Annotated in this window: 104 protein-coding genes and 1 pseudogene; 62 read left to right on the plus strand and 43 right to left on the minus strand. The window is 68.0% G+C overall.

The window, feature by feature from the left end; translation table 11 throughout:
• Positions 1 to 194 (minus strand): annotated as a pseudogene (locus A5701_RS06875) (hydroxylase); the annotation flags it as partial.
• A gap of 279 nt (positions 195 to 473) precedes the next feature.
• On the opposite strand from A5701_RS06875, the gene A5701_RS06880 reads away from it, so the two are divergent.
• From A5701_RS06880 to A5701_RS06890, 3 genes are read left to right on the plus strand one after another with little or no spacing between them, the layout of a single operon-like run.
• A complete protein-coding gene (locus tag A5701_RS06880; RefSeq protein ID WP_067750107.1) occupies positions 474 to 2,084 on the plus strand; it encodes an NAD(P)/FAD-dependent oxidoreductase in 1,611 nt (536 codons plus the stop codon).
• A gap of 2 nt (positions 2,085 to 2,086) precedes the next feature.
• Positions 2,087 to 2,887 carry a mycofactocin-coupled SDR family oxidoreductase gene (locus A5701_RS06885; protein WP_067750109.1) on the plus strand — a complete coding sequence of 267 codons (801 nt, stop codon included), beginning with the start codon at positions 2,087 to 2,089 and terminating at the stop codon, positions 2,885 to 2,887.
• A 16-nt stretch (positions 2,888 to 2,903) separates the two neighbouring features.
• Positions 2,904 to 3,497 (plus strand): PaaI family thioesterase, encoded by a 594-nt coding sequence (locus A5701_RS06890; protein ID WP_067750295.1) that lies wholly within the window; start codon positions 2,904 to 2,906, stop codon positions 3,495 to 3,497.
• 5 nt (positions 3,498 to 3,502) lie between these two features.
• Here A5701_RS06890 and A5701_RS06895 read toward each other — a convergent pair whose 3' ends face one another.
• The gene (locus A5701_RS06895; protein WP_067750111.1) at positions 3,503 to 7,993 is read right to left on the minus strand and encodes an HAD-IC family P-type ATPase; all 4,491 of its coding nucleotides are present in this window, start codon (positions 7,991 to 7,993) and stop codon (positions 3,503 to 3,505) included.
• 357 nt (positions 7,994 to 8,350) lie between these two features.
• Between A5701_RS06895 and A5701_RS06900 the strand changes: the two genes are divergently transcribed.
• Entirely contained in the window at positions 8,351 to 8,836 is a 486-nt protein-coding gene (locus A5701_RS06900) for a nuclear transport factor 2 family protein (protein WP_067750113.1), read from the plus strand.
• 25 nt (positions 8,837 to 8,861) lie between these two features.
• Here A5701_RS06900 and A5701_RS06905 read toward each other — a convergent pair whose 3' ends face one another.
• The 4 genes from A5701_RS06905 to A5701_RS06920 all read right to left on the minus strand — a co-directional run bounded on the left by A5701_RS06905 (position 8,862) and on the right by A5701_RS06920 (position 12,017).
• A complete protein-coding gene (locus A5701_RS06905) occupies positions 8,862 to 9,734 on the minus strand; it encodes an alpha/beta fold hydrolase (protein WP_197498997.1) in 873 nt (290 codons plus the stop codon).
• An 18-nt stretch (positions 9,735 to 9,752) separates the two neighbouring features.
• Positions 9,753 to 11,147, minus strand: a complete 1,395-nt coding sequence (locus A5701_RS06910) for a wax ester/triacylglycerol synthase family O-acyltransferase (protein ID WP_067750115.1) — start codon at positions 11,145 to 11,147, stop codon at positions 9,753 to 9,755.
• Between the two features lie 198 nt (positions 11,148 to 11,345).
• Positions 11,346 to 11,789, minus strand: coding sequence for a nuclear transport factor 2 family protein (locus A5701_RS06915; RefSeq protein ID WP_067750121.1), 444 nt, complete (start codon positions 11,787 to 11,789; stop codon positions 11,346 to 11,348).
• Positions 11,790 to 11,834: 45 nt separating this feature from the next.
• The gene (locus A5701_RS06920) at positions 11,835 to 12,017 is read right to left on the minus strand and encodes a hypothetical protein (protein ID WP_067750123.1); all 183 of its coding nucleotides are present in this window, start codon (positions 12,015 to 12,017) and stop codon (positions 11,835 to 11,837) included.
• 226 nt (positions 12,018 to 12,243) lie between these two features.
• Between A5701_RS06920 and A5701_RS06925 the strand changes: the two genes are divergently transcribed.
• From A5701_RS06925 to A5701_RS06940, 4 genes are all read left to right on the plus strand, one after another.
• Positions 12,244 to 12,669: a PPOX class F420-dependent oxidoreductase gene (locus tag A5701_RS06925; RefSeq protein ID WP_067750125.1), complete on the plus strand. Its 426-nt coding sequence runs from the start codon at positions 12,244 to 12,246 to the stop codon at positions 12,667 to 12,669.
• Between the two features lie 51 nt (positions 12,670 to 12,720).
• Positions 12,721 to 14,955, plus strand: coding sequence for a molybdopterin-dependent oxidoreductase (locus A5701_RS06930; protein ID WP_067750127.1), 2,235 nt, complete (start codon positions 12,721 to 12,723; stop codon positions 14,953 to 14,955).
• A gap of 118 nt (positions 14,956 to 15,073) precedes the next feature.
• Positions 15,074 to 16,174, plus strand: a complete 1,101-nt coding sequence (locus A5701_RS06935) for a type III polyketide synthase (RefSeq protein WP_082969686.1) — start codon at positions 15,074 to 15,076, stop codon at positions 16,172 to 16,174.
• A gap of 11 nt (positions 16,175 to 16,185) precedes the next feature.
• The gene (locus tag A5701_RS06940; RefSeq protein WP_067750300.1) at positions 16,186 to 16,689 is read left to right on the plus strand and encodes an isoprenylcysteine carboxyl methyltransferase family protein; all 504 of its coding nucleotides are present in this window, start codon (positions 16,186 to 16,188) and stop codon (positions 16,687 to 16,689) included.
• A gap of 15 nt (positions 16,690 to 16,704) precedes the next feature.
• On the opposite strand, the gene A5701_RS06945 is transcribed toward A5701_RS06940, so the two are convergent.
• Entirely contained in the window at positions 16,705 to 17,550 is an 846-nt protein-coding gene (locus A5701_RS06945; protein WP_067750129.1) for an SDR family NAD(P)-dependent oxidoreductase, read from the minus strand.
• Between the two features lie 182 nt (positions 17,551 to 17,732).
• On the opposite strand from A5701_RS06945, the gene A5701_RS06950 reads away from it, so the two are divergent.
• A complete protein-coding gene (locus tag A5701_RS06950; RefSeq protein WP_067750131.1) occupies positions 17,733 to 18,761 on the plus strand; it encodes an alpha/beta hydrolase in 1,029 nt (342 codons plus the stop codon).
• Between the two features lie 353 nt (positions 18,762 to 19,114).
• Positions 19,115 to 21,796, plus strand: coding sequence for an FHA domain-containing protein (locus A5701_RS06955; protein ID WP_197504930.1), 2,682 nt, complete (start codon positions 19,115 to 19,117; stop codon positions 21,794 to 21,796).
• Positions 21,797 to 21,808: 12 nt separating this feature from the next.
• Here the strand turns inward: A5701_RS06955 and A5701_RS28505 are convergent, their stop codons facing one another.
• The 3 genes from A5701_RS28505 to A5701_RS06965 all read right to left on the minus strand — a co-directional run bounded on the left by A5701_RS28505 (position 21,809) and on the right by A5701_RS06965 (position 23,673).
• Entirely contained in the window at positions 21,809 to 21,973 is a 165-nt protein-coding gene (locus A5701_RS28505) for a hypothetical protein (protein WP_197498995.1), read from the minus strand.
• Between the two features lie 153 nt (positions 21,974 to 22,126).
• On the minus strand, positions 22,127 to 23,110 hold the full coding sequence (locus tag A5701_RS06960; RefSeq protein ID WP_067750304.1) for a hypothetical protein: 984 nt from the start codon (positions 23,108 to 23,110) through the stop codon (positions 22,127 to 22,129).
• Between the two features lie 2 nt (positions 23,111 to 23,112).
• Positions 23,113 to 23,673, minus strand: a complete 561-nt coding sequence (locus A5701_RS06965) for a carboxymuconolactone decarboxylase family protein (RefSeq protein WP_231972777.1) — start codon at positions 23,671 to 23,673, stop codon at positions 23,113 to 23,115.
• Between the two features lie 114 nt (positions 23,674 to 23,787).
• Between A5701_RS06965 and A5701_RS06970 the strand changes: the two genes are divergently transcribed.
• From A5701_RS06970 to fadD1, 10 genes are all read left to right on the plus strand, one after another.
• Positions 23,788 to 24,684, plus strand: coding sequence for a LysR family transcriptional regulator (locus A5701_RS06970; RefSeq protein WP_067750306.1), 897 nt, complete (start codon positions 23,788 to 23,790; stop codon positions 24,682 to 24,684).
• Positions 24,685 to 24,747: 63 nt separating this feature from the next.
• On the plus strand, positions 24,748 to 25,926 hold the full coding sequence (locus tag A5701_RS06975) for an acyl-CoA dehydrogenase family protein (RefSeq protein ID WP_067750133.1): 1,179 nt from the start codon (positions 24,748 to 24,750) through the stop codon (positions 25,924 to 25,926).
• Between the two features lie 3 nt (positions 25,927 to 25,929).
• Positions 25,930 to 27,048 carry an acyl-CoA dehydrogenase family protein gene (locus tag A5701_RS06980; protein WP_067750135.1) on the plus strand — a complete coding sequence of 373 codons (1,119 nt, stop codon included), beginning with the start codon at positions 25,930 to 25,932 and terminating at the stop codon, positions 27,046 to 27,048.
• Positions 27,045 to 27,545 carry a MaoC family dehydratase N-terminal domain-containing protein gene (locus tag A5701_RS06985; RefSeq protein WP_067750137.1) on the plus strand — a complete coding sequence of 167 codons (501 nt, stop codon included), beginning with the start codon at positions 27,045 to 27,047 and terminating at the stop codon, positions 27,543 to 27,545. Before A5701_RS06980 ends, A5701_RS06985 begins: the two co-directional genes overlap by 4 nt.
• Before the next feature lie 52 nt (positions 27,546 to 27,597).
• Entirely contained in the window at positions 27,598 to 27,996 is a 399-nt protein-coding gene (locus tag A5701_RS06990; RefSeq protein WP_067750308.1) for a MaoC/PaaZ C-terminal domain-containing protein, read from the plus strand.
• Complete coding sequence (locus A5701_RS06995; RefSeq protein ID WP_067750139.1) at positions 27,993 to 29,195, plus strand: thiolase family protein; 1,203 nt, start codon at positions 27,993 to 27,995, stop codon at positions 29,193 to 29,195. The genes A5701_RS06990 and A5701_RS06995 overlap by 4 nt, the downstream gene beginning before the upstream one ends.
• Positions 29,196 to 29,197: 2 nt before the next feature.
• Positions 29,198 to 29,599: a Zn-ribbon domain-containing OB-fold protein gene (locus A5701_RS07000; protein ID WP_067750141.1), complete on the plus strand. Its 402-nt coding sequence runs from the start codon at positions 29,198 to 29,200 to the stop codon at positions 29,597 to 29,599.
• 30 nt (positions 29,600 to 29,629) lie between these two features.
• Positions 29,630 to 30,586, plus strand: coding sequence for an alpha/beta hydrolase (locus A5701_RS07005; protein ID WP_067750143.1), 957 nt, complete (start codon positions 29,630 to 29,632; stop codon positions 30,584 to 30,586).
• Positions 30,583 to 32,175, plus strand: a complete 1,593-nt coding sequence (locus A5701_RS07010; protein WP_067750145.1) for an NAD(P)/FAD-dependent oxidoreductase — start codon at positions 30,583 to 30,585, stop codon at positions 32,173 to 32,175. Before A5701_RS07005 ends, A5701_RS07010 begins: the two co-directional genes overlap by 4 nt.
• Positions 32,172 to 33,791: a fatty-acid--CoA ligase FadD1 gene (fadD1, locus tag A5701_RS07015; RefSeq protein ID WP_067750147.1), complete on the plus strand. Its 1,620-nt coding sequence runs from the start codon at positions 32,172 to 32,174 to the stop codon at positions 33,789 to 33,791. The genes A5701_RS07010 and fadD1 overlap by 4 nt, the downstream gene beginning before the upstream one ends.
• A 1-nt stretch (position 33,792) precedes the next feature.
• Here fadD1 and A5701_RS07020 read toward each other — a convergent pair whose 3' ends face one another.
• Positions 33,793 to 34,650 (minus strand): DMT family transporter, encoded by an 858-nt coding sequence (locus A5701_RS07020; protein WP_067750150.1) that lies wholly within the window; start codon positions 34,648 to 34,650, stop codon positions 33,793 to 33,795.
• Positions 34,651 to 34,906: 256 nt separating this feature from the next.
• Between A5701_RS07020 and A5701_RS07025 the strand changes: the two genes are divergently transcribed.
• From A5701_RS07025 to A5701_RS07045, 5 genes are all read left to right on the plus strand, one after another.
• Positions 34,907 to 36,004 (plus strand): ferredoxin reductase, encoded by a 1,098-nt coding sequence (locus A5701_RS07025; protein ID WP_067750152.1) that lies wholly within the window; start codon positions 34,907 to 34,909, stop codon positions 36,002 to 36,004.
• A gap of 16 nt (positions 36,005 to 36,020) precedes the next feature.
• On the plus strand, positions 36,021 to 37,427 hold the full coding sequence (locus A5701_RS07030) for an acyl-CoA desaturase (RefSeq protein ID WP_067750154.1): 1,407 nt from the start codon (positions 36,021 to 36,023) through the stop codon (positions 37,425 to 37,427).
• 58 nt (positions 37,428 to 37,485) lie between these two features.
• The gene (locus A5701_RS07035; protein WP_067750156.1) at positions 37,486 to 38,226 is read left to right on the plus strand and encodes an SDR family oxidoreductase; all 741 of its coding nucleotides are present in this window, start codon (positions 37,486 to 37,488) and stop codon (positions 38,224 to 38,226) included.
• A gap of 82 nt (positions 38,227 to 38,308) precedes the next feature.
• Entirely contained in the window at positions 38,309 to 39,670 is a 1,362-nt protein-coding gene (locus tag A5701_RS07040) for a molybdopterin-dependent oxidoreductase (protein ID WP_369807397.1), read from the plus strand.
• Positions 39,663 to 40,187 (plus strand): hypothetical protein, encoded by a 525-nt coding sequence (locus tag A5701_RS07045; RefSeq protein WP_067750158.1) that lies wholly within the window; start codon positions 39,663 to 39,665, stop codon positions 40,185 to 40,187. Before A5701_RS07040 ends, A5701_RS07045 begins: the two co-directional genes overlap by 8 nt.
• Here A5701_RS07045 and A5701_RS07050 read toward each other — a convergent pair.
• Positions 40,164 to 40,526 carry an SHOCT domain-containing protein gene (locus A5701_RS07050; protein WP_067750160.1) on the minus strand — a complete coding sequence of 121 codons (363 nt, stop codon included), beginning with the start codon at positions 40,524 to 40,526 and terminating at the stop codon, positions 40,164 to 40,166. The genes A5701_RS07045 and A5701_RS07050 overlap by 24 nt on opposite strands.
• Before the next feature lie 525 nt (positions 40,527 to 41,051).
• On the opposite strand from A5701_RS07050, the gene A5701_RS07055 reads away from it, so the two are divergent.
• From A5701_RS07055 to A5701_RS07080, 6 genes are all read left to right on the plus strand, one after another.
• Entirely contained in the window at positions 41,052 to 41,363 is a 312-nt protein-coding gene (locus A5701_RS07055) for a hypothetical protein (protein ID WP_156669964.1), read from the plus strand.
• 47 nt (positions 41,364 to 41,410) lie between these two features.
• Positions 41,411 to 43,018 carry a class I adenylate-forming enzyme family protein gene (locus tag A5701_RS07060; protein WP_067750164.1) on the plus strand — a complete coding sequence of 536 codons (1,608 nt, stop codon included), beginning with the start codon at positions 41,411 to 41,413 and terminating at the stop codon, positions 43,016 to 43,018.
• Positions 43,005 to 43,778 carry a class II aldolase/adducin family protein gene (locus tag A5701_RS07065; RefSeq protein ID WP_067750166.1) on the plus strand — a complete coding sequence of 258 codons (774 nt, stop codon included), beginning with the start codon at positions 43,005 to 43,007 and terminating at the stop codon, positions 43,776 to 43,778. The genes A5701_RS07060 and A5701_RS07065 overlap by 14 nt, the downstream gene beginning before the upstream one ends.
• Before the next feature lie 116 nt (positions 43,779 to 43,894).
• Positions 43,895 to 45,163: an amidohydrolase family protein gene (locus A5701_RS07070; protein ID WP_067750168.1), complete on the plus strand. Its 1,269-nt coding sequence runs from the start codon at positions 43,895 to 43,897 to the stop codon at positions 45,161 to 45,163.
• Positions 45,164 to 45,253: 90 nt separating this feature from the next.
• Positions 45,254 to 45,724: a GbsR/MarR family transcriptional regulator gene (locus A5701_RS07075; protein WP_067750170.1), complete on the plus strand. Its 471-nt coding sequence runs from the start codon at positions 45,254 to 45,256 to the stop codon at positions 45,722 to 45,724.
• Positions 45,721 to 46,545 carry a class I SAM-dependent methyltransferase gene (locus tag A5701_RS07080; RefSeq protein ID WP_067750172.1) on the plus strand — a complete coding sequence of 275 codons (825 nt, stop codon included), beginning with the start codon at positions 45,721 to 45,723 and terminating at the stop codon, positions 46,543 to 46,545. The genes A5701_RS07075 and A5701_RS07080 overlap by 4 nt, the downstream gene beginning before the upstream one ends.
• Here the strand turns inward: A5701_RS07080 and A5701_RS07085 are convergent.
• Positions 46,540 to 47,559 carry a nitronate monooxygenase family protein gene (locus tag A5701_RS07085; protein ID WP_067750174.1) on the minus strand — a complete coding sequence of 340 codons (1,020 nt, stop codon included), beginning with the start codon at positions 47,557 to 47,559 and terminating at the stop codon, positions 46,540 to 46,542. The genes A5701_RS07080 and A5701_RS07085 overlap by 6 nt on opposite strands.
• Positions 47,560 to 47,676: 117 nt before the next feature.
• On the opposite strand from A5701_RS07085, the gene A5701_RS07090 reads away from it, so the two are divergent.
• The 4 genes from A5701_RS07090 (at position 47,677) to A5701_RS07100 (ending at position 52,388) form a co-directional block, all read left to right on the plus strand.
• The gene (locus A5701_RS07090; RefSeq protein ID WP_067750176.1) at positions 47,677 to 49,278 is read left to right on the plus strand and encodes an arylsulfatase; all 1,602 of its coding nucleotides are present in this window, start codon (positions 47,677 to 47,679) and stop codon (positions 49,276 to 49,278) included.
• An 8-nt stretch (positions 49,279 to 49,286) separates the two neighbouring features.
• Positions 49,287 to 50,510, plus strand: coding sequence for an FAD-dependent oxidoreductase (locus tag A5701_RS07095; RefSeq protein ID WP_067750178.1), 1,224 nt, complete (start codon positions 49,287 to 49,289; stop codon positions 50,508 to 50,510).
• Between the two features lie 161 nt (positions 50,511 to 50,671).
• Complete coding sequence (locus A5701_RS27300; RefSeq protein ID WP_082950357.1) at positions 50,672 to 50,920, plus strand: hypothetical protein; 249 nt, start codon at positions 50,672 to 50,674, stop codon at positions 50,918 to 50,920.
• Positions 50,921 to 51,179: 259 nt separating this feature from the next.
• Positions 51,180 to 52,388, plus strand: a complete 1,209-nt coding sequence (locus tag A5701_RS07100) for a cytochrome P450 (RefSeq protein ID WP_067750180.1) — start codon at positions 51,180 to 51,182, stop codon at positions 52,386 to 52,388.
• Positions 52,389 to 52,532: 144 nt separating this feature from the next.
• On the opposite strand, the gene A5701_RS07105 is transcribed toward A5701_RS07100, so the two are convergent.
• Positions 52,533 to 53,363 carry a sugar phosphate isomerase/epimerase gene (locus tag A5701_RS07105; protein ID WP_067750182.1) on the minus strand — a complete coding sequence of 277 codons (831 nt, stop codon included), beginning with the start codon at positions 53,361 to 53,363 and terminating at the stop codon, positions 52,533 to 52,535.
• 1 nt (position 53,364) lies between these two features.
• A complete protein-coding gene (locus A5701_RS07110) occupies positions 53,365 to 53,979 on the minus strand; it encodes a preprotein translocase subunit SecD (RefSeq protein ID WP_067750184.1) in 615 nt (204 codons plus the stop codon).
• Positions 53,980 to 54,128: 149 nt separating this feature from the next.
• Between A5701_RS07110 and A5701_RS07115 the strand changes: the two genes are divergently transcribed.
• From A5701_RS07115 to A5701_RS07150, 8 genes are all read left to right on the plus strand, one after another.
• Positions 54,129 to 54,815 (plus strand): TetR/AcrR family transcriptional regulator, encoded by a 687-nt coding sequence (locus A5701_RS07115; protein WP_067750186.1) that lies wholly within the window; start codon positions 54,129 to 54,131, stop codon positions 54,813 to 54,815.
• 261 nt (positions 54,816 to 55,076) lie between these two features.
• On the plus strand, positions 55,077 to 56,279 hold the full coding sequence (locus A5701_RS07120) for a cytochrome P450 (protein ID WP_067750188.1): 1,203 nt from the start codon (positions 55,077 to 55,079) through the stop codon (positions 56,277 to 56,279).
• Entirely contained in the window at positions 56,279 to 57,115 is an 837-nt protein-coding gene (locus A5701_RS07125) for a mycofactocin-coupled SDR family oxidoreductase (protein ID WP_067750190.1), read from the plus strand. Before A5701_RS07120 ends, A5701_RS07125 begins: the two co-directional genes overlap by 1 nt.
• A gap of 29 nt (positions 57,116 to 57,144) precedes the next feature.
• Positions 57,145 to 58,113 carry an enoyl-CoA hydratase/isomerase family protein gene (locus A5701_RS07130; protein ID WP_067750192.1) on the plus strand — a complete coding sequence of 323 codons (969 nt, stop codon included), beginning with the start codon at positions 57,145 to 57,147 and terminating at the stop codon, positions 58,111 to 58,113.
• Between the two features lie 16 nt (positions 58,114 to 58,129).
• Complete coding sequence (locus tag A5701_RS27305) at positions 58,130 to 60,463, plus strand: CoA transferase (protein WP_082969688.1); 2,334 nt, start codon at positions 58,130 to 58,132, stop codon at positions 60,461 to 60,463.
• Complete coding sequence (locus tag A5701_RS07140; protein WP_067750194.1) at positions 60,460 to 61,224, plus strand: SDR family NAD(P)-dependent oxidoreductase; 765 nt, start codon at positions 60,460 to 60,462, stop codon at positions 61,222 to 61,224. The genes A5701_RS27305 and A5701_RS07140 overlap by 4 nt, the downstream gene beginning before the upstream one ends.
• A gap of 4 nt (positions 61,225 to 61,228) precedes the next feature.
• A complete protein-coding gene (locus tag A5701_RS07145) occupies positions 61,229 to 62,506 on the plus strand; it encodes a hypothetical protein (RefSeq protein ID WP_067750196.1) in 1,278 nt (425 codons plus the stop codon).
• 393 nt (positions 62,507 to 62,899) lie between these two features.
• The gene (locus A5701_RS07150; RefSeq protein ID WP_231972779.1) at positions 62,900 to 64,090 is read left to right on the plus strand and encodes an AI-2E family transporter; all 1,191 of its coding nucleotides are present in this window, start codon (positions 62,900 to 62,902) and stop codon (positions 64,088 to 64,090) included.
• A gap of 65 nt (positions 64,091 to 64,155) precedes the next feature.
• Here the strand turns inward: A5701_RS07150 and A5701_RS07155 are convergent, their stop codons facing one another.
• Genes A5701_RS07155 through A5701_RS07170 form a run of 4 tightly spaced genes read right to left on the minus strand, consistent with a single transcriptional unit; the run spans position 64,156 to position 68,510 of the window.
• On the minus strand, positions 64,156 to 65,010 hold the full coding sequence (locus A5701_RS07155) for an antibiotic biosynthesis monooxygenase (protein ID WP_067750198.1): 855 nt from the start codon (positions 65,008 to 65,010) through the stop codon (positions 64,156 to 64,158).
• A gap of 25 nt (positions 65,011 to 65,035) precedes the next feature.
• Positions 65,036 to 66,037, minus strand: coding sequence for a VOC family protein (locus tag A5701_RS07160; RefSeq protein WP_067750200.1), 1,002 nt, complete (start codon positions 66,035 to 66,037; stop codon positions 65,036 to 65,038).
• A gap of 20 nt (positions 66,038 to 66,057) precedes the next feature.
• Positions 66,058 to 66,903, minus strand: a complete 846-nt coding sequence (locus A5701_RS07165) for an alpha/beta fold hydrolase (protein ID WP_067750202.1) — start codon at positions 66,901 to 66,903, stop codon at positions 66,058 to 66,060.
• 11 nt (positions 66,904 to 66,914) lie between these two features.
• Positions 66,915 to 68,510, minus strand: a complete 1,596-nt coding sequence (locus tag A5701_RS07170; RefSeq protein ID WP_067750204.1) for a bifunctional 3-(3-hydroxy-phenyl)propionate/3-hydroxycinnamic acid hydroxylase — start codon at positions 68,508 to 68,510, stop codon at positions 66,915 to 66,917.
• Between the two features lie 91 nt (positions 68,511 to 68,601).
• On the opposite strand from A5701_RS07170, the gene A5701_RS07175 reads away from it, so the two are divergent.
• The 4 genes from A5701_RS07175 to dmpG are packed head-to-tail and all read left to right on the plus strand — an operon-like array spanning position 68,602 to position 72,027.
• Complete coding sequence (locus A5701_RS07175; RefSeq protein ID WP_067750206.1) at positions 68,602 to 69,261, plus strand: TetR/AcrR family transcriptional regulator; 660 nt, start codon at positions 68,602 to 68,604, stop codon at positions 69,259 to 69,261.
• Positions 69,258 to 70,046, plus strand: coding sequence for a 2-keto-4-pentenoate hydratase (locus tag A5701_RS07180; protein WP_067750208.1), 789 nt, complete (start codon positions 69,258 to 69,260; stop codon positions 70,044 to 70,046). The genes A5701_RS07175 and A5701_RS07180 overlap by 4 nt, the downstream gene beginning before the upstream one ends.
• Positions 70,047 to 70,057: 11 nt before the next feature.
• Positions 70,058 to 71,011, plus strand: coding sequence for an acetaldehyde dehydrogenase (acetylating) (locus A5701_RS07185; protein WP_082969689.1), 954 nt, complete (start codon positions 70,058 to 70,060; stop codon positions 71,009 to 71,011).
• On the plus strand, positions 71,008 to 72,027 hold the full coding sequence (gene dmpG / locus A5701_RS07190; RefSeq protein ID WP_067750210.1) for a 4-hydroxy-2-oxovalerate aldolase: 1,020 nt from the start codon (positions 71,008 to 71,010) through the stop codon (positions 72,025 to 72,027). Before A5701_RS07185 ends, dmpG begins: the two co-directional genes overlap by 4 nt.
• Before the next feature lie 156 nt (positions 72,028 to 72,183).
• On the opposite strand, the gene A5701_RS07195 is transcribed toward dmpG, so the two are convergent.
• Genes A5701_RS07195 through A5701_RS07210 form a run of 4 tightly spaced genes read right to left on the minus strand, consistent with a single transcriptional unit; the run spans position 72,184 to position 76,466 of the window.
• The gene (locus A5701_RS07195; RefSeq protein ID WP_067750212.1) at positions 72,184 to 73,308 is read right to left on the minus strand and encodes a Xaa-Pro peptidase family protein; all 1,125 of its coding nucleotides are present in this window, start codon (positions 73,306 to 73,308) and stop codon (positions 72,184 to 72,186) included.
• Positions 73,298 to 74,527: a Xaa-Pro peptidase family protein gene (locus A5701_RS07200; RefSeq protein ID WP_156669969.1), complete on the minus strand. Its 1,230-nt coding sequence runs from the start codon at positions 74,525 to 74,527 to the stop codon at positions 73,298 to 73,300. The genes A5701_RS07195 and A5701_RS07200 overlap by 11 nt, the downstream gene beginning before the upstream one ends.
• The gene (locus A5701_RS07205) at positions 74,527 to 75,750 is read right to left on the minus strand and encodes a cytochrome P450 (RefSeq protein WP_067750216.1); all 1,224 of its coding nucleotides are present in this window, start codon (positions 75,748 to 75,750) and stop codon (positions 74,527 to 74,529) included. Before A5701_RS07205 ends, A5701_RS07200 begins: the two co-directional genes overlap by 1 nt.
• A complete protein-coding gene (locus A5701_RS07210; RefSeq protein ID WP_067750218.1) occupies positions 75,747 to 76,466 on the minus strand; it encodes a TetR family transcriptional regulator in 720 nt (239 codons plus the stop codon). Before A5701_RS07210 ends, A5701_RS07205 begins: the two co-directional genes overlap by 4 nt.
• 144 nt (positions 76,467 to 76,610) lie before the next feature.
• Between A5701_RS07210 and A5701_RS07215 the strand changes: the two genes are divergently transcribed.
• Entirely contained in the window at positions 76,611 to 77,087 is a 477-nt protein-coding gene (locus tag A5701_RS07215; protein ID WP_055402148.1) for a nitroreductase family deazaflavin-dependent oxidoreductase, read from the plus strand.
• A 13-nt stretch (positions 77,088 to 77,100) separates the two neighbouring features.
• On the opposite strand, the gene A5701_RS07220 is transcribed toward A5701_RS07215, so the two are convergent.
• The 3 genes from A5701_RS07220 to A5701_RS07230 form a co-directional block, all read right to left on the minus strand.
• Positions 77,101 to 77,592, minus strand: coding sequence for a DUF2231 domain-containing protein (locus A5701_RS07220; protein ID WP_067750220.1), 492 nt, complete (start codon positions 77,590 to 77,592; stop codon positions 77,101 to 77,103).
• Between the two features lie 34 nt (positions 77,593 to 77,626).
• Positions 77,627 to 78,250, minus strand: a complete 624-nt coding sequence (locus tag A5701_RS07225; protein WP_067750221.1) for a hypothetical protein — start codon at positions 78,248 to 78,250, stop codon at positions 77,627 to 77,629.
• A gap of 121 nt (positions 78,251 to 78,371) precedes the next feature.
• Entirely contained in the window at positions 78,372 to 79,181 is an 810-nt protein-coding gene (locus A5701_RS07230) for a SigB/SigF/SigG family RNA polymerase sigma factor (RefSeq protein WP_067750223.1), read from the minus strand.
• A 611-nt stretch (positions 79,182 to 79,792) separates the two neighbouring features.
• On the opposite strand from A5701_RS07230, the gene A5701_RS07235 reads away from it, so the two are divergent.
• The 3 genes from A5701_RS07235 to A5701_RS07245 all read left to right on the plus strand — a co-directional run bounded on the left by A5701_RS07235 (position 79,793) and on the right by A5701_RS07245 (position 82,036).
• Complete coding sequence (locus A5701_RS07235; RefSeq protein WP_067750225.1) at positions 79,793 to 80,692, plus strand: SDR family NAD(P)-dependent oxidoreductase; 900 nt, start codon at positions 79,793 to 79,795, stop codon at positions 80,690 to 80,692.
• A 178-nt stretch (positions 80,693 to 80,870) separates the two neighbouring features.
• A complete protein-coding gene (locus tag A5701_RS07240) occupies positions 80,871 to 81,656 on the plus strand; it encodes a heavy metal-binding domain-containing protein (protein ID WP_067750227.1) in 786 nt (261 codons plus the stop codon).
• A complete protein-coding gene (locus tag A5701_RS07245) occupies positions 81,656 to 82,036 on the plus strand; it encodes a DUF5073 family protein (RefSeq protein WP_067750228.1) in 381 nt (126 codons plus the stop codon). The genes A5701_RS07240 and A5701_RS07245 overlap by 1 nt, the downstream gene beginning before the upstream one ends.
• 46 nt (positions 82,037 to 82,082) lie before the next feature.
• Here the strand turns inward: A5701_RS07245 and A5701_RS07250 are convergent, their stop codons facing one another.
• From A5701_RS07250 to A5701_RS07265, 4 genes are all read right to left on the minus strand, one after another.
• Complete coding sequence (locus tag A5701_RS07250) at positions 82,083 to 82,550, minus strand: nuclear transport factor 2 family protein (RefSeq protein WP_067750229.1); 468 nt, start codon at positions 82,548 to 82,550, stop codon at positions 82,083 to 82,085.
• Positions 82,551 to 82,573: 23 nt separating this feature from the next.
• On the minus strand, positions 82,574 to 83,236 hold the full coding sequence (locus A5701_RS07255) for a cutinase family protein (protein ID WP_369807396.1): 663 nt from the start codon (positions 83,234 to 83,236) through the stop codon (positions 82,574 to 82,576).
• 61 nt (positions 83,237 to 83,297) lie between these two features.
• Entirely contained in the window at positions 83,298 to 83,765 is a 468-nt protein-coding gene (locus A5701_RS07260; RefSeq protein WP_067750233.1) for a hypothetical protein, read from the minus strand.
• A 44-nt stretch (positions 83,766 to 83,809) separates the two neighbouring features.
• The gene (locus tag A5701_RS07265) at positions 83,810 to 84,478 is read right to left on the minus strand and encodes a TetR/AcrR family transcriptional regulator (protein WP_067750236.1); all 669 of its coding nucleotides are present in this window, start codon (positions 84,476 to 84,478) and stop codon (positions 83,810 to 83,812) included.
• Between the two features lie 154 nt (positions 84,479 to 84,632).
• Here A5701_RS07265 and A5701_RS07270 point away from each other — a divergent pair, with 154 nt between their 5' ends.
• Complete coding sequence (locus A5701_RS07270) at positions 84,633 to 86,399, plus strand: amidohydrolase family protein (RefSeq protein ID WP_067750326.1); 1,767 nt, start codon at positions 84,633 to 84,635, stop codon at positions 86,397 to 86,399.
• Between the two features lie 31 nt (positions 86,400 to 86,430).
• Here A5701_RS07270 and A5701_RS07275 read toward each other — a convergent pair whose 3' ends face one another.
• Positions 86,431 to 86,994, minus strand: coding sequence for a TetR/AcrR family transcriptional regulator (locus A5701_RS07275; protein ID WP_156669965.1), 564 nt, complete (start codon positions 86,992 to 86,994; stop codon positions 86,431 to 86,433).
• Positions 86,995 to 87,096: 102 nt separating this feature from the next.
• Here A5701_RS07275 and A5701_RS07280 point away from each other — a divergent pair, with 102 nt between their 5' ends.
• The 3 genes from A5701_RS07280 (at position 87,097) to A5701_RS07290 (ending at position 90,270) form a co-directional block, all read left to right on the plus strand.
• Positions 87,097 to 87,684 carry a class I SAM-dependent methyltransferase gene (locus A5701_RS07280; protein WP_067750240.1) on the plus strand — a complete coding sequence of 196 codons (588 nt, stop codon included), beginning with the start codon at positions 87,097 to 87,099 and terminating at the stop codon, positions 87,682 to 87,684.
• Positions 87,685 to 87,756: 72 nt separating this feature from the next.
• Positions 87,757 to 88,599, plus strand: coding sequence for an enoyl-CoA hydratase-related protein (locus A5701_RS07285; RefSeq protein WP_067750242.1), 843 nt, complete (start codon positions 87,757 to 87,759; stop codon positions 88,597 to 88,599).
• A gap of 312 nt (positions 88,600 to 88,911) precedes the next feature.
• The gene (locus tag A5701_RS07290) at positions 88,912 to 90,270 is read left to right on the plus strand and encodes a hypothetical protein (protein WP_067750244.1); all 1,359 of its coding nucleotides are present in this window, start codon (positions 88,912 to 88,914) and stop codon (positions 90,268 to 90,270) included.
• Positions 90,271 to 90,278: 8 nt separating this feature from the next.
• Here A5701_RS07290 and A5701_RS07295 read toward each other — a convergent pair whose 3' ends face one another.
• Genes A5701_RS07295 through A5701_RS07330 form a run of 8 tightly spaced genes read right to left on the minus strand, consistent with a single transcriptional unit; the run spans position 90,279 to position 98,892 of the window.
• Entirely contained in the window at positions 90,279 to 91,982 is a 1,704-nt protein-coding gene (locus A5701_RS07295; RefSeq protein WP_067750246.1) for an FAD-binding protein, read from the minus strand.
• Positions 91,979 to 93,364, minus strand: coding sequence for an SRPBCC family protein (locus A5701_RS07300; protein ID WP_067750248.1), 1,386 nt, complete (start codon positions 93,362 to 93,364; stop codon positions 91,979 to 91,981). The genes A5701_RS07295 and A5701_RS07300 overlap by 4 nt, the downstream gene beginning before the upstream one ends.
• Before the next feature lie 9 nt (positions 93,365 to 93,373).
• The gene (locus A5701_RS07305) at positions 93,374 to 94,906 is read right to left on the minus strand and encodes an acyl-CoA synthetase (protein ID WP_067750250.1); all 1,533 of its coding nucleotides are present in this window, start codon (positions 94,904 to 94,906) and stop codon (positions 93,374 to 93,376) included.
• An 8-nt stretch (positions 94,907 to 94,914) separates the two neighbouring features.
• On the minus strand, positions 94,915 to 95,787 hold the full coding sequence (locus A5701_RS07310; RefSeq protein WP_067750253.1) for an enoyl-CoA hydratase-related protein: 873 nt from the start codon (positions 95,785 to 95,787) through the stop codon (positions 94,915 to 94,917).
• A 17-nt stretch (positions 95,788 to 95,804) separates the two neighbouring features.
• Positions 95,805 to 96,041, minus strand: coding sequence for a lipoyl domain-containing protein (locus A5701_RS07315; RefSeq protein ID WP_067750255.1), 237 nt, complete (start codon positions 96,039 to 96,041; stop codon positions 95,805 to 95,807).
• On the minus strand, positions 96,034 to 97,044 hold the full coding sequence (locus A5701_RS07320; RefSeq protein WP_067750257.1) for an alpha-ketoacid dehydrogenase subunit beta: 1,011 nt from the start codon (positions 97,042 to 97,044) through the stop codon (positions 96,034 to 96,036). Before A5701_RS07320 ends, A5701_RS07315 begins: the two co-directional genes overlap by 8 nt.
• A complete protein-coding gene (locus A5701_RS07325) occupies positions 97,041 to 98,024 on the minus strand; it encodes a thiamine pyrophosphate-dependent dehydrogenase E1 component subunit alpha (protein ID WP_067750333.1) in 984 nt (327 codons plus the stop codon). Before A5701_RS07325 ends, A5701_RS07320 begins: the two co-directional genes overlap by 4 nt.
• A 4-nt stretch (positions 98,025 to 98,028) precedes the next feature.
• Positions 98,029 to 98,892: a mycofactocin-coupled SDR family oxidoreductase gene (locus tag A5701_RS07330; protein ID WP_067750259.1), complete on the minus strand. Its 864-nt coding sequence runs from the start codon at positions 98,890 to 98,892 to the stop codon at positions 98,029 to 98,031.
• Between the two features lie 287 nt (positions 98,893 to 99,179).
• Between A5701_RS07330 and A5701_RS07335 the strand changes: the two genes are divergently transcribed.
• The 3 genes from A5701_RS07335 to A5701_RS07345 all read left to right on the plus strand — a co-directional run bounded on the left by A5701_RS07335 (position 99,180) and on the right by A5701_RS07345 (position 102,422).
• The gene (locus A5701_RS07335) at positions 99,180 to 100,412 is read left to right on the plus strand and encodes a CaiB/BaiF CoA-transferase family protein (protein ID WP_067750260.1); all 1,233 of its coding nucleotides are present in this window, start codon (positions 99,180 to 99,182) and stop codon (positions 100,410 to 100,412) included.
• A gap of 115 nt (positions 100,413 to 100,527) precedes the next feature.
• On the plus strand, positions 100,528 to 101,892 hold the full coding sequence (locus tag A5701_RS07340) for a wax ester/triacylglycerol synthase domain-containing protein (protein ID WP_067750261.1): 1,365 nt from the start codon (positions 100,528 to 100,530) through the stop codon (positions 101,890 to 101,892).
• A gap of 242 nt (positions 101,893 to 102,134) precedes the next feature.
• Positions 102,135 to 102,422, plus strand: a complete 288-nt coding sequence (locus tag A5701_RS07345) for an ANTAR domain-containing protein (RefSeq protein WP_067750263.1) — start codon at positions 102,135 to 102,137, stop codon at positions 102,420 to 102,422.
• A gap of 214 nt (positions 102,423 to 102,636) precedes the next feature.
• Here A5701_RS07345 and A5701_RS07350 read toward each other — a convergent pair whose 3' ends face one another.
• Entirely contained in the window at positions 102,637 to 103,383 is a 747-nt protein-coding gene (locus A5701_RS07350; protein ID WP_067750265.1) for an IclR family transcriptional regulator, read from the minus strand.
• Between the two features lie 67 nt (positions 103,384 to 103,450).
• On the opposite strand from A5701_RS07350, the gene A5701_RS07355 reads away from it, so the two are divergent.
• Positions 103,451 to 104,791, plus strand: a complete 1,341-nt coding sequence (locus A5701_RS07355) for an FAD-binding oxidoreductase (RefSeq protein ID WP_067750267.1) — start codon at positions 103,451 to 103,453, stop codon at positions 104,789 to 104,791.
• Positions 104,791 to 105,600: a DAPG hydrolase family protein gene (locus A5701_RS07360; protein ID WP_067750273.1), complete on the plus strand. Its 810-nt coding sequence runs from the start codon at positions 104,791 to 104,793 to the stop codon at positions 105,598 to 105,600. The genes A5701_RS07355 and A5701_RS07360 overlap by 1 nt, the downstream gene beginning before the upstream one ends.
• 16 nt (positions 105,601 to 105,616) lie before the next feature.
• Here the strand turns inward: A5701_RS07360 and A5701_RS07365 are convergent, their stop codons facing one another.
• Positions 105,617 to 107,383: a DUF4407 domain-containing protein gene (locus A5701_RS07365; RefSeq protein WP_067750338.1), complete on the minus strand. Its 1,767-nt coding sequence runs from the start codon at positions 107,381 to 107,383 to the stop codon at positions 105,617 to 105,619.
• A 196-nt stretch (positions 107,384 to 107,579) separates the two neighbouring features.
• Between A5701_RS07365 and A5701_RS07370 the strand changes: the two genes are divergently transcribed.
• Together A5701_RS07370 and A5701_RS07375 are read left to right on the plus strand one after the other, a co-directional pair.
• A complete protein-coding gene (locus tag A5701_RS07370) occupies positions 107,580 to 108,137 on the plus strand; it encodes a hypothetical protein (RefSeq protein WP_067750285.1) in 558 nt (185 codons plus the stop codon).
• A gap of 122 nt (positions 108,138 to 108,259) precedes the next feature.
• Positions 108,260 to 108,688 (plus strand): SRPBCC family protein, encoded by a 429-nt coding sequence (locus A5701_RS07375; protein ID WP_082950363.1) that lies wholly within the window; start codon positions 108,260 to 108,262, stop codon positions 108,686 to 108,688.
• Positions 108,689 to 108,691: 3 nt separating this feature from the next.
• On the opposite strand, the gene A5701_RS07380 is transcribed toward A5701_RS07375, so the two are convergent.
• Both A5701_RS07380 and A5701_RS07385 read right to left on the minus strand, forming a co-directional pair.
• Positions 108,692 to 108,961, minus strand: coding sequence for a hypothetical protein (locus A5701_RS07380; RefSeq protein ID WP_067750289.1), 270 nt, complete (start codon positions 108,959 to 108,961; stop codon positions 108,692 to 108,694).
• Positions 108,962 to 109,052: 91 nt separating this feature from the next.
• Positions 109,053 to 109,609: molybdopterin-binding protein (locus tag A5701_RS07385; protein WP_156669966.1), on the minus strand; the 557-nt coding region annotated here is incomplete at its 5' end.

Below are 109,609 nucleotides of genomic sequence, written 5' to 3' on the forward strand. Positions count from 1 at the left end.
GTCGTCTCGGCGAACTCGCGGGGGTGGACCTCGAAACCCTGATATTGCTTGGTTTGCAGCAGCCGGATCAACCCGGCGCCCTTCATCAGCTTGACCGTGTCGTCGGTGAGCCGGCCGATCCGCTCGGCCTCGGGGGCCTGGTCGCGCAACTGATCCGCCATCGCTACGACCCGGTCGAGTACCCGTTCGCTCATGTTGGTGTCCTTACGTCTGGGGGGCTTAGTAATGGTCTACCGCAGTTCGTGCCTCAGCCGAAGCCGTTCCCGATGAGCGGAAGAAAATGCGGCCGGAATCGACTGCACAACGCGGCGCGCACGCGCCGGGCCTGGCACGCCAGGATGACGCCCTCCAGCCGGTCGCAGGGCCGGTCCGCGTCCGAAGGTGCGCGCGCCCGATAGCCGGGACAATGTCACCGCAGTGTCCGGTGACCGGGAACCGGCCCGGCGGTCGACGGGCGATAGGACATACCGTGCGTGCTTGTGAGTGGCGCGGAGCTGGTCGATGTCGTCGTGGTCGGCGCCGGGTTCGCCGGCCTCTACGCCCTGCACAAGCTCCGCGGTCAGGGACTGTCGGTGCGGGTCCTGGAGGCGGCGCCGGAGCTCGGCGGCACCTGGTATTACAACCGCTATCCGGGGGCGCGCTGTGACGTCGAAAGCGTCGACTACTGCTATTCCTTCTCCGATGAACTTCAGCAAGAGTGGAACTGGACCGAGAAGTACGCCACCCAGGCGGAGATCCTCGCCTATTTGAACTGGGTGGCCGACAAACTCGACCTGCGCCGCGACATCACATTTCGCGCCCGCGTCGTGTCCTCGGCACTGGATGAAACAACGCTGCGCTGGGTGGTCACCACAGACGGCGGTGACGTCCTGTCCGCCCGTTTCTGCTTGATGGCGACGGGCCCGCTCTCGGCGGCTTTGACGCCTGACTTCCACGGACTCGAGTCGTTCGCGGGCGAGATCTACCACACCGCCGCGTGGCCCCAGCATGCCGTCGATTTCACGGGAAAGCGCGTCGCCGTCATCGGCACGGGTTCGTCTGGCATTCAATCGATTCCGATCATCGCCGAACACGCCAGGCATCTGTTCGTCTTCCAGCGCACGCCCAATTACAGTGTCCCCGCCGGCAACAAGCCGTTGAGCGAACGCGAACTCGACGACATCAAGGCGAACTATGCCGAAAGGCGTCGGTTGTCGTGGCGCAGCGGCGGCGGGTCACCGCACATCACGGCGCCCAAGCCGACGATGGAGTTCACGCCGGAGGAACGTCGGGCCGCGTTCGAGAAGCGTTGGCAGCTGGGTGGTGTGCTGTTCTCGAAAACGTTCCCCGACCAGATGACCGACCTGACCGCCAACGAAGAGGCCCGAAAGTTCTACGAGGAGAAGGTGCGCGCGGTCATCGACGACCCTGCCCTGGCCGAGCTGCTCATACCCAATGACCACCCGATAGGCACGAAGCGGATCTGCACCGACAGCAACTACTTCAGCACCTTCAACCGGCCGAACGTGTCGCTGATCAGCGTGCGCGACACACCGATCGAATCCGTGGACGCCACCGGGATCAGCACCGCTGGCGTGCACTATGACGTCGACATGATCGTGCTCGCAACGGGTTTCGACGCGCTCACCGGTGCGCTGGCCAAGTTGGACATCATCGGGCGCGGCGGTCGTCGGTTGCGGGACGACTGGTCGCACGGGCCGCGTACCTACCTGGGGCTGGGTATCGACGGATTCCCCAACCTGTTCCTGATCTCCGGTCCAGGGGCACCGGCCGTGCTGGCGAACATGGTGCTGCACGCCGAGGCGCAGGTGAATTGGATAGCCGCGGCCATTGCCTACCTCGATGACCACGGGCTGGCCGCGATCGAAGCGACCCGCGACGCGGTCGACGGCTGGGGAGCCGAATGCGCCCGCCTCGCCGATGCCACGTTGTTCACCAAGGCGGAGTCCTGGTACATGGGAGCCAACGTGCCCGGAAAGCCAAGGGGATTCATGCTATTCGTCGGCGGCTTCGCCGCCTATAACGACATCTGCGCCGAGGTTGCCGGGGCCGGTTACCCGGGCTTCGATCTGGTCGAGAGGTGACGATGAAGAGACTGGTTGGCAAGGTAGCGCTGGTCACCGGCGCAGGCAAGGGCACGGGACGGGTGCATTGTCAGCGCCTCGCCGACGAGGGTGCAAATGTGATCGCGCTCGATGCCGCCGCGGCGAGCGACGAGTTGCTCGACACTGCAAGGGATGTCGAAAGCCGCGGTCGACGCTGCGTGACGGGCGTTGCCGACGTGAGTGACTTGGAGGCCGTCACCGACGCCGTAGCGGCCGGCGTCACGGCACTGGGGCGCCTCGACATCGTCGTCGCGAATGCCGGAATCCACATTGCGGGCGGACGGACATGGGAACTTGACTCCCGGGATTGGCATCGCACGCTCGACATCAACCTGACCGGCGTGTGGCACACGGTCAAGGCCGGCGTACCGCGCATGGGCGACGGCGGCGCCATTGTCATCATCAGTTCCACCAATGGTCTTCGCGGGACGCCCAATTCCGCGGCGTACACGGCGAGCAAGCACGCGGTGGTCGGGCTGGCGCGCACTCTCGCGAACGAGCTCGGCCCTACCGGCATCCGGGTCAACACGGTTCATCCGGGGCCGGTCGCGACCCCGATGATTCTCAACGAGGGGACGTTTCGACGCTTACGCCCGGACCTCGAGAACCCGACCGCCGCGGATGTCGCGGAAGTGTTGCGGGCGCGCAACCTGCTGCCGGTGCCCTGGGTAGAGCCCGTCGACGTGGCCAATGCGGTGGTGTTCTTGGCCTCCGAGGAGGCCCGCTACATCACGGCCACCCAGCTCGTCGTCGACGCCGGCCTCTCGCAGAAGGCGACATGATCGGGCGGTGGGGATGATGGAAGACGACGGCGGCGGCGCGCCGGCATATGAACCGCTCGCCCAGTCCGTCCGCCGGCTGATCGACGCGACGATCCGCACCGAGGCCGGCGCGGGTACCGTTGCGGCCGCGAAGAGGCACATCGATTGCGCCGTGGAGCAATTGAGCGAGACGCTCATGCCGGGCTCGTTCGGTGTTCGCCATCCCTCCGACGGACAACCGGTCACCTCCGGCAATGTGATGATCGGCGCGCGCAACCCGGTCGCCCCTCCGCTGGTCATTCACCGCGACGCCGGTGGTGTCGTCTGGACGGAGATCACACTGGGCGCTGCTTACGAAGGCCCACCGGGACACGTCCATGGCGGAGTGTGCGCGTTGGTCCTTGACCACGTCCTGGGCGCGACCGCGCACGAACCCGGTCGACCGGCCTACACCGGCACGCTCACGCTGCGCTATGTCCGGGGGACCCCGCTGGGTCCGGTGCGGGTACAAGCGTGGGTCGACCGCGTCGAGGGCGTGAAAACCTTCGCGAAGGGGCAGATCACCGATAGCCAGGGGATCACGGTCGGTGCGGAAGGCGTGTTCATCAAGCCGCGCGGTGACCGTGACTGAGGGACTCACGGCCGATCGGTGACGGCCTCCGCCGGAATCCGATGCTGTTCTCGGTCCACCAATCTCAGCGCACGCGCGGCCTTCGCGGGAGCTTGCAGGAATGCGGTATGCGGCGCCCGCGGGCCGCGGTGCTGCGATAAATGCGGGTCTGAGTTTGCGGGCTCGTCGTGTTCCGTGGCAGCGGTGAGTGGAGGCTCATCGCCTCGGCGGCCCGACCGCAACTGATTCATGACGGCAACGGCGAGGACGGCGGCCGCGGCGGTGCCCAGCCCCTGTGCCCAGCCCACAGGGCCGACCGGTGTGCAGCCCAGGAGTTGGCTGATCCCCGGGGTGCTGATCATCGCGGTGAATGCGGCGAACGAGCCGGCCGCGGTAAGCAGCACCAGCGGCGCGTGCGAGTCGACGACCGTCTGGCCCAACTCGACCGCGACCAACGAGATCAGCGCGACGGTGGCGGCCCGCTGCGGCAGCCCGGTGACCGAGGCCATCGCCCACGCCGACGTGGCGGCGGTGGCGGTGAGCGCTCCGCGCGCGGCCACGGCTCGCAGGAGCGCGCGTTCGTCGATGCCGCTCCCGACGCGCTGTACGGGCCCCGCGGGCGTGCTGACAGCGACAGCGGTCGCGGGTAGCGCGTCGGTGAGCGTATTGATCAGCAGCAACTGGCGGGTGTTCAGCGGCGAGGTTCCGGCGATCGCCGTGCCGATGACGGAGAAGATCACCTCGCCGGCATTGCCGCCGAGCAGGCCGGCCACGGCCGCCTGGACTCCACGCCAGAGTCGGCGGCCTTCGTCGATGGCGGCGACGAGCGTCTCGATGCGGCCGTCGGTGAGCACCAGGTCGGCGGTCGTGTGCGCGGAGTCGCTGCCGCGCGCGACCACACCGACACCGACGCTTGCCGCCCGGATCGCGGCGGCGTCGTTGGCGCCGTCGCCGACCATGGCGCACACCCGCCCGGCGCGCTCGAGCGTCTGAACGACCTGCACCTTGTTCTCCGGCGACATCCGGGCGAAGATCACCCGCTCGGTCACCGCGCGCTGCTGATCCTGCCGGGACAGGGCGTTCCATTCCGACCCAGTGATCACCTCGTCGGCGCTCACCGTGACCCCCAGCTCGCGGGCGATGGCGGTGGCGGTGACGGGATGGTCGCCGGTGATCAGCCGGATCGCGACGCCCCGGTCGGCCAGGTCCGCCAGCAGCTGCGGCGCCTGGGGGCGCGGGGTGTCCGAGAGGCCCAGAAATCCGGTGAGCGCCAAGCCCGTCTCGCACAATCCGGTGATGGCGTCCGGGTCTTTGCGCAACGCTCGCGCCTGTGCCGCGGTCAGGCGCCGCTGGGCCACCGCGATCGTTCGCAGTCCCGCGGTAGTCAGCGCGGCGACGGCGTCGTCCACGACTGCGCCGACCTCACCGCACGCCGCCAAGACCACCTCGGGTGCGCCCTTGACGGTCAACTGGGTGCCGGTCACCGAGGCCGAGAACGCCCGGCCGGACCGGAACGGCAGATGCGCGTCGGGGTCGGGGCGCGAACCGGAGTCCGGCACCGCGTCCGCCGCCTTGATGATGGCCTCGTCGGTGGCGTGCACGTGCGGGTTGCCGTCGTCGGCCGGCGCGGCCTGGGCGGCGCACCGCAAAACGTCCTCGCGGGAATGGCCCGCCATGGGGTGGACCTCGGCGACGCGAAGGCGGTTCTCGCTCAGCGTTCCGGTCTTGTCGAAGCAGACCACCTCGACGCGACCGAGCGCCTCGGTCGCCCGCGGCACCCGGACCAGCGCCCCGCATTCGCCCAGCCGCTGCGCCGACGCCGATTGGGCGAGGGTGGCCATCAGCGGCATGCCCTCGGGGATGGCCGCCACGGCGACCGCGATGGCGCTGCCCAGCGCTTGGCGCAGCCCGCCTGCGCGGAACAGGCCGAGCCCGCCGACCAGAACGCCGCCGCCCGCGCTGAACGGGAACGCGCGGCGCATCAGCTGGCTGAGTTGATGGTGCAGGCCGACGGTCGGCAGGTCACCGGAGGCCAGTTCGGCCGCGCGGCGGGTCTGGGTGTCGGCCCCGACGGCGGTCACCAGCGCCACCGCGGTGCCGGCCACCACGGTGGTTCCGGCGTAGATCATGCAGCGGCGCTCGGCCAGTTCGGCCCCGGGCGTGGCCTCGACCTGCTTCTGCACCGACAGGGATTCACCGGTCAGGGACGACTCGTCGACCTCGAGGTCGTGCGCCTCGATCACCCGAGCGTCGGCGGGCACCACCTCGTCGCTGCGCACCTCGATCACGTCGCCGGGTCGCAGTTGCTCGACGAGGACTTCGCGGTAGCCCCGCGCGGCATCGGTCCCCGGGGTGACGACGCGGGCCGGCGGGGCCTGCTGGGCCAGCAGGCGGTTCAACCGGTTCTCGGCCCGTAGCTGTTGGGCGGTCGACAGCAAGGCATTTCCGGTCAGCACGGCCCCGACCATGATCGCGTCGGCCGGTGAGCCCAGCAGGGCTGTGGCCGCCGAACACAGCCCGAGGATCGGCGTCAACGGATCACCGGTTAGTTCGGCGGCGGCGGCCCTGGCGAACTCCCACGCCGCGGCCGGGAACCGCGTGCCGCCCGGTGTGGGTTCGGTTGCGGCAGCGGGCTCCTCGGGGTCGCGCAATGCCGCCAGCACCTCGCGGGCCTGCTCAGCCGACATCGCGTGCCACTCGTAGGCCGGGGCCGGCCGGGGTGTCGAAGTGTGAATCGCGCCGCGGGCCAACAGGTATCCGGACAGGATCCCCGCGACGGCACCGACAGTCACCGGGCCGGGCCCGCGCAACCGGCGCACCCCGGGCACCATGAACACCGCGCCCAGCGCCGAAGCTCCCACCGATATCGCGATACCCTGCTGACTTGCCGACCGGGCCGCGGGCAACGCATGCAACACCCGCCACGCTCCGGCCAGGTCGTCGAGCATCAGGTCCGCAGTCCAAGGCGGCGAGCCGTCGGCACTGGGCTTGATTCCCAACGCCAGGTCGGCGCCCGAAAGCGCTTGTGCGCCAAGCGAGGACAGCACCGCGACGGTGTGCCCGTCATGCTGCAGGCGCGAAACCGCATCGGCGAGTGCATGATCGATGCCGCCGTCACGGACTGGCAGGACATCGTCGAAAGCGGGACGCAAGTCGCCGAGCAGGTCGGTGTCGACCGACACCAGGCGCGCGCCTGAGTCACGCGCCCGGGTGATCAGAGCCGGCGCGAGCGGGTGAGGGGCCGGTGCGACGAGCGCCTCGACCGTATCGCTGGCCCCCTGCTCGTCGGTTGCGGCCGGGGGAATCGGGTGCCAGCCCGGGGCCGCACCGTCGTCGAGCAGGTCCTGGGCGCGGGTCCAGGCGCCGAGCAACTCGCCGTCGCGGGCGCCGCGCACCCGCACCACCCGCATCCTCTGGTCGCACAACACGCGCGGATCGATGAGCAGCGCGTCGACTCTGTCGAGTCGGCGCAAACCCTCCGGCCGCAGCGGCAGCACCCCGTGCTTATCCGCCAAGCCCCTGCCCAGCGTGGCCGCAAACGCCTCGTGCGAGGTGCGCATGGCCTTGGGCGAGGCCGCCAGCGCCGCGTTCGACGCCATCGTCACGTTGCGGGTGAGGGCTCCCGTCAGCCCGACGCCAATCAGCTGAACCCACGCTGCGCGCTTCCCGTGACGGTCGATCGGACCGGCCGGCGCGGCAACCGGGCGCGCCAACCGCTGCATCTCCGGCTCGTCGGCGTGCCGGGCCAATTCCGGCTCGTAGCGGGCCCATGCCCGCGCGGCGGCCCGGGACTCCGCGGCCTTGAAACCTTGCATCGCCAGGTCGACGGACAGCTTCGCCGGTGACAACGTCACGACATGCGCGGCGGTGCCGAACACCGACAATGCGGTGTCCGTCGCACCGGGGCCGATGCCGCTCTCGAGCGCGCGGCGCAGCCACGGTTGATAATTCGCGATCGCCGACACCGCCTCGACGGCGATCGGGGCAGCCGGCAATCGCAACGCCCGGCCGGCGACCGCGACCGCGAACCCGGCGGCGTTCACGGCCACCATCGCGCCGCGGGTGACCAACAGCAGCCCGTCGCCGGGCAGGCTTTCGGCGCGCGTGGAATCGCCTGCACCGTAGGCTGTTTCAGCGCTGTCAAGCGCGGAGCAAAGCTCGTCGAGCGACGCCCCGCCGTCGTCGATCTCAACAACCACCCGCGACAGCGGACGGTTCAGGCTGACCTTGGTGACACCGGGCTGTGCCCGCAGCGCATCGACGGCGGCGCGGCCACGTGTCGCCCCGCCCGTGCCGTCGAGGCCGCGTACCTCGATCCACAGCCGCCCGTCACCGCGCCCGCACCGTCGGGTCAGCGTGGAGCGAGATACCTCACCCGAGACCACTTTTGCGCCGACCCGGACCGGCAGCGCGACAGCCTCGAGACCGGCGGTCGCCAGCCTGCCGACCGCGTCGCCAAGTCCCGCGGCGGCGCCGAGCCCCGTCGACACCACCCGCAGCGGCGAAAGCTGTCGCACGCGCAACCCCTTTCACGCACATGACGAATGGTTGCTTCGCGGTTCTCCGCGAGGGAAGGCCGCCGACCGACGCTGGCCGACGACTGCAAACCCGACCAACCTAACTCGGGGTCAGGGACCCAGCAACTTGAGACGGGTACTGGTAAAGAACATGTAACAAGTGATCGCGGCTGTTAGGGCCGCTCGATCAAAATGTTCGGGCCACCTGATTCGCAGATTGAGCAAACCCCCCTGGGCCGAGGTGGTAACGCCCGCTCCGGAAGGAAGCCGGCACGCCCTCGATGGTCGTGCCGTGCGTCCTAACGTGTGGGGATCAGCGGTGGTCCGCTGCCGCGATCCCGGCGACGAGGAGCAACCATGAGTGACATCGACGACCTGTCCGCGCGGCTGCGCCGACTCGAGGACGAGCGCGACATCGCCCGTCTGATCGCCTCGTACGGTCCTGCGGTGGATGCCGGGGATGCCGAGGCCACTGCGCGCCTGTGGGCGAGCGACGGCAGCTACGACGTCGATGGCTGGCGCATGGAGGGCCGGACCGCCGTGCACGCCATGGTCGAGTCGTCGGCCCACCAGAACCTGGTGGCCAAGGGGTGCTGTCATTTCTTGGGGCCATGCGTCGTCACCGTCACCGGCGATTCGGCGGTGGCGCTATGTGAGTCCCTGGTGCTGATCCGCGACGGCGACGGATATCGCGTATGGCGTTGTACCGCAAACCATTTCGTGATGGTCCGGGTCGAGGGGCAATGGCGGATCGGTGCGCGCACCAGCCGAATCCTGGACGGCAATCCCGCCGCCCACGAGTTGCTGACCGCGGGCCTGGCGGGGTCGGTCGCGGCGGAGTGAGATTCGCCCGCGCTCGCGATCGCCGCTAGTCCCTGGTAAGAAACGCCAGCACGGTGCTCTCGAACGCCTCCTTGGCCTCGATCATCGCCCAGTGCCCGGAGTTCGGGAAGATGTGCAGCTCCGCATTGGGGATGGTGCGCATCGGGATCAGCGCCATGTCCGGCGGGCTCACGCGATCGTCGCGCCCCCAGGTCAGCAGGGTGGGCGCGGTCAGCTTGTGCATGACGGCCCACGGCATCGGCCGGTCGGACGCGGCCATGGCGGCGTTCATCGCGCCGAAGGCCGCTTTCCCGTACATGCGGCGCGCGGCGGCCAGCGTGTCCGGGTCGGTGGCCAGCTCCCAGCGTTCCTCGACCAGCTCCTCGGTGATCAGCGCCTGGTCGTAGACCATCGATTTCAGCCAGTCGACCAGCCGCTGCCGCGTGGGATCCTCGACGAACTCCTGCAGCAGCCGGATGCCCTCGCTGGGGCTGGGGCTGAAGATGTTCGTCCCGATGCCGCCGATGGTCACCAATCGGTGGACGCGGTCCGGGTTATTGGTGGCGAAGTTGATGCCGACGCCGCCGCCCATCGAGTTCCCGACGATGTGCGCGCGTTGGACGCCGAGCGCGTCCAGGAAGGGCGGCACGGTGCCGAACGCGGTCACCATCGGGTGACCGCCGAAATCGTCGCTGACGCCGAACCCGGGAAACTCCAGGATCAGGCAGCGGAATCGCGCGGCGAACGAGGGGAGTATGCCGCGGAAGTTGCGCCACCCCGTGACGCCCGGTCCGGAGCCGTGCAGGAACAGCAACACCGGGGCGGATTCCGGGCCGCAGTCGTAGTAGCGCAAAGCGCCCTTGGGAGTGCTGATTTCGCGCAGGTCTTGCTGGGTAACGGTGTCGGCCACGGGTGTCACCTTGCCATGCCGTGGCGGTCAGCTCTGCTGGTGGCTCGATTCACTGCAATTCAGGAGCTCTTTGAGCGCTGCGGGAAAGGTGTCGGCGAGGTCCCAGAGGTCGGCAACGAGGTCGGGGCAGGAGATGAGGCCGATGCCCAGGCGGCCGTTGAGCGACATGACCGTGATGTTGAGTGCGGCGCCGGCGATGATCGGACCGAGCGGATACATGGCGTCGACCCGGCAGCCCATGAAGTAAAGCTGTTCCTGTGGTCCGGGCACGTTGGACAGCACCAGGTTGTGCGGCGGCTTATCAGGCAGCGGTATCCGGGGCAGTAGCTTCATCGCCGTGCCGAACATGGTCTGTCCGGCGACCTGCGTCCAGTCCTGCAGCAGGCTGGACCCCATGGCGGCGGCGTGGTCCTTGGCCGCGGCGTTGCCCCGCGCGATGCTACTCAGCCGTTCGGCCGGATCCTCGATATGGGTCTCCAGCCGGCACAGCATCCACGTGGTTTGGTTGCGGCCCGGCCGGTCTGATTTGCCCCGCACCGAGACCGGCACACTGGCCACCATCGGGCTGTCCGACAGTTCGTCGCGGTCCACCAAGAACTGCCGCAACGCGCCGGCGCATAGGGCGGTCACCACGTCGTTGACGGTGACTCCGAACCTGTTCTTCACCTTTTTGACGTCGTCGAGATCAAGGGTGGTCAGGGCGACGTTGCGGCGCCGCGTGAATGGGCCGTTGAACGCCGTCGGCGGCGCCGCGAACGGGGCGGCCATGGTCTGCCCGCCACCGCGGGCCCGCAACAGCGTTTGCGCCAGCGTCAGCGCGGTTGCCGGCAACACCTTGGCCAGGCGCCACGGCCGCAACCCGGCGCCGATGAGTCCGGACGCGGCGATCTGCAGGGGATTCGCCCCGCCGGACCGGGCGGCGGGCTTGGGGGCTGGGGCGTCCGGCGCGGTGCTGCACAACTGGGCCAGGAGATTGGCGCCGCCCACCCCGTCGATCACCGCATGGTGGGCCTTGAGGACGACGGCAAGCGCGTCGCCGCCGTGCAGGCCTTCGATCACCCACATCTCCCACAGCGGACGATCGCGATCCAGTGCCAGCCCGGCGACGTGCCCGCAGATCTCCGCTAACTCCCTCGACCCGCCCGGTGCCGGCAGCGCGACTCGTTGGAGGTGCCGCGCGAGGTCGAAACGATCGTCGTCGACCCAGACCGGATGGTCGAAGTTCAGCTGATTGTCCGCCAGCTTGAGACGGAATTCGGGCACCGCGTCCACTCGCGCCGCCAGCGCCCTCCGGAACTGGCTGAAGGTGTAGCCGCCCGGCATGTCACTCGGGTCGAGCTCCAACACGCAGCAAACATTCAGCGGCTGTGTCGGAGATTCGAGGTAGAGGAAGAACGCGTCTAACCCACTGAGTCGTTGCATATCCGCTCGTATCTTTTGTGCGCTCTGACCGCTGGTCACATGACCTCTGGTCAGCGCCGGGTGCCACCGGCGAACGCAATCAGGGTCGACCGCAATCTCTAGGTGTGATCTCTATCTGTAGCCGTTTCGCCGTCTCGGGCAAACATGTGAGCGAGACATTTAACGAAATCGCCACCGGCGTTCACCGGCGCGCAGGACTCAGCCCCGCGCCGTCCGCCTCGCCATGGCCGAGTCGGGCGCGGCCCAGTCGGTTGACACCTTGCGATGCCTGATCAGCCAGGCGTCGCCGTCGGGCACCAGCGTGTCGCGGTACCGGCCGAAATGGTCAAGGCCGGCGTGGGTGAGCACCGTGAAATACGACGACACCTGTGCGGAATCCCGGGTCAATTCGGTGAACAGCAGGTTGGTGAGGTTGTGGCGCACAATCGGCTGGACGTTTGACGGCCGGTTGACGTTGACGCCGCCGAGGAACGACGCAATCGCCGAACGGCCGCGCAACGGCTCGAGGCCGCGAATCTCCAGGACGCCGTCGGCGCAGAACGTCTCGGCGAGGCCCGCCACGTCGCCGGCGTCACCCGCCCAGTTGTATCGCGCCAGGGTGTCGCGGATCCGCTCGCGCGCCACCAATTCCCAGTTCTCCACCGTCGTGACTCCTCGGGCGCAGCCTAATACGCGAAAGCGCAACCGCTACTTCACGATGTGGGGCCGAAAACCGAGGCGGTTGGAAGGTGTCACGCCGTTCAGGTCGAAGATCGCGATCAGGGCGCGCAGCAGCGCGGGGGACCAGTCCTCGAACGGCTGCGCGTCCAGTCGATCAAGGACTTCGGCGCGGAGATACTCGATGCCCGAGGGGTGTTGAGGATCGCTCATCGCGCATACCGATGGCGCGCGGGACCCGGTTCGGTGCTCAACGAGCCAGCTCCCTTCCCGACGAGTTTCTGGCGTCGACGCTAGGACCGCCGCCTCGCACTTGTACAGCCAACTGGCCAAATTCAAATGTGCATGAAACATCGGCTATGGGATCGGGAACGCGGCGTTCGGCGCCGCTTATTCCGCATGCGGGAATGAATCCCGGCCCGGGGCCGTAGAACAACGCATGGAACTCAATGACGCCGCCCGCGACCTCATTGGCAGGGGCGCCGACGCCACCCTGGTGACCCTGAACCCCGACGGCAGCCCCCAAGTCAGCCTGGTGTGGGTCGCCTTGCAGTCCACCCCCGACGGGGACGAACTCGTCACCGCGCACCTGGCCGCGCACAAGAAGGTTCGCAACGTCCGCAACGACCCCCGGGTGGCCGTCACCATCGTGTCGCTCGACGGGGCGCACACCGGGATGCGGCCCTACCTCTCGATCGCCGGGACTGCACGGATCGTCGAGGGCGGCGCACCCGAGCTTCTCGCCCAACTCAACCCGATTCTGGGCGACCCGGGTACCCAGTTCCCGCCGGACGGCGCGCCGCCCGGGTTCCTGACCCGCATTCGCATCGACAGGGTCGGCGGAATCGGCCCCTGGGCGGCCTGACCCCGAATTTTGGGACTTCCGCGACGGTCGGTAGCGGAATACAGTGGGTGGGTGAAGACGGGCGAAGACGGCAGGCACCTGCGGACCTGCCCCCTCTGTGAAGCCATGTGCGGCTTGGAGATTCACGTCGACGGCGGCAAGGTAACCAGCATCCGGGGCAACCGCGACGACGTGTGGAGCCGCGGGCACATCTGCCCGAAGGGCGTCTCACTTGCCGCGCTGCACGACGACCCCGACCGCATCCGCCGGCCCATGATCAAGGTCGACGGCGAATGGCACGAGGTGAGCTGGGACGCGGCGTTTCGCCGCTGCACCGAGTTGCTGACGCCCGTGATCTCCAAGTACGGGATCGGGGCGGTCACCGCCTACACCGGCAACCCGCTGGCGCACTCGTTTTCCCTCGCCCGCTACGCGGGCGTGCTGATGGGGATGTCGGGGATGCCGGTCACGTATTCGCCGGGCACCGTCGACCAGTGGCCGAAGAATTTGTCGTCGCATCTGATGTACGGCCTCTGGTGGAACTTCCCCGTCCCCGACATCGAACGCACCGACCTGATGGTCATCATGGGCGCCAACCCCGCCGCGTCGCAGGGGTCGCTGCTGGCCGCGCCCGACGTGATGGGCCTGATCGAGGGGATCCGCAAGCGCGGCAAGGTCATTGTGATCGACCCGGTCCGCACGCAGACGGCGGCCCGGGCCGACGAATGGCTTCCGATCGTGCCGGGTACCGACGCCGCGCTGCTGCTGGCGGTGGCGCACACCCTGTTCGACGAAGATCTGATCCATCCCGGGCCGCACGTGGACGGCGTCGACACGATGCGGCGGGTCGCCGCGGATTGGCCACCGGAGCGCGTCAGCGCGGTCACGGGCATCGCCGAGGACCGGATCCGGCGTCTGGCCCGCGAGCTCGCCAGGACCGAAAGGTCGGTGGTGTACGGCCGAATCGGGTTGTGCAATCAGGAGTTCGGCAGCCTGGCCAGCTGGCTGGTCGACGTCGTCAACATCCTGACCGGGCATTTCGACGTACCCGGGGGAGCGATGTTCCCAAAGCCGGCGGCCTGGTCGATCACCACTCAGCCGCTGCCCGGCCTCGAGGGCGGTCTGCCGGAATTCGGCCGCTGGCACACCCGCGTGCGCGGGGCGAAGGAGGTGCTGGGCCAGGCCCCGGTGTCCTGCATGGCCGAGGAGATCGCCACCCCGGGCGACGGGCAACTCAAGGCGCTGATCACGGTCGCGGGCAACCCGGTGTTGTCCACGCCCGGCGGCGACAAGCTCGACGAGGTGCTGCCGATGCTGGAAGCGATGATCTCCGTTGACCTTTGGCTCAACGAGACGACGCGGCACGCCGACGTGATCCTGCCCGGCCTGTCGCCGCTCGAGCAACCGCACCACGACGATCTCATCCTGCTCTTCGCGATCCACAGCATCGCGAATTACTCGCCGCCCGTGTTCGATCCGGGCGACCGCCCGCACGAATGGGAGATCCTGATCCGCCTGACCGGCCTGTGCGCCGGCACGCCGGCCGAAGATGTCGACGTCGCCACGATCGACGACGGGTTCTTCGATTACCTGGCCTTCACCCAAGGCCTCGACGGCGCGGAGATCCGCAAGCTGTACGAGCATGGTGGCCCCGAGCGCATGCTGGACCTGACGCTGCGAACCGGACCGTTCGGGGACCAGTACGGCAAGAATCCCGGCGGGTTGACGCTGGATCTGCTCAAGGCCAACCCCAACGGCATCGACTTCGGACCGATGGTGCCGCAACTCCCGGAGATCCTGGGGACACCCGACAAGAAGATCCGGTTGGCGCCGCAGTACCTTCTCGACGACCTACCGCGGCTGGCCGCCAGAATGGAACGACCGGCCGAGCCGCTGGTTCTGGTGAGCCGCCGGCACCTTCGCTCGAACAACACCTGGCTACACAACGTGCCCGCGCTGATGAAGGGAAAGGACCGGTGCACGTTGCTGATTCATCCCGACGACGCGGCCAGGTGCGGCGTCACGGACAATGACGTCGTCACCGTCAAATCGGCGGCCGGCGAGATCAAGGTGCCCGTCGAGGTCACCGAAGCGATCAAACCGGGCGTGGTGTCGATGCCGCACGGCTGGGGGCATGGCAAGCCGGGCACCCGCATGGCGGTGGCCAACGGATCGCCGGGAGTGAACACGAATGTGCTTTCCCCGCCGACGTTTATCGACGAGCCGTCGGGCAACGGCGCGCTCAACGGCATACCGGTGACGATCATCGACGATCAGGCCCGATTCCGTCCCGCACAGAAACACTGAATTCGTGCTACCCCTCATCCCCCTATCGCTTGGTTAACGGCAGGCGCCGGTCTGTGGTTCATCTCACGCCGACCGCCTTTATCTGAACCGTCCGGTGGGGCCGCCCGTCGGCATAGGCATGACTGCAACAACACATCTCACTTCCCCCAGCGGGGCCGCTCAGCGTGGACGCGGCGCACCGCACATCGCCGGGGCCGCGGTGGCCTTCACCCCACACCGCTACAAGCAGGACGAAGTCGCCAGGGAGTTAACCGAATTCACCGACCCGAGGTTCCTGCGTTTCGCGCAGACAACGGGGGTCGACCAGCGCAGCCTGGCGCTACCGCTCTCGCGCTACCCGCGGCTGAGCGGCTTCACCGAGGCGAACGACGCCTACCTCGAGGTCGCCGTCGACCTCGGCGAGCGCGCGATACGTTCGGCGTTGGAAGAGGCTGGCATCGAACCGCACGAGGTGGACACCATTGTCGTGGTATCGAGCACCGGCATCGCGGTGCCCACCATCGACGCGCGGCTGATGACCCGAATCGGGCTGCGGCCCAACGTCAAACGCGTCCCGCTGTTCGGCCTCGGCTGTGTGGCCGGCGCGGCCGGGATGGCGCGCGTCCACGACTACCTGCATGGCTACCCTCGCGACGTGGCGGTGCTGCTGTCGGTCGAGTTGTGTTCCCTCACGCTGCAGCGGGACGATACCTCGATCCCCGCGCTGATCGGGGTGTCCCTGTTCGGCGACGGCGCCGCCGCGATCGTCGCCGCGGGGTCAGATCGAAACCCGTTGAACGGCAAAGCCGGTCCGCGGGTGCTCGCCACCCGCAGCCGCGTGGTTCCGGAGACGGTCGACGTCATGGGGTGGAACGTCGGCTCCAGCGGATTCCAGCTCGTGATGTCGCGCGACGTCCCGAAGATGGCCGAAACCTATCTGCGGGGCGAGGTCGACGGTTTCCTCGCCGACCACGGGTTGTCGCTCGCGGACATCGCCACCTGGGTGTGTCATCCCGGCGGCCCCAAGGTGCTCGACTCGATCGAGGAGGCCCTGGACCTACCGCCGGAGGCCATGGTTCACAGCCGAGAGTCGATGCGGGACAACGGGAACGTCTCCTCGGTGTCCGTGCTCGACGTGTTGCGCCGGACCCTCGCGGAACCGCCGGCCGCAGGGTCGTACGGCGTCATGCTGGCGATGGGGCCGGGTTTCAGCTTCGAGCTGCTCCTGCTGCAGTGGTGAGGGGCGAGACCATGTACTACTACCTATTCATCCTGGCCGTCGGCGCGGAACGTCTGGTCGAGCTGGCAGTGTCGCAACGAAACACCAAATGGTCACTGGCCCATGGCGGCAAGGAGTTCGGCCGTGACCATTACCCGGCGATGGTCAGTATGCACACCCTGCTGCTGGCCTCGTGCGTCGTGGAGACCTGGGCCCTCGCCCGGCCGTTCATCCCGTGGCTGGGGTGGCCGATGCTCACCGTCGTGGTGCTCAGCACGGTGGTGCGCTGGCGCTGCGTGGCCGTGCTCGGCAGGCATTGGAACCCGAGGCTGATCGTCATCCCGGGCGCACCGTTGGTCCGCGACGGGCTGTATCGCTGGGTACGCCACCCGAATTACGCGGCGGTCGCTGCGGAGGTGGCGGCGCTGCCGCTCGTTCACTCGGCGTGGCTCACGGCGATCGCGTTCAGCATCGCGAACGCGATCGTGCTCAGGGTGCGGATCCGTGCGGAGAACGCCGCATTGGGCTTGGTGTGAGGACTGCTTCGGCGATCACGGCGCGATGGGCCGATTCGTCCATTCCCGGTCGGGCCGGCGCGACGAGCGGAACCACCCGCCCGCCGCGCCGGTACCGCCGTCGGTCGGAATGGTGTGGCCGGTGACGAATGCGGACAAATCCGAGGCCAGGAACAAGATCACGCGGGCCTGGTCCTCGGGCTCGCCCATCCGGCCGACCGGAACCCACTGGGGCCACTGGGCCTGTTCGTCGTGAGACAGCCACTGCGAGTAGGGCACCTGCAGGGATTCGGTGACGTCGGGCGCAATCGCGTTGACCCGCACCCCATGCCCGCCCACCTGAACCGCGAGGCTTCGGGTGAACTGAATGACCGCGGCCTTGAACGCGGCATAGACCGGATCCTCGGGGTAACCGCGCAGCCCCTCGACGGAGGACACGTTGACGATCGCGCCGGCCCGGCGGGCGACCATCGCGGGCAGGAACGCGTGGGTGACGAGGAAGACGTGGTGCAGGTTGATGCGGTACAGCTCGTCCCAGAGCTGGGGATCGGTGTCGGCGAAGTTCCCCGGATGGCGCAGCCAGTGACCGACGTTGTTCACCAGCGCGTCCACCCGGCCGTAGCGATCCAGCACCGATCGCGCCATGTCGTCGACCGCCGCAGCGTCGCGGACGTCCGTGACCACCGCCACCGCCGACCCACCCGCGGCGGCGATCTCGTCGACGGTCCGTGCCGCAAGCCCGCCGTCGATGTCGACGATGACCACGTGTGCGCCCTGGTGGGCGAACAGCCGCGCGGTCGCCGCACCGATGCCGCCGCCACCGCCTGTGACCACCGCGACGCGGTCGCCGAGCAGCGCGTCAGCGCGCGTTTCGTCCTTCATTGCTCATATCTTGGGCCACCGGGCGAAGCTGGTCGATGCCCGGGCCGGGAATCGCAGAATGTCGCTATATACCCACCGGACACGGGTGGTAAACCGTGATGTAGCCAACATTCGTGCCGCCTTCACCTGAAGTTATTCGCGCCCCAGGGCGGGTATTCGGTGCGCACTTAGGAGGGAGCGCAATGGTGAGCACCGATCCGCATCGCTTATTGCCAAGTGGCGCAATGAAGCGGCGAGTCCACCATCGCCATAGCCCGCAGTCGTTCGCGGTCGCGTTGGCCAGCAGGCTGATCGTGAAAACCACGGTGCGCGCGTGGGCTTTTACCCCCAACTTGCACTGGCCGTTCGAATACGTCGATGGCTTGGCGGGATTGCTGCCGCGGTTCGGCATCTCGGCGAAGATCGAACCGGTGCGGCTGGAAAACTGCGCGGCCGAGTGGGTTTGCGCGCCGGGTGCCTCGACTGATCGCGCGATTCTGTATCTGCACGGCGGCGCCTTCCTCACTTGCGGTCTCAACACCCACCGGTCGGTCGTCACGCGCCTTTCCAAGGCCGCGGACGCCGCAGTCCTCACGGTCGGGTATCGAAAGTTGCCCAACCATCAGATCACCGACGCGATCGAGGACGGCATGAGCGGCCTTCGCTGGCTGCAAGATCGCGGCTTCGACGGCGACCGGGTGGTCGTGGCAGGCGACTCCGCCGGGGGGTACCTGGCGTTCATGACCACGCTGCTGGCCATCAGCAGCGAGCTGATGCGGCCCGCCGGCATCGCCACGATCTCGCCGTTCACCGACGCTGATCCGGGCCGAAAGCTGAGGCACCGCAACGCGCGCCGGTGCTCGATGTTCACCCGCGGCGCGCTGTCGATGTTCGCGCAATACCTCAGCCAGGCGCAGCTGGTGGACGGGCGCGAGGAGTCCACCGTGGCCTCACCGGTGGACGCCGACCTGTCCGACTTGCCGCCGGTCACCATCCACGCCAGCTCAGACGAATTGCTGCTGCCCGACGCCGAACTCATGGCAAAGCGCTTGGAAGCCAGTGGGATTCCGTGCGACCTGCATCTGTGGGACGGGCAGATTCACGACTTCCCGCTGGCGGCCGACATCCTGCCCGAGGGCAGGCGGGCCATTGGACACATCGGAAATTTCATCAAGGAAGTCACCGCAGCGCCCCAGTCCTGGCGCCGCGACCTGCACGCGGTCGCTGGCTGACACGCTGCTGAAAGCGGCTGCGCCGCAATTCAAATGATGGACCGCCGGGCCACCTGTTCACCGTCGCCGGGATCGATCACAGTCGGTTCACGCTGTCACGGCCCGTCGGGCCGGGCCTGCTGTCGCGGTGGGCCACTCTCCGGATCGCCGCCCGGCGGAGCGTCTGTGGTGGCGAGCCGCGGTGCCACGCCGTCGGCGATCGAAACGTCGTCGGGGAAGCCATCGCCGCTCTCCGGCGTGAACGGCGGGTCGCCCGCCAGCCACCCGTCGAAAATCGGCGCTGCGCCGGGTGGCGCGGGTCCGGTAGAGATTCGGGGTCCCGATCCGCGCGGCTGCCGATACAGTTGGTCGTGATGAGCCGACCAACCCCACCCGTGTTGACGGTGCGGTACGAGGGAGCCGAGCGCACGTTCGCCGCGGGCAACGACGTAGCGATCGGGCGTGACCTTCGCGCCGACGTGCGCGTCGCGCATCCGCTGATCTCCCGCACCCATCTGATCGTCCGGTTCGACCAGGGCCGATGGGTCGCCGTCGACAACGGCAGCCTCAACGGGTTATTCGTCAACCATCAGCGTGTGCCCACGGTCGACATCCAGGACGGCCTACGCGTCAACATCGGCAATCCGGACGGCCCGGCCCTGACCTTCGAGGTGGGCCGCCACCAGGGGACGGCCGGCCGGCCGCCGCTGACGACGTCGATACCGATCGTCAACCCGGCCACCGCGGCGAGCCCGCCGGCCCCGCACGGCCAGCCCACCGGCGCATCATGGCCCGGCCAGCCCCAGCAGTCGCCGTCGGCCTCCTTCCGCCAGCCCACGCATCTGCCCAGCGGACCACAGCCCGTCCCCCCGAGCGGTCCCACGCCGATGCATCCGCCCAGCGGGTCGATGCCGAGTTACCCGTCGGGCCCGCAGCCGCGACACCCGACCGGTGGCCAACCGGCGGCCCCGCCCAGCGGCCCGCAACACGCCCCCCAGATCTACCGCACACCGCCGAATATGCCGCCCCCGCAAGCTGGCGGCCCGGAGACGAGCCGCGTCGCCGGTGACGCCTCGAACCTGGCGACGTCGATGATGAAGATCCTGCGGCCGGGCAAGGCCGCGCTGGAGTCGACGCCGGGCGCGATCAAGATCGGCCGGGCCAACGACAACGACATCGTCATCCCCGAGGTGCTGGCCTCGCGCCACCACGCCACCCTGATCCCGACGCCGCACGGCACCGAGATCCATGACAACCGCAGCATCAACGGCACCTTCGTCAACGGGGCGCGGGTCGATTCGGCCGTGCTGCACGACGGCGACGTCGTCACCATCGGCAACATCGACCTCGTCTTCGCCGGGGGCACGCTGGCCCGCCGCGACGAGAGCGCGACCGCGACCCGCACCGGCGGCCTGGACGTGCGCGGCGTGACCTGGACGATCGAGAACAACAAGACACTGCTGGACGACATCTCGCTGGGCGCGCAGCCGGGCACGCTGACGGCCGTGATCGGACCCTCGGGCGCGGGCAAGTCGACGTTCGCCCGGCTGGTGGCCGGGTACACGCACCCGACCAGGGGCACGGTGGCGTTCGAGGGCCACAACGTGCACGCCGAGTACGCCTCGCTGCGCAGCAGGATCGGCATGGTGCCGCAGGACGACGTGGTGCACGGGCAGCTGACCGTGCAGCAGGCGTTGATGTACGCCGCCGAACTGCGGCTGCCGCCGGACACCACCAAGGACGACCGGGCCCAGGTGGTCGCCCGGGTGCTCGAGGAACTCGAGATGACGCAGCACCTGCACACCCGGGTCGACAAGCTCTCGGGCGGCCAGCGTAAGCGCGCATCGGTCGCCCTGGAGCTGCTCACCGGGCCTTCGCTGCTGATCCTGGACGAGCCGACCTCGGGCCTGGACCCGGCGCTGGACCGCCAGGTGATGACGATGCTGCGCCAGCTCGCCGACGCCGGCCGCGTGGTGCTCGTGGTCACCCACTCGCTGACCTACCTGGACGTCTGCGACCAGGTCCTGCTGCTGGCTCCCGGCGGCAAGACCGCCTTCTGCGGACCGCCCAGCCAGATCGGCCCGGCCATGGGGACGACGAACTGGGCGGACATCTTCAGCACGGTCGCGGGCGATCCGGACGGGTCCAAGGCGCGCTACCTGGCGCGCACGGGCCCGCAGCCTCCGCCGCCGCCCGCCCAGCAGCCCGCCGACCTGGGCGATCCCTCGCACACGAGCCTGTTCCGGCAGTTCTCCACGATCGCCAGGCGGCAGGTCCGGCTGATCTTCTCCGACCGCGGCTACTTCGTCTTCCTGGCGGTGCTGCCGTTCATCATGGGATCGCTGTCCATGTCGGTGCCCGGCAACGTCGGCTTCGGAATCCCCAATCCCATGGGCGCCGCGCCCAACGAGCCCGGGCAAATCCTGGTGTTGCTCAACGTCGGCGCCGTGTTCATGGGCACGGCGCTGACCATCCGCGACCTCATCGGGGAACGCCCGATCTTCCTGCGCGAACAGGCGGTCGGCCTGTCCACCAGCGCCTACCTGCTGGCCAAGGTCTGCGTCTACACGGTTTTCGCGGTCATCCAGTCGGCGATCGTGACCATCATCGTGCTGCTCGGCAAGGGCGGTCCCACCCAGGGCGCGGTGGCCCTGGGCCGGCCCGGCCTCGAACTGTTCGTCGACGTCGCGCTGACGTGCGTGGCCTCCGCCATGCTCGGCCTCGCGCTGTCGGCCATCGCCAAGTCGAACGAACAGATCATGCCGCTGCTGGTGGTGGCGGTCATGTCGCAGCTGGTGTTCTCCGGCGGCATGATCCCCGTGACCGGACGGGTCGGGCTGGACCAGATGTCCTGGGCGACGCCGGCGCGCTGGGGCTTCGCGGCCTCGGCCTCCACCGCCGACCTACCCAAACTGGTTCCCGGTCCGCTCAGCCCCAAGGACTCGCACTGGCGTCACACGCCGGCAGCGTGGTGGTTCGACATCGCCATGCTGGTGGTGATCAGCATCTTCTACCTGAGCTTCGTCCGCTGGAAGATCCGGCTCAAGGGCGGCTGAGGCCGCCGCGGGTCAGGCGCCCCTGCGGATCACCTGGTCGGCGGCGGCGCGCATCCGGTCGGACAATTGCAGGAGCGCATGCTCGCCCACACCGAGCGGAAGCGTGTAGGCCAGTTGCCGCAATTCGACGGCATAGTTGCGCATGTCTTCGCGAAGGCGTGTCTCGACAGTGGGCATGACATCTCCCTCGGGCTGCGGCCGGGCAAGGGTCCTGGTCCTCGTCGACCAGCCGATTGCAAAATTTTCGCAGCCGTGCCGCCGAACTGCGAGAGCGCCGATGCGAATTAACGGGAGTTTGACAGCGTATTTACAGTCGGCGCGCCGGTGCGGTCAATCTTTCGCATGGCCCAGCTCCACCCGTAGGACCGCGGGAGGCCTGATGATTCCGTCCGGGCTGGCGGTGGTGCCGCCGTCCGTCGTCACGTAAGCGACGCGGCCGCGATCCCCGGGCCGGCGCCCCCAGACCGCGCTGGACGGGCCGATCAAAGTCTCGTCAAACGGTTCGCCGGCGATATGGCGCACCTCGCTGCCGTGCCGCGGCAAGAGCGGCACACGGTCGAGGGTGTTGGCCCGATGCCTTGTCACATAGGCGAATCCGGCGTCCTCGTCGATGCAGAAGTCGTCGGCATTGTCGATGGCGGCGACGAACTGCGCCGGGCCGGCCGGGTCGAGAGACGCTCGATCGACGGGAACCCGCATGAACACCTTCTGCGCAGTCGAGGTGTAGTACAGGTAACCGGTCTGCGGCCCGTAGCGCACGCCGTTGACCCCGGGCTGGGGTGGGGGAGGGACGCCGCTGTCTGGATCATCGGCCATCGTGTCATCCGCGAGCCAGACCCGGGCCGCGGCGCTTCGCGCATTCCCGGCCAGGTCGATCCGCCAGATCAGCCCCGCGAAACAGTCGGCGATCGCCAGAACGTTTGGTCCCAAAAGGCAGCTGCCGTTGAGGGCCCGGACACGGTCGTCGAAGGCGTATATCACCTCCGGTGTCAGCGGCGTCCCCGGCTTCCAGGACGTGAAATCGACTCGGGCCAAATATGACTCGTGAGTGGTGTAGCCCTCGGTGAGGTTGACTACGAAGACGTCGGGCGCAACCTCGACGATGCCGGTGATGTGGTGATCGAAGGTGTGCGCCAGTACGGGCGGGACCGCCGCATCGCGATTCGCCGGCGGCACCCACCACAGTTGCTTGTGCAAGACGTCGGTCACCAGCAGCGAGTTGTCGGCGCGGACCGCAAGGTTTTCGGGGAAATGCCATTCGGGAAAGAACGCGACGGGCGTCAGCACGACGGCGGGCAGGGGGGCCAGCGCCATTTTCATTGCTCCAATCCGACGGCGTCGGCGGGAACATCGAAGGCAATCAACGTCATACACACCATCGTGAACCAGCCCAGCAGCACGGTGACGTCCACGATCCCCTCGTCGCCGAGAAGCGCCTCGGCCCGGCGGTAGAGCCCGAAGGGAATGGTGCGCCGGGCCGTCAGAGCGCAGGCAAGTTCGTACACCACTTGTTGGCGCGGGTCGTCGAACGACGTCGGCAGCCCGGCGATCAGCGCCTGAACACGAAGTGGGTGCAGATGGCCGACGCGCTCGCCGATGATTTCGTGTTCGTGGTTCGCGTAGGGGCTACCCCAGTGGCCGTTGACGACATTGGTCGCGATCTCGATCTCCGCTTTGGTCAAGGTCGAGTCATTTTGGAAATACGCGCCGGTCGGCACGATCGTCCTGGATAGCGTCGGGTTGGCAAGCCAGATCTTGTGGGGACCGGGCACCATCCCGCGCAGAGAGCGGGTGAATTCGAAGGCTTTCCGCATATCGGCGGGCATGGCGGTCACCGGAGTTTCATTGAACCGGCCGAAGGTGCCGAAATCAGACACCGCATTCCTCCACGGGTTTGACTGGTCGCTGACACGTGCGTCTGCGACCAGTCAACGGCGGCGACGTGATTTCGTCCAATACTTTCCGGTGGCCTGGTTCATATGATGTGTCATATGGAACTTACCCACCGGCTGCTGGAGCAGTTCCTCGCCGTGGCGGACGAGGGGCACATCGGGCGTGGCGCCCAACGTCTTTCGATGACTCAACCCCCATTGACACAGGCGATTCAGCGCCTGGAGCGGGCCGTGGGAGTCAGGTTGTTCGACCGCACCGCTCGAGGGGTCGAATTGACCGCCGCGGGGCGGTCTTTTCGTGCGGACGCGGAGCGCCTCAGCGCCGCACAGCGCGCTGCCGTGCGGCGAGCCCAGCGAGTCGCGGCCGGCCTCCACGGCGACGTTGATCTCGGTTTCGTTGTCAGCCTCGCGTTCCGATTCCTGCCGAACTTGATGCGTGCGGGCGCCAGCGCGCTGCCCGACCTGACACTGCACCTCGCTCAGATGCGCACCATGGGTCTGCTCGACGCCGTTCGCTCCGGTGGCCTCGACCTGGGCTTCGCTCGCGGGCCCATTCAACATGCTGACGGGCTGCTCGTCACCGAGGTGGAGCGCGAGCAGGCGCTGGTGGTGTTGCCGAGACACCATCGGCTGGCTCACGAACCGTCGGTCAGGCTCGCCGACCTCCGCGATGAACCCCTCGTGGTTCCTTCCCAACGGTCGCTTCCCGCAATCTCGGCCCGGATTCACGCAGCACTTCGGGATGCCGGCGTCGAGCCGAGAATCGTCGCCGAGACGGACGAGCTCTCGGCGATGATGTCCTATCCCATCGCGGGACTGGCAGCCGCCGTCGTCCCCGAACAAGTCGCGGCCATGCGCCATCCCGGCGTGGTTTACGTGCCGCTGTCCGACCACCTTCCCGTGCTCATCACCAGCATCGTCGCCGTGTGCCGCCCGCACCCGGATCCTGCCGTCGCGCGGCTGCTCGACCTCGCCGCGAATTTGCGGTCTGCGTAACGCGTCCGGCGCGCCGATCACGCTTATAGACTCCGACTGCACATCGGCGGCAAAGGGGCCCGAATGGATTTCGAACTCGACGCCGGGCAGCGCGCATGGCTGGCCGAGGTCCGCGAATTCCTTCACGACAACGTCACCGCCGAGCTGCGCGCCGAGCTCGCCGAGCACGACCTGGAGTTCCCCGACGGAGAGGTCGCCGGGTTCCGTCGCAAGATCGGAGCCAAGGGCTGGTTCGGAGTGAACTGGCCGCGTGAATACGGCGGCCTCGGCCTCGGCGCCATCCACCTGCATCTGCTGATGAGCGAATTCGAGTACTGGGGCGTGCCGGGGCCCGACCTGACGGTCACATCCGTGGCGCCGATGATCATGCGGCACGGTACCGAACAGAACAAGTCCGAATGGCTGCCGCTGATCGCCAAGGGCGAAATGATCTGCGCCGTGGGGTATTCCGAGCCCGACGCTGGCACCGACCTGGCCAGCCTGCGCACCAGTGCGGTCCGCGACGGCGACGATTGGGTGATCAACGGCACGAAGATCTGGAACAGCGGCGCACAGCGCGCGACCCACGAGTGGCTCTGCGTCCGCACCGATCCCAACGGTGTTCGCCACCGCGGCATCTCGGTCGTCATCGTGCCGATCGACAGTCCCGGCGTGGCGATCCGCCCGCTGTACGCGTGGTCGGGTTATCGCACCAACGAGGTCCACTTCCGCGACGTGCGCGTGCCGGTCACCAACCTGGTGGGCGAGGTCAACCGCGGCTGGACATACATCACGGGGGCGCTCGACCTCGAACGCGGCGCGCTGACCAACGCGGGCGACCTGCGTCGCGCCGTCGAGGAGCTGCGTGAGCTCGCGCGGGCACCACGCCGGGACGGCTCGGTGCCCTGCGACAGCCCAGCGCTGCGGCGCCGCCTGGCACAAGCGGAGGCCGACGTCGCGGTGGCCACCCTGATGGGCTACGAGGCCGCGTCCATCCTCGACAGCGGCGTGATCCCGTCGGTGGAGGTCAGCGTCGAGAAGGTTTTCACCAGCGAACTGCGCCAGCGCATCGCGGTGCTCGCGCTCGACGTGCTCGGCCCGGACGGTCTACTGGCGCACCGCAGCGAGCGGGCGCCGCTGGCCGGCAAGTTCGAGCGGCTGTACCGGGCCGCGCCGCTGATGCGTTTCGGCGGCGGCACCAACGAGGTGCTCCGCGACATCATCGCCCAGCGCGGGCACAAGATGCCCAGCTACGGGCGCTGACGGATGAGAGCGATACCCACCGCCGAGCAACGCGAGTTCGCCGCGTCGCTGCGCGCCCTGCTGGCCGCCGAGAGCCCGATCCCGTTGGTGCGCGCGCTGACCGAACCGGACGCGGACCGCCGCACCCCGGGGCTGTGGCAGGCGTTGACGGGCGCCGGTGTTCTCGGGCTGGCCATCGCGGAGGAGTACGGCGGCTCCGGCGGCTCATTGGACGATCTCGCGGTTTTCTACGTCGAGGCCGGGCGCGCCCTGTGCCCGACGACGATCCACAGCAGCATCCAATCCGCGCTCGCGATCGACCAGCTCGGCTCGCCGGACGCCAAGGCCGCCTGGCTGCCCGCACTGGCACGCGGCACGACCCGCGGCACGACGGCCCTGTGGAGCTCCCGCGACGCCGCCGTGGTGCCGGCGGCGATCCGCGCCGACCAAGTGTCGGGACAATGGCGGCTGAACGGCACCGCGGACTACGTCGGCGACGCCGACGTCGCCGACGTCGTCGTGACTTCGGCTGCGGCGCAAGGTCGCACGCTGGCCTTCGTCGTGCGCGCCGCGACGCCCGGTGTGACCGTGGAACCGCTTGCGGTGGCGGGCGGGCATCGCGCGTTCACCCTGCGCTTCGACGACGTCGCGCTCACCTGCGACGCGCTGATCGGTGACGTCACCGAGCCGGCACTGCGCCGCGTGGCGAACACGGCGGTGGCGTTGGGATCGCTCGACCTGGTGGGCGTCGGGCAGGCCGTCATCGACCGCACCGTCGACTACACCAAGCTGCGCCACCAATTCGGCCGGCCCATAGCGTCTTTCCAGGCTGCTCAGCACCTGGTTGCCGACATGCACATCGCGCTGGCGGCGGCCCGGTTGGCCGCGCACGCGGCGGTGTTCTGGATCGGGCGCGGCCGAATGGCGACCCGCGAGACCGCGATCGCGCGCCTGCACGCCGCGACCGCGGCGAGACTGATCACGTTGGACGCCCACCAATTGCACGGCGGCATGGGCTATGTCACCGAGACCGATCTGCACCTGTGGACCGAGCGGGCCCGTGTGGGCTCCACGTGGGGTGGCGGGCCGGACGTCGCCGCATCGTGGCTGGAGGAGACGTTGGACTCGGAGGAGGGCCGGTGAGCGAGGACAGCTTGATCGACGCCGAATCGGCCGCGCGCGTGGGCACCGTCGCCGCGTCCGCGACGGGCGAGGTGAACCGGCGCGACTGGCAACGCTGGGCGGCGGCGGTCGGCGACCATAACCCGTTGTGGTTCGACGCGGATTACGCGAGGGCGCACGGCTTTCGCGACGTCGTCTGCCCCCCGCTCTTCCTGCAGTACGCCGTGCTGGGAGTCACCCACCTCGAGGCCCTGCGGCCCGACGGTTCGTCCGGCGCTGTCTCCGGCAGCCTCGCGTTTCCCCGCGCGCCCAAGCGGATGGCGGGCGGCGAAAGCTTCACCTTCCACCTGCCGGCCTATCACCGCGACGACGTCGAAATGGTACGCACCATCTCGTCGATCGTCGAAAAGCAGGGCCGCTCCGGCAGATTCGTTCTGGTCACCTGGAACACGGTGTACCGCAACCAGCATCAAGACCTGCTCGCCGAGGCGTCCACATCGATGATCGCCCGTCCCTAGGAGCGTCGTGACCGACCAAGTGTTTTACGAGGACGTCCAGGTGGGCGACCGGATGCCCGACCTCACCGTGACCGTCGACGAAACGCAGCTGTTCTTCTTCAGTGCCGCCACCTACAACGGCCACCGCATCCACTACGACAAGGACTGGGCGCGCACGGTCGAAGGCTACGACGACGTGCTGGTCCATGGTCCGCTGCAGGCCGCGCTGCTCGGCCGGGCCATCGGGGACTGGATCGGCGGCCGCGGGCGCCTGATGTCCTTCTCCGTCCAGAACCGGGCGGTCGCCCATCCCGGCCAGCCCCTGAGCTTCGGCGGCACCGTCACCGGCAAACGCCTCTCCGGGGCGGGCGCCGGGCTGGTTGACCTCGACATCGCCGGCCGCCGCGGCGAGACCGTGCTGATGCCCGGAACCGCGACGGTCGAGCTGCCCCGACGCGGAACGCCGTCGTGACCGGCCTGCGCGGCGAGGCGGCGATCGTCGGCATCGCCGAGCTGCCGGCGGAACGGAAACCAACCCGCCCGCCGATGTTCACCCTCGACCAGTACGCGCTGCTGGCCAAGCTGGTGATCGAGGACGCGGGCATCGACGCCGCCTGCGTCAATGGCCTGCTGACCCACGGCGTCGCCGAGTCGACGATGTTCGCACCCGCCACACTGTGCGAATACCTGGGTCTGGCATTGGATTTCGGCGAGCGCGTCGACCTCGGCGGGGCCACCGCCGCGGGCATGATCTGGCGGGCCGCGGTCGCCGTGGAACTCGGCATCTGCGACGCGGTGCTGGCCGTGGTTCCCGGTTCGGCGTCGCAGCCGCAGTCCGAGAAACGCCCGCCCCCGACGCCGAGTTGGTATGGGGCGTCCTCGAACAACTACGGGTCGCCGCAGGCGGAATTCGAGATCCCGTACGGCAACGTCGGCCAGAACGCGCCCTACGCGCAGATCGCCCAGCGCTACGCGGCCGAGTTCGGCTACGACCCCGCGGCGGTCGCCAAAATCGCCGTCGATCAACGCGCCAACGCGTGCGCCCACCCCGGCGCGGTCTTCCACGGCGTCCCGATCACGGCGGACGACGTCCTCGCCAGCCCGATGATCGCCGACCCCATCCACATGCTGGAGACCGTGATGCGGGTGCACGGGGGCGCGGGTGTCCTGATCGCCAACGCCGACCTCGCCCGGCGCGGCCGCCACCGCCCGGTGTGGATCAAGGGATTCGGCGAACACATCGCCTTCAAGACCCCCACCTACGCCGAGGATCTGCTGCACACCCCGATCGCCCGCGCCGCCGACCGGGCGTTCGCGATGGCCGGGCTGACCCGCTCCGAGGTGGACATGGCGTCGATCTACGACTGCTACACCATCACCGTGCTGATGAGCCTCGAGGACGCCGGCTTCTGCGACAAGGGCCGCGGAATGTCCTGGATCGCCGGCCACGACCTGACCTACCGCGGTGACTTTCCGCTCAACACCGCCGGGGGGCAACTGTCCTTCGGGCAGGCCGGGATGGCCGGCGGCATGCACCATGTCGTCGACGGCGCGCGGCAGATCATGGGCCGGGCCGGTGAGGCGCAGGTGCCCGATTGCCATACCGCCTTCGTCACCGGCAACGGCGGCATCATGAGCGAGCAGGTCGCGCTGCTGATGCGGGGGGACTGACCGTGGACATCCCCGTACCCGAGCCGACACCGGTGTCGCGGCCCTTTTGGGACGGACTGACCCGGCATCGCATCTTGGTGCAGTATTCGCCCTCGCTCGGGCGCTACGTGTTCTATCCGCGCACGCTCACCCCGGGAACGTTGGCCGACGACCTGGAGTGGCGCGAAATCGACGGCGCCGGAACGCTGTACACGTTCACGATCGCCCGGCGGCCGACCGGGCCGCCCTGGGCGGACGCGGTTCCGCAGCTGCCCGCGGTCGTGCAGTGGGACGCCGGACCGAAGTTCAGCACCGAGTTGGTCGACGTCGAACCCGGTGACGTCCATATCGGCATGCGGGTCGAGCCGGTGTTCTACGATCTGCCCGAAGACGGAATCACCCTGTTGAAGTACCGGCCGGCATGAGCGGCCCACCGATGCGCGCGGAGGCGTCACATGGACGACCCTTTTGATGTCGTCCCGGCGATGCTGCGCGAGTTGAACGCCGGATTCCCGCCCGTCGAGACGCTGACCGCCGAGCAGGCCCGCATCTCCGTCGCCCAGCGGCGCCAGCCCGTCAACAACATCGACGACGTCCGCCGCACCGAGGACCGGTCGATCCCGGGGCCCGGCGGCGACATCCCCGTGCGGATCTATCACCCGCACGGCGACGCCCGGGACAACCGGGCCGCGATCGTGTTCTACCACGGCGGCGGATTCGTCCTGTGCGACATCGAATCCCACGACGGTTTCTGCCGCGCCCTGGCCCGCGGCACCCAGGCCGTCGTCGTCTCGGTGGGCTACCGCCTCGCGCCCGAGCACCCGGCCCCCGCGGCCGCGCTGGACGCCTTCGCGGCGTTCCGCTGGGTGGTCGACCACGCGCCCGATCTCGGCATCGACCCGGCGCGGACCGCGGTCGCCGGTGACAGCGCGGGCGGCAACCTCGCGGCCGTCACCGCGGTCCTGTGCCGGGACAGGGGGATCGCGGGGCCGGCCGCGCAAGCCCTGCTATATCCGGTCATCGACCCGTCTTTCGACACCGAGAGCTACCTGCGCTGCGCCACCGGCTACTTCCTGACCTCCGCCGCCATGCGGTGGTATTGGAGCCAATATCTCTGCGGCGAAACGCTTTTGGATCCGCCCGACCTGGTAGCCCCGGCGCGTGCGGGCTCCCACGCCGGTCTGCCGCCCGCGGTGATCGTCACCGCCGGTCTCGATCCCCTGCACAGCGAGGGCTGCGACTACGCGCGTCGATTGCGCGGCGCGGGGGTGCGCGTGGTGCACCGCGATTTCCCGGACCTGTTCCATGGTTTCCTGACCATTCCGTCCTTCCCGCCCGCGGCGTCGGCCCGCGACCTGGTCTATGGCGACCTGCGGGCCCTCCTGCAGCCCACCCTTTGCGAGTCGGCATGACCGAAGCCGACGTGATCGTGATCGGCGCGGGCTTCGCCGGGCTGTACGCCGTGCACCGGGCCGCGTCGGCGGGGCTCTCGGTGCTCGGCCTCGAGGCCGCCCCGGACGTCGGCGGCACCTGGTACTGGAACCGGTACCCGGGCGCCCGCTGTGACGTCGAAAGTGTCGACTACTCCTACTCTTTCGATGAGGAGTTGCAGCGGAGCTGGACGTGGAGCGAACGCTTCGCCGCCCAACCGGAGATCCTCGGCTACCTGCGCCACGTCGCGGACCGGTTCGGCTTGCGCCGCCACTACCGATTCGAGGTCGACGTCGTCGGCGCCGCGTTCGAGCAAGGGCGATGGCGGGTCCGCACCAGAGACGGCCGGACCCACGCCGCGCAATTCCTGATCTGCGCGACGGGTTGCCTTTCGGCTGTCAACCGCCCCGACATCCCCGGCATCGACGACTTCGCGGGCGAGGTGTACTTCACCGCCGCGTGGCCGCGCGACGACCCGGACCTGCGCGGCAAGCGGGTCGGTCTGATCGGCACGGGATCCTCAGGCATTCAAGCGGTTCCGATCGTTGCGGCACAGGCCGACCGCCTGGTGGTGTTCCAGCGATCGGCAAACTACAGCATCCCGATGCCCAACCGCCCCTGGACGCCGGAGGAGCAGCGCCGGATCCGCGAGGAATATCCCGAGCGCCGCCGCGCCTCGGCGTACGCGGCCGCGGGCACGCCCCACGGCACGTACCACAAGAAGGCGGTGGACACCGAACCGCGGGAACGCACCGAGGCGCTGTGGCGGCGCTGGCGCGAGGGCGGCGTGCTGTTCGCCAAGACCTTCCCCGACCAGAACTCCGACCTCGCGGCCAACGACATCGCCCGTGAGTTCGCCGAACAGCGCATCCGTGAGATCGTCGCCGACCCCACCGTGGCCGCCGATCTGATCCCGGTCGACCATCCGATCGGGACGAAGCGCATCTGCACCGACGGCGGCTACTACGAGACGTTCAACCGCGACAACGTCCGGCTGGTGAACCTGCGCCGAGAGCCCATCGACACGATCACCGCCGGCGGGGTGCGCACCAGCGCGGCCACCTACCCGTGCGACGTGTTGATCTTCGCAACCGGCTTCGACGCGCTGACCGGCGCGCTGACCCGCATCGACCCCGAGGGCCCGGGCGGAGTGCGGCTGAGCGACGTGTGGGCCGACGGGCCACTGACGTTCCTCGGCCTGATGGTGCCCGGGCTGCCGAACATGTTCACCATCAGCGGGCCCGGCAGCCCGTCGGTGCTGGCCAATATGGTCCTGCACGCCGAGGTTCAGGTCGACTGGGTCATCGAACTCGTGCTCGCCGCCCGCCGCCTCGGGGTGACGGACGTGGAGCCGCGCCGCGACGCCGCCGAGGCCTGGACGGACCACGTCGCGAAGGCGGCCGAGCAGACGCTCTTCCCGAAGGCGACCTCGTCGTGGTACCTGGGCGCCAACATCGAGGGCAAGAAACGGGTTTTCATGCCCTACGCCGGCGGGTTCGGCGCCTATCGGCGCCACTGCGACGAAGTGGCACGCCGGCGCTACGCGGGGCTGGTGCTGACCACCCGATGATCGAGACGGTTCAGCAGCTGCTGCGGCAGCGCCGCGACGACGACGGCCCGGCCGTTGCCTGCGGCGAGCGGGTCTGGACCTGGGGCGAACACCTCGCGGAGGCCGAAGCGGAGGCCGCCGCGCTGATCGCCCTGGCCGAGCCGACCCGCCCGCTCCACGTCGGGGCCCTGCTGCCCAACTCCCCGGCGATGCTGCGCGCCATGGCCGCGGCCGCGCTGGGCGGCTACGTGCTGTGCGGGATCAACACGACGCGGCGCGGGGCCGGACTGCTGGCCGACATCCGGCGATCCGACTGCCAGCTGCTGCTCGTCGACCAAGAACACCGGGGCCTGCTGGACGGCTTGGACCTCAACGGGATCCAGGTGCTCGACGTTACCGGCGGGCGCTACGCCGAACTGGTGGCCGCCGCGGGGCCCCTGGTTCCGCACCGCGAGGTCACCGGCGGCGACACGTTGATGATGATCTTCACCTCCGGGACGAGTGGCGACCCGAAGGTCGTGCGCCTCGCGCATGCGATGACGATCATGTGCGGTGCCAGCCTGGTCTTCCAGTACGACGTCACCGCCGACGATGTCTGTTACCTGTCGATGCCGCTGTTCCACTCCAACGGTGTCGCAGCCGGATGGGCGGTCGCCATCGGTGCCGGCGCCACCATGGTCCCGGCCCGGTTCTCGCCATCGGGTTTCCTGGACGACGTGCGCCGCTATCGCGTCACCTACGTCAACTACGTGGGCAAGCCCCTCGCCTTGATCCTGTCCACCCCCGAACGTCCCGACGACGCGGAGAACCCGCTGCGGGTGGCGTTCGGCAACGAGGCCACCGACCGCGACATCGCCGAATTCGCAAGGCGTTTCGACTGCCGCGTGGTGGACAGCTTCGGGTCGAGCGAGTTCGCGGTGATCGTCGTCCGCGAGGACGGAACCCCGCCGGGGTCGATCGGCAGACCGTATCCCGGGGTCGCCGTCTACAGCCCGGCAACGCTGCAGGAGTGCGCCGTCGCGGAATTCGACGAACACGGGGCGCTGAGCAACTTCGACGCCGCGGTCGGTGAGCTCGTCAACACCACCGGGGCGGGCCCGTTCGTGGGCTACTACAACGACCCGGCCGCGACGGCCGAGCGCATGCGGCACGGGATGTACTGGTCCGGCGATCTGGCCTACCGGGACGCCGACGGCTGGATCTACCTGGCCGGCCGGACGGCGGACTGGATGCGGGTGGATGGTGAGAACCTGGCGGCCGGCCCGATCGAGCGGATCCTGGAGCGGCTGCCCGGGGTCAGCCAGGTCGCGGTGTACGCGGTGCCCGACGACCGGGTCGGTGACCAGGTAATGGCCGCCCTGGTCCTGCGCGACGGGGCGCAGCTGGGGCCCGGCGAGTTCGCGGCTTTCCTTGCCGCGCAACCGGACCTGTCGCCCAAGGCCTGGCCGCGCTACGTGCGCATCAACGCCGGCCTGCCGACGACGGCGACCAATAAGATCGTCAAGCGCGCGCTGATGGCCGCGGGCATCAGCGCGGAGGGCGGCGTGCTGTGGACGCGCCCGGCGCGCGGCACGGCCTACAGTCCCGCGGCGGGGAATCCCATCGGCCACGAGGCGACCACCGCCGCGACGCCCTGAGTCAGGTGACCGATTCAGCCTGCGGTTGCGGCGCTTCGCCGAAGCGCGCCAGCACGAGCGTGGCGGACACGGCCACCACGAAGCCCGCGACGACCAGCCAGCCCAGGCCGTCGCGGGCGCTGTCGCCCAGCCACACCACGCCGACGAACGCGGGTGCGATGGTCTCACCGACGACCATCCCGGCGACGGCCGTGGTCACCGATCCGCGGTGCAGCGCAGAGGTCAGCAGCAAGAAACCGGCCGCCCCGCCCGCGGCCGCCGCGTACAGCGCCGGATTGGTGTAGAAGGCGCGGTGGGTCGGGTTGATCACCTCGATCAGCCGCACGCCCACCTCGATGACCCCGAAGCCGGTTCCGGCCGCCAGGCCGAGCGCGAGCGCGCGCGGCCGGTCCGGTAGCCGGCCCGCCACCGCGCCGGCGAGGAATATCGCGGCGACCACGCCCAGCAATGCCCAGCCGAGCCCCGCCGGGGCGCGCCGGAAGTGCCCTGGCCCGGCCGCAAGGGCGAGCACGACAAGGCTCACGCACACCACGGCCACCGCCGTCCACTCGGCGCGCGACAGCCGCGCCGACAACAGCCACGCGGACGCGATGCCGGTGACCGCGATCGAGGCCGCCAACGCCGCGGCGACCACATAAATCGGCACCAGGCGCAACGCCGCCACTTGGAGGAGGAAGCCGACGCCGTCGAGGCCGACGCCGACGATGTAGCGCCATTGCCGGGCGGCGCGCATCAGGAGCACGGTGTCGACACCCGAGCCGCTGCCGGCTTCCACCGACCGGGTCGCCGCCGCCTGCAGCACCGACGCCGTGCCGTAGCAGACCGAGCAGCCCAGCGCGAGGAGGAAGCCGATCAGCACACAACGAACAATAGGCGCCGGCGATGGCCGGCGCGCTGAGCCGGTTGGCTGTGAATCCTCTGAACAAATGTTTGGGCGCGGCACGGGTGGGGCACGTCACAGTAACGTGTGTCGCTGCGTCTGACCGAATCCCACTCACGACTAGTGAACAGTTGTGTGTTTTTAGTGGTGTCGTTGTGCGACTGTCAAACAATGTATGACAAGCGAATTCAAACCAGACGTTTAAACTCGGTATACAACTGTGTACTCTAGCGGCATGGCGGAACGCGGCGCTGAACCCCAGGTCCCACGCGGGCGCCGGCTCTTCCTGCGCGCGGTGCGCCGGTTGTTCAGCCCGCTGCAGCCGGACGACTACCTCGAGATGATCAACCCGCTGTGGACCACCAAGGAGCTGCGCGGGAAGGTCGAGGCCATCGAGCAGCAGGGCTCGGAGGCCGCCAGCGTCTTGATCCGGCCCGGCTACGAGTGGCCTGGGCACAAGCCCGGTCAGTACGTGCGCCTCGGCGTGGTCATCGACGGCGTGTACCACTGGCGTGCGTATTCGCTGACATCGGACCCGACGCCCGACGACGGGCTGATCAGCGTCACGCCGAAGCGGGTCGACGGCGGCGTGGTTTCGCCGTATCTCGTGCACAAGATCCAGCCCGGGGACCTGGTGCGGCTCGGCGAGATCGAAGGCGTGTTCACCCTGCCGGAGCCCGTGCCGGACAAGATGCTGTTCATCAGCGCCGGCAGCGGCATCACCCCGATCATCAGCATGCTGCGCGACCTCGACCACCGCGACGAGATGCGCGACGCCGTGGTCATTCACTCCGCCCGCACCCGCGAGCAGGCCATGTTTATGCCCGCGCTCGAAGAGCTCGAGAAACGGCACGATGGCATGCGGCTCGATCTGCGCTTCACCGCCGAACAGGGGCGGCTCACACCCGGCGACCTGGACGACGTGTGCCCGGACTGGCGCGAGCGCGAGGCGTTCTGCTCGGGCCCGGGGGAAATGCTCGACGCCTTGATCGAGCACTGGAAGGAGAACGCGGACTGCGACCGGCTGCACTTCGAGCGGTTCCAACCGAAGATCGGCGGCGACGCCAACGCCGGCGAGGGCGGCACCGTCTGCTTCCTGGACAGCGACAAGGAAGTCGAATGTGACGGTGGCACATCGATTCTCGAGGCCGGCGAGAAGGCCGGTCTCAACCTCGCCTTCGGCTGTCGCATCGGAATCTGCCATACCTGCGTCGGGACGCTGAAGTCGGGCAAGCTGCGCGACCTGCGCTCGGGTGACGTGATCGAACCGACCGAGCAGGACGTCCGAATCTGCATCAACACCGCCGAGGGCGACGTCGAACTCGAACTCTGATCGAAAGGAGCGGCTCGTGACAACGGCCGTAAAGAACGCCGGAGCGAATCCACTCTCCAGGCTGAGCGAGCAAGAATTGGAAAAGCTCGCGAAGGAATTCGACGCAATCCACGATGACGTGTTTGCCGACCTCGGGGACCGCGACCGGCGCTACATCAAGAACGTCATCTCGGCGCAACGGCAGATCGTGGTGGCAGGGCGAGTCCTGCTGCTGGCATCGCGCTCGAAGACCGCGTGGCTGCTGGGTACCGCCTGCCTGTCCATGGCCAAGATCTTGGAGAACATGGAGATCGGCCACAACGTGATGCACGGCCAGTGGGATTGGATGAACGACCCCGACATCCATTCGTCGGTGTGGGACTGGGACACCGCGTCCACCGCGGAATCCTGGAAGCACTCCCACAACTACATCCACCACACCTTCACCAACATCCTCGGCAAGGACAAAGATCTCGGCTACGAGATCATGCGGATCGACCCCAACCAGAAATGGGCACCGCGCTACCTGGGTCAACCGATCTACAACCTGCTGCTCACGCTCCTGTTCGAGTGGGGAGTGGCCGTCCACGACATGGATATCGACGCGATCCGCAAGCGCGAGAAGCCGTGGTCGGAGGTGCGCAAGGACCTGCGGGGCATCGGGGTCAAGGCGCGCGCGCAGATCTATAAGGACTACCTCGGCTGGCCGGCCATCAGCGCCGGTGCGTTCGCGCTCACGCAGCTCGCGCTGCGCGGCCGGCTCGAACAGCCGGCACGGTCCCGGCTGGGCAAGCGGCTGCGCCGGGTGTCGAACAAGGGCCGCGTCGCCGCAGCAGCGTCGTTCCTCGACAAGGTGGCGCCGGGCGTGGAAAGCACGTACCTGCGCACCCTGGGCGCCGACGCGGTGGCCAACGTCATCCGCAACATCTGGGCCCACGCCATCATCTTCTGCGGCCACTTCCCGGACCAGACCTACACATTCACGCAGGAAGAAACCGAGAACGAGACCCGCGGTGGCTGGTACGTGCGCCAATTGCTCGGCGCCGCGAACATCGAGGGCAGCCCGCTGTTCCACATCATCAGCGGCAACCTCGGCTACCAGGTGGAGCATCACCTGTACCCGGACATGCCCAGCAGCCGGTATTCCGAGATCGCGCCGCAGGTCAAGGAAATCTGCGACCGCTACGAGCTGCCCTACAACTCCGGTCCGTTCGGCAAGCAGTGGTTCATGGTGCACCGCAGCATCTTCCGCTTGGCGTTCCCGGGCGGGAAGCCGCGCCCCAAGCCCGGCCCGTACCACAGCAATGTGCACCGCCCCGACCCCGAGCGGCCGAGCGAGGGCACCCGGTCCCGCGATCGGGTGCCGGCCGAACACCCGGCCGCGGGTCCCGAACACGATTCCACCGGCGTCGAGGTGGAGCCGCCGCCGCGGGGCAAGGACTGACGCTCGGCGCCGCGCTCATCGAGTTGCCGTCGCCGGGCCGCTGGGTAGCCTTTGCGCGATGACGGGGATCGACGGGCAGGTCGTGGCCATCACCGGGGCGAGCAGCGGGATCGGCGAGGCGACCGCCCTGCTGCTGGCCGAGCGCGGTGCCCGGGTGACCATCGGCGCGCGCCGCGCCGAGCGACTCGATGAGATCGCACGGGAAATACGCGACCGGGGCGGATCCGCCGTCACCTGCCGCACCGACGTCTCGCGACCCGAAGACCTTCGGCGGCTCGTCGCGACGGCCACCGGCGAATTCGGCCGGCTCGATGTCCTGATCAGCAACGCCGGCATCAGCAAGATCGGGCCGGTGTCCGGCCTCGAAGTCGACGGATGGACGGCGATGATCGATGTCAACCTGCGGGGAGTGCTGCACGGGATCGCCGCGGCCCTACCGGTTTTCCGAAATCAAGGGCGCGGACATTTCGTGACGACGGTGTCGACCGCGGGGCTCAAGATCGTGCCCACCATGGCGGTGTACGCCGCCACGAAGAACGCCGTTCGCACCCTGATGGAGGGCTTGCGCCAGGAATCCACCGACGGCGTCGTCCGGACCACGTCCATCTCACCCGGATTCGTCGACACCCGATTGGACGATTCCATCGACGACGCGGCGATGCGCGCTCAGATCCGTCGCAACATGGCCGAATTCGGCTTGCCGCCGGCGGCGGTGGCCCGGGCCATCGCGTTCGCCATCGAGCAACCGCACGAGGTCGAGATCGGCGACATCACCATCCGGCCAACGGTCCAGGGCTAGCAGCAGTCGGCGGGGTACCACTCCGGAGAACAGACACCGAAGTGAACCATTTCCAGCGCGCGCTCGTGGATGATCATCGATGATGCGCCGCGCCCCCAGTTCCAGCACCGAAGAGACCGAGCCGACCGATTCCGGTGGCTACGGGTTTCCCGCGCGGCTGTGGCGCCTCCTGGATGAGCACCCACCGCCCGGTGTCGGGCGGGCGCAGCGCTGGCGCAGCCCGCTGCGGGGACCATGGCTGACATCCGTATTCGGGTCGGTGCTGCTGGTCACGCTGCCGATCGTCATCATCACCGGCCTGCTGTCGTACATCGCCTACGGGCCGCGGTTCGGCCAGGCCATCCCCGGCGACGTCGGATGGCTGAAGCTGCCGACGTTCGATTGGCCCACCAACCCGTCGTGGCTGTATCGGCTGACCCAGGGGTTGCACGTCGGGCTCGGGCTGATCCTGATCCCGGTGGTGCTGGCCAAGCTGTGGTCGGTGATCCCGCGACTGTTCGCGTGGCCGCCCGCCCGGTCCATAGCCCAACTGCTGGAACGGGTTTCGCTGCTGATGCTGGTCGGCGGCATCCTGTTCGAGATCGTCACGGGCGTGCTGAACATCCAGTACGACTACATCTTCGGTTTCAGCTTCTACACCGCGCATTACTTCGGCGCCTGGGTGTTCATCGCAGGATTCGTCGTGCACATCGCGATCAAGATCCCGGCCATGTGGTCCGGCCTGCGCTCGATCTCAGCGCGCGACGTGCTGCGCGCCGGCCGCGCCGAGACCCGCGCCGAACCATGGCGGCCGGACGGGCTGGTCGCCGCGGATCCGGCGCCCGCGACGATGAGCCGCCGCGGCGCCCTGGCGCTCGTGGGCGGCGGTGCGGCGTTCATGGCGGTCATCACCGCGGGGCAGACGTTGGGTGGGTTCACGCGGCCCGCGGCCCTGCTGCTTCCGCGCGGCCGCACCCGCGGAGATGGTCCCAACGACTTCGAGGTCAACCGGACCGCGGTGGTGGCCGGCATTTCCGCCGAAGACACGGGCGAGCGCTGGCGGCTCACCTTGAGCGGCGGCCCGCACGCCGTCGTCCTGGACCGCTCCGCCCTCCTGGCCATGCCGCAGCGCACCGCCACGCTGCCGATCGCCTGCGTGGAAGGCTGGTCCACCACCCAAACGTGGACCGGTGTGCGCCTGGCGGACCTGGCCCGGCTCGCCGGCGTACCGGCTCCCGACTCGGCGTACGTCTCGTCGTTGGAGCGCGGGGGCGCGTTCGGCCGCGCGACGCTGCAGGGGAGCCAGGTGCTGCACCCAGATGCGTTGCTGGCCCTGCGCGTCAACGGCACCGACATGTCCCCGGATCATGGGTTCCCGGCGCGCATCATCGTGCCCGCGTTGCCCGGCGTACACAACACCAAATGGGTGGAATCCATTGCCTTCAGGGCCAGCCCAAATGCGTAGCGCCCGAGCAGCTTTCATGAGGCTCTACGGGTCCGGCCCGTGGCATCTGTTGATCCTGATCGCCGGGTTCGCCCTCTTGGGCTACGTGGTGGCCACCGGCAAACCGGTCACGCTGTGGAACACGCACGTGTGGTGGCAGTCGATCATCGTGTGGTTCGCCGCGGCCATCGTCGCCCACGACCTGGTGTTGTTCCCGATCTACGCATTGCTCGACCGGCTGCTGTCGCGCTCCGTCGTCCGGCTGCCGCCGCGGCGGGTGCCCGTGATCAATCACATCCGGGTGCCCGCGCTCGGGGCGGGGCTGACGCTGCTGGTGTTCCTGCCCGGCATCATCAAGCAGGGCGCCGCCACGTATTCGGCCGCGACCGGCCAGACGCAGGATCCCTTTCTTGGCCGCTGGCTGCTGCTGACCTCGGCGATGTTCGGCGTCAGCGCCGCGATCTACGCGGTCCGCACGGCGACGGCGCATCGAGGCGCCGAGGCGGCACCCGACCTACATGTTGGCGATGATTTGTAGGCGCTGGGCGCTGTATTCGGTGTCGGTGATGGCACCCCTGGCGTGCAGGTCCTCAAGTTGTTTGAGGCGGTCGTGCAGCGGAGGCTCGGGCCGCGCGACCGCGGCCGGGTGAGCAGCGTGGACGCCGCCGGTGTGCGGCATCGAGCCGCCCTTGGTGGTCCAACCCGCGCCGAGATCGATCAGCCGCAGCGCGAACAGGACGCCCGCGCCGGTGATCGGCAGGCCGAGGTAGATCATCCACCCCAACGGCACGCCGGCCCGGCTCAGCGCGAAATAACGCGTCAGCAGGACCAGCGCGAGCATCCCGCCGGCCAGCAGCACGACGACCTTGCTTTTCATCCGCCATGAACCTCCGTGTCGATCGCTGCGGGGCGCAGCGGTGGTGCGGCAAGTGCAACCCGGCGGGGCCGCTACCGATCCCAAGGGCGCTAAGCGCATTCACCGTCCACGGCGGCGCTGGAAGGATTCTTGGTGACTTCTTGGAGTGTTCTTTGAAACCCGCGCGTGTTCTGCGCGTGCGGCGGCGACTAACTACTCTGGTGAGCATGGGAAACGGGCGGACCGGGACGGCGACGGCGTTATGCGCCTGCCTGGCCGCACTTGTCTTGCTGCCATTCGACGCCACCCCGATGGCGGCCATCACAAAAACCGTTGCGCCGTCCCCATCCTCGTCGATCGACCACAGTGCCCTCGGACCGCCCAGCTCGCCCTGCTTTATCGGCCTCAACTGCGGATGTGTTCAGCACTGCCAATCGCCGCCACGCCCACGCCCGCCGGCCGTGGCCGGCGATCCACAGCACGCCCCGCCCGCCTCCACGCCGCCAAATCCCTAGTCCGACCGCCTGAAAGCACACTGGAGAGATCGTGAAGATTCGACAAGCCCAGCCCGTGGCCGCGGTCGGCGGTGTCTTCGCAGCGCTCGTCCTGGCGTTCGGGTGGTCGGACGCCGACACGGTCACCCGGGCCGCAAACCCGACGTCTTCGTCCAACGTGACGCCGGCGCCCCCGCCCGCCCCGGGCGGCGCCCTGCCGGTGCAACCCGCCGGCGGGGGCGGCTGCATCATCGGCCTCAACTGCGGTTGCACGCGCAACTGCCACAAGCCGCGGCCCCGTCCTCCGGGCCCCGTCAGCGACCCGCAACACGACGCGCCCGCACCGGCCCCGGAGAACCCCTAGCGGGCAGTACCCGGCGAGGCCGCCGGCCGCTTTCCTATCATCGGCTGATGGAGATCGAGTCCTCGCCGGCGTTCAGTGCCGAGGACTCGGCCCGGTTTCATGCTTGCGGCTTCTGGTCGGACACGACGTTGTCGGACGCGGTACGCCGCAACGCCGAACGGTCGCCGGACCGCCTTGCCTATGTCGACCATGCCGGGACAGCGCTGAGCTGGCGCCAATTCGACGATGCCGCAAGCGCTCTGGCCGAGGGACTGGCCGGCGCGGGGATCGAGCCCGGCGACCGCGCGGCGGTGTGGCACGGCGACTCCGCGGCCCTGCACGCGCTGTTCGTCGCGATCGAGCGGTGCGGGGCGGTCGTCGTCGGCGTCGGCGCGCGCGCCGGAGCCCGTGAAGTCACGGCGATACTGCGCAGCGCCCAGCCGAAAATCCTGATCAGCGACCAACTGCGTGGGACGACCGCGGCGCACGTCGCCGGGGAGCTTGCGCTCCCCACCCTGACGCTGGACTCGCCCGCCGGCTCGCCGCGACTCGACGTTCGGGCGGCGCGGAAGGCGCTTGCCCCCGAATCCCGACTCGGGCCCGACGATGTATTCCTCATCAACTCGACATCCGGCACCACCGGGCTGCCCAAGTGCGTGGTGCACACACAGAATCGCTGGCACTACTTCCACCAGAAGGCCGTCGCCAACGGGCTGCTGACGTCGGAGGACGTTTTCCTGCCGGTCATCCCGACACCGTTCGGATTCGGGTTATGGACCAGCCACACCACGCCGATCTATCTCGGCGCCACCGCCGTCATCCTGGACCGGTTCAGCACGCGGGCGACCTGCGAGGCGATAGCCCAACACCGGGCCACCGTATTGTGCTGTGTCAGTACGCAATTGACCATGCTGATGGCGGATCCCGCGACCCGCGACCACGACCTGAGCTCGCTGCGGGTCGTGTTCACCGGCGGTGAGGCGCTGCCCTACCGGCCGGCGGCCGAGTTCGAGGAACTCACCGGCGCGACGATCCTGCAGTTCTACGGCTCCAACGAAACCGGGATGCTGAGCGCCACCACGGTCAACGACACACGCGAACGCCGGCTGCGCACGGGCGGGCGGATCGTGCCGGAAATGGCGGTCCGGCTCTTCGACGGGGACCGCGACGTGACCGCGACCGGCAAGGGCCAGCCGGCCTGCCGCGGCCCGGCGACCAGCCTCGGCTACCTCGGCGGAACCGATCACGACAAGCTGTTCACCCGAGACGGCTGGATGCGCATGGGGGACATCTGCGAGATCGACGCGGACGGATACCTGACCGTCACCGGGCGAACTTCCGACTTCATCCTGCGCGGCGGAAAGAACATCAGCGCAACGCAGGTCGAGGATGCCGCCACCACCCACCCTGCCATCGCGGTGGCGGCCGCGGTCGCGATGCCCGACCCGGTGTTCGGCGAAAAGGTATGCCTCTACGCCGAACTCGTCGGCTCGGCCACGATCGAACTGGCCGAGCTGGTCGAACACCTGCTGGCGCTGGGGGTGTCCAAGGAGTTGTTGCCCGAACGGCTCATCGTGGTCGACGAGCTTCCGCGCTCGTCGGGCGGCAAGGTTGCCAAAGGCCGGCTGCGCGAGGATATTCGAGCCAGAACGGAGGCCGAACATGAATGCTCCTGACGCGCGCCGGGGCGGCCTGGAGGTATGGGCGCCGTCGGTGGTCCCCCCGATCGGGGTCGACTTGTCCGACGAGCAGGCGCTCGCGGTCGCCTTCCGCCACCTGGCCGGCATCGGGTTCGCCGAGAACATGGCCGGACACATCACCTGGCAACCCGACGGCCGGACGGAGATGCTGGTCAATCCGTGGGGGCTGTGGTGGCAGGAGATCACGGCGTCCGACATCTGCGTGGTCGACGCCGACGCCCGGGTGCTGCGCGGCCGGTGGGACGTCACCCCGGCGATTTACATCCACACCGAGCTGCACCGCGTCCGCGACGACGCCCGGGTGGTCATCCATAACCACCCTTACTACGTCTGCGTGCTCGCCGCGTTGGGCCGGTTGCCCGAATTGGTGCACCAGACCGGTTCGCTCTTCCTCGATGACCTCTGCCTCGTCGAAACCTATGACGGCGAGGTCGACAGCCCCGCCCGCGCGGCCGAGCTCGCGGCCCGGATCGGGGCCGCGAACCTGACCATCCTGGCCAACCACGGCGTCATCGCGACCGGGCGCAACCTGCCCGAAGCCGTCTACCGCGCGGCGTCCATCGAACGGGTCTGCAAGCTGGCCTACGACGTGCTGCTCACGGGCAAGGAGCCGGTGGCCATGAAGTGGTCCGACATGGCAGGCATGCAGCGGTCTCTCGTCGAGCGCGCCGCCGACGTGTACTGGGCGGGCGCGGCGCGGATGACCATCAAGGCCGACCCCGACGTGCTCACGTGAACCCCGTCGTCGCGCGTGCGTCCACGGCGGCGACACGTCGACAGGCGTCGCCCGCGTCGCACACCGAAGGCCGGCGACACACGCTCGATTACGCCTCCACGCAAGGAGATTGACCAGTGAAATCGATCGACGAGCTTGCCGGCAACCTCAACTTCACGACGGCGAAGACCGGCGAGCAACGCTCGGTCACCTTCTTGCCCGATCCGCCCCGCGCGCCTCGGCGCTACACCGTGATCTCCGTCGACGATCACATCGTCGAGCCGCCGGATACCTTCGCCGGGCGGCTGCCGCGCAAATTCGCCGACCGGGCGCCCAAAGTCGTCGAGACCGACAGCGGCGGACAGACCTGGGTCTACGACGGTCGGGAGCTGCCCAACGTCGGATTCAACGCCGTCGTCGGCCGTCCGGTGGCCGAGTATGGCTTCGAGCCGGTCCGTTTCGACGAAATGCGCAGGGGCGCCTGGGATATCCACGAGCGTGTCAAGGACATGGACCTCAACGGCATCTACGCCTCGCTCAACTTCCCGTCTTTCCTGCCCGGATTCGCCGGCCAGCGCCTGCAGCAGGTGACCAGTGACCGCGACCTGGCGCTGGCCTCGGTGCGCGCGTGGAACGACTGGCACCTCGAGGTGTGGGCGGGCTCGTATCCCGAGCGCATCATTCCCTGCCAATTGCCGTGGCTGCTCGACCCCGAACTCGGCGCGCGGATGATCTACGAGAACGCCGAGCGTGGGTTCCACGCCGTCACGTTCAGCGAAAACCCGGCGATGCTGGGGCTGCCCAGCATCCATTCCAAACATTGGGATCCGATCATGGCGGCGTGCGCCGAAACGGGCACCGTGGTGAACCTGCACATCGGCTCGTCGGGCTCCTCACCCTCCACGACCGACGACGCGCCTCCGGACGTGCAGGGCGTGTTGTTCTTCGCCTATGCCATCTCCGCGGCGGTCGACTGGCTGTATTCCGGGCTGCCCAGCAGATTCCCCAACCTGAAGATCTGTTTGTCGGAAGGCGGCATCGGGTGGGTGGCGGGCCTGCTGGATCGCCTCGACCACATGCTCAGCTATCACGCGATGTACGGCACCTGGGCGGCGCTGGGCGAAAGCCTCACGCCCGCAGAGGTGTTCACTCGCAACTTCTGGTTCTGCGCCGTGGAGGACAAGTCCTCGTTCGTCCAGCGCGACCGGATCGGCGTGGACAACATCATGCTGGAGGCCGACTACCCGCATTGCGACTCCACCTGGCCCCACACCCAAGAGACGATCCACGAGCAAATCGGCGACCTGCCCGCGGACGTGATCCGGAAGTTCAGCTGGGAGAACGCCTCTCGCCTTTATCGCCACCCGGTGCCGGAAGACGTGCAGCGGAATCCCGACGCGTTCTAGCGGGCGCCGCTCTCGCCGTAACGGCCCTTCCATAATCGGCTTCTGCTCCGTACGCTACGTTCAGTATGTACTAAACGTAGCGGGAGGGTCATGTCGCCGGAAGAGGCCGAGTTCGTCGACCGCCTCGGGCTGTTCTTCGAACTGCTCGGCGCCACCCGGACCATGGGCCGGCTGTATGGATGGCTGCTGATCTGTCATCCGCCGCAACAGTCACTGACTCAGCTGGCCGACGCGTTATCGGTGAGCAAGGCCTCCATCAGCACCGTCGCCCGCCAGCTCCTGGAGGGTGGCATGGTGGAGCGGTTGCCCAGCCCGGACCGCCAACACCTGTATCGGGTCACGCCGGGCGGGTTCACCAGCGTTCTTAAAACCCAGCTCTCGCTCATGCGGCTGGGCATCGAGCCCGCCGAGTTCGCCCTTTCCGTGCTGCACGAGGACCGCGCCGAACAGCGGCAGCGTGTCGAGGATTTCCGCGACTTCTGCGAGTTCTGCACCAACGCCTACCGCGATCAGCTCATGCAGATGTGGACCGAATATCGGGCGGCAAGGAGAAAGCCATGACCCCGACCGACAAGGTCGACTTCACATCCGTACCGTGGGGTTCGGTGGAATGGACGAACCTCGTCACCCTCTATCTGCGGGCTCACGAAAGCCGTTCGAACCGGCCCATTTTGGGCGACAATGCGGCGGCGGCAGCGGTGGAGCGGATCGACTACGACTTCAAGCGAATCCATCGGAGCTCGCTGCCGGCGTCGAACCAGTACCTGGTCGCCCTGCGCGCCAAGCGGCTCGACGACTGGTGCGCGGAATTCCTGCGGCGCCACCCGGACGCGGTGGTGCTGCACCTGGGTTGCGGGCTCGACGGCCGCGCCTTCCGGCTCACCGTGCCGCCGTCGGCCTCGTGGTTCGACGTCGACCAGCCCGGTGTCATCGAGCTGCGGCGACGGCTCTATCAGGACACCGAGCGGTACCGGATGATCGGCTCGTCGGTGACCGATCCGGGGTGGCTGGACCAGGTTCCGATCGATCGCCCCACGCTGGTCATCGCCGAGGGCCTGCTGATGTACCTGACCGAACAGCAGGTCCGCGACTTATTGCAGCGTCTGACCGGCCGATTCCAAAGCGGCGAAATGCATTTCGACACGCTCTCGGCGCTGGCGCCGTTGCTGTCGAAGCTGTTCACCCGCGGGATCATCAAGTGGGGCATCCGCGATGCGCGGGAGCTGGAGAACTGGAATCCTCGGCTGCGCCTGCTCGAACAGGTCCCGGCGCTGGCAGGTTACCAACAGATCGAATCGGCGCCGGTCCGGTTCGTGTACAAACTCACCTGTGCGACTCCCGGCGGCCGGTATGACGTGCTGAACCGCTTCGAATACTCATAGGTCGGAAGCCAGCCGCCGAAGAATCTCGGCGGTGGGTTCGGTGGTGGCATTGCGGTACCCGGTGCCCGCCCACAGGTGCAAGTAGCCGGGCTTGCCCGCCGCGGCCGCGGCCTTGCGGAGCGGGCTGGTGAGGTAGTGGATGGCCGGATAGCCCAGCGGCGCCTGCGCCTCGTGGGCATCGATGAACGCGTTGCGCAGCCCGCGGGCGGGGCGGCCGGTGAAGGCGCGCGTGAGCACCGTCTCGGCGTACGCGGGATCGGTCAGGGCCGCCTGATGCGTGGCCGATGCGCCGCTTTCGTCCGCGCGCAGCAGAACCGTCCCGACGGCGGCCGCCGCGGCGCCCGCACGGATCACCTCGGCCACCGCGGCGGGGCTGGCGAGCCCGCCGGCGGCCATTATTGGCAGCGGCACGGCCGCGACGATGCGCTCGACCAGTTCGGCGATCGGCACCGGCCGCAGCGGCTCCCGCGGCGAGAGTGTGCCCGAGTGACCGCCCGCGGCCGCCCCCTGCACGGCGAGCATGTCGACCCCGGCGTCGCGTGCCGCCACCGCCTCGTCGGGTGTGGTCACCGTCTGCACCACGACGCTGCCCGCCTTGCGCAGCGCCGCGATCACCGCCCGCGGCGGGATGCCGAAGGTGAACGACACCATGGGAACCGGGTCGTCGAGCAGCAGCGCGACCTTTTCGTCGAACTTGTCGCTGTCCTCGATCGGCTCCGGGGGCAGCGTCAACCCGAACTGATCCGCGTCGCGCTGGACGATCGCGGCGTAGGCGCGGTAGCGCGCGGGGTCAACCGGCAGCGGATTGGGTGCAAACAGGTTGATACCGAACGCGATTCCCTCGGCGCGAACCTGCTTGACCTCGGCCTCCACGGCTTCCACGGTCTTGTACCCGGCCGCGAGCATGCCCAGGCCGCCCGCGCGGGTCGCGGCCGAGACCATTGCGGGGGTGGTCGGGCCGCCAGCCATCGGGGCGGCGACCAGCGGGATGGACATTTCGAAACCTGCCAGCATGTCGGAGCCCTTCCGGTGTAACCGTGCGCCGAACGCGGACAGCGCAGCCCTGACAATAACGACGCCCCGTCGCGGCGGCATTCCACCCGGGCAGATGACCTGGCAGGATGCTTCACCGTGAAGAGGCCCAACTTCCTCGTGATCGTGGCGGACGACCTCGGGTTTTCCGATATCGGCGCGTTCGGCGGCGAAATCGAGACGCCGAACCTCGATCGGTTGGCCCACGCGGGGATCCGGCTCACCGACTTCCACTCGGCGCCGGCGTGCTCACCCACCCGGGCGATGCTGCTGACGGGCACGGACCACCACATCGCCGGCATCGGCACCATGCTGGAGGTCGCCGGCCCCGGGTTTCGCGGGGCGCCCGGCTACGAGGGCTACCTGAACGACCGGGTGGTGGCGTTGCCGGAACTACTGCGCGACGCGGGATACCTGACGCTGATGTCGGGCAAGTGGCACCTGGGCGCCACGATCGACAGGTCGCCCTGGGCGCGCGGTTTCGAGCGCTCGTTCGCGCTGCTGCCGGCCGGGGCCAGCCATTTCGGCGGCGGCGGCGCCCGCAGCTTCTCGCCGGTGCCAACGCTTTACACCGAGGACGACCAGTTCGTCACCGTGGGGGATGACTTCTACTCGTCGGACTTCTACACCGACAAGCTGCTGCAGTATTTCGGCGAACGCGCCCCCGGCGACGACCGGCCGTTCTTCGCGTACCTGCCCTTCCAGGCGCCGCATTGGCCGCTGCAGGCCCCGGACGAATCCATCGCGAAGTACCGCGGCCGCTACGACGCCGGACCCGACGCGCTGCGCGAAGAGCGACTGGCTGCACTCAAGCGGCTGGGCCTGTGTCCGCCGGACGTCGAGGCGCACCCGGTCGTTGCCGACGGGGCCCCCGAGTGGGCCGACATGACCGATGAACAGCGCGCGGTGTCGGCTCGCAGCATGGAGGTCTACGCCGCGATGGTCGACCGGATGGACTGGAATATCGGCCGGGTGCTCGATTACCTTGCGGAGCGCGGCGAACTGGACGACACCGTCGTTATCTTCCTGTCCGACAACGGCGCCGAGGGAGCGATCGTCGAGGCGATGCCGTTGGTCGGGGCCCGAATCGTCGCACAGATCGAAAAGCATTGCGACAACAGCCTGGACAACCTGGGCCGGCCCTCCTCGTTCATCTGGTACGGGCCGCGCTGGGCGCAGGCCGCCACCGCGCCGTCGCGGTTGCACAAGGCGTTCACCACCGAAGGCGGGATCCGCGTGGTGGGTTTCGTGACCTGGCCGGGGTTTGAACGGCAGCGCGAGATCGGTACGGCGTTCAGCACCGTCATGGACATCGCCCCGACCGTGCTCGAACTGGCGGGCGCGGCGCACCCCGGCACGTCCTACCGCGGGCGCGAGGTGGCGCCGATGCGCGGCCGCTCCCTGGTGGGGTACCTGTCCGGGGGTGCGGAGGCCGTTCATGACGCCGAGACGGGCACGGGCTGGGAACTGTTCGGCCGCAGGGCGATCCGCCAGGGAGACTGGAAGGCGTTGCATCTGCCGGCACCGTATGGCCCGGGCGGCTGGCAGCTCTATGACCTCGCGGCGGACCCCGGCGAAATTCACGACCTGGCCGGCTCGCACCCCGACAAGCTGGCCGAGCTGCTGGCGCTGTGGGATCGCTACGTCGAGGAAACCGGGGTAATCCTCGACCCCGTCTCGGTGTTCGACCTCGAGTTCTAAGGGCGCTGATGGCTGAGACGACGACCTGCGCAATCATCGGTGGCGGCCCGGCCGGCATGGTCCTGGGACTGCTACTGGCGCGGGCGGGCGTGCAGGTCACCCTGATGGAGAAGCACGGCGACTTCCTGCGCGACTTTCGCGGCGACACGGTCCACCCGACCACCATGCGGCTGCTCGACGAGCTGGGTTTGTGGGAACCCTTCGCGGCCTTGCCTTTCACCGAGGTCCGCACCGCGAAACTCGAATCCAACGGGCGCTCGGTGACCTACGTCGACTTCGAGCGGCTGCGCCAGCCCCATCCCTTCGTCGCGATGGTGCCACAGTGGGACCTGCTCAACCTGCTGGCCGACGCGGCTCAGGCGGAGCCCGGCTTCTCGCTGCGGATGAACACCGAAGTCACCGGGCTGCTATGGGACGCCGGCCGGGTCGCCGGAGTGCGCTACCGCGGCCCCGACGGCCCGGGCGAACTGCGGGCCGAGCTGACGGTGGCGTGTGACGGCCGCTGGTCGATCGCCCGGGAGCAGGCCGGACTGAAGGCGCGCGAGTTCCCGGTGAAGTTCGACGTCTGGTGGTTCCGCTTGCCTCATAAGGAAGACGTGGAGTACTCCTTCCTCCCTCGACTGGGTCCGGGCAAGGGTCTTGCCGTGATTCCGCGGGAGCGCTACTTCCAGATCGCCTACCTCGGGCCCAAGGGCACCGACGCCCAATTGCGGGCGCGCGGCATAGACGCGTTTCGTCGCGACGTCGAAGAGCTGCTGCCCGACATGCCCGAGTCGGTGGCGGCGCTGCAATCGATGGACGACGTGAAACATCTCGACGTGCACGTGAACCGGCTGCGTCGCTGGCACACCAAGGGGCTGCTGTGCATCGGCGATGCGGCGCACGCGATGTCGCCGTTGGGCGGCGTCGGCATCAACCTGGCGATCCAGGACGCCGTCGCAGCCGCGACCATTCTCGCGGAACCGCTTCGACGGCACCGCGTCGGCGACCGCGAACTCGCCGCGGTGCACCGCCGGCGCGTCTTCCCCACGGTGGTGACGCAACTCGTGCAGCAGGTGCTGCACCGAGCGTTGCTCGGGCCGTTGCTGCGCGGGGCCGACCCGACCCCGCCGGCGGCATTCCTCGGCCTTATGCAACGGCTGCCGTGGCTGTCGATCGTGCCGGCCTACTTCGTCGGCGTGGGTGTCTTGCCCGAGCACGCCCCGGCGTTCGCCCGTCGCGGGAACGGCTGAGTCGACGCAGGTCCGGGCCCGTGTGGACGCGGGGGCGTTTGCTACGTCGCGGGCGCGGGTAAACTGGTAGGGACAATTTGGGGGTCGTGAGATCGGTCCATCCCCGCACACCGCGGACGTTTCCTACGGGAACACCACGGGACCGAGAGGAGGCCAGAGAAGTGAACGTCAAGAAATTCGCAGGTAAGGCCGCGGTCGTCGGCGCGTTGAGCGCGGCGGCGCTGGGACTTGGTACGGGTATGGCGCAGGCGCACCCGGGACCGTGGCCCCCGCCCGTTCCGCCGGGTCCGCACGTCGTGGACAACGGTCATTGGAACCCGCTGCCGCCGGGGCAGGTCAAGCAGATTTGCCCGTGGCAGTCGCCACCCGGGCAGTGGATTGGCGGGCCGCACGGGGTTCCCTGCACGTAATTCGACCCGGCCACCGCAGCAGCTCTCGAACCACTGGTTCGAGAGCTGCTTTTTTCGCTGAATTCCTCAGCTTCGAGTGCGTCCTAAAGCCTGCGTAGAACCAGGCGTCGTTCTTGGGTGTCCAGTATGGACTCAAGCCCATCTGGTGCGCTGGGCACGGAATTCTTGCGTTCGTTAGTGAGGCGACTTGCGGGGTTGCTGCGGATCCAGTCCGCGAGGCTGAGTTGATATACCCGGGAGAGGTGCCATACTTTTTGGTATGGAAACTGCGGTGAACCCATCGCAGCTGAGCCCGTTCTGGGAGACTGACCTCGAAACTCGCCTCAAGCACTTCGATACGTTGCGTGCCCGCAGTGGGGGTGTCGAGTTCATTCCGCAGCAGGATGGGCGTGGCTTTTGGTCGGTGACGTCCTATGCCGGGGTGCGTACGGTGACCCGGGACCCCAAGAGGTTCACGAGCACCCTTGGTTTCTCCTTGGACGACATGCCTCCGGATCTGCTCGAGATCCTTGGCTCGATCATCGTGATGGACGATCCCAAGCATCAGCAGTATCGGCGCCTCGCACAGGTGGCGTTCTCACCCCGATCAATTCGCCGCATGACCGATTACGTCGGCAGGCTGGCCGACGCCATCGTCGAAGAGATCCGGGAGCGTCGTACGTTTGACTTCGTCGAGACTGTGGCGGCAAGCCTTCCGTTCCAAGTCATCGCGGACCTGCTGGGAATCCCGGTCGGCGACCGCACGCGCTTGCGTGAACTCATTGACCTGATCCTGGGCGTCAACGACGGCCACGTCAGCGACATCGATACCAGTTTGCAGGCGGTCAGCGAGTTCTTCGAGTACACCATCGACCTTGGAAGGCAGCGACGCCGGTATCCTGGCGATGACATCACCTCCGCTTTGATGCAGGCCGAGGTCAACGGGAAACGGCTCACCGCAGCGGAATTCGGGTCTTTCGTGATCCTGCTCGCCGCGGCAGGAAACGACACCACGCGGACTGCACTGGCGTGGGCGATGCACCTGCTGAGCGAGCATGCCGACGAACGCGTCGCCCTGGCGGGCGATTTCGACGGACTTCACGGCAACGCCATCGAGGAGGTGCTCCGTTGGTCATCGCCCGTGCTGCACATGCGGCGGACTGCGACGACGGACACAGTCCTCGGCGACGTCCAGATCGCTGCCGGAGACAAGGTCGTGGTGTGGTATCTGGCCGCCAATCACGATCCGAGCGTGTTCCCCGACCCGTCGCGCTTCGACATCCTGCGCTCCAACGCCCGCGATCATCAAGCTTTTGGAGCCGGTGGACCACACTTTTGCCTCGGAGCGGGGTTGGCGCGGATGGAGATACGCGTCGTGCTGGGCACACTGCTAGCTGCGTTCCCGACACTGCGTGCGACGGCTCCGCCCGATCCGCTGCGCTCGATGTTCGTCCACGGTGTCAAGGCACTGCCCTGCACCCTGGACTAACTCAGGGATCTGACCGCTGGACTGACAGGGACCATCACCGACCTTGGCGAACGGCGAATTCTGTTGCGCCGCTTTGCGTGAAGGCGTTGAATACGGGCACCCCACCGGTCGCCCTGTAGCCACCATCATGGTCATGGCGCAATGTCACGGCATCTCGGACAGCAACCGCCGCGCCGCTTCTACGCATGGTCGCAGCCGGTCGATCGGGCTGACCCCGGACAACGCCAACGACCGTCGCGGTACCTCGATCTCGATCACGATGTCGGACGGGAGCGCGGAAAGGATGTCACGCAGGGGCAACTCGCCCTCGCCGGGCACCATGCGCTCAAACATGGCTTCTTCCATGTAGTTTTCGCTGCGCGGGCGCAGCGTGGTGTCGTTGAGTTGGGCGTACCCGATGCAAGCCGGGTCGATCGCGGCGAGATCGGCGGCGCCCGAACCCGAGCGGACCAGATGCATGGTGTCGATCAGCAAGCGGAAGTCGGGCCGCCCCACGTGTTCGAGCGCGGCGAGCGCCGTCGGCAGGTCGCCGACGGTCAGTCCCGGTACCGGTTCGAGGAGTGTCCGGATCCCGCGCTGGGCAGCCAGCTCCGTCAGCGCGGCGAATTGGTCGAAGCTGCGGGGAACGTCGGCATCGAGACTGACCACATTGATTCGGGGGACGTTCAGCTCTGCGAGCACGTCGAGATCCGGCCGGAACGCGCTCATGTCGGCGCCGGGCAGCACCAGGAAGCCGTCACCGAGCGAGATCGTCACGCCGCGGTCATTCATCGCGGCGAGCACCGTCCGACGCAGGCCGGCGTCGTCGGTGAGAGAGAAGCGGGGATAACCGAGCGGCACCAGCGGCATTCCCTGCAGCGCGGCGGAGACGAAATGGCAGCCGAGATCCGCGGCCAGGTTCACCAATTCGGCCGGGGGAAGGCCGAATACACTCAGCATCCCGATGCCGAGCCGATCCGTGCCCGTCGCGGTCATGTCACCCGGGACGACCGGCGAGTTGGGCCAATTGCGCGGCCCCCTCGGCCGTCTGGGTGGTCATGGCGATGCGCCCCGAAGTGACCGGGTCTTCGATGATCGGCGCCTCCAAAACGAGGTCGTCGCGGACAAACGCCACATGATCCTTCAAATGGCCAGCGGTATACGACGCCCACGCCGACGCCGATGGGGGGTCGAGGATCAGGGTCACGTCGTAGAAACCCGCCGTCAGCGACTTCGGCGGATCCACATGTATGAGCCCGAGCCGCATCGTCTCCGGGCCCAGCGTGTACAAGGTGGTCCGGCCGATATCGCACGCGGTGAACGCGTCGGTGGGCGCCACGGGATGGTTCGGGTCGGTGGTCGGGCATTTCTGCGGGCCGGCCGGCTGAGACTTGTTAACGGGGCGGACGGGCAGCGGCGCGATCTGCACGCTCGGTGCGGCCGTTGCGCTTGTGGTGGGTGTTTTGGTGGTTGTGGCGCTGGTGGTCGACGTGGTGGGCGCGGCCTGGTGTCGCGTCGAGTGGCAGCCGCACACCATTGAGAAGAGCAGGCCGGCGCACGTCAGGCCGGCCACCACCGCGCGAACCTTCGCCTCGCCTCGCCGTCGGATCATTCGGCCCATTGTTCCAGCCGAAAAAAAGACCGCGGCGATGCGTGCGCAGTCGTCCTACGGCACCGGTTTCGCCCGCGCTCGGGGGTCATGAAGCGCACCCGGCCCTTTACTGACACTACGAATATAGAGTAGCGTGTCGCTCCAAGACGATGGACAAACGCCGAAAGCCCAATCCGGGGGAGCGCCGCCGCGACTTATGCGATGTGGCCATTCAGCTGTTGGCCGACGACGGCGCGAAGGGCTTGAGCCATCTCAAGGTCGACCGCAAGGCCGGCGTCCCCGACGGCACCACGTCGTTTTACTTCCGCACCCGCTCCGCGCTGCTGAGCGCGGTGGCCGAGCGGCTGGCCGAGCTGGACCTCGCCGACCTGCAGTCCGTCGCCGACGACTCGGACGGCAGGGGTGAGAACCCGTCGCCCTCCCGGCTGTCCCAGGTGGTCATCCGATCCGGCGACGAGCCGCAGTTGTTCCGGACCAAGGCGCGCTACGAGCTGACGATGCAGGCCGCGCGTGATCCGTCACTGGCCGCGATCCTGCAGCGGGCCACGGACGAATTCACCAAGCTGCACCGTGAAATCCTGGTTCAGCTCATGCCGCACGGCGCGGACCTGGAACCCGCCGTCGTCGAGGACCTGAGCAACGTGACGCTGACGTTCATCAACGGGCTGCTCGTGCGGTTCGCCCACGGTGACCGGATCGTCGACACCCCCGAGCGGCTGGACGGGATCTTGTCGGCCATCGCGGCCGGCATTCTGCACAGCCCGCACCAGGGCCGGCTGACCAGTGCGGATGGGCGGGGCCAAGCCGGGGCGCACCGGGCCACGGCGCTCGGATGAGCGGCCCGTGCGCGCACACCTCGGCGGCGGGTTGTGCGGCATGGGGTCTTGCCAGACCATTGCCCATATGGTTCTCTACGAGAATAGAGTTAGGCCACGTTGACGGGCCGATTTCAGCCCAGCCCGTTCCCATGTCTGAGCAAAGCATTTAAGCGGAGTGTACAAATTGCCCGACCCGGATCCAGCGCTGCAATCCTGGCAGCGCGGGCGCTGCGCAAGCCGTACCAACACCCGGGAAGCGTCAGCGGTAGGAGGGATTTCGTGACGACGAGCACCGATAGCCATGTGCGATTCGACCCGTACGACGTCGAGCTGATCGCCGATCCGTACCCCGTGTTCAAGCGCCTGCGTGACGAGGCGCCGCTGTATTACAACGCCGAATACGATTTCTACGCGCTGAGCCGATTCGCGGATGTAAACAAGGCAATCATCGACCACGGCACTTACAGCTCCGCAAGGGGCGTGATCATGGAACTGATCAAGGCCAACCTCGAGATCCCGTCGGGGATGCTGATCTTCGAAGACCCGCCGATCCACGACGTGCACCGCAAGCTGCTGTCGCGCATGTTCACCCCCCGAAAGATCACCGCGCTGGAGCCGATGATCCGGGAGTTCTGCGCACAAGCGCTCGATCCGCTGGTGGGGTCGGGGCGGTTCGACTTCGTCACCGACCTGGGCGCGATCATGCCGATGAAGGTGATCAGCGCGTTGCTCGGCATCCCCGAAGAAGATCAGGAATACATCCGCGATCGCGGCAATGCTCAGTTGCGCACCGAGCCCGGTAAGCCGATGAGCGCCGCCGAGCACGGCCTCTCGGTGGGCGAGCAGTTCGAGGCCTACATCGACTGGCGCGCCGACAACCCGTCGGACGACATCATGACCGAGCTGCTCAACGTCGAATTCGTCGACGAGACCGGGACCACGCGGCGGCTGAGGCGCGAAGAAATCCTGGTGTACCTCAACGTGGTGGCGGGGGCCGGCAATGAAACGACCACGCGCCTGATCGGTTGGGCCGGAAAGGTTCTCGCCGAGCACCCGGAGCAGCGCCGTGAACTCGTCGAAAACCCCGCACTGATCCCGCAGGCCATCGAGGAGTTGCTGCGCTTCGAGCCGCCCGCGCCGCACATGGCGCGTTATGTCACGCGCGACGTGAGCCTCTACGACCAGACGGTGCCGGAGGGCAGCGTAATGCTGATGCTGATCGGTGCTGCGTGCCGCGACGAGCGGCAGTTCGGCCCCGACGCAGGCGAATTCAACATTCATCGTCCCGCCCGTCCGCACCTCACGTTCAGCGTGGGCGCCCACTTCTGCCTGGGTTCGGCGCTGGCGCGGCTGGAAGGCCGCGTCGCCCTCGAGGAAATCCTCAAGCGCTTCCCGCACTGGGAGCCCGATCTGGCCAACGCAACACTCAGCCCGACGTCGTCGGTCCGGGGCTGGGAAACTCTGCCCACCGTGGTGCCCTGATGACCGGCCGGGTCGAGGGCAAGGTCGCGTTCGTCAGCGGCGCCGCCCGCGGCCAGGGCCGCAGCCATGCGGTGCGCTTGGCGCAGGAGGGCGCCGACATCATCGCGGTCGACGTCTGCGGGCCGATCGAGAACCTGGCCTACCCGCACTCGGTGCCGGAAGACCTGGCCGAGACGGCCGACTTGGTGAAAGCCCACGACCGTCGCATCGTCACCGCGCAGGTGGACGTCCGCGACTACGAGGGCCTGCGGTCCGCGGTGGACGACGGTGTGGAACAGCTCGGGCGGCTCGACATCATCGTCGCGAACGCGGGCGTGGGCACCGACGGCAGGAAGCTGCACAAGATCCGCGAGAACGTCTGGCAGGACATGATCGACATCAACCTGACCGGCGTCTGGCAAACGGTCAAAGCGGGCGTCCCGCAGATTCTTTCGGGCGGCCGCGGCGGGTCGATCGTGCTCACCAGCTCGGTCGGCGGGCGCAAGGCGTACCCGAATACCGGCCACTACATCGCGGCCAAACACGGCGTCATCGGCCTGATGCGCGCCTTCGCCGTCGAGCTCGGCCAGCACATGATCCGCGTCAATTCGGTGCTACCCACCCAGGTCAGCACCACGATGGTGATGAATGACAACACGTTCCGGCTCTTCCGCCCCGACCTGGAGAATCCGGGGCCGGAGGACTTCGCCCCCATCTCGCAGATGATGCACACGCTGCCGGTGCCCTGGGTGGAAGCCGCGGACATCAGCAACGCGGTCCTGTTCCTCGCCTCTGACGAATCGCGTTATGTCACTGGCGTTTCGCTTCCCGTCGACGCGGGCAGCTTGCTCAAGTAGCGCCAATACAAGAGAAGTTGGAGAAGCCGATGCCCGAATACGACTACGAAGAGATGAAGAAGGAAGCCGAGCCGTACATCAAGTTCGAGAAGGACAAGAAGAACCGGATCGCCTATATCACGTTCAACCGCCCCGAGGAGCTCAACTCCACGACCTTGGGAATGCGTCAGAACTACGCCGACCTGATCCACAAGTGCAACGTGGACGACGACGTCAAGGTCGTCGTGATCCGCGGCGAGGGAGAGGATTTCGGCAGCGGCGGCGACCTGCCCGAGCAGCGGGGCATGCTGGAAAATCCCGGCATGCCGCTGCTGCACGAACTGGCGATCAACGACGACGACGTGAAGTACCCGCCCGGCGGATCGTATCGGTACCTGTCCACCGTCACCGACTTCTACGCGAAGGCCCGTGCGGGCAACCGGCCGCTTCAGGAACTGCGCAAGATCAGCATCATCGAGGCCAAGGGCTACTGCTACGGCTGGCACTTCTACCAGGCCGGCGATGCCGACCTGGTGATCGCCTCGGACGACGCCCTCTTCGGGCACCCGGCCTTCCGTTACGTGGGCTGGGGCCCGCGCCTGTGGTGGTGGGCCGAGACAATGGGCCTGCGCAAGTTCTCCGAGATGCTCTTCACCGGAAGACCATTCAGCGCCAAAGAGATGTACGAGTGCGGCTTCGTCAACAGCGTGGTGCCGCGGGAGAAGCTGGAAGCAGAGACGCTGAAATACGCGATGGCGTGCTCCCGCTCTCGCCCGACCGACACGGTCGCCGTGCAGAAGACGTTCCTGGAGCTCTACAAGCAGCATAAGGGCGAATACTTCGGCAGCCTGCTCACCGGCATGGTCGAAGGCATGCTGCCGATGATCGCCAACGACGCCGAGGAAGTCGACCTGACCGCCGGAACCTTCGAGAAGGGCCTCAACAACGTCGTCAAGGACAACGACCTGAACTTCCCGCCGGAGTGGCGCCTGAGCCGCTCGGGTCGCGCGAAGCCCTGACCTTCGGGGAGCTCGCATGTCGGCGCTGACGGGTTTCCGGGTGATTGAGCTGGCCGGATCCGTAGCGGTCGAGTACTGCGGAAAACTGTTGGCCGACTTCGGCGTCGAGATCATCAAGGTCGAGGCTCCGGAGGGCGGCAGCCCGACGCGGGCGATGGCCCCCATCCTGGCCGACGGGTGCGACGGCAGCGGGCTGTTCGCGTACCTGAACACCAACAAAAGGTCTGTCGTGCTCGATCGCGGTACCGCTTGCGGCGCCGAGTCCCTGCACAAGCTCATCGGCACCGCCGACGCGGTCATCGGAGATGGTGCTACCGACTGGTCCGCCCAGTATCCGGATGTGGTGTTCTGCTCGATCGCGCCGTTCGGACGGGGCGCGCCACCCGAATCCGCCAATGCCAAGAGCATCAACGTGTTCCATGCCAGCGGCTGGGGCTACCACACGCCCAGTCACCCGGATCTCAGCAAGCCGCCACTGCAGGGGCCCGGCCGGTTCCTCGCCGACTACGAAGCGGGGCTGGATGCCGCGCTCTGCGTGACCGCGTCCCTATTCGGGCGACTGCACAGCGGTCGAGGCGAGTCCATCGACATCTCCGGGCACGCGGTGCTGGCCTCCCGCGCCGACTGCATTCTGGGGCGATTCATCACCGGGGAGGTGACCGCCGCGGGTCACCGCGGCGACTTCGACCAAGCAGGCCCCGCAGCGTTTTTCGGGTGCGCCGATGGCTTCGTCTACCTCTACATGACCAGCCGCGCCCACTGGCTCGGCCTGAAAGAACTGATGGGTCAACCCGGCTGGCTGGCTGCTTTCGAGGATGACTGGCTGGAGTTCTCCGTGACCGCCGAGAAGGTTGCCGCATTCCATCGCGGCTTCGCGGCATGGATTCGGGACCTTGCCAAGCACGACGCCTCCGACCGGGCCCAGCGACTGGGGGTGCCGCTGGTGCCGGTGAACGACGCCGCGAACCTTCATGACTCGCCGCAATACCGGCATCGCGGCTTCTTCCAGTGGGTGCGCCACCCGGTGCTGGGCGACGCGGCATACCCGACGGTGCCGTACGCGCTCAGCGCGTCACCGGCTCGAATCACCGATCCCGCACCGACGCTCGGTCAGCACACGCGGCGGGTGCTGGACCGCATCGATTCGGTGCGGCCGCGGCCGCAGGTCGCGTCGCCGCAGTTGAAGCCCCCGATGATTCCGCGGGGCGGGCCGCTGGAGGGGGTGCGGGTCGTCGAGCTCACCAAGGTGTGGGCCGGCCCGTATGCCGGCAAGCTGCTCGCGATGCTGGGCGCCGAGGTCGTCAAGATCGAAACCGCGGGCAGCCCCGAGGAGATGCGCGCTTACGGCGGCACCGACATCAACCACGCGCCGTACTTTCTGAGCATCAACCCCGAAATCCTCAGCGTGGACCTGGACATCAAGTCCGCCGAGGGCATGTCGCGGCTGCGGGAGCTGATCGGCCGCAGCGACGTCGTCCTCAACAACCTTCGCCCGGGCGCGATGGAACGCCAGGGCCTGGGGTACGCGCAACTGAGGGAGATCAAACCGGACATCATCTCGGTGTCGATCAAGATGTGGGGCAACGACGGGCCACTGGGCCACCAAACCGGTTACGCGCCCTGCTTCGCCGCCCTGGCGGGGCTGGCCTCGCTGGTCGGCTACCGCGGCGGCCCGCCGCTTGGAACCAGCATGCGTTACGGCGATTCGACCGTCGGAGCGGCGGCCGCGTACGCCGCCGTGGTCGCGCTGCTTCATCGTGAACTGACCGGCGCAGGCCAATTCGTCGACATATCAGCGGTGGAGACCCTGTCGTCCATGATCGGCGACCGGCTCCTCGAGCAAGCGCTGACCGGCCGTCGCCTCGAGCCCAGCGGCAACGATCATCCGGACATGTGCCCGCACGGTTGCTACCCGTGCGCGGACGGTGCCTGGATTGCCGTGGCGGTCACCGACGACGCGCAATGGCGGGCGTTGTGCGAGGTGCTCGGCGCGGAGTCGCTCGCAAGCGAGGGCCGTTACGCGCGCATGGACCAGCGGCGGCACCACGCCGAGACGCTCGATGCATGCCTTACCCAACTCACCCGACGCCATGACGCCGAGCGCCTGGCGCAGCGCCTGCGCGCGGCCGGGGTTCCGGCCGGCAAGAGCGCCACCTCGCTCGACGTGATCAGTGATCAACGGCTGTGGGACCGCGAGCTGTATCGATTCGTCAGCGATCATCGTGAGGGCCAGCGCCCGATCGTCGGGCCGTCCTGGCGGATGGCCCGCAGCCAGGCGCGCATCGCCCGCGGCGCGCCGGACCTGGGCGAGCACACCGAGTATGTGCTGCACGGGATACTGGGCGCATGACGGCGACACTTGCACGTACCGCGGCCCTGGTGACCGGCGCCAGCAGCGGGATCGGCGCCGCGACGGCGAAGGCGCTGGCCGCCGAGGGCGCGGCGGTGGCCCTGCTCGCGCGCCGCGCGGACCGGCTCGCGGAACTGAAAGCCGACATCGAATCCACCGGGGGCACAGCGCTTGCGGTGACCGCCGACGTCACCGATGCCGAACAGGTGTCGGCGGCCGTCCAGCGCGCGGTGACGGAGTTCGGCCGGCTGGACACGGTGGTGAACAACGCCGGGTTGATGCAGTCCGGCCCCGCGGCCGAGGCGTCGCTGCGCGATTGGGACGCCATGGTGACGGTGAACGTGCAAGGGGTCCTGTACGTCAGTCGAGCGGCGCTCCCGCACCTGATCAACGCCGCGGCCGACTCACCGCGCGGTGTCGCCGATCTGGTCACCATCAGCTCGACGGCCGGTTGGGTCGCCCGGCCCAACACGGCCGTCTACTCGTTGACGAAGTTCGGTGTGAATGCTTTCAGCGAGGGCATTCGGCAAGAGGTGCTCGGCCAGCGGGTGCGTGTCGGCGTCGTCGGCCCCGGAACGGTCGACACCGAGATCTTCGGTCACCTGGCCGAATCGTCCCGGGAAGCGTTCGAGCGCCAGACCGCGGGCATGGTCAAGTTGCGGCCCGAAGACATCGCAGACGCGGTGCTGTTCATGGTGACTCGTGATCGCCGGGTGGCGGTCAACCACATGCTGGTGCGCGCGGCCGAACAAACCTGGTAGTCGGTTGAATTCGCATTGGGCTGTGGGCGACCACTACGGGTTGGCGTTTCCGGCCGACGCGGCGGCGCTGCATACCGGCGGTGCACGCTTTCTCACCGAGGCGTTTCTGGCATCGGGAGCGATGCGGGACAACAGTGTCAGTCGCGTCACCGGTTTCCGCGAGGTGACCGGGGGCAGCACCGGCCGGAAAGTCGCGCTCTCGGTCGAATACGCCCAGCCCGCACCGAACCTGCGCACGGATTTGTTCGTCAAGTTCTCGCGTGACTTCGACGAGCCGGCGCGCGATCGCGGCAAGACACAGATGGAGCCGGAGGTGCGGTTCGCCGCACTGTCGAGGGCGCCGGGTTTTCCGATCGCGGTGCCCGAGCCGCAATTCGCCGACTATCACCGCCATACCGGCACCGGGATCCTGATCAGCGAGCGGATTCGATTCGGCGAGAACGGAATCGAGCCCCATTACCACAAGTGCCTCGACTACGAGATGCCCCGGCCCTTGGAGCATTACCGGGCTTTGCTCACCGCGCTGGCCCGGCTCGCCGGGACCCACCGGTCCGGGCGGTTGCCGGCGGCATTGACCGAACACTTTCCGCTGGACGTGGCCGCGGCGACGGTGGGGGAGCGTGCGCCGCTGTCGGCGGACAAGCTGGAACGCCGACTGGAAGAGCTGGCCGAATTTGCGCGGGCCCATAGCGGATTGCTGCCGGCCGGTTCGGCGGAATTGACGGCCCGCCTGCGTGACGACGTGCCGCGGTTCGCGGACCACGAGCACGAGATCACCCGCCTTCTGGCCGGCGACTCCGACTATGTCGCGCTGTGCCATTGGAACGCCAACATCGACAACGCGTGGTTCTGGCGCGACACGGGCGGCGTTCTGCGCTGCGGCCTGATGGATTGGGGGTGCGTCGGGCAGATGAACCTGGGCATGGCGATCTGGGGAGCCATGTCGGGCGCCGAAACCGATTTGTGGGCAGCCCATCTCGACGAACTGCTACGGCTGTTCGCGACCGAGTTCCGTCGTTGCGGTGGGCCGGAACTCGATCCGGTTCGGTTGCGCCGGAACACCTTGCTCTACGCGGCGGCCATGGGCGTTGCCTGGCTCCTTGGTGTGCCGGGAATGATCCGGAAACGCCTCGAGGCCATTCCGAACAGCCGCACGCATCCCCTGATCCGCGACGACGAGAGCGTGCGGGCACCGCTGCAGATGCTGTCGAACCTTCTGTTCGTGTGGGAACGGCATCGCGTGGCCACGCTGCTCGATGACGCACTCGCCGATGGCGATTGAGCTACGGCTCATCGTCGTCGCCATCTCGAAGCATCGGGTGCTGAAAAGTGTTGGTGCGGGGCTGACCGCGGTCCACGCGCGTGGGCGGATCGAGGCGGCCGCCGCCTCGCAGCTGCCGGGCAGCGCCCACGACGACCGCAGCCACCATTCCGCGCGCTACCCAGCCTGCGGCCGTCGCATTCCTCACCCCCGGCCGGCTCAGCAAGGGGACCGGAATACGAGTCTCGACTGGAAAAGCGCCCGAAGGGACACCACCGGGGTCGACGGCGGCCACGGACTTCGTTCGAGTGGGATCTGTGATTTTGGCCCGGGTCGGATAGCTCAGCGTCACTGTTAAAGACGACGCCGCGGACATCGTGGGTTCATTCCCTGCTGACGAACGGAGTTGGGACAGTGGAGAACAACAACAAGGGCCCGGCCGGCGGTAAGGACCTCGCCGATCGGGGCCATCACCGCCGCGTGGGTCGCCCGCACCGCGACGAGGAAGGGGCGATCGCGGCCGCCGAAAACGCCGCGGCGCGACTACGATCGGACAGCCACCCGTTCGGTACCCGGGGTCAACGATTCGATCGGCGTTCGCCGTTCTATCTGGGGCTGACGGCCTCGGCCGGTGTGGCAGTCACCTATGGGGCGGTGCGGATGCTCGGGGCAGCGTCCTCGGTTCTGGTCTTGATCGGGGCGGCGATATTTTTTGCCCTCGGGCTTGAGCCTGCGGTGTCTGGGCTGGTGAACCGCAAACTGCCGCGCTGGGCCGCGGTAAGCCTCGTGGTCGTGACCGTGTTTGGGGTCCTCGCCGGTGCCGTGGCGGCGGCGGTCCCCCCGCTGGTGCAGGAAGCCCGTCAATTCGTCGAGCAGGTCCCACATTTTCTTCAGCAGGCACAGAGCCGCTCCACCGTGATCGGGGGACTAAACGAGCGCTTCCATGTTCAACAGCGGATCGGCGACATGCTCCACAATTCGGGCTCGCCAGCCGTTGGGGGCCTCCTCAAGGCCGGGGAGACCATCTTCGGAGCACTGTCACACGTCGGGATTGTGGCCGTGCTCACCGTCTACTTTCTGGCCGAACTGCCGCGGATCCGATCGACCATGTATCGGTTGGTCCCGAAGTCGCGGCGACCGCGCGCGATCCTCATCGGCGACGAGGTGATGGCGAAGTTCGGTGACTACGTTTTCGGCAATGTGCTGACCTCTGTCATCGCCGGGGCGGCAACGTTCGCATGGTGCTTCGTCCTGCATGTTCCATATGCGGTGCTGCTCGGGCTGTTCGTCGCGATCATCGATCTATTCCCCTATGGGTCAACGGTCGGCGGGTTTGTGGTCGCGCTGGTGGCGCTGACGGTGTCCATCCCGGTCAGTATCGCCACTGTGGCTTTCTACGTCGCCTTCCGGTTGGCCGAGGACTACCTGTTGACGCCCAAGATCATCGGGCGTGCGGTGAGAGTGCCCGGAGGAGTGACCGTGTTCGCCGTTCTCATCGGCGCGGCGCTGCTCGGGGTAGTAGGGGCGTTGGTCGCGATACCCGTCGCCGCGGCAGTCCAGCTTCTGGTTTCGGAACTCCTCTTTCCGACGCTGGATGAAGCATGATGGGGTCCGCCCCACCGGCGCGTGGCCCGGACCGTCCCATGCGGCTCGACATTTCGGCCGATGAGTTAGGTCAGCCACCCTCGTAGCGCACGGGTGATTAGCGGCATCACGAGCCATGTCAGGATCGCCACGTTTGCCACCGCGGTCAGCGGCACCACGGCCCACAGTGGAAGGTCGGGGGCGGTCGACTGGCGGACAGCGGTGACCAGAAGTGATACCGGTATCAATCCGGCGATCACTGCGATCGCTTGTTTCCATTGTTTGGGTCCCGCCCCCGGCGGGCTAAACCAGCCGGCGTAGCCACCGACGACGTTGACGGTTCGCTCGCTTTCGGTCAGCGCCGACATGGCGCGCAGAATGTTCCGGCGTTGCGCAGACCTCATCCAGCGGTCGAGATCGTCGCGGGTGTGAAACGTCAGCAGCGCCACCGTGTCCGGTTGAGCGCCCGCGACGGCCGGGATGAGTTGGTGGCGGATAAGACCACCCAGCGCGCCGGCGGCCGCCACGGCATTCTCGTGGAGCTCGCGGTGGGCCTTTTCGGCTCCCTGGCGTAAACGGACAGCACTGATCAGGGTGACGCTATCGGTTCGGGGTTGAACGATGCGTTGCTCTATAGGCCGATCCTTAAGATATGCGTCGCATTCAGCGATCAAGGCCGCGCGCTGTGCAGAGCACAGCCACGCATCAAGGTCTCGCTCTGACCGAAACTGATAGATCACCACCCACTCGCACGGGTGGTTCTCGTCGGGTGGCTGCACGCTCATGCCGATGTAACCGGAAGACCGCTCGATTGCCCGGCGCAGGCGGCGCAGCCAGCGTCGAAACCGCCGGTTTTCGTTGTCGTTTACTCGCCGCGATATGACCACGGTGGCATAGCCGGGACCGTGAGACGTCACCGCGCCGGCGGCGGTGGCGCTCATGACGGCATGATCCGGCTCGCTTACCTCAGTCGTCGGCGATCGCCGGGGAACTGAGCGCGGGGACGGTGTCCTCGCGATGCAGCACCGACCGCGCGGCCACGGCGAACATCTCGAGCTTGTCGACCACGGTCTGCCCCTCCAGCTTGTGCCCCCAGATGCTGATGCCCTGGTGGGTCGTCGGCTTCCAGACGGACTCGTCGACGACGATCGGGTTCCAGCCGACCTCCCACTCGAATCCCGACGGGGTCATCGCGTAGTACGACAGTTCCTTGTCGTTGGTGTGCTGCCCGACCGACATCGTCATCTCGAAACCCAGTGCCTTGACGCGCTGATACGACGCCACCATGTCGTCGAGCGTGGCGGCTTGGACGTTCACGTGTTGCACCCGCGTGCGAATCGGGTTGACGGGCAACATGTTCACGGACGCGATCGCCACGGAGTGGTGACGTTCGTTGACGCGCAGGAAGCGGACCTTCAGCTTCAGGCCGTTGATCGTCTCGTCGATGTAGTCCGACAGGCGCGCGTTGAACACGTGGTCGTAGTAGCCCCGCATCTCGTGCGGCTTCTTCGTGAAGATCGCCACGTGGCCCAATCCGCCCGCGCCGGTGACGAACCCGCTGCCCGGTATATCCAGCGCCAGCGGCGCCGTGCGGGCGGTGGTGTACACCTCCTGGGTCAGCCCGTTGGGTCCGGGGAACCGCAGGAAGCGCTCCACGCCGCGGAGTTTGGCGTCGTCGTCGGAGCCCTCCACGGCCGGCACGCCGTGGTCGGTGACCCGCCGGCAGATTTCGTCGAAGGTGGCGTGGTCGTCGAGATGCCAACCGAAGGCGACGACGTCCTCCGCCGGCCCCTGCCGCAGCAGGAAGCGACATTCGTTGGCGTCCAAGCGAAACCGCATCGTGTCGGGCAGCATCTCGTCGAGGTGCATGCCGATCGCGTCGCGGCCGAAGCGCTTCCAGTCGGCGAACTTGTTGGTTTCGATCACGACATAGCCCAGGTGGACGTTGCCGAAGACGTCAGTGGTCATGAGATTCTCCTTACAGATGGTCAGGCCGTCAGGAACGCGGTGGTGACGGCGTTGAAGAAGTCGGCGCGTTCCCACTGGACCCAGTGGCCCGTGTTCGCCGTGATGAGCACGTCGGCGTTGGGCATCCGCTCGCCCAGCATTGCCGCGCCGCTGGGCTTGTTGACCTTGTCGTCACGTCCCCAGATGACGAGCGTCGGGGTGTTCAGGTGCTTGAGCCGGCGGTCGCGGGTGAAGTCCATTCGCCACAACACCCTTGGGCCCGTCGGCCGTTGCAGGGGCGGATTGGCGACGACCTCGGGCTCGATCGACGACTGGTAGCGCGCCTCGATCAGGGCCTCCGGGACGGATTCGCCGTCGTACACCAGATACGAGCGGATGAAGGTGCGCAGCTTTTCGGGGCTGGGCCCGTCGCCGCCGTAGTACGACAGCAGGCTTTTCAGCCCCGCGGTCGGCAGCCCACGGCTCGTCCCGACACCGCCCGGCCCCATCAGCACGAGTTTGTCGACCCGATGCGGGCTGTCCAGGGCGAGGCGCAACGCGCAGGCACCGCCGAGGGAGTTGCCGACTAGGTGCGCGCGCTGGATGCCGAGTTGGTCGAACATGCCGCGGATGTGCTCGGCCAGGTAGCCGAACGGATCGTCGCGATCGACCCCCTTGGACGAGCGGCCGTAGCCGGGCATGTCGGGGACGATCACGCGGAAGTTCTCGGCCAGCGGCTCGATGTTCTGCGAATAGTTCGACACGCCCGACGCGCCCGGGCCGCCGCCGTGCAGGAGGACCACCGGTGGGCCGTCCCCAGCCTCGACGAGGAAGATGTCTTTCCCGTTGACGCGCACGGTGCGCTCGATCATGGTGTTGCTGGTCATCGAATCCGTCCTTAAACCGTGGCGATCGCAAGTGCGGCGTTGCCGGGCGCAGCGGGTCGCCGCTCAATAAATCCGGCCGGGGGCCCCGGCAACCGCTGGTCTTCCTTTGCGGCGGCGTAGACGAACCCGTCGGGCCGCACCACCACCACCGACGCGCCGCGCTTGTCGAGCCAGCGCGTGAGAATGCCGTCGGCGTCCACGACGCTGTCAGCGCTCGGAACCGCCCCGGGCACAAGGATTTTCAGGACGGGGACGCCCGCCTCACGCCACTCCCGCAGATCGGGGGCCGGCCCGAGGTGCAGCACGGTCCAGCGGCCGCCGATGACGTCGTCCAGGCGGACGGCGTCACCCTTCTCCTCGACCACCCACGGCTGCTGGATGAGCCAGCCGACGGCACCGTTTCCGTTGTGCGCCAACAAACCCTTCTGGTAACGCGCGTCGGGCAGCCAGCGGTGCTGGCGGAGCCAGGACGTGAACCCGGGCACCTTGCTCGCGGTGCGGAAGAAGTGGTTTCGCACGGCGGCGCGCCGCGGGTCGCGTTGGATGATCAGCTTGCCCGTCTTGACCGCGCGGTTGGTGACCTCCTTCACGTGTGGCATCCGCTCAGCCTGGTAGGTGTCCAGCACCGACTCGGGCAGCGACCCGTTCAGCACCGCGGCCAGCTTCCAGCACAGGTTCGCCACGTCGCGAACACCGGCGCACATGCCCTGGCCGATCCACGGTGGCATCGCGTGCGCGGCGTCCCCGGCCAGGAAGACGCGGCCGACGCGCCACCGGTCGGCGAAGCGGACGTGGTGGCTATAGCAGGCGAACCCGAGGATCTTCACGTTGTCGGGCGAGATCCCCTGCCCCCGCAGCACCTTCCAGATCGCCTCCTCGGAGAGGAGATCCTTCTCGTCCTCCTCGTCTCGCACCGGGAACTCCCACCGGTGGTGACCCAGCGGGGTGGGGCAGTCGACGGTCGGCCGCTCCGGGTTGCAGTGAAAGCGCAGCCGGTCGTGGCCCGGCCATTCCTTGAGCACCTTGGTGTCGATGACGATCCAACGCTCCCCGTAGGTGCGCCCGCTGAAACCGATGCCCAGCTGGCCGCGGATGAAGCTCGACCCACCGTCCGCGGCGATCACGTACGACGCCCGGATCCGGCGGAACTCGTCGGCGCGAAGATCGGCCAGCATGAGTTCGACGTGATCGTCACGCTGGACCACCCGCAGGCACTCGTGCTCGAGGAGGACCGTGACGTTGGGGAAGCGGTCCACCCCTTCGCGCAGCACCTTCTCCAGTGCCGGCTGGTAGATGAACTGTTGCGGCGGGTGGCCGTTGCCCCGCGACACCGGCAGGAGCCGCACGAACGGAACGCCGTCGGCGTCGACGAAGTTGGCGCCGTTGCCGGGCTGCATGTCGGCGTTGAGCCGGTCGGCCAGGCCGACCTGTTGCCAGATGCGCACGACCTCTTCGTCGGTGGAGATGGCCCGCGCGCGTACGTAGATGTTCGGATCGCGCTCGACGACGACGACCTTGAGGCCCAGCTGGCCGAGCAGGTTGGCGGCGGTGACGCCGACCGGCCCGTACCCGACGATCGCTACGTCATGAATCGGTTGGTCTGACATGAGGGGAACCTTCGGTGGAGAGGTTGTTAATGTAGTGCTCCATACAGTAAGCTCTCGATAGCGTGATCGTCAACACCCCGGAGGAGGGAATGTGGCACAGAAAAAATCGGCCGGCCCTGAGGCCGCCGAACCCCGTGCTCAGCGGCGCACGCGGGCCAATGGCGAGCAGTCGCGCGAGCGGATCCTGGACGCGGCGACCGAGGTCGCCACGGAACGCGGCTACGACGGCACCACGATCTCACTGGTCAGCAAGAAGAGCGGCCTGCCTCCGACTTCCATCTACTGGCATTTCGCCGACAAGGACGACCTGATCGCGGCGGTCATCGAGCGCAGCTTCCAGCGCTGGCTGGCCGAGCTCGAGCTGACAGAAGTGACGCCGGACCGCGAGTGGATGACGGCGTTCGGCGGCCGGGTCGCCAAGGCCCTGCTCGATGCGCCGGACTTCCTCCGCCTCGGGCTGATGCTGAGCCTGGAGCGTCGGCCCGTCGAACCGCGGGCCAGGGAGATGTTCCTCGAGGTGCGCGATCGCGCGTTCCACCGGTTCGCGGAGATGGTGCGGCAGCTTGCCCCGGAGCTCGGCGACGAAGGTGTGCACCTGCTAACCACCTACGCGATTGCCGGCGCCGACGGGTTGTTCATCGCCAAGGAAGTCGGCGGGGACTCCGTCGATCTGGTCAGGCTGTTGGACCTGCACGTCCGCATCGTCTTCGACATGGCGGCCAAGCTGCTCGAACCGGGGGAGCCGGCATGACCGTTCAATCCGCTCAGCTGACCGACGCCGCACAACTGCTCTACGACGCGCAGAGCACCCGCGTCCCGATCGAGCCGCTGACGCAGATGTATCCGAATATGACGGTGGCCCAGGCGTATTCGGTGCAGCGCGCCAACATGGTCCGCTATCTCGCCGAGGGTCGCACGCTGCGCGGCCACAAGATCGGCATCACCTCCGCGCCCATGCAGCAGCTGCTGGGGGTCGACGAGCCCGATTTCGGCTACGTCCTCGACAGCATGGTGCTCCCCGACGCGGCGACCGTGCCGGTCACCGCGTTCTGCGCGCCGCGCGTCGAGCCTGAGGTCGCCTTCCTGATGCGCGCGCCGCTGCGCGGGCCGGGCGTGACGATCGGCGACGTGCTGGCCGCCACCGAGGCCGTCGCCCCGGCGTTGGAGATCGTTGACAGCCGGATCGCCGATTGGCGGATCACGTTGGCGGACACCGTGGCCGACAACGCGAGCTCCGGTGCGGTGGTGCTGGGCGAGTGGGTGCCGATCGGCCGGGCGCCGGCGCTCCCCGAGACCACCGCGACACTCGTCGTCAACGGCGTGACCGTCGCCACGGGCGCGGGCACCGCCGTGCTGGGTCATCCCGCCGCCGCCGTCGCCTGGCTGGCCAACGCCGTCGCGAAATACGGCACTGCCATCGAGGCCGGCGCGTTCCTCATGTCCGGCTCGTATACCACGGCGCCGTTCGTCGGCGCGGGAGATCGGGCGTCGGCGGCGGTCAGCGGGCTCGGCGCCGTCAGCGTGACTTTCGAGTAGGGAGCAGTTCAGTGAGTAACGAACGATATCCGGTCGCCATCATCGGGTCGGGCAACATCGGCACCGACCTGATGATCAAGGTCCTCCGCAGCGACGGGCCGCTGGAGATGGCGGCAATGATCGGCATCGACCCGGGGTCCGACGGGCTGGCCCGGGCGAAACGCCTTGGCGTCCCCGTGTCTTCGGAGGGGATCGAGGGCCTGCTCGCGATGCCCCACTTCGACGAGATCCGGCTGGTGTTCGACGCCACCAGCGCCGGCGCCCATGTCCGGCACTGGAACTTTCTGCGCGACAAGGACGTTCGCGTCCTCGACCTGACGCCGGCGGCCGTCGGACCATTCTGCGTGCCGGTGGTGAACCTGGAGGACCACATCGACGCGCCGAACCTGAACATGGTGACGTGCGGGGGGCAGGCCACCGTGCCGATCGTCGCCGCCGTCAACAACGCGGCCCCGGTGTCGTACGCCGAAATCGTCTCGTCCATCTCGTCGAAGTCGGCCGGCCCGGGCACGCGCGCGAACATCGACGAGTTCATCGAGACGACCGCCACCGCGCTCAAAGTGGTTGGCGGAGCGCAGCGCAGCAAGGCGGTGATCGTCCTCAACCCGGCCGACCCCCCGATCCTCATGCGCAACACCGTCTACTGCCTGGTCGAGGGCGACTGCGACCACGAGGCCATCGGCGCCTCGATCGCCGAGATGGTGGAGCGGGTCACCCGGTATGTGCCGGGCTACAAGCTCACCAAGCCCGTCCAGTTCGAGACGTTCGACGCCGACCGTCCGCTGCACATCCCGGAGACCGGGAAGTTCATGGGCACCCGGGTCACCGTGATGCTGCAGGTGACGGGCGCCGCGCACTACCTCCCCGCCTATGCGGGCAACCTCGACATCATGACGTCGGCCGCCCTGGCCACCGCGGAACGAATCGCCGCGCACTCGATGACGACTGTGGGGGTGAGGAAATGAGCAAGCCGCTGTACATCAGTGATGTCACGCTGCGTGACGGCATGCACGCCGTGCGACACTCTTACACCCTGGAGCAGGTCACCGAGATCGCCCGGGCGCTCGACCAGGCGGGGGTGGACTCTATCGAGGTCGCCCATGGAGACGGGCTGGCCGGGTCCAGCTGCGTCTACGGATTCGGCGCCCACACCGACCTGGAGTGGATCGAGGCCGTGGCCGGGACCGTAGAGCGGGCCAAGGTGGCGACCCTCGTGCTGCCGGGCATCGGGACCGTCCGCGACCTGACCGCCGCGCACCGGGCGGGCGCGAGTGTCATACGCGTCGCGACGCACTGCACCGAGGCCGACATCTCCGCGCACCACATCGTCGCGGCGCGCGAACTCGGCATGGACACCGTCGGTTTCCTCATGATGAGCCACATGACCACCCCGCAGAAGCTCGCCGAGCAGGCCGTCCTGATGGAGGGATACGGGGCCGGGTGCGTCTATGTCGTCGACTCCGGGGGCGCGATGACCATGCGCGACGTCGCCGAACGGGTCGACGCGGTGCGGCAAAGCCTCGACAGTGCAACCGAAGTCGGCATCCATGCCCACCACAACATGTCGCTGGGTGTGGCGAATTCGATGGTCGCCGTGGAGCATGGCGCTCACCGCGTCGACGCATCACTGACGGGTATGGGCGCCGGCGCCGGTAACGCGCCGCTGGAGGTCTTCGTCGCGGCGGCCACCCGGATGGGCTGGCAACACGGCTGTGACCTCAACGCGCTCGAGGACGCCGCCGACGACCTTGTGCGGCCCCTGCAGCAGCGTCCGGTGCGCGTGGACCGGGAGACGTTGACGCTGGGATACGCGGGCGTGTACTCAAGTTTCCTGCGTCATGCCGAGGCAACTGCCGAACGGTACGGCGTCGATGCGCGCACGCTTCTGGTCGAAGCCGGGCGCAGGGGCTTGGTCGGCGGCCAGGAGGACGTGCTTATCGATATCGCCCTCGACCTGACCGGGGAACGGGTTTCCGGGTAACCCCGGAGGTTTTGAGGTGGCAACGAAGGCATCGAGAGGCGCACCCGCAGGTGTCTCCGAGGTTGCCCTCCTGTGTCGCCGACGCTGCCCGGCTGGGCTCTCGGCCGACCGCAGTGATATCGGGATCACGGAACTCACCCAGTGACGCAAGTTATTCTATTGACCCGACCACGACGGGCTGGCGGTCAGCACGTGGGGACCGCCCTCGGTGATGTGAACGGTGTCCCGTCTGAATAGCGCCCCGACACCCTTTTCCCAGACATACGCGGTGATGGCCAACACCATCCCCGCCTCCAGCTGGTCGAATTCGCCCGCTGCCAGCAGGGTTTGGGACACCACCGGCGGATCGAATCCCAGCCCCAATCCGTGCGCGATCGGCATCGGCGGAATCGGCTCGCCGGCGGCCTGATAGGCGGCCACCAAGTCCGAGGTGGGCGCGCCGGGCCGGCAGGCCGCAAGCATGTTGTCGTACAACGTGTTCGACCGCTCGAACAGGTCGCGCGTAGCCCGGTCGGCGTGGTCGCCGGCCGGCCACGTCCGGCCCACTTCCGCGACATAGCCGTTCGCCAGGGCCCCCGCGGCGAACGCGACCAGATCACCCGGCCGCGCCTCGCCCGATCCGGCGCGACGCCACGGGCGCTCCTTCGACGTCACCCACGCCGCGTCCTGGGTGGCGGGCGTGCTCACACCGCCCGCGGCCATGGCCTCCATCATGGCCCCCGCCAGCGCTCGTTCCGACACGCCCGGCGCGAATTCGGCCAGCGCGGCGGCAAGTCCGCGCTCGGCGACCCGGAGCGCGGTCGCCATGGCCACGATCTCGTCGGCCGTCTTGACGCGCCGCGCCGCCCGCATCGCGGGCTCCGCGTCGACGAGCTCGGCGTTCGGGAACGCCTCCGGCAGCAGGGCGGCGAAAGTCGGCGTGATCGCATCGGTTCCGACCCGACGCGCGGTGTGGGCGCCATCGATCTTCGTCAGCACGTCGATGAGCGTCATCGGGTTCCAGGCCAGCCCGTACAGGTGATCGTGCCCGATCTCCTCCGGCACCCCCTCGTCGTCGGTGCTGTTGAGATAGATCTCGCCTGACCCGCGCACCACGACGCACATCGGCCCGAACGGTCGCGTCCCGGCGATCCACAACTGCGGTGCGCCGGTCACGTAACGAATGTTGGCTTGACGCCCAAGCACCAGCATGTCCAGCCCGTGCGCGTCCATCTGCGCCAACGCGCGGTCCCGGCGGCCCATCCGCAGCGCCGTGGGGTCGGGCAGAACTTCAGTCGCCATAGGGGGAGTAGGGGTAGTCGGTGATCGGCAGGTAGCCGTCTTCGGTGATCACCACGATCTCCTCACTGCGATAACCGCCCGTCCCGTCTTCCCACACCACGGGTTCCAGCACCAGAACCGTTCCGACCGGCAAGACGAAGTTGTCGTCGAACTCTTCGCCGAGATCCGTTCCGATCATGGGAGCTTCGGCGGGATAGGTCCCGATACCGTGGCCCAGATAGAAATGCGGCAACCAGGGTTTGCGGCCGCCGTTGGCGGCAATCGCCGCACGCGCCAGATCGCCGGAGGTGACACCGGCTTTGGTCACCGCGAGCACCGCGTCCATGATCGAACGCCATTGTCGGAACTGGTCCTGCTGTCGCTGGGTGGGCGGGCGACCGACCACCCAGGTCCGGCCGAAATCGGAGCAGTACCCGGCATAGGTGATGCTGATGTCGGTCCATAGCACGTCGCCGGCGGCCAGTTCACGATCGGTGGGAAGCAGCGGCAGCGCCAGATCGCCATGTGTCGTCCACACTCCGGCTTCTCGCGAACTCGGCATCACCTGCCAGATGGCCTCCAGCATGTTCGTGGTGGCACCCAGCTCGAAGGCGCGACGCACCAGCGTGGCCGACAGGTCGATCTGGCGGACCCCCGGCGCCAACGCCCGCTGCACGTCCACGATCGCCTGTTCGGTGATGCGGGTGGCCCGGCGAAGGCAGGACAACTCATCTCGAGTCTTCACCAATTGCGCCGCACCGACCACGATCGCCGCATCCGTCGGTTCGCCCCCGGGGAACAGCGTACGGCCGGCCCGTCGCATCGCTCCGGTCAGTTCGTCGACGGCGACGTTCGCGCCCGACGGGGCCAGCCCAGCCAGCACACGCGCGAATTGCTCGACCCCATGGTCGAATTCGAGGTAGACGGGCCCGTGCAGATGGTCGTCGGGCACCGGCGATTCCGCTGAAGCCCCGCCGCGGTACGGCATGAACAGGTGGGGATGTTCGTCGTCGGCGAGGACGACCGCAACGGGGCGCTCGACGTGGGAGAGGCCCGCGTCCACGAGCGGCCAGCTGGCGCCGGTCGCGTATCCGACGTAGCCGTTCATCAACAAGATCAGCGCATCGACACCATGATCGGCCATCGCGGACCGTAGCCGCGCGCCGGTCTCCGCACGCATGCGCGCCCAATCCGGTTCGTCCGGTATCTCGACGGCGGAGGCGTTTCCGGGGAAGGCCATCACCATGTCACTGGAAGCTCGTAGAGGCCGTAGGCCAGCGCGTCGTGTTTGAACGCCAGCTCCTCGACCGGCGCCGCGAGCCGCAGCGTCGGGACCCGGCGCAGCAAGGTGGGCAGGACGATCTGCAGTTCCATGCGCGCCAGCTGTTGCCCGACGCACTGGTGGCGACCGTAGCCGAAGCCGACGTGCGGGCCGTCCTCCCGACGCAGGTCGAGCCGCTCGGGGTCGGGGAACTGCCGGGCGTCCCAGTTCGCCGGGGCGACGTCGAGGATGATGCCCTCGCCGGCGCGAATCGTCTCGCCGCCCACCTCGATGTCCTCGACGGCGATGCGGCGCTGGCCCGTCTGAATGATGCTCAGGTAGCGCATCAATTCCTCGACCGCGACGGCGATCACCTTCGGATCATCGCTGTCGCGCATCAGCGCCAGCTGATCGGGGTGGTCGAGCAGGGCCGCGACGCTGAGGCTGATCATGTTGGCGGTGGTCTCGTGGCCCGCGATGAGCACGCCGGTGGCCAGCTGCGCGGCCTCGCGCACGCTGAGCTCTTCGGCGTTGACCCGCTCGGCCAGGTCTGAAATCAGATCCTCCGACGGGCTCTGCATTTTGGTCCGCACCAAGTTCGCCAGGTACTTCGCCAACGACGCCGCGCCCTGTGCCGTGTCCTCCTCGGTGGCGTAGCGGCCCATGCCCCGCTGGGCTTGGGTCTGGAAGAAATCCGCGTCCTCGTAGGGCACGCCCAGCAATTGGCTGATGACCAGCGAGGGGACCGGCAGCGCCAGCGTGGTGACGATGTCGCCGGGGTTGGGACCGGCCAGCAGCGCGTCGATGTGGTCGTCGGTGATCTGCTGCACCGCCGGTCGCAGCGCCTCAACCCGCTTGAACGTGAACGGTTTTGACAGCATCCGGCGAAACCGGGTGTGCTCTTCGGCGTCGGAGGTGAACACCGAACGGGGGCGTTTGTGCACCGTCGCCAGCATTCCCGCGTTCCAATGCGGGTAACCGGGCAGCCGGTCGTCGACGCTGGTGCGCGAGTCGGTGAACAACGCGCTTATCGCCTCGTAGCCGTGGATCAGCCAGGGCGTGCTGCTGTCCCAGATCCGCACCCGGCTCAGCTGCTTGTCGGCGTTGAGCTGCAACACCTTTGGCGGGGGCGCGAACGGGCATCCCGGCGCCCGTGGCATCGGGAAAGCCGGGATATCGGTGGCGGTCGAGACGTCGGTCATCGTTCTCCTCGGTGCGGGGCCGGGGTGGTTTCGCCGGGCCGGCCGCCCGCCGCGCCCACGTGGACCGGGGCGCGCCACAGGCCGACGATCGCGTCGATCAGGCCTTCGCCGGCGACCGGCCAGGCCGAACGCGAACGAGGTCCGTGCTCGGCCAGCGCGCTTTCGTGCTCGGCGCAGGTGTGCATGAGCAGGTTGCGCACCATGACCATTCGCTCGGAACGAACCCGCCGTTGCAGGTCGGGTAGGCACCGGTTGATGCCGTCGATGGTCCGCACCAGCAGGGGCGACGCGAGCGCGTCCTTGGTGACGACGTGGCGGTACGTGGGGTCGGCCATGGCCTGGGCGGCGAACCGGGCGTACCAGCTGGGCGTGCCCAGCGCGTGCAGGTGATCGGTGAGCGGCCGCACCAACACACCCACCCAGTCGCGCAGGTCGGTCGAGTCCTCGATGGCGGTCAGCATTTGCGCCCGCAGTTCCTCGATCGGCTCCCGATGCTTGCTCTCGATCGCCCGGAGCAGGTCGGTCCGCGTCCCGAAGTGGTAGCAGGCCGCGGCGTTGTTCCCTTGTCCGGCCGCCTCGCTGATCTGCCGGTTCGACACCGCGTACATGCCGCGCTCGGCGAACAGTTCTTCCGCGGCCGACAGGATCGCCTCCCGGGTGCCCGTCGACCTGTCGGCACGGACGATCCGCTCGGCTGTCATCGCCTCAGTGAACACCGCGCACGGAATTAAATCAAGCAATTTATTTGTCACGGCGCGCCGCCCGCTTATAAACAACGGTCCCGCCGGAATCCCTGGGCTTCAAGGTGATTTCATCGCTCAGCCGCCCGGGCCGCCCCGTCCCGGAATACAGTCTGGTGTATGAATCCGCTCCAGCGGGTGGCTCGCAATCCGGTGGCCTACCGCCGGCTGGTCCTCAACGGTCAGCCGATGGCGGAACGCGCGGAGGCGCTGCTGCGGTTCGCGACGGGCGAGCGGTTCGGCGTGCTGGACCTCGCCGGACTTCCGAACGTCCGGATCACGACGCCGGGCCGTAAGACCGGTCTCGCCCGCACGGCGACGGTGCAATACGTGCCCGTCGAGGGCGGGCTGTTGCTGGTGGGTTCGAACTGGGGCCGGGCTCGCCACCCGTCCTGGTCGGCGAATCTGAAGGCCGCCCAACGCGTTACCGTCCGGCGGCGCGGCCGGCGGTTCGTGGCGACCGTGCGGTTGCTCACCGGCGAGGAGCGCGACCAAGCGTGGTCCACGGTCCTGGCGCACTGGCCGAACTATCAGCTGGCCCAGAATCGCGCGGCCGGTCGGCAATTCCGGCTGTTTCTCCTGACGCCCACGCCGTAGGCGTCGCGACGAACTAACCCGGGTGGGCCTTCTTCAGGTGCGCGATCTCGTCGCCCCACACCGACTGAGCCCCGGCGTCGCCCACGCGGTAGATCTGCACCGTCGACGCGACGGCAATGGCGAGCACCACGATCGCGATGGTCGCCCGGACGGCCACCCGGCTCTTGTCCGAGCGGCGTTCGATCACGCGCATCACCACGAGCACTAGCGCGGCCGCCAGCAGTGCGGCGGCGAAGTAGTTCATCGTGCCGCCCAGGGCGGCGTGCTTTTGCAGGATCGCGCTGGGTTTGGCCCGCAGGTCATACAGCCATTCCCCGGCGTCCACCGTGATCGGCGTGAGCACCATGGTGGCGAGGGCCGATATCACCGCCAGCCACAACAGGGGGCCGCGCCGCGCCGTCGGCCAGAACACGCAGACGATCTCCAGCAGGGCGGTCACGGGTACGAGCACCACGACAAAGTGCAGCAGCAGCGCATGGGCCGGCATGCCGTTGATGACGGTCATCGGGCTCCTCGGATTGTGGGCGGTCAGCTCTCGGTCAGCCGCCGAGCCCCTTCTTGATGGCCGCGTCCTGTTTCTGGCCGACGTCGTTGACGAAATCCGCGGGGGCCAGCGTGTCGGGCGGTCCGTCGAACTGCAGTGTCACGAAGGCCCTGCCCTCGGTGAACATCAGCAGGGTCACACCCTTGTTGTGGTCGGGGGAGTTACCCAGCAGGGTCGTTCCGCCCGTCCCGACGGCGGCGGCTTGCGTGGTCGGGTTCTTGATCACGTCACCCTGACCGCCCTTGGCCGCGTTCAACGCGTTCGTTGCGGCGCCAGGGTCGGCCAACACCTGGATGGTGTCTTTGATGACGTGGCTGCCGTCCTCGTCCTTGAACGTCGTCGCGACGCCGGGCTGGCCGTTCGGGTTGGTGGTCGGCGGGGTGGCTGTGAACGGAATCGGGGCGTTGATGTCGCTGGCCTGGATCAGCAACCCGGTGTAGTCACTCGGCTGGGCGGGGCCCGACGATGCCGGCGCCGAGCTCTGGGCGCTGGTAGCCGAGCTGGACGACCCCGGCTTGGACGTCGAAGGCGTCGAATTCTTGCCGCCGCACCCCGACACCGCCACCGCCAGCGCCGTCGTCGCCGCGACTCCCGCGGCCACCGTCCGTGAAGTCCTCATCGTTCGAGCTCCCTTCCCAGGCCGCCTTCGGCGCCGCAGTCGAGTTCGTTCCCGAATCGCACAGTACATTGCGGCGTGGCGCGGGCGTGGCGCCGAAGGCCCCTGGCGGGCGATGAGTTGTTTACTCCAATTGGTCGCGCAAGCAGCGCAGGGTGCTGGCCAGGATGCGGGAGACCTGCATCTGTGACACCCCGATGCGCTCGGCGATCTGGCTCTGCGTCATCGATTCGAAGAACCGCATGCGCAACACCTCGCGTTCGCGTTCGGGCAGGCCGGCAACCAGGACACGCAGCGCCTCGCGGTTGGTGATGTGCTCGATCTGCGGGTCGAGGCCGCCAACGGCGTCGGCGACCAGTCGGGGCGTGCCCGAACTGTCGGCGCCCACCGGGGCATCCAGGGAATCCAGCCGGTAGGCGTCGCCCGCCACGAGGCATTCGACGATCTCCTCGCGGGGGACTTCCAGCACCTGTGCCAGCTCGCCCGCGGTGGGCGCGCGGCCCAGCTTCTGAGCCAGGTCCCCGGTCGTCCTGCTGATCTGCACGTGCAGTTCGCGTAGCCGCCGGGGGACCCGCATCCCCCAGCTGTAGTCGCGGAAGTACCTACGGACCTCGCCCATCATGGTCGGGACCGCGAAGCCGATGAAGCTGGGTCCCTTGGCGGGATCGAACCGGTTGATAGCGTTCATCAAACCCAGGCGCGCCACCTGGACGAGGTCGTCGATGCCTTCACCCCGGCGGGCGAAGTGGCTTGCCACGTGGTCGGCAAGAGGCAGACAACGGGCCACGATGCGTTCGCGCTGGCGGCCGTACTCATGCGACTCGGCGGGCATTTGGCGCAGTTCGACGAACATTTCGACCACGTCGTCGTAGGAATCGTCGGATTTCTTGTCGCGGCACTCGGCAGGGCGCGGGGTTGTTATCACATCAGTCATAGGCGCACGCGCCCGATGTTGGCGCGGTCGATCCTGAAACCTTTGCTGCACAGAGATTTTTGCATTGCTGACTCACTCCTCTGAGTCGTGTGCAGCGAGGCATGCGGTCATGCGCAGAATCGCCTCACTCCACCTCTATCCGCAGGACTGGGTCGTTTAGACAACGCGCACGGATTACCAACGAGAGAGATGACTCGGGTTCGTTTCGCCGGAGCCATACCATGCTCAGTAGCCGTGCGGCTGACTGGCCGCTTTGAGCTAAACGGCGACACGTCCAGAACGGACTTCGATCTTGACTATACGCCCCATCGCACACGCCCGCGATCGCTTGGCCCGATTGGGGCCGAAACGCGTCGGCAACCGCAGCCGCCGGGCAACGAGGACGATCACAGCAAACCGCCAGAACATAGCCAAGTGAGCGTTGGCCAGCCATTCTGACGCCCTCACCGGTTAGCCGCAAAGGTGCGGGGACCGGCGGCGAGCAACCGGAGGGTGAGGTTCTCATTTGTACGCTCGCTGGGTACTGTTCGCCTAATGTTCGTGACCAAACTCGCGCGACGCGCCGTCGACCGGTGTCGAGAGCCTCTCGCGCACAACGTTTTCCGGCGCCGATGGCGGTGAACGACACAGACCGCCTGCTGGAGGGCCGCGGGGTGGTGGTGGCCGGCGGCAGCCGGGGAATCGGGCGCGCGATCGCCGAACTGCTGAGCGCTCTGGGCGCCGATGTCGTGGTCAATGGGCGCGACGAGGACGCCGTCGAGGAGGCCGTCGCCGCGATCACGGCGTCCGGCGGGTGCGCCACCGCGGTGGTCGGACCCGCGAACGAGGAGCGCGTCGCCGGGGCGCTGGTCGACGAGTGTGTACGCGCTCATGGGCGGCTGGACGCCCTGATCAACTGCGCCGGGGTTGCCGAGCCGCCAGGGTCCTCGATCCTGAACATCTCGCCGGACGAGTTCGACCGCCTGATCAGCGCTCACCTCGGTTCGGCGTTCCACACGTGCCGGGCGGCCGGTCGTGTGATGGCCGCGCAGGGGCACGGCGCGCTCGTCACCACCAGCTCGGTCGCCTTCTTGGGCGATTACGGCGGCACCGGCTATCCCGCGGGCAAGGGAGCGGTGAACGCCCTGACCGTGGCCATCGCCGCGGAACTGAAGCCGCATGGGGTGCGGGCCAACGTGGTGTGTCCCGGTGCCCGGACGCGGCTGTCCACCGGCGCCGAATACGAACGACACATCGAGGACCTGCATCGCCGCGGATTGCTGGACGAAATGACCATGCGGGCCTCCCTCGACAGCGCCCCGCCGGCCTTCGTGGCCCCGCTCTACGCGTATCTGGTGAGCGACCTCGCCCGGGCCGTCACGGGCCAGATCTTCGTTGCCGCAGGAGGATTCGTCGGGAGCTTCGACCGGCCGACGCCGCGGCTGCTGGGCTACCGGGACCACCATCAGGCCGAACCGTGGTCGGTCGACGAATTGCACAGGATGATCGGGGCCAAGCAAGCCGCGGGCTGAACGGCCCGGCAGCAAATCGATCTCGCCGCGGGCCGGCCGGCTCCGCGAGGCGCCGGGTCCCACGATCGCGGACCACCGTCATTTCGCCCGGGGTCCACTGGAAAGTCGCACGTTGGGGGTGTGCGTCGCGGTCGCGCGACATACGCTGTCCTGCGAACCGCAGGAGGGTGTTTTGACAATGCAACCGAACCCGCTCGACCCAGTTGCCAGCGAACGACTGTCGCACGCAGGCAAGGTGTTCACTTCCGACCTGTCCATCAACGAATTCGCGCTGCTGCACGGGGCCGGGTTCGAGCCGATCGAACTGGTGATGGGCGTCTCGGTCTACCACGTCGGTTACCAGTTCACCGGCATTCGGCAGCAATCCGAACTGCCCGTGCTCACCGACGCCACCTACCGGGCGCGCTGGAACGCGATGTCGCGGATGCAGGCGGAGGCCGATTCGCTGGGCGCGGACGGCGTGGTCGGCGTCCGGCTCGAATGGCGCCATCAGGGCGAGGGCGAGCATCTGGAGTTCATCGCGGTCGGGACCGCGGTGCGCTACACGGAGAAGCCCGGCGTTTACCGGCGCCCCAACGGGCAGGCGTTCACCAGCCACCTGTCCGGGCAAGACCTGACCACGCTCCTGCGATCGGGATTCGCCCCGGTGGCGTTCGTCATGGGCAACTGCGTGTTTCACATTGCCGTGCAAGGGTTCCTGCGCACGCTCAGCCAGGTCGGCCGCAACGCCGAGATGCCGCAGTGGACGCAGGGGAGCTACCAGGCTCGCGAGCTGGCCATGTCGCGTATGCAGAGCGAAGCCGAACGCGATGGCGGAACCGGCGTCGTCGGCGTGCATTTCGCCATCTCGAACTACGCGTGGGGCCATCACACCGTCGAGTTCTACGTGGCCGGAACCGCGGTGCGTCGCGGCGGCGAGCCGCAAACCCTCACGCCGTCGTTCGTCCTGCCCATGAGTGATTGATGACAAGCCTTGATCAACAGCGGGTCGGCCACGCCATCGGGACGACGCTGGCCGGTCCCGGGGGAGTCGGGCTGGTGCTCAGGGTCTTCTGCGGGGTTCCGGGGGTGATCCTCGTCCCGGCGCGGCGCGGCTTCTTCCGGTCGCAGCCCGAGCGGGTGCAGATCGGCGACTGGCGTTACGAAGTCACCCCGGACGGCCGCTTGAGCGCCGCCCACCTGGTGAACGGCATCGTCTTGGCCGAGGAGGTGCTCGCCGCCGGCGCGGTCGGACCGCACATCGCCCGCGCGCTCGGACAGCTGGTGAACAGTTACGGCCCGACCATCATGCCCAACATCGATGCGGCGCTCGAGGTCCTGGAGGCGGGGGCCGGGCCACGCTGAGGGCGAATTACCTTGCGACAAACGGGGTTTGGGCCAGGGCGCACGTTCACTGGGTTTGCGTTTGGTCGATGCCCACCACCCACCGGCTGAACCGCCAGCGGCCGTCCTGTTTGACCGCGGTGAAGTCGTAACATCCGGTCAGGTCGGGACGGGGCGGCCCACCGTCTGAGATGGCGAAGACCTGAACGTAGCAGTGCCCGGTCGCTTCGTCCGCGCCCTGGCTGGAGAACCAGAACGAGTTCAGCGCATGGCGGCGTTGATTGTGCTCGGCCCGAAACGCTGCCTTCCGGGCCGCGAGCAGGCTCATCACCGTGTCGATGTCAGCCGACAGCGGTCGGCCCTCGTGCAGCAGGACGAGCTCGGGGGATTCGGTGAACAAGGCGCGAAACTCGTCGAGCCGGTCGTGGTCGTAGGTGTAGGCGTAGGCGCCGAACAAGTTGATGATCGCCAGCCGATCGGCGACATCGAAGGCCGCGCTTCCGACGCCGTCGATCGGATCTCCGTCAGCGGCCACAGTGGCCTCCCCGAGCGTTTGAGCTATATGCGGCCGGCGGCGTAATCCGCCGCCTGATCCACCATGCCAGCTTCGACGTACTGCCGATGGGCAATGGGGTTCGTGGCGTCCGAGCAGATCGGGTCGCCGGGCACGCACAACTCGATGGTCTTGCCCGCATACGGTGGACCGATCGTCACCGGCGGCTCGTTGATGATGTTCATGAACTGGCTCGACGGCTTGCCGAAGAGCGTGACCGCGGCCACGTGGTTGGAAACCTCCGCCGGCATTGGCTGCAGGGCCTGCACCAGGTGCACCCCGTCGGGGACGGCGCTTTCGGTGACGAAGCCGATCACGGCCGCGCCCTGGGAGTATCCGCCCAGCACCATCCTGGTTCGCGGGCAGGAGACCGCCATGTGTTCGACGTGCGCGCCCGCATCGCTGATGCCGTCCACGGCCCTGGGGAAATCCGTCGTCGCCGGGTAGTCGACCGGGTAGACGCCCAGGGACCTGCCGCCGACGTGCGAGCGCAGGGTGTCGACGAGACTCTGACCGATTCGGCCGACGCCGGGCGGCTCATTGGTGCCCCGCGCGAACACCACCTCGACATCGGGGCACGGGTCGGCCGCCGTCAGCGGGGCAACCGGAAGCGCCCAAAAGGGCGCCAGCACAGCACCAATCAGACCGCCGAGGGTATGCGCCTTCACAGCGCGATCTTGTCACAGGCTGACCAAACGCGCGCGTTATGCGGCGGGGGCCCACACCGGGCTACCGCGACCCGGGAGCCTGGGATCGTCTGTGCACCAACGAACCGGCGGCGCGCAGCGCGCCGCGAAACGCGTAGGCGGCGGTCACGATGGTCAGCAGGATCAGCAGGACGAACATGGGTAGCCAGTTGCCCCTGTCGTGGTCGACGTCCCACCAGATGATGGTGAACAGCACCGCGCAGACCAGGAGCACCAAGTCCCGCCAGTTGCCCTGGTAAGACAATGCCGCCTTGCGCAACGCCCGCCCCCGGTCGGAGGTCTCGATCAGGTCGTCGATGCGGGCGTCGATGGTGCGCTGCAATTCGGCGCGTCGCCCGGCGGCCTCCGGCGGCAACCGCTCCAGCAGGTCCATGTCCTGCGCGATCATGCCCCGATAATCCGGGCCGCGGAACTGGCCGGCGGCGACGGCCAGCATCGCCCCACCGAATACCGGCGCGCTATTGAGCGCGATCTGTCCGAGGCCGGTCATGCCCGCTCCTTGTGGTTGTCGTCAACCGAGCCCGTCGCCGATTGTCACGATGCCTTGGAAGGGCGCCGCCGCGTGCGCGGCTCGGGCGTCTGCAGCGCGCCCATCGCGCGCACCAACTGCGGATAGGCGATCGCCGGCCCCAGCCAGCGGGTGAGGTACCGGCGCAGATCGGCACCGCTGCGCGGCGGCCGCCCCGGGTCGGCGAGGAACGAGTGCAGCACCCGAAGGCTGAATTCATTCAGCTCGTCGAGGCCGGCTTCGTCGAAACCGTAGCTTTCCCAATCGATGTCGTAGCGGTGCAGCATCGACCGCCCGAACGCCAGGGCGGTATCGGAGATGATCGACACCTTCTGCCCGCCCCGGTGGCGCTGGCTCAGCACGACTTCGACCTGGTTGTCCGAGGCCAACTCTTCGATGGCGAAGGCCATCCCTTCGGTCATCGCCACGACCGGGTCGGTGACGCCCTCGAGGTGGGCGGCCATCCGATCCAGGAAGCCGTCGGCCGACCGCATGGCCGACGCCACCAACAGAGCCTGCGTCCCGGGAAAGTACCGATAAACGGTCTGCCGGGTCACCCCGAGCGCCCGCGCCACGTCGGCGATCCGCATCGCCGAGCCGCCTTCGTCGATGATCCGGTCGGCGGCATCGAGGATGCGCTCGATCGCCTCCTCGTCGGAGGCGGGCGCATTTCCTGCCCAACCGTGACTGCGCATCTATCGAGCGGCAACGCCGTAGCCGGTGATCCCCACAGCCGGATCATAGCGGCTGGAAGCAGGCGATCGGTGCTGGTTAACACGGCCGGACACTTCTGCCGTTATGTATGATCGCTGCGAATCTGGGGGTGCCGCGCGGCAGGAAGGCGGGACTTTGCACTACGACACCGTAATCACAGGTGGTCGCTGGTTCGACGGGACGGGCGCGCCGTCGGCGCGCAGAAACATCGGTGTGCGCGACGGCCGGGTCGCGATCGTCACCCCGGAATCGCTCGACACGACGGGCGCCGAGGTGATCGACGCGACGGGACAGTGGGTGATGCCCGGCATCATCGACATCCATACGCACTACGACGTCGAAATACTTTGTGAGCCAGCACTTTCCGAATCACTGCGACACGGGGTGACGACCGTGATGCTGGGATCGTGTTCGTTGTCCACGGTCTATCTGGACAACGTCGACGCGGGGGACATCTTCGGCCGGGTCGAGGCGATTCCGCGGCGCTATGTCATCGAGCATCTCGACGCGGCGCGCTCCTGGAACAATCCGGCCGAGTACGTCGCCGAACTCGACCGGCGCAACCTGGGCCCCAACGTGGCCGCTTTCATGGGCCACTCCGACATGCGTGCCGCGACGATGGGCCTGGACCGGGCGACGCGCAAGGACGTCCGGCCGTCCGCGGCGGAGCTGGCGCGGATGGAGTCGATGCTGAACGAGGCGCTCGACGAGGGATTCGTCGGGATGTCCTCACAACAACTGCTGTTCGACAAACTCGACGGCGACGTCTGCCGGTCGCGCACGCTGCCGTCGACGTACGCCAAGACCCGCGAACTGCGCCGGTTGAACGCGATCTTGCGGCGGCGCAACAAGATCCTGCAGTCGGGGCCGGATATCAAGAATCCACTGTCGGTGGTCTCGCAGCTGGCGACGTCGCTGGGCCTCGGCCGTCCCCGGCTGAAGACCAGCCTGCTCTCGGCGGCCGACATCAAGGCGATACCCCCGGTGATCCACCTGATGGACCGGCTCGCGCGGGTGGTGAACGGCCTCGGCGGCGACTTCCGCTGGCAGCATCTGCCGGTGCCGTTCGAGGTCTACGCCGACGGGATCTCGTTGGTGGTGTTCGAGGAGTTCGGCGCGGGCGCAGCGGCGCTGCACCTGCAAAGCGAGATCGAGCGCAATCAGCTCATGCGCGACGAGGACTACCGCCGCCGGTTCCGCGAGGACTACGACCGCAAGTTCGGGCCCAGGGTGTGGCACCGCGACTTCTTCGACGCCGAGATCGTGGCCTGCCCCGACCGGACGGTGGTGGGCAAGTCCTTCGGGCAGGTGGGGCTGGACCGCGGCGGCCTGCATCCGGTCGACGCGTTTCTCGACTTGGTGGTGGAGCACGGCGAACAGCTGCGCTGGCGCACCACGATTTCCAATCATCGCCCCGAGGTGCTCAAGAAGCTGGCACGAAGTGAAACCGTGCAGATGGGCTTTTCCGACGCCGGGGCGCACCTGCGCAACATGGCCTTCTACAACTCCGGGCTTCGCCTGCTGCGGCACGTGCACGAGGCGGAAAAGCACGGCACCCCGTTCATGTCGGTCGAGCGTGCCGTGCACCGGCTCACCGGCGAGCTCGGCTCCTGGTACGGAATCGACGCAGGCACCCTGCGCGAAGGTGATCGCGCCGACCTCGTCGTGATCAATCCGGACAAGCTCGACGCTTCGCTGGATCGTTACGCCGAGCATCCGGTGGAGTCCTACGGCGGGTTGTCGCGGATGGTCAACCGCAACGACGAAACCGTCAGCGCCGTGCTCGTGGCGGGACGGTTCGCGTTCGGTGCGGGCGAGCCCGCACCGGCACTGGGCAGGCAGAAGTTCGGCCGTTTTCTGCGGGCCGGTCAGGATTCCCGGAGCCTGACGCCGGTGGCGTGACGCGCCGCCTAATCATTTGCGGCACCGCCGGTTAGGCGACGGAGGCGCCAAGGATGAGGTTGACGGCCTCTTCGAGTTGTCCCTCGATCTCGTCGAAGCTGACGAACCGGGCGGTCATCAGGGCGCCGGAGAAGGTGATCTGCAGTGTGGATTTGACCGCACGCGGCCAGCCGGGACCCAGGGCGGCCCCGATCCGCGCGGACACCTCCTGCCCGATCTGCTCCCGGATCGGTTGCACCGCCGGGTCGTCGGCCATCAGCGCGGCGCCGCACGCGGCGGTCAGCTCGGGCTCGTCGGCGACCACCACGGCCATGTCGCGCAGCGTCGCGCTGACCCGCGCCTTGGTCGTCTCGTTGACGTCGGTATGCAGCGGGAGCTCGCGCAGGAACCGCAGGTACACCGCCGCCACCAGCGCGCTTTTCGACGGAAAGTAGGTGTAGGCGCTGGCCGGCGACACCCCGGCGCGGGTCGCCACCGAACGCATCGTCAGATTCGCGTACGACGATTCGCGCAGCTCCTCCAGCCCGGCGTCGAGGACCTTGCGGATCGTCTGGCCCGGCCTGCGGTCGGACCGGCGCGCCGCATCTTTAGACACCCGTCCAGTGTAGGAAGGCTTCGCCCGGGCGCGGCAGGGCAACCTGTCGGCCGCCGGCCCGGAACCGCGGGCGGCCGTCCAAAAGGATCTAGAGTGGCGCCCATGGCCGAGGCGGACCGGCGGCGCTGGGACGAGCGGTACGCCACGAAGGCACCGCCTCCGGTGGAGGCCGTGGGACCGCCCGAATTCCTGGCCCCCCACGCGGAGCTGCTTCCCGCCGCGGGCAGTGCCCTCGATCTCGCGTGCGGGCCAGGGCTGGCGGCGGTGTGGCTCGCGACGCGCGGGCTTGCGGTGCAGGGAGTGGACGTCTCGCCGGTGGCCGTCGCCCATGCCCGGGACTTGGCTCACCGCGCCGGGGTCAGCGACCGGTGCCGGTTCGAGGTCGTCGACCTCGACGGCGGACTGCCGGCCGGGCCGCCCCTGGATGTCATCCTCTGCCACCGATTCCGGGACCGCCGCCTCGATCGCGCGATCGTCGAGCGCCTGGCGCCGGGCGGGCTGTTGGCGATGGCCGTGCTGAGCGAAGTCGGCGGCTCCCCGGGGCCGTTTCGCGCGGTCGCCGGTGAGCTACCCGCGGCGTTCGCCGACCTCGAGCCGGTCGCGTCCGGTGAGGGCGCGGGTTGCGCCTGGCTGCTCGCGCGCGCGGCCGACGCCGCTGGGAGGCAAGCTTTTTCGCCGCCGCGGACATAGCGCGGAGCGCATTGGCGATCGAGCAGGACGAATCGGCTTCCGGCCCGGCGGTCTGAAGGTAATGTCACGCGCATGGAGCGGCGCGTCCTGGAAGCGGTGATCTACGAGCGCGAGCCGCCGATTGCGCGGATCATCCTGAACCGGGTCGACAAGGCCAACACCAAGGACGCGGTTCTGGTCACCGAAGTCGACGAGTGCCTGCACGAAGCCGACCGTGACAAGGAGATCAAGGTCGTCATCCTCAAGGCGAACGGAAAAGGGTTTTGCGGGGGACACGTGGCCCGCTGGGGCCCCGACGAAAATCCGTATCCGGATTTCGGTGAGACCTTCGAGGACCTGTACAAGGGCACCGCCGACCTGTTCCTGTGGCCGACGCTGTATCTGTGGGAATTCCCCAAGCCGACCATCTCCGCGATTCACGGCTACTGCATGGGCGGGGGGATCTACCTCGGCCTGCTGACCGACTTCTGCGTCGCATCCGAGGACGCGTACTTCCAGATGCCGCTCGCCCAAAGCCTCGGCGAGCCCGGCGGCCACACCATGATCGAGCCGTGGTTGCTGATGAACTGGCATCGCACCATGGATTGGCTGCTGCTGGCCCCGACGCTGTCCGCGCAGGAAGCCCTCGACTGGGGCCTGCTCAACAAGGTGGTGCCGCGCGAAGAACTCGAGGACACCGTCGAGGAGATGGCGCGCAAGATCGGCCAAATCCCGTTGACCACGTTGATGGCGGTGAAGAACAACGTTAAGCGTGCGTGGGAATTGATGGGGATGCGGGTCCACCTGCAGGTCAGTCACATCCTGACGAACATGGTGGGCGCCGCCACCGATGTGCAGGCCCGGCGGGCCGAGCTGAAGCAGTCGGGCATGAAGCCGCGCGAGTTCGTCGGCCAGGACGACCCGCAGAACCCGTAGCCCGATCACCGCTCAACGCGAGCCGGTGAAGACCCGGTGAGAGCCGTGAAAATTGGCGCATGACAGCCCCGGTCGGTGAATTAGGATTGCACCTGGTAGCGGCTGGCGCGCCACTGCACCACCCGCATGGCCGGCACAACGAGAGGGGTGCTTGGTGGCTGCAGCGTATCGGACCGCCCATGCCCCGGCGCGTGCCCGTGCCGTCGGGCCAGACCGTGAGAAAGTGCCCGCCCGTCCAGGATGTCGGCACGGCGCTCTCCCCGACGTGACTTACCGGCGAAGTTCGCTTCAGCACAAGGAGAATGACCCGACATGACGCAGACGTTGAATGTGGAGTACGAGGAACTCCTGACGCGAGCCGCCGAACTTGAGCAACCGCTGCCGACCGTTCCGTCCTCCAATCCACAAGGGCCGTGCAATCTTTCGTTCATCAGCGATACCGCGACCCGACTCGCGCTCACCGCTGACACGTTGCGCCTGTACCTCAAGGGCTGCGAACGGGAATGGAGGAGTCTGGCGAAATCCCTGAGGAACGCGGCCAAGGCCTACGAAGAGGTCGACACCGGGGCCGCGGAGGACATCGGCAACATCCTGAACAACGACGCTTCCGCTGCGGGGGTGGCGGCGCCGACGCTGGCCGCGGACGAGGAGCCCTGGACGGCGCCCGAGCCGATGGCGGCGGCGCCGCCGTTCGAATACCCCTACTACGAAGTCCGACAGGCAGCCGAGGACATCGAGACGGGGGACCAGGGCACGTCGTTCCGGGCGTTTGCGCAGGAGTGGAAAGCGTTTCAGCAGTCATTTCAGGAACAGACCTATCGGTTCCGGCTGTTCAGCCGCTGGGAGGGTGAGGCGACGGAGCAGGTCGAACGGAATTTCCAGCAACAAAAAGAGTGGATTTACAAGATGGCGAAACTGTGCGCCGACCTCGGACAGCAGGCCGACCGAGTCGTCGACGTGCACAAGAAAGTCACCGCCACCACCGGATACATGAATCAACACGCCCTGGGCGGCGCGCATCCCACGACCTACGAAGTGTCGCAATGCGATTACTGGTATCGGTATTACGTGGAAAACGGCTACCAGGAATACATCGCTTCGGCCATTGACTGGTACGAAAAACTTCAGGCGACCTCGGAATCGGCATTGAAGTACTACGTCCAGTACGCGAACATTCCCCTGAAGCCGTTGAACCCGGACGCTCCGCCCAAGGCCCACGTCATCAAGCCGCCCGGGGAAACGCCGAAGCCGGATCCCAAGCCCGAGCCCAAGCCCGATCAGGGGACGGCGCCGTCGCCGACGCCGACCCCGACGCCCGCGCAGCTCGGCCAGCTGGCGGGGAACATGGCGCCGGCGCTGCAGGGTGCTGCGCAGGGCATGCAGGGCGCCATGCAGGGCATCCAGGGGCTCACCCAGGGCATGGGCGGCGCGTCGACGCCCGCGCAGCTCGCGTCGGACACCACCCCGGAGCCGCCGCCCGCCGACGAAGCGAAAAAGGACGACGAGGACAAGGACAAAGAGGACCAAGAAAAAAAGGACGAGGCGACGACGGTCGCCGAAGGCGCGGCGGCCGGGGACCAGGCGTCGGGCAACGCCCCCACCGAGCCACCGGCCGCGGGGCAGCCCGGGGCCACCACCCCCGGGGGAACGCCGTCAGGCGTGGTGCTCTAGGTGACGTCCTAGCGGGCGCGGCTTCTCTCGCCGGCGACCCTGCGGCCCGCGGCATGGCGGGCGGCGACATAACCGAAAACCATGGTGTAGGCGATGCTTCCGCCGGCGCCCAGGTAGTTCCGGCCCATGACCGTCGCCGTGAGGTTGCCCGTCGCGTACAGCCCGTCGATCACGCAGTCGTCCTCGTCGAGCACCTGCGCGTGCTCGTTGGTGATCACCCCGCCGCACGTCCCGACATCGGCGGGAACGACCTTGGTGGCATAGAAGGGGGCCCGCTCGAGCGGGCCGAGCGCGGCGTTGGGGCGGTACCCGGGATCGCCCAGACAGTCGTTGTACGCCGACTGGCCGCGCCCGAAGTCCGGGTCGAGGCCCTTGACCGCAAACCCGTTGAAGCGCTTGATCGTCTGCTCAAGCGCGTCGGAGGGCACGCCCATCTGGCGAGCGAGGTCGCCGACGGTCTCGCCCCGCACGACCGCGCCCCGCGTGACCAGCTCCTCGGGGAGGCGGCGCCTCTTGAACGGGTTGGCACCCGACACGTATCGGGTGATGTAGCCCTCGTCGAAAACCATCCAGCACGGCACGGCCTTGTTCGCGTACATCGCTTTGCCGACTTCGACGTACGAGTTGGACTCGTTGCAGAACCGTCGGCCCGTTCCGTCGACGTAGATGGCGCCCGGCCGCTGCCGGCCGCTGCCCAGCGCCCGCGCGGCGTCACCGCCGTCGGCGATGAAAACCGATGGCAGCCACCATGCCTCGTCCATCAGGTCGGTCTTGGCGCCCAGGCCGATCGCGGACTGCAACACCTCGCCGGTGTCGCCGGCGTTCGCGATCGACCAGTGCCCCTCGTTGGGCTGGTCCCCGCTGTAGCGGCGGCGCATGTCCGCGTTGCGGCTGAAGCCGCCCGCGGCGAGTAGCACGCCCTTGCGGGCCTCGACGTTGAGAACGGTGCCGTTGCGGGCCACGCGCGCGCCGACCACGCGGCCGTCCTCGACGATCAGGTCCTCGATGGCGGCGCCGGTCCAGATCGGCGGCTCACCGCGCAGGTCGATCAAAGCTTTGAGCATCTGCCCGATCAGGGATGCGCCGTTGGTCAGCATTTCGCGGCGGCGGAGCCTGGCCGCCCTGGTGCGCGCGAACACCCGCATGGCCACCGCGAAGGCGCGCGGCGACCGATTGAAGTACTGCACCGAACGCAGCTCGTTCGTCTTGAGGACGAACCCGCCGTAACTCTTGGCCATCGAGGGCTGGACCTTGTCGCTCCAGCTTCCCAGCGCGGCCGCATCGTAGGGGACGCACTCGATGGCGCGGCCGGCTTCGTTGCCGCCCTTGTGGTTCGGGTAGTAGTCGCTCCAGCCCGGGCATCGCACGAACCGAACCCCCTTGCGGGTCAGGAAGTTGATCATCTCGTACCCCGCGGTGAGGAACATCTCGCGCCGCGCCGGCGATGAGGCGGAGCCGATGTCACCGACGACGTCGTCGAAGTAGGCCAGCCCGTCCTCGTGTGAGTCCGGGATGCCGTCGGCGCGCATCAGCGGGTTGTTGGGCAGCCACACCATGCCGCCGGAGAGGCCGGTGGAACCGCCCACCAGGGGTTGCTTTTCGATCACCAGCGGTTCGATGCCGGAGTCCAGCGCCGCCAGCGCCGCGACCATGCCGCCCCCGCCGCTGCCCGCGATGAGCAGATCGACCGTGCGGTCCCACCGGCCGGTCATCGTGCCCCCCCGCTGAAACCGAGGTCGGCGACGGGCACGTCGATGGTGGTGTTGGTCTTCTGGATGGCGGGCACCAGGGCGTCGTACGGCAGGCCGGCGAGGAAGCCGTCTATCACCCGTTCGAAGTTGGAGATCAGGCCCTCGATCCTGCTGGACAGTCGCATGTACTCAAAACCCTTGGAGTGCAAGCCTTTTTGCTGTCGGGGCAGATTCGAGAAATCCTGGGCCGGTATCGGAGGCCAGCGCGGGTCGTCGGGTGCCATGGGCACCGGCGGCGTCGGTTTTGGCGTGCTCTGCTCTGGCGGGATGCGGGTGAGTGACCAGATCTCGAACAGCGTTTCCTCCGGGCCGAGCGGCCGGATCCGGTACGACGAGGCGCTGCTGTACTGGGGCAGCAGGAAGTAGTGGGGGAAGCCGAAATTGATCGCTTCGGTGATGCCGCGCCGCTCGAGTTCGTTGAGGTCGGGGATGTCGCAGCCGCGGGCTCGATGCCAGTGCACGATCGCGTCGTTGAGCGTGCGGCGCCACACGGCCATCGCCTCGGCGGGGTCGGCCGGCAGTTCGAGGTCCTGCAAGCCCTCGGCGATGCGGACATCGTTCTCGTGCGTCATGCCGGCCATGCCTTCGCCCAACGTCCGCATGAAATAGAGGTTGGTCTGGGCCAATCCGGGTGGTTCGGCCGTGCCGGGCCGCTTCGGCATGCTGGACGGCAGCAGTTGCGGGTGGGTCTGCGGGACGTGATAGCCCTCCATGAAGGCGGCCGTCGCCAGCTTCCAGTTCACCGGCAGCCGGCACGACTGCCACCACTCGACCCGCAGCGACTCGACCTTCCACGCGTCGTAGATCGATGCGAACGGCTCGAAGCAGTCACGGAACGGCGGTGCGCCGTCGTCGAGGTTGATCCACGCGCATCCACCCCAGACCTCGCAGCGGACCGAAACCAGGCGAAGATCCTCCGGGTCCAGGTTGTGCTCGTCGAACTCCTCGGGCCTGAGCACAAAGGTGTTGCGGCCGTCGATGCCCCAACACCAGCCGTGGAACGGGCACACGAAGGTGCGCCGGTTTCCGTTGCCCTCCACCAGCTTCACCCCGCGGTGGCGACAGGCGTTGTGGTAAGCGCGAACGTTTTCCGCGTCCAGGCGGACCACGATGATCGACTCGTCAAGGATCTCGTACTCGACGTAGTCGCCGGCCTTGGGAATCTCTTCCAGACGGCAGGCCATCTGCCACACGCGCGGCCAGAGCATTTCGCTTTCGAGCGCGTAGAACTCCGGGTCGTAGTAGCGCTGCTTGGGAATGCGATCGACGGCCTGGACCGCCCACGGCACCGGAAGCGGGGTCCAGTTCAGTTGGCTGTTATCGGTGCTCTGGGTGGTGACCATTTCATCCCCTCATAGGATCCGCGATGCCCGCCCCTGCCAGTAACGCTCGCGGAGGCGTCTCTTGTACAGCTTTCCGTTCGGGTCCCGGGGCAATTGGGGAACGAATTCGACGGTGCGCGGGCATTTGTAGCCGGCGGCGTGCGCTCGGCAGTATTCGATCAGCTCGGCCTCGAGTTCGGGGCCCGGAGCGACGCCGTCGACCGGCTGCACGACGGCCTTGACCTCCTCGCCGAACTCGTCGTTGGGGACGCCGAAGACGGCCGCGTCGACGAGCTTGGGGTGCATGATCAGCAGGTTCTCGATCTCCTGCGGATAGATGTTCACCCCGCCCGAGACGATCATGAACGTGGACCGGTCGGTGAGGTAGAGATAGCCGTCCTCGTCGAGGAAGCCCATGTCGCCCAGGGTGCGCCAGCCGCGGTCGTTGGACACCGACACGGTTTTCGCCGGGTCCTTGAAGTACTCGAAATCCGGTCCGCCCTCGAAGAACAGCTCCCCGGCCTGCCCGGCGGGCAGCTCGACGCCGTCGTCGCCGACGACGTGCACCGGCGACATGGGCCTGCCCACCGAGCCGGGATGGGCCAGCCACTCCTCCGGACCGATCGTGGTCCCAGCGAATCCTTCTGTGCCGCCGTAGTATTCGTGGATAATCGGCCCGAACCACTTCATCATGTGGTGCTTGACGTCGACCGGGCAGGGCGCGGCCGCGTGGATGACACATTGCAGGCTCGAGACGTCGTAGCGCTCCCGAACCGCCCTGGGCAGCTTGAGCATCCGCACGAACATGGTGGGCACGAACTGGGCGTGCGTGACGCGGTGGGTCTCGATCAGGGCCAGGACGGCCTCGGCGTCGAACCTGCGCATCAGGACGGCAGCCGCGCCGACGCGGTGGACCGCCATGGTGTAGTTCACCCCGGCGGCATGGTAGAGCGGTGCGGGGGAGAGGTACACGCTCGACCGGCTCATCCCGTACTTGTGGGTGAGCGCCAACTCCAGGACCGCCTGCGCCCACGAGCCGTTGCCGTCGGTCGGGAGGGGGCGGCGGACGGCCTTGGGCCGCCCCGTCGTGCCGGACGAGTACAGCATCTCCGACCCGTCCGCCACGGCCGGCGCGGCGCCGGCCACCGCCAGCGCGTCCTCGTACCCGTCCCACCCGGGCAGCTCGCCCCCCACCACGAGATGGACGGTGACGGCCGCGTTGGCCGCGCGGACGTGCTCGGCCAGATCGGGCATGCTGGCGTCGACGAACACGGCCTTGGCGTCGGAGTCGTCCAGGACGTAGGCGACCTCCTCCGGGGTGAAGTGGGTATTGACCGCGGTGTAGTAGAGACCGGAAAGCTGGCAGGCCCAGGTGATTTCGAGGAATTCGGGCCGGTTCGCCAGGACCAGGGCCACACCGTCGCCCGGGCGCAGCCCGGCGTCATGCAGCGCAGCGGCGACGCGCTGGCTGCGGGCATAGAGTTCGCCGAACGGGATCGCCCGGCCGTCGGCGATCAGGGCCGGCGACGAAGCGGCCGCGATCGCGTGATCGGCGAGATTCACCGGCGGCCCTAAGTGGCTGCGGCGCCGTCAGCCTGGGCGGCCGCCGCGGCCTGCCGCCGGGCGTGCTCGGACGGCAGCACCTTGTCCTTGAACACCGTCTGAATCAGCTGCTGCACATCCTTGCTGATCGAGGCAAGCGCGACGAGATCGTTGGAGCTCTGCCAGTGCACCCGCATGCCCATCAGCTCCCAGGCCCGCTTGAGGTTGGCCTTGGTGAGCATCAGCGTCGTCAACGGTGCCTGGGCGATGTGCCGGGCGATGGCCTCGACACGGTCGTCAAGCTGATCACGCGGGACGACCTCGTTGACCAGGCCGACCTCCAGCGCCTTTCTGGCGTCGATGACCTCGGCGGTGAACAGGTAGTACGCCGCACGGCGCCAGTTCATGAACACCCAAGGCTCGATGGAACATTCACCCGAGGGCATGCCGAATCCCTGCAGCGGCGGGTAGGAGAAGTAGGCGTCCTCAGCGGCGATGACGATGTCGGTGGTCAGACCCATATGGGTTCCGCCGCCGACGCAGTAGCCGTGCACCTGCGCGATCGTGGGCTTGGAGAACTCCCACAGGTTCAGGGTCGGCTTGACGAACAGGTCCGACTGCGCCTTCCACGGGTGGCCGGTCACCATGGCGTTCTCCACGAACGACGGGTAGTCAACCGCGTTGTTGCCGATGGCGTGGCCCGAGCAGAAGCCCTTGCCGTTGGCCTTGAGCACGAGCACCTTGATGTCGTAGTCGCGGTCGGCGTCCAGCAGCGCCGCGTCGACCTCTTCGGCAAGCTTCTGATCCTGGGCGTTCGCCTTCTCCGGCCAGTTCAGCGTGACCCGGGCGATGGGTCCCTCTTTTTGGTAGATGATTCTCTCGCGAGTCTCGTTGAGATCCATACGTGCTCACCTTTCGTTCAAGAAGTGATGACGCCGATTTCGGCGCCGATGTCGTAGGTGTTCCCGACCTGCCCCGTCCACCGCACGGTGCCCGACGCTCCCGCTTCGATTTCCTGTTCCACCTTTTCCGTGGCGATCACGTAGATCGGTGTGCCCGCCTCCACGTGCTGGCCGGCGTCGACGAGCAGGCCGGTCAGCTCGGCTTCGGAAACGGCCACCGAGACCCGCGGAATGCGAATGATGAAGTCAGCCATGCGCCCCCGCGCCCGTCTTTTCGAGGGTCCGCTGCGCGGCAGCGACGATCCGCTCGGGCGACGGGTACACCTGCGCCTCGAGCGCCGCCGCGGCCGGGTTGGGGACGAACCGGGCGGCCACCCGTTCGACGGGCGCGGCGAGTTCGGAGAACAACTCCGAGTGCAGGATCGCGGCGATTTCCGCTCCGGGACCGGCGAACTGGACGGCGTCGTGGACGATGACGGCCCGGCGGGTGCGGCGAGCCGAGTCGATGATGGTCTCGACGTCGAGTGGCACCAGGGTGCGCAGGTCGACGACCTCGGCGCTGACGCCCTGATCGTGCAGCATCGCCGCGGCGGCCAGCGCGTCGTGCACGCAGCGTCCGTAGCCGATCAGGCTCACGTCGGTGCCCGGCCGCTTGATGTCGGCCTGGCCCAACGGGATTGAAAACCCGGGCTCGACCGGGACGGGGCCCTTCTTGCCCTGGAGCCGGATCGTCTCGACGAACAGGCAGGGATCCGGGTCGAAGATCGCCGCCGTCAGGAGGCCCTTCCCGTCCCGCGGAGTGGAGGGCACGATCACCTTCATGCCGGGGATGTGCATGAACCATGCCTCCAGGCTTTGCGAGTGCGTCGCGCCGGTGGCCAGCCCGGCGTACACCTGGGTGCGGATGGTGAGCGGCGCCGTCGTGCGTCCGGCGGTCATGAAGCGCAACTTCGCCGCGTTGTTGATCAGCTGATCGGCGGCGATGCCGATGAAATCCATGATCATGATCTCGGCCACCGGCAGCAGGCCGTCGATGGCGGCGCCGATCGCCGCGCCGACGATCGCCGCCTCCGAGATCGGGGTGTCCAGCACCCGCTCGTGGCCATACTTCGTCGACAGCCCCGCGGTCGGACCGGACGCGCCGGGATCGGCGATGTCCTCACCGAGCAGGAAGACCCTGTCGTCGGCCGCCAGGGCCTGATCCAGCGCGAGGTTCAGCGCCTCGCGCATGGTCAGCTCTTGTTCTTGCGCGCTCATACCGGATACCCGATCGGGGTCGCGTACACGTCGGAGTCCAGCTCGTCGATCGACGGGCCGTCGGCGCCCATCACGGTGTGCAGCGCCGCTTCCACTGTCGCCGTTGCCTCATCGTCGATGCGGTCGAGCTCCTCGGAATTGCAGACGCCGGCCTCGACGAGGTGGTTGCGGAACCGGGGGACCGGGTCGGCTTGGATCGCGGCGGCCAACTGCTCCTTGGGGATGTAGGGCATCCGGTCGCCGAAGTAATGGCCGCGGAACCGGAACGTCACGCACTCGATGAAGGTGGGGCCTTCGCCGGAGCGGGCCCGCTGCAGTGCGTCGTCGAGCGCGGCTTTGACTGCCAGCGGGTCGTTGCCGTCGACGCGCACCCCGGGCATGCCGTAGCCCGCCGCCCGGTCGGCGACGTGTGCGAGCTTCATGGTGTCGACGGTCGGCGTCATTTCGGCGTACAGGTTGTTCTGGCAGACGAAGACCACCGGTAGGTCCCACAGCGCGGCCATGTTCGCCGCCTCGTGGAAGGACCCGGTGTTGGTGGCGCCGTCGCCGAAGCTGACCACCGTGACGCGATCGGAGCCCTTGCGTTTGGCGGCCATCGCCAGCCCCACCGCCACCGGGGGGCCGGCCCCGACGATGCCGGTCGAAAGCATTACGCCCTTATCGGGTTTGGCGATGTGCATGGTGCCACCCTTGCCGCGGCCCGCGCCGACGACGCGGCCCATCATCTCGCCGTAGATCTCTTCCAGTGGGACGCCCTTGCCGATGAGGTCGTGCAGACCGCGGTAGGTGGTCACCAGTTGGTCGTCGGGGCGCAATGCGACACCCATCGCGGCGGCGATGGCCTCCTGGCCGCGTGAGGGCCAGTACACGCACATGAACTCGCCGGTGCCAATGCCTTTGGACAGCCGATCGTCGGCGGCCTTCATCAGCACCATCAGCTCGTACAGGCGGCGCTCGACACCGGCGGCCCCGTCGCTCATGCGGTCACGCACCGGACCACGGCTTGACCTTCAGGAAGCCGCCCCCGTCGACGCGGAGTTGCTGCCCGGTGATGTACCGCGCCGCGTCGGAGGCGAGGAACAACACCGCCTCGCTGATGTCCTCGGGCTCGACGTACGGGATCGGCATCGCCTGCACGAGCGGGAAAACCGGTTCGGCGTCCTCGCGGGCGGGATCCTTCAGGTCCGGCCGGAAGGCGCGATACATCGGCGGGCTGTGCAGCATGTCGGTGTTGACGTTGGTGGGGTGCACCGCATTCATCCGGATGGAGAACCGGGCGAGCGCCAAGGCGAAGTCGTTGACATAGTGCGCCGCGGCCAATTTCGCGAAGGCATAGCCGGCCCCGCCGGGGCCACCGTCGATGCCCGTGGTGTTCATCGACGACATGAACGCGGCGTTGGACCCGATCACGATGATCGAGGCGCCGGCTTGCAGGTGCTTGAGGCTCGCGTGCACCAGATTCAGCACGCCGACCAGGTCCACGTCCACGGCGTCGGCGAAGGCCTGCGGCGGCAGGCCCGCGGTCAGGGGGCAGATGCCCGCGTTGGCGACGACGACGTCGAGATGGCCGAACTCGGCGACACCCTCGTCGATCGCCGCGGACAGGGCGGCGCGGTCGCGGACGTCGGCAACCGCGGTGAACGCGCGCTGCCCCTCCTTCTCGACCAACCGGGCCGTCTCGTCCAGGTCTTCGCGCCGGGCCAGGGGATATTCGTTGGTCTCGATGTCGGCGCACAGGTCCACCGCGATGATGTCCGCGCCCTCGGCGGCCAGCATCCGCGCATGCGAACGGCCTTGCCCGCGCGCGGCGCCACTGATCACGGCCACCTTGCCCGCTACCCTGCCCATCGCCCGTCCTTCGTCCGTGTGGCTATGCCGCGAACCACGTTGGTGCGCAACATTTTTGAGCGGTGCCGCGGGCGGCCGAGCGGAACCGGATCGGGCACCCGCGTGGCTGCTCTGGGAGACGGCGCGCGTTCACCGCGGGGTGGCGTCGGAATCGGGCCGACGGTCGGATCCATCGCATCTCTTCCACGAAAAACTGCGCTGACCTGCAGCGGGTCTACCGCTACGCCCTAGACTAGCTAGAATATCTAAAATAGCAAGGAATGGCGGTTCGACCGAGGGAGTTGGCGATGTCTGGCGTGCGCGGGGGTGTGCTCCAAGGGGTGCGGGTCGTCGAGTTGGCGTCGTGGACCTATGTGCCGTCGGCCGGTGCGGCCCTGTCGGACTGGGGTGCCGACGTGATCAAAGTCGAAGGCGTCGCCTCCGGCGATCCGGGACGCGCGCTGGTCGTCGGTGGGTTCACCCGGCAGGCGGCTCGCCCGGACGCCGACTTCATCCTCGAGTTGGGGAACCGCGGCAAGCGCAGCATCGCCGTCGACATCAAATCCGAGACGGGCCGGGAGCTGTTCGGCCGCCTGTTGGCGAGTGCCGATGTGTTCCTTACCAATTGGTTGCCCGGCGCACTCGAGCGGGCCCGGCTGACCGTCGACGACATCCGGTCGTTCAACCCGAGGATCATCATCGCGCGCGGCACCGGGCTGGGGGTGCGGGGCCCGGATCGGGATCGCGGAGGCTTCGACGCGGCCACCTACCTCGCGCGCGGCGGCGTCGCCTACACGCTCACGCCCTTCGGCACCGACACGCCCGCCGTGCAGGGTCCGGGGTTCGGCGACCTCCAGGGTGGCGCGACGCTCGCCGGCGGTGTCTGCGCCGCGCTGTTTCATCGCGAGCGCACCGGTGAGCCGACGATCGTCGACTCGTCGCTGCTGGCGCAGGCGATGTGGGCGATAGCGCCGTCCATCTCGGCGGCCGATTTCTTCGACATCGACGGGATCCCGGGCGCACCGCCCGGCTTGGCCATCAACCCGCTCGTCAACCGGTACAAGACCCGCGACGGCAGGTGGATCCAGTTGGTCTTCTTGCAACCGGACAAGTTCTGGGTGGGATTCTGCGAACGCATGGGCCTGGCGGAGCTGGCGACCGACGAGCGATTCGTTCCGTCGAGCAACCTGATAGCCAACGCCGCCGCGGCCACCGAGATCCTGACCAACGTCTTCGCCCGACACGACCTCGCGCACTGGCAGAAGGCGCTCGAGGACGAGCCCGGTGTGTGGGGCGCCCTGGCGACGCCGCGGGAGACCCTCAACGATCCGCAGGTCGAACCGAACGGATACGTGGTGACCAACGTCGACGACTACGGGGAGAAGTACCGGGTCGTGGCGGCGCCCGTGCAGTTCGACGAAACGCCGCCGGCGCCGGCGCGTGCGCCCGAACACGGCCAGCACACCGAGGAGATCCTGCTCGAGCTCGACGTCGACTGGGACGACATCGCCAGGGCCAAGGACCTCGGGGCGATCCTGTGAGCCTCGCCGCTAGTCGACGAAAGGCGCTAACTGTGGGGACCAAAGTCATCGCCTGCCGATAACCCGGTGACCTGAGACGCCCGCAGTCGTACGTTCTGTGCAAAGGAGCACGGACATGACTGCATTCATGCGCGCGAGCGACGCGTTCACCTGGGCAATGGAAAGCGACCCACGGCTGCGATCGACCGTGGTCAGCGTCGTACTTCTGGACCGGTCGCCGGACTGGGACGAGGTGCGGAGACGATTCGACTTGATCAGCCGCAAACTGCCCATGTTCAGGCAGCGCGTGGTGCAGTCGCCCCCGCCGGCCCCGCCGCGCTGGGAGCACTACCGGGATTTCGACCTGGACTATCACCTGCGCCGAGCGAGCATTCCGGGACCAGGGACGCTCGACGACGTGCTCGAGATGGCGCGCGTGGCCGAGATGCAGGACTTCGACCGGGCTCGCGCGCTGTGGGAAACGACGTTCATCGACGGCCTGGCCAACGGGGGCGCGGCCCTGATCTGCAAGTTTCACCACGCGCTCACCGACGGGGTCGGGGGGGTGCAGATCGCGATGCACCTCTTCGACCTCTCCGAGGACCTGTCGCGCGTTGAACCCCTGCCGCCCGAGCCGGAGGCGGCGGAGTCGGGGCTGCTGGGTGGATATCGCGACGCCGCGCGCTACGACTCCGGCCTGCTGGGCACCGCCCTGACGGGCGCGGCGACCCGGGTCCCGCGGTTGATGTACGACGGCATTCGGCGGCCCGTCGACACCATCCGGTCCGCGGCGAACACCGCCGCTTCGGTCTACCGAACCGTCCGGCCGATAAACAGCCCCGGGTCGCCGTTGGCGACGGAACGGGGCCTGATCCGGCGGCTCGGGGTGCATCAGGTGGCGATGCGGCCGCTCCGGGAGGCCGCGCATCGTTGCGGTGGGGCGTTGAACGACGCATTCGTCGCGGGGGTGGCGGGTGGGCTGCGGCTCTACCACGAGAAGCACGGTGTCGCGGTCGGCGACTTGCACATCACGATGCCGATCAGCCTGCGGACCAAAGACGATGGCATGGGCGGGAACCGGATCACACTGATGCGCTTCGACGTGCCCGTCGGCGAGGCCGACCCGGCGAAGCGCATCCAAGCGATCCGGCAGCGCACCGCGGCGGTGCGCAACGAAAGATCCCTGCCATACACGCAATTGATCGCCGGGATGCTCAATCTGGCGCCCCGGTGGTACATCGGCTCGGTCCTGCGCCACGTGGACTTCGTGGCGAGCGACGTGCCCGGCGTACCCGTACCGGTCTTCCTCGGCGGTGCCCCGGTGCGAGCGCAATACGCGTTCGGCCCCACCATCGGCTCCGCAGTCAACGTCACCCTTCTCACGTATGTCGACACGTGCGGGCTCGGCCTGAACGTCGACACCACCGCAATTCCGGACTACGACGTCTTCCACGACGCCATCGTCGGCGGCTTCGACGAATTACTCGCGTTGGCAACCTAATTCGCGGTAGCCGGATTGCAACACAATCCGGAATTCCTCCGGAGTCGTTGGTTAGCAGCCGATCCCGAAACGGTCACGGCCCGATATCAATCCCGGCGGCGCTCTGGCACAACGCGATCAATCGACAAATCATGGCACAGGGCGCCTTTGAGGTTTGCGGCCGCGACGATGCGTAGCGCAGGAATTCCTCGTCCGCTATTCAGTGGCGGATTCGTGACGGCGCCGCAGGAGGTATCCACAATATGACGGCGAACTGGGTCCCTGCCCAGACTTCGTGTGGCCCGAATTCCGGTCGCATCCTCGACACCGCGCGGGGCATACTCATCGGCCTGCGCCGGTGCCCGTCCGAAGCCGCCCTGGACGAATTGCACAGCGCGGCCTTGCGGCACAAAGTGCCGGTATTCGCGATGGCGTGGGCCCTGGTGCATTTGGCCGGCGATGGCGAGAAGACACCGAGCTTCACCGACGCGCAATCCGCGGCTCGGCACGAATGGGGACGTTTGTTCTCCTCCGCCGCAGTGACCTGTTGAGCGGGGATCGAGACGCAGGGACGGCCGAGCTTTCGAGGGGTAACCCGGCCGTCCCCAACCACAACGACGCAAAGGCGCGCGCGGAGGGTGGCGCTTTTGGGCTTCGGTTGCAGTGGCCGGCACGCGGGCGGGGGGTGCGGCGGTCTCGGCGAAATCGCGCGACCAATCGGCCCGCGCCCGAAATCGACTATGGGATCAACCTGGTCCGCTGACGTCAGCGTGCCCAGGCCGGTGATTCGGCCGCGGCGCGCAATGCGTCGACGATGCGCTGTTCTTTCTCGCCGAACCGCTCGGTGGGCGCAGGCACGGAGATGGCAACCACGTTGTCACCCACGGTGCGCCGCGCGATGGCGGCTGCCGAGATCCCGGGGGTGTGCTCGTCGCGATCGAAAGCGATTCCGGTGCGCCGGATTTCGGCGACCTCTCCGCGGAGCCGGTCGGCGGCCTCGGCACCCAATCGGGACATGACCGACTCGGCGTCGGCGTCGTCCAGCGCCGCGAGGGCGGCCTTGCCGTTCGCCGTCGACTCGAGGGGGAACCGGACGCCGACCGCGGAGACCGCGCGCAGGCGATGCGACGATTCCAACTGATCGACGAACCACATCCGCTGCCCCCGCAGCACCGACAGGTCGACCGTCTCGCCGTCGGTCGCGCGCGCCACCCGCTCGATCGTGGGGCGGAAGACCGCCGTGATGTGCGCCCCGTCGGAATTGCCGAATCCCAACAGGCGGTCGCCGAGGGCAATGCGGCCCTGCCCGTCGACGCTGGCCAAGCCCACCTCGACCAGACCGACCAGCAGCCGCCGCGCCGTCGACTTGGCCAGCCCGAGCCGCTCGCCGAGGTCGACCAGACGCAGCCGCCCCGGCTCGGCGGCGATCTCGTCCAGCGCGGCGGCCGCGCGGCGTAGCACCTGGATGCCTTCGTCGCGACCAGTTGGCGAATTTTCCCCCGTGGACGGCATTCCTCCACTATAGTGTTCCGCATCCCGGATCACAAAGATCCGAACTCCGAATCAAAGGGGATGGTCGATGAGCGGGCTGCCGGCCGGACGGCACTACTTTCGGGGTGATGACGGCTACGAGGCGGCCCGCCGGGGCACCGTGTGGCACCAGCGGGTGCCCGAGCGCCACCCCGAGGTGATCGTGCAGGCCATCGACGCCGACGACATCGTCGCCGGCATCCGGTACGCCACGACCCACGGGCTCAAGGTCAGCATCGTTTCGGGCGGACACAGCTTCGCGGCCAGCCACCTGCGCGATGGTTCCGTGCTGCTCGACGTCAGCCGGCTCGACCACGCCGTCATCGACGCCGAGAAGCGCCTCGCCCAAGTGGGTCCGGGCAAGGGCGGCAGCCTGCTGATGGCCGACCTCGAGGCGCAGGGGCTGTTCTTTCCCGGTGGCCACTGCAAGGGCGTCTGTCTGGGCGGCTACCTGCTGCAGGGCGGCTACGGCTGGAACAGCCGCGTCTACGGCCCGGCCTGCGAGAGCGTCATCGGCCTCGACGTCGTGACCGCCGAAGGCGAACAGATTCACTGCGACGCCAGCAACAACGCCGACCTCTACTGGGCCGCCCGCGGCGCCGGCCCCGGCTTCTTCGGCGTGGTCACCTCGTTCTACCTCAAGCTCTATCCGCGACCGGGCGCCTGCGGCACCAGCGTCTACGTCTACCCGTTTGAGCTGGCCGACGAGGTCTTCACATGGACCCGCGCGGTCAGTGCCGAAGTGGACCCCCGCGTCGAGCTGCAGGCCGTGGCCTCACGCGGTGAACCGAACATGGGCATCGACACCCCGGTCATCTCGCTGGCGTCGCCCGCCTTCGCGGACTCCGACGAGGAGGCGGAAAAGGCCCTGGCGCTGTTCGGCAGCTGCCCGGTCGCCGATCGGGCGCTCGTCAAGATTCCTTATATGCCAACCGATTTGCCGAGCTGGTATGACGTCGCGATGAGCCACTACCTGTCCGACCACCACTACGCCGTCGACAACATGTGGACGTCGGCACCGGCCGAGGACCTGCTGCCGGGCATCCGGACGATCCTGGACACGATGCCGCCGCATCCCGCGCACTTCCTCTGGCTGAACTGGGGCCCCTGCCCGCCCCGCCAGGACATGGCCTACAGCATCGAGGGCGACATCTACCTCGCGCTCTACGGTTCGTGGAAGGACCCGGCCGACGAGGCCAAGTACGCGGACTGGGCGCGGTCCAACATGGCCGCGATGTCAGAGTTCGCGATCGGCATTCAGCTCGCCGACGAGAACCTCGGCCAGCGGCCCGCGCGGTTCGCCAGTGACGCCGCCATGGCCAAGCTCGACCGCGTGCGCGCCGAGTACGACCCCGACGGCTTGTTCAACAGCTGGATGGGACGACTCTGATGGCCACCGACCTCTATCTGGGCTACCGCGGCGACGACGCGAACACCCCTTTCGGCAAGTTCTTCACGCCCGAAATGGCCCCGCTGCCACGCCACGTCGTGGAGGCGCTCGAACACGGGCCGCAAGGCGCCATGGCGCTGCCGTCGTTCGACGACGCCGCGCGGGTGGCCGACGACGGGTACCAGCAGACCGAGAACGGGTACGGGGCCCTCGACGACGGCGGCTACCAGGTGTCGGTGCGCACCGACATGCCGGGGGTCACCCCGGCGATGTGGTCGTGGTGGTTCGGCTGGCACGGCTGTGACACCCGCCGGTACAAGCTCTGGCATCCCCGGGCGCACCTGGCCGCCGCCTGGAAGGACGGCGACGACACGGGCCGCCGGGGCGCCCGGCGTTACATCGGCCGCTGGTCGCTGATCAGCGAATACATCGGCTCGACAATCCTCAACGGCGCAATCCAATTCGTCGAGCCGGCAAGCATGGGCTGCCCGCCCGACGACGATCGCGCGGTGGCGATCTGTGCCCGGCTCGGATCCAGCGAGGCCCCGGTGGACGTCGGCTGGTTCATCCACCACGTCCGGTCGACCCCCGGCGGCGCGGAGATGCGGTCACGGTTCTGGATGGGCGGACGGCACATCGCGGTGCGCAACGTCCCCGGCGTCGCGTCGCGGGCCGTGCGCCCCATCGCCTCGCGGGTGCTCGGCAACGCCGAGACCAGCGCGCGCAACCTGCTGGTGCACTGCGCCCAGGAGATGAATCATCTGGCGGCCTTCCTGCCGGAGCTCCACGCGGCCTTCGGCGACGAGTAGGCGCGCGGACGCCGCGCTAAGCGGGCGGGAGCTGACGCGGGCCTTCGGGGGCGCCCAACTCGGCCGGCCCGTCCCGCCTGGCGAGCTCCCGATCGTCGCTTCGCCGCGCCTTCCCGAGCGACCGCGCGTGCCGGTCCGGACCGCCCAGCCGTGAGTGCGGGGACGGGCCGGTTCGGTCTCGGGCCGAGTCGACGAAAGCTCTTGTAGGGAAGGGGGATTCGCTCGTCTCCGAAGGCCGCTCGGCACGTTCGCCAGGCTCGGAGCTTTCGGAGTCGACCGTGACTTTGTGGGTGCGTCGCATCGAGAAGGTGAACTCCTCGACCTCTTCGAAGACCTGGCGCGCGGTGCGCAGCGGTGCGGTCGTGGTGTCGATCACCCGCCCCACAAACGGGGGCACCAACGGGCGAATCCATCGCGCGGCGGCCTTGGTGGCGTCGGGAATCGACGGGATGAGCGACGTGCCGCGTTCTTCGTGCGCCACCACGTCGCGCTGGACGGGCGCCGGCAGATTCTCCACGTCGGCGATCTGCGCCGGCGCGGGAAGGCCGACAATCGCCCGGCTGGCGGCCTCGGCTTCCGCGGCGATCGGCAGATAGATGTCTTCGTCGGCCGGTTCGATGGGCCGTTGCGACGACGCCCGCACCGGGGGATCGATGGCGTCCGCGATTCGCCGGCGCTGCTGCTCCCGGTCGATCTCGGTCTGCGCCTCGATGGCGAGCCGGGCCTGAGTGAGTTGATGCTCGGCCCACAGGATTTCGGCCTCGCGGCGGACCTCTGCCCGCTTGATCGCGATCGCGGTGTCGGCCTCGAGTTCCGCGCGTTCACGATCCGCGCGTGCCGCCGCGCGCCGGTCGAGCGCGGTCTCGCCGCGCCACCGCCTCAGGATCAGGGGCAACACGTAGAGCAGCACGCAGAACGCGATGGTCAGCAGCCGCAAGGTCAGCGCCCCGGCGTCGGTGCGGGTGAGGTCGTTCATCGCGACCCAGCGAGCGCCCAGGCCGCGATCGGCGCCCGCGACCGCGCCGCGACGCGCCTCGTCGAGTGCTTGCTGCTCGCGGGAGATCCTGGCGTCCAGCTCCGGGGCCTGTCGATCCCGGACCGCGAGCGCATCGTCCAGTTCATGCTGTGCGTCCGCGAGAAGCTCGTTCGCCGTTCGTGTTTCGGGCCCGACACCGGGGACACCCGTGATGCGGGTTTGTGGGCAGGCGGGAGTGGGATGGTATTCGCAGCGGGCGATGACCAGGGCCCGATCCTGCTGCTGATGAGCGCCGTCGACGGCGCCGTCGAGCGCGGCCCGCGCATCCCTGGTTTGTTGCAGGGACGCCGACGCCTGCGCGACGGCCGGCGCCGAGCCGGCATTGCGCAGGGCACGTTCGTCGAGGCGATGGTCGATCGAGCCGGAAAGCAGGACGAGTGCGGCCAGTTCGCCGACGATGACCCCGAGCGCGGTCGCGACCGACGCGCGCCCCGCCGTGCCGACCCGGCCGCGCTGGGACCCGGACGTGGTGGCGCGGGCAACCGCGCCGACCAGCAACCCGAAGACCACCGTCAGCGGCAGTACGGAGGCGAGTGACCAGCGGCCGGTCTCGCCGACCGCCAGGGTCGCGACGAGCACGGCCAGCACCGCCCCGAACAACACCACCGCGCCGGCGCCGGTCTCGGCGGCGTGCGTGGAGCGCTCGCCGCGATCAGCGGGTTCGCGCCATTGCCCGCCGCCGAGCCACGTGAGCAGGCCGGCGGGCCACCACGCCGACCGCTTCTCGGTAACTTCCTGGGCGCACATCGAAAACACCTCCCAAGCCAACAAGCCTCCCAGGCGACCGCCCGTCGGATCGAATCGAAGCCCCCCGGGTGTGGCGTGCCTCACAATCCGACGGCTCGCCGGCCATCCCGGCGGGCGAGCCGTGGTGGTCGCGGATTTGCGCGACGCGTGCAGATCAGCGACGGTTCCGGCGGCCGGCGTGAGACGGTATGAGCCTATGGAGACTCACGATTTTGTCACCTACGAAGAGTTTGGTCGCAGATTCTTCGAGGTCGCTGTCACTCCCGAGCGTGTCGCCGCCGCGTTCGCCGACATCGCCGGCAACGAGTTCGCCATGGAGCCCATCGCGCAGGGCCCCGGCGGAATCGCCAAGGTCAGCGCCAACGTCAAGATCCACGAGCCCAAGGTCACCCGCCGCCTGGGTGACAGCATCACGTTCAGCATCCACATCCCGTTGTCGATCGACCTGCTGCTCGACCTCCGGCTCGACAAGCAGCGGTTCGTCGTCTCCGGAGACATCGCATTGCGGGCCACGGCGCGGGCCGCCGAGCCGCTGTTGCTGATCGTCGACGTCGCGAAGCCCCGGCCTTCCGACATCACCGTCAACGTGTCGTCGAAGTCCTTCCGCGGCGAGGTGCTGCGCATCCTCGCCGGCGTCGACGGCGAAATCCGCCGGTTCGTCGCCCAGTATGTCGCCGAGGAGATCGACTCGCCGCAGTCGCAGGCCGCGCAGATCATCGACGTGGCGCAACAACTGCAGGAGGCCTGGCCCTAGGGCCCCCGGCGCGACGCATAGCCCCGGTCGTCCGCGGGTACTCAGTGCGGGTTGCGCGCCGGGTCGCCTGTGCTGCCGTGCCGGCGCCGACCGCGATCATCGTCGGGGAGGAGCGGGGGAACTTGGCACGTGTAGATGTCTCGGTGTCGTCGGAGGTGGATCCGGAGGCCGCCTGGAAGCTGGCGTCCGACCTGAGTCGGTTCGACGAGTGGATGACGATTTTCGCCGGGTGGCGCGGACCCGTTCCCGACAAGATCGAGGAGGGCACCTGCGTCTCGTCGTGCGTGAAGGTCAAGGGCTTTCGCAACGTCATCCACTGGACGGTGACCCGCTACGACGAGCCGAAAGCGATTGAGCTGCAAGGTCGCGGTCGCGGTGGGATTCGGCTCGGGGTGGCCATGACGGTCACGAGCAAGGATCCCGGAACCGACTTTCATCTCACGGCGGATCTGCGGGGCGGATTGCTCGGCGGGCCGATCGGCGGGTTGGTGGCCCGGGTGCTTCGATCGGATGTAGAGAAGTCCGTGAAGAACCTGGCCGCTCTGCAATAGGGGCTACCGCGCCGCGTGGCCGATCGGCCAATCCCGTTCCGCCTGGCGAATCCGCCTGCGGTCCATGCCAAGCCAGTCCAGCCCGGCACCGAACGCGAGCAGGGCGACGATCGCCGCGGCGACGCCCGCGCCGGCGTGGCCGAGGGCGAAGGTCGCCACGCACACCACGAATGCCAGGGCGGCGGCCACGATGACGACGAGCCCGGGCGTGCGTTCAGCCTGGCGTGCCGAGTCCCGGCGGCTGGTCCGAGCGTGAGCGGGGCTGTGCGTCATGGGGGGCGTCTCCTCTGGTCAATTCCTTTGGGCCGCTTAGTTGTGCTACCCGGAATGCCGTCGGGACAAACGACCGACGCGTCGACGCCGACTACAGCGTCTGATGCCGTCCGAAGTACTTGTGGTCCTCGCTGTAGCCGCCGTAACCGCTGCCGATGTCGCGGTAGTCGGCGACGAACTCGATCCCCTTGATCCACTTCACGAGCTTGAAGCCGTGCTGCAATTCGTTGCGCAGCCGCAGCGGCCTGCCGTGCATGTAGGGGAGAGGTTGGTCGTTCATCTTGTAGGCCAGCATGGTCATGTGGTGGTCCATCTGGCCGATGTGATGGGCGTTGTAGTAGATGCCGCCCGTCGCGCCCAGGCCCATCGAATAGAACACCGCCCAGTTGGCTTCCGGCAGCGGCTTGACGATGTCCATGATCGTCTTCACCTGCACGCCACCCCATTTGGCGACGCCCGACCAGGCCTGGATGCAGAAGTGCTGGCTGATCTGCTCGTGGTAGGGCAGTGCCATCAGGTCCTCGAGCGAGAACTCCATCGGGTGCTCGACGAGACCGTAGACCTTCAGCCGCCAGTCCTTGAAGTCGTTTGCCTCCAGCTCTTTGTACTCGACGGTCTCCGGCAGGCGCCCGTTGCGCCAATGATGCG

Origin of the sequence: Mycobacterium sp. E3305, from assembly GCF_001666785.1 — a bacterium.
Lineage (GTDB): Bacteria > Actinomycetota > Actinomycetes > Mycobacteriales > Mycobacteriaceae > Mycobacterium.

Bases quoted from the DNA above. Each gene is read 5' to 3' on its own strand.
- A5701_RS06925 (WP_067750125.1), top strand. From the start codon at position 12,244: ATGGAACTCAATGACGCCGCCCGCGACCTCATTGGCAGGGGCGCCGAC.
- A5701_RS06975 (WP_067750133.1), top strand. From the start codon at position 24,748: ATGGATTTCGAACTCGACGCCGGGCAGCGCGCATGGCTGGCCGAGGTC.
- A5701_RS07180 (WP_067750208.1), top strand. From the start codon at position 69,258: ATGACCGTTCAATCCGCTCAGCTGACCGACGCCGCACAACTGCTCTAC.
- dmpG (WP_067750210.1), top strand. From the start codon at position 71,008: ATGAGCAAGCCGCTGTACATCAGTGATGTCACGCTGCGTGACGGCATG.
- A5701_RS07060 (WP_067750164.1), top strand. From the start codon at position 41,411: ATGGAGATCGAGTCCTCGCCGGCGTTCAGTGCCGAGGACTCGGCCCGG.
- A5701_RS06885 (WP_067750109.1), top strand. From the start codon at position 2,087: ATGAAGAGACTGGTTGGCAAGGTAGCGCTGGTCACCGGCGCAGGCAAG.
- A5701_RS07365 (WP_067750338.1), bottom strand. From the start codon at position 107,383: ATGTGCGCCCAGGAAGTTACCGAGAAGCGGTCGGCGTGGTGGCCCGCC.
- A5701_RS06890 (WP_067750295.1), top strand. From the start codon at position 2,904: ATGGAAGACGACGGCGGCGGCGCGCCGGCATATGAACCGCTCGCCCAG.
- A5701_RS07335 (WP_067750260.1), top strand. From the start codon at position 99,180: ATGTCTGGCGTGCGCGGGGGTGTGCTCCAAGGGGTGCGGGTCGTCGAG.
- A5701_RS07355 (WP_067750267.1), top strand. From the start codon at position 103,451: ATGAGCGGGCTGCCGGCCGGACGGCACTACTTTCGGGGTGATGACGGC.
- A5701_RS07050 (WP_067750160.1), bottom strand. From the start codon at position 40,526: ATGAAAAGCAAGGTCGTCGTGCTGCTGGCCGGCGGGATGCTCGCGCTG.
- A5701_RS07195 (WP_067750212.1), bottom strand. From the start codon at position 73,308: ATGGCGACTGAAGTTCTGCCCGACCCCACGGCGCTGCGGATGGGCCGC.
- A5701_RS07215 (WP_055402148.1), top strand. From the start codon at position 76,611: ATGAATCCGCTCCAGCGGGTGGCTCGCAATCCGGTGGCCTACCGCCGG.
- A5701_RS07295 (WP_067750246.1), bottom strand. From the start codon at position 91,982: ATGACCGGCCGGTGGGACCGCACGGTCGATCTGCTCATCGCGGGCAGC.
- A5701_RS06935 (WP_082969686.1), top strand. From the start codon at position 15,074: ATGACTGCAACAACACATCTCACTTCCCCCAGCGGGGCCGCTCAGCGT.
- A5701_RS07265 (WP_067750236.1), bottom strand. From the start codon at position 84,478: ATGCGCAGTCACGGTTGGGCAGGAAATGCGCCCGCCTCCGACGAGGAG.
- A5701_RS07360 (WP_067750273.1), top strand. From the start codon at position 104,791: ATGGCCACCGACCTCTATCTGGGCTACCGCGGCGACGACGCGAACACC.
- A5701_RS07105 (WP_067750182.1), bottom strand. From the start codon at position 53,363: ATGACCGCGACGGGCACGGATCGGCTCGGCATCGGGATGCTGAGTGTA.
- A5701_RS07225 (WP_067750221.1), bottom strand. From the start codon at position 78,250: ATGAGGACTTCACGGACGGTGGCCGCGGGAGTCGCGGCGACGACGGCG.
- A5701_RS07285 (WP_067750242.1), top strand. From the start codon at position 87,757: ATGGAGCGGCGCGTCCTGGAAGCGGTGATCTACGAGCGCGAGCCGCCG.
- A5701_RS07380 (WP_067750289.1), bottom strand. From the start codon at position 108,961: ATGACGCACAGCCCCGCTCACGCTCGGACCAGCCGCCGGGACTCGGCA.
- A5701_RS06920 (WP_067750123.1), bottom strand. From the start codon at position 12,017: ATGAGCGATCCTCAACACCCCTCGGGCATCGAGTATCTCCGCGCCGAA.
- A5701_RS07220 (WP_067750220.1), bottom strand. From the start codon at position 77,592: ATGACCGTCATCAACGGCATGCCGGCCCATGCGCTGCTGCTGCACTTT.
- A5701_RS06910 (WP_067750115.1), bottom strand. From the start codon at position 11,147: ATGCAACGACTCAGTGGGTTAGACGCGTTCTTCCTCTACCTCGAATCT.
- A5701_RS07075 (WP_067750170.1), top strand. From the start codon at position 45,254: ATGTCGCCGGAAGAGGCCGAGTTCGTCGACCGCCTCGGGCTGTTCTTC.
- A5701_RS07115 (WP_067750186.1), top strand. From the start codon at position 54,129: ATGGACAAACGCCGAAAGCCCAATCCGGGGGAGCGCCGCCGCGACTTA.
- A5701_RS07300 (WP_067750248.1), bottom strand. From the start codon at position 93,364: ATGGTCACCACCCAGAGCACCGATAACAGCCAACTGAACTGGACCCCG.
- A5701_RS07170 (WP_067750204.1), bottom strand. From the start codon at position 68,510: ATGTCAGACCAACCGATTCATGACGTAGCGATCGTCGGGTACGGGCCG.
- A5701_RS07165 (WP_067750202.1), bottom strand. From the start codon at position 66,903: ATGACCAGCAACACCATGATCGAGCGCACCGTGCGCGTCAACGGGAAA.
- A5701_RS07280 (WP_067750240.1), top strand. From the start codon at position 87,097: ATGGCCGAGGCGGACCGGCGGCGCTGGGACGAGCGGTACGCCACGAAG.
- A5701_RS07025 (WP_067750152.1), top strand. From the start codon at position 34,907: ATGGCGGAACGCGGCGCTGAACCCCAGGTCCCACGCGGGCGCCGGCTC.
- A5701_RS07005 (WP_067750143.1), top strand. From the start codon at position 29,630: ATGGACGACCCTTTTGATGTCGTCCCGGCGATGCTGCGCGAGTTGAAC.
- A5701_RS07035 (WP_067750156.1), top strand. From the start codon at position 37,486: ATGACGGGGATCGACGGGCAGGTCGTGGCCATCACCGGGGCGAGCAGC.
- A5701_RS07155 (WP_067750198.1), bottom strand. From the start codon at position 65,010: ATGAGCGCCACCGCCGCCGGCGCGGTGACGTCTCACGGTCCCGGCTAT.
- A5701_RS28505 (WP_197498995.1), bottom strand. From the start codon at position 21,973: ATGCCCACTGTCGAGACACGCCTTCGCGAAGACATGCGCAACTATGCC.
- A5701_RS07010 (WP_067750145.1), top strand. From the start codon at position 30,583: ATGACCGAAGCCGACGTGATCGTGATCGGCGCGGGCTTCGCCGGGCTG.
- A5701_RS07240 (WP_067750227.1), top strand. From the start codon at position 80,871: ATGCAACCGAACCCGCTCGACCCAGTTGCCAGCGAACGACTGTCGCAC.
- A5701_RS07140 (WP_067750194.1), top strand. From the start codon at position 60,460: ATGACGGCGACACTTGCACGTACCGCGGCCCTGGTGACCGGCGCCAGC.
- A5701_RS07080 (WP_067750172.1), top strand. From the start codon at position 45,721: ATGACCCCGACCGACAAGGTCGACTTCACATCCGTACCGTGGGGTTCG.
- A5701_RS07325 (WP_067750333.1), bottom strand. From the start codon at position 98,024: ATGAGCGACGGGGCCGCCGGTGTCGAGCGCCGCCTGTACGAGCTGATG.
- A5701_RS07340 (WP_067750261.1), top strand. From the start codon at position 100,528: ATGACTGCATTCATGCGCGCGAGCGACGCGTTCACCTGGGCAATGGAA.
- A5701_RS06980 (WP_067750135.1), top strand. From the start codon at position 25,930: ATGAGAGCGATACCCACCGCCGAGCAACGCGAGTTCGCCGCGTCGCTG.
- A5701_RS06970 (WP_067750306.1), top strand. From the start codon at position 23,788: ATGGAACTTACCCACCGGCTGCTGGAGCAGTTCCTCGCCGTGGCGGAC.
- A5701_RS07370 (WP_067750285.1), top strand. From the start codon at position 107,580: ATGGAGACTCACGATTTTGTCACCTACGAAGAGTTTGGTCGCAGATTC.
- A5701_RS07320 (WP_067750257.1), bottom strand. From the start codon at position 97,044: ATGAGCGCGCAAGAACAAGAGCTGACCATGCGCGAGGCGCTGAACCTC.
- A5701_RS06950 (WP_067750131.1), top strand. From the start codon at position 17,733: ATGGTGAGCACCGATCCGCATCGCTTATTGCCAAGTGGCGCAATGAAG.
- A5701_RS07290 (WP_067750244.1), top strand. From the start codon at position 88,912: ATGACGCAGACGTTGAATGTGGAGTACGAGGAACTCCTGACGCGAGCC.
- A5701_RS07045 (WP_067750158.1), top strand. From the start codon at position 39,663: ATGCGTAGCGCCCGAGCAGCTTTCATGAGGCTCTACGGGTCCGGCCCG.
- A5701_RS06960 (WP_067750304.1), bottom strand. From the start codon at position 23,110: ATGGCGCTGGCCCCCCTGCCCGCCGTCGTGCTGACGCCCGTCGCGTTC.
- A5701_RS07125 (WP_067750190.1), top strand. From the start codon at position 56,279: ATGACCGGCCGGGTCGAGGGCAAGGTCGCGTTCGTCAGCGGCGCCGCC.
- A5701_RS07230 (WP_067750223.1), bottom strand. From the start codon at position 79,181: ATGACTGATGTGATAACAACCCCGCGCCCTGCCGAGTGCCGCGACAAG.
- A5701_RS07160 (WP_067750200.1), bottom strand. From the start codon at position 66,037: ATGACCACTGACGTCTTCGGCAACGTCCACCTGGGCTATGTCGTGATC.
- A5701_RS07205 (WP_067750216.1), bottom strand. From the start codon at position 75,750: ATGACCGACGTCTCGACCGCCACCGATATCCCGGCTTTCCCGATGCCA.
- A5701_RS07260 (WP_067750233.1), bottom strand. From the start codon at position 83,765: ATGACCGGCCTCGGACAGATCGCGCTCAATAGCGCGCCGGTATTCGGT.
- A5701_RS07315 (WP_067750255.1), bottom strand. From the start codon at position 96,041: ATGGCTGACTTCATCATTCGCATTCCGCGGGTCTCGGTGGCCGTTTCC.
- A5701_RS07110 (WP_067750184.1), bottom strand. From the start codon at position 53,979: ATGATCCGACGGCGAGGCGAGGCGAAGGTTCGCGCGGTGGTGGCCGGC.
- A5701_RS07310 (WP_067750253.1), bottom strand. From the start codon at position 95,787: ATGGATCTCAACGAGACTCGCGAGAGAATCATCTACCAAAAAGAGGGA.
- A5701_RS07330 (WP_067750259.1), bottom strand. From the start codon at position 98,892: ATGGGCAGGGTAGCGGGCAAGGTGGCCGTGATCAGTGGCGCCGCGCGC.
- A5701_RS07065 (WP_067750166.1), top strand. From the start codon at position 43,005: ATGAATGCTCCTGACGCGCGCCGGGGCGGCCTGGAGGTATGGGCGCCG.
- A5701_RS06900 (WP_067750113.1), top strand. From the start codon at position 8,351: ATGAGTGACATCGACGACCTGTCCGCGCGGCTGCGCCGACTCGAGGAC.
- A5701_RS07085 (WP_067750174.1), bottom strand. From the start codon at position 47,559: ATGCTGGCAGGTTTCGAAATGTCCATCCCGCTGGTCGCCGCCCCGATG.
- A5701_RS07040 (WP_369807397.1), top strand. From the start codon at position 38,309: ATGCGCCGCGCCCCCAGTTCCAGCACCGAAGAGACCGAGCCGACCGAT.
- A5701_RS06990 (WP_067750308.1), top strand. From the start codon at position 27,598: ATGCCCGACCTCACCGTGACCGTCGACGAAACGCAGCTGTTCTTCTTC.
- A5701_RS27305 (WP_082969688.1), top strand. From the start codon at position 58,130: ATGTCGGCGCTGACGGGTTTCCGGGTGATTGAGCTGGCCGGATCCGTA.
- A5701_RS06955 (WP_197504930.1), top strand. From the start codon at position 19,115: ATGAGCCGACCAACCCCACCCGTGTTGACGGTGCGGTACGAGGGAGCC.
- A5701_RS07200 (WP_156669969.1), bottom strand. From the start codon at position 74,527: ATGGCCTTCCCCGGAAACGCCTCCGCCGTCGAGATACCGGACGAACCG.
- A5701_RS07100 (WP_067750180.1), top strand. From the start codon at position 51,180: ATGGAAACTGCGGTGAACCCATCGCAGCTGAGCCCGTTCTGGGAGACT.
- A5701_RS07095 (WP_067750178.1), top strand. From the start codon at position 49,287: ATGGCTGAGACGACGACCTGCGCAATCATCGGTGGCGGCCCGGCCGGC.
- A5701_RS07245 (WP_067750228.1), top strand. From the start codon at position 81,656: ATGACAAGCCTTGATCAACAGCGGGTCGGCCACGCCATCGGGACGACG.
- A5701_RS07130 (WP_067750192.1), top strand. From the start codon at position 57,145: ATGCCCGAATACGACTACGAAGAGATGAAGAAGGAAGCCGAGCCGTAC.
- A5701_RS07350 (WP_067750265.1), bottom strand. From the start codon at position 103,383: ATGCCGTCCACGGGGGAAAATTCGCCAACTGGTCGCGACGAAGGCATC.
- A5701_RS06940 (WP_067750300.1), top strand. From the start codon at position 16,186: ATGTACTACTACCTATTCATCCTGGCCGTCGGCGCGGAACGTCTGGTC.
- A5701_RS07345 (WP_067750263.1), top strand. From the start codon at position 102,135: ATGACGGCGAACTGGGTCCCTGCCCAGACTTCGTGTGGCCCGAATTCC.
- A5701_RS07235 (WP_067750225.1), top strand. From the start codon at position 79,793: ATGGCGGTGAACGACACAGACCGCCTGCTGGAGGGCCGCGGGGTGGTG.
- fadD1 (WP_067750147.1), top strand. From the start codon at position 32,172: ATGATCGAGACGGTTCAGCAGCTGCTGCGGCAGCGCCGCGACGACGAC.
- A5701_RS06945 (WP_067750129.1), bottom strand. From the start codon at position 17,550: ATGAAGGACGAAACGCGCGCTGACGCGCTGCTCGGCGACCGCGTCGCG.